The 109630-nt window shown below is 71.6% G+C and carries 121 protein-coding genes, 1 tRNA gene and 2 pseudogenes (1 of these 124 running past the window's edge); 54 read left to right on the top strand and 70 right to left on the bottom strand.

The window, feature by feature from the left end; all coding sequences use genetic code 11:
• Positions 1-412: 412 nt before the first annotated feature.
• The 6 genes from ABZ342_RS01095 to rimO all read right to left on the bottom strand — a co-directional run bounded on the left by ABZ342_RS01095 (position 413) and on the right by rimO (position 5951).
• Positions 413-1408: a hypothetical protein gene (locus tag ABZ342_RS01095; RefSeq protein ID WP_360468062.1), complete on the bottom strand. Its 996-nt coding sequence runs from the start codon at positions 1406-1408 to the stop codon at positions 413-415.
• Positions 1409-1437: 29 nt separating this feature from the next.
• Entirely contained in the window at positions 1438-2280 is an 843-nt protein-coding gene (locus ABZ342_RS01100; protein ID WP_155545995.1) for a PspA/IM30 family protein, read from the bottom strand.
• Positions 2281-2767: 487 nt separating this feature from the next.
• Complete coding sequence (locus ABZ342_RS01105) at positions 2768-3235, bottom strand: helix-turn-helix transcriptional regulator (protein ID WP_196425580.1); 468 nt, start codon at positions 3233-3235, stop codon at positions 2768-2770.
• A gap of 99 nt (positions 3236-3334) precedes the next feature.
• Positions 3335-3865 (bottom strand): CinA family protein, encoded by a 531-nt coding sequence (locus ABZ342_RS01110; protein WP_360468063.1) that lies wholly within the window; start codon positions 3863-3865, stop codon positions 3335-3337.
• Positions 3866-3867: 2 nt separating this feature from the next.
• Positions 3868-4518, bottom strand: a complete 651-nt coding sequence (gene pgsA, locus ABZ342_RS01115) for a CDP-diacylglycerol--glycerol-3-phosphate 3-phosphatidyltransferase (protein ID WP_360468064.1) — start codon at positions 4516-4518, stop codon at positions 3868-3870.
• Complete coding sequence (gene rimO / locus ABZ342_RS01120) at positions 4515-5951, bottom strand: 30S ribosomal protein S12 methylthiotransferase RimO (protein WP_155545992.1); 1437 nt, start codon at positions 5949-5951, stop codon at positions 4515-4517. Before rimO ends, pgsA begins: the two co-directional genes overlap by 4 nt.
• 99 nt (positions 5952-6050) lie before the next feature.
• On the opposite strand from rimO, the gene ABZ342_RS01125 reads away from it, so the two are divergent.
• The 3 genes from ABZ342_RS01125 (at position 6051) to ABZ342_RS01135 (ending at position 7779) form a co-directional block, all read left to right on the top strand.
• The gene (locus tag ABZ342_RS01125; protein WP_155547387.1) at positions 6051-6554 is read left to right on the top strand and encodes an amino-acid N-acetyltransferase; all 504 of its coding nucleotides are present in this window, start codon (positions 6051-6053) and stop codon (positions 6552-6554) included.
• Between the two features lie 128 nt (positions 6555-6682).
• Complete coding sequence (locus ABZ342_RS01130) at positions 6683-7117, top strand: phospholipase (RefSeq protein WP_155545991.1); 435 nt, start codon at positions 6683-6685, stop codon at positions 7115-7117.
• A 50-nt stretch (positions 7118-7167) separates the two neighbouring features.
• Complete coding sequence (locus ABZ342_RS01135) at positions 7168-7779, top strand: nitroreductase family protein (protein WP_360468065.1); 612 nt, start codon at positions 7168-7170, stop codon at positions 7777-7779.
• Here the strand turns inward: ABZ342_RS01135 and ABZ342_RS01140 are convergent.
• The gene (locus ABZ342_RS01140) at positions 7772-8206 is read right to left on the bottom strand and encodes a hypothetical protein (RefSeq protein WP_360468066.1); all 435 of its coding nucleotides are present in this window, start codon (positions 8204-8206) and stop codon (positions 7772-7774) included. The two genes, ABZ342_RS01135 and ABZ342_RS01140, sit on opposite strands and share 8 nt — an antisense overlap.
• A gap of 36 nt (positions 8207-8242) precedes the next feature.
• On the bottom strand, positions 8243-10738 hold the full coding sequence (locus tag ABZ342_RS01145) for a DNA translocase FtsK (protein WP_155545989.1): 2496 nt from the start codon (positions 10736-10738) through the stop codon (positions 8243-8245).
• Between the two features lie 156 nt (positions 10739-10894).
• On the opposite strand from ABZ342_RS01145, the gene ABZ342_RS01150 reads away from it, so the two are divergent.
• The 5 genes from ABZ342_RS01150 to ABZ342_RS01170 are packed head-to-tail and all read left to right on the top strand — an operon-like array spanning position 10895 to position 15269.
• A complete protein-coding gene (locus ABZ342_RS01150) occupies positions 10895-11710 on the top strand; it encodes a lysophospholipid acyltransferase family protein (RefSeq protein ID WP_230862756.1) in 816 nt (271 codons plus the stop codon).
• A 34-nt stretch (positions 11711-11744) separates the two neighbouring features.
• Positions 11745-12359 carry an NAD(P)H:quinone oxidoreductase gene (gene wrbA, locus ABZ342_RS01155; RefSeq protein WP_360468067.1) on the top strand — a complete coding sequence of 205 codons (615 nt, stop codon included), beginning with the start codon at positions 11745-11747 and terminating at the stop codon, positions 12357-12359.
• A gap of 49 nt (positions 12360-12408) precedes the next feature.
• Positions 12409-13356: an EamA family transporter gene (locus tag ABZ342_RS01160; protein ID WP_155545986.1), complete on the top strand. Its 948-nt coding sequence runs from the start codon at positions 12409-12411 to the stop codon at positions 13354-13356.
• A 41-nt stretch (positions 13357-13397) separates the two neighbouring features.
• A complete protein-coding gene (locus ABZ342_RS01165; protein ID WP_360468068.1) occupies positions 13398-14759 on the top strand; it encodes an amino acid permease in 1362 nt (453 codons plus the stop codon).
• Between the two features lie 54 nt (positions 14760-14813).
• Positions 14814-15269 (top strand): VOC family protein, encoded by a 456-nt coding sequence (locus ABZ342_RS01170; protein ID WP_360468069.1) that lies wholly within the window; start codon positions 14814-14816, stop codon positions 15267-15269.
• Here the strand turns inward: ABZ342_RS01170 and ABZ342_RS01175 are convergent.
• The 9 genes from ABZ342_RS01175 to thyX form a co-directional block, all read right to left on the bottom strand.
• A complete protein-coding gene (locus ABZ342_RS01175; RefSeq protein WP_360468070.1) occupies positions 15266-16282 on the bottom strand; it encodes a transcriptional regulator in 1017 nt (338 codons plus the stop codon). The genes ABZ342_RS01170 and ABZ342_RS01175 overlap by 4 nt on opposite strands.
• 46 nt (positions 16283-16328) lie before the next feature.
• Positions 16329-17975: a VWA domain-containing protein gene (locus ABZ342_RS01180; RefSeq protein WP_360468071.1), complete on the bottom strand. Its 1647-nt coding sequence runs from the start codon at positions 17973-17975 to the stop codon at positions 16329-16331.
• 354 nt (positions 17976-18329) lie between these two features.
• On the bottom strand, positions 18330-20027 hold the full coding sequence (locus ABZ342_RS01185) for a ribonuclease J (protein ID WP_360468072.1): 1698 nt from the start codon (positions 20025-20027) through the stop codon (positions 18330-18332).
• The gene (dapA, locus tag ABZ342_RS01190; RefSeq protein WP_155545983.1) at positions 20024-21037 is read right to left on the bottom strand and encodes a 4-hydroxy-tetrahydrodipicolinate synthase; all 1014 of its coding nucleotides are present in this window, start codon (positions 21035-21037) and stop codon (positions 20024-20026) included. Before dapA ends, ABZ342_RS01185 begins: the two co-directional genes overlap by 4 nt.
• Positions 21038-21139: 102 nt before the next feature.
• Entirely contained in the window at positions 21140-22624 is a 1485-nt protein-coding gene (locus ABZ342_RS01195) for a serine/threonine-protein kinase (protein ID WP_360468073.1), read from the bottom strand.
• 88 nt (positions 22625-22712) lie between these two features.
• A complete protein-coding gene (locus ABZ342_RS01200) occupies positions 22713-23159 on the bottom strand; it encodes a hypothetical protein (RefSeq protein ID WP_360468074.1) in 447 nt (148 codons plus the stop codon).
• 25 nt (positions 23160-23184) lie between these two features.
• Positions 23185-24426: an Nramp family divalent metal transporter gene (locus ABZ342_RS01205; RefSeq protein WP_360468075.1), complete on the bottom strand. Its 1242-nt coding sequence runs from the start codon at positions 24424-24426 to the stop codon at positions 23185-23187.
• A 116-nt stretch (positions 24427-24542) separates the two neighbouring features.
• A complete protein-coding gene (locus tag ABZ342_RS01210; RefSeq protein ID WP_155545979.1) occupies positions 24543-24941 on the bottom strand; it encodes an ACT domain-containing protein in 399 nt (132 codons plus the stop codon).
• On the bottom strand, positions 24941-25693 hold the full coding sequence (gene thyX, locus ABZ342_RS01215) for an FAD-dependent thymidylate synthase (protein WP_155545978.1): 753 nt from the start codon (positions 25691-25693) through the stop codon (positions 24941-24943). Before thyX ends, ABZ342_RS01210 begins: the two co-directional genes overlap by 1 nt.
• A gap of 109 nt (positions 25694-25802) precedes the next feature.
• Here thyX and ABZ342_RS01220 point away from each other — a divergent pair, with 109 nt between their 5' ends.
• The 3 genes from ABZ342_RS01220 to ABZ342_RS01230 all read left to right on the top strand — a co-directional run bounded on the left by ABZ342_RS01220 (position 25803) and on the right by ABZ342_RS01230 (position 28895).
• Positions 25803-26315 carry a toxin-antitoxin system HicB family antitoxin gene (locus ABZ342_RS01220; RefSeq protein WP_360468076.1) on the top strand — a complete coding sequence of 171 codons (513 nt, stop codon included), beginning with the start codon at positions 25803-25805 and terminating at the stop codon, positions 26313-26315.
• Positions 26316-26326: 11 nt separating this feature from the next.
• A complete protein-coding gene (locus ABZ342_RS01225) occupies positions 26327-27262 on the top strand; it encodes a DUF4097 family beta strand repeat-containing protein (RefSeq protein ID WP_360468077.1) in 936 nt (311 codons plus the stop codon).
• 559 nt (positions 27263-27821) lie between these two features.
• On the top strand, positions 27822-28895 hold the full coding sequence (locus ABZ342_RS01230) for an ADP-ribosylglycohydrolase family protein (protein ID WP_360468078.1): 1074 nt from the start codon (positions 27822-27824) through the stop codon (positions 28893-28895).
• On the opposite strand, the gene ABZ342_RS01235 is transcribed toward ABZ342_RS01230, so the two are convergent.
• The gene (locus ABZ342_RS01235; RefSeq protein WP_360468079.1) at positions 28889-30103 is read right to left on the bottom strand and encodes a crosslink repair DNA glycosylase YcaQ family protein; all 1215 of its coding nucleotides are present in this window, start codon (positions 30101-30103) and stop codon (positions 28889-28891) included. The genes ABZ342_RS01230 and ABZ342_RS01235 overlap by 7 nt on opposite strands.
• 113 nt (positions 30104-30216) lie before the next feature.
• On the opposite strand from ABZ342_RS01235, the gene ABZ342_RS01240 reads away from it, so the two are divergent.
• Positions 30217-30774 (top strand): GNAT family N-acetyltransferase, encoded by a 558-nt coding sequence (locus ABZ342_RS01240; RefSeq protein ID WP_155545973.1) that lies wholly within the window; start codon positions 30217-30219, stop codon positions 30772-30774.
• Positions 30775-30798: 24 nt separating this feature from the next.
• On the opposite strand, the pseudogene ABZ342_RS01245 reads toward ABZ342_RS01240, so the two are convergent.
• A pseudogene (locus ABZ342_RS01245) lies at positions 30799-31242 on the bottom strand (GtrA family protein); the annotation flags it as partial.
• Between the two features lie 152 nt (positions 31243-31394).
• Here ABZ342_RS01245 and ABZ342_RS01250 point away from each other — a divergent pair.
• Positions 31395-31913 carry a hypothetical protein gene (locus tag ABZ342_RS01250; protein ID WP_155545972.1) on the top strand — a complete coding sequence of 173 codons (519 nt, stop codon included), beginning with the start codon at positions 31395-31397 and terminating at the stop codon, positions 31911-31913.
• On the opposite strand, the gene ABZ342_RS01255 is transcribed toward ABZ342_RS01250, so the two are convergent.
• The 11 genes from ABZ342_RS01255 to truB all read right to left on the bottom strand — a co-directional run bounded on the left by ABZ342_RS01255 (position 31878) and on the right by truB (position 41506).
• Positions 31878-32066 (bottom strand): DUF397 domain-containing protein, encoded by a 189-nt coding sequence (locus tag ABZ342_RS01255; RefSeq protein ID WP_360468080.1) that lies wholly within the window; start codon positions 32064-32066, stop codon positions 31878-31880. The two genes, ABZ342_RS01250 and ABZ342_RS01255, sit on opposite strands and share 36 nt — an antisense overlap.
• 11 nt (positions 32067-32077) lie before the next feature.
• Entirely contained in the window at positions 32078-32911 is an 834-nt protein-coding gene (locus tag ABZ342_RS01260; RefSeq protein WP_360468081.1) for a Scr1 family TA system antitoxin-like transcriptional regulator, read from the bottom strand.
• A gap of 72 nt (positions 32912-32983) precedes the next feature.
• Positions 32984-33430 (bottom strand): tetratricopeptide repeat protein, encoded by a 447-nt coding sequence (locus tag ABZ342_RS01265; RefSeq protein WP_360468082.1) that lies wholly within the window; start codon positions 33428-33430, stop codon positions 32984-32986.
• 10 nt (positions 33431-33440) lie between these two features.
• Positions 33441-34181, bottom strand: a complete 741-nt coding sequence (dapB, locus tag ABZ342_RS01270; protein ID WP_155545971.1) for a 4-hydroxy-tetrahydrodipicolinate reductase — start codon at positions 34179-34181, stop codon at positions 33441-33443.
• Positions 34178-35542: a pitrilysin family protein gene (locus tag ABZ342_RS01275; RefSeq protein ID WP_360468083.1), complete on the bottom strand. Its 1365-nt coding sequence runs from the start codon at positions 35540-35542 to the stop codon at positions 34178-34180. The genes dapB and ABZ342_RS01275 overlap by 4 nt, the downstream gene beginning before the upstream one ends.
• Before the next feature lie 88 nt (positions 35543-35630).
• Positions 35631-37877, bottom strand: a complete 2247-nt coding sequence (locus tag ABZ342_RS01280) for a polyribonucleotide nucleotidyltransferase (RefSeq protein ID WP_155545969.1) — start codon at positions 37875-37877, stop codon at positions 35631-35633.
• Between the two features lie 229 nt (positions 37878-38106).
• Positions 38107-38376, bottom strand: a complete 270-nt coding sequence (gene rpsO / locus ABZ342_RS01285; RefSeq protein ID WP_155545968.1) for a 30S ribosomal protein S15 — start codon at positions 38374-38376, stop codon at positions 38107-38109.
• A gap of 143 nt (positions 38377-38519) precedes the next feature.
• Positions 38520-39020, bottom strand: a complete 501-nt coding sequence (locus ABZ342_RS01290; RefSeq protein WP_360468084.1) for a 2'-5' RNA ligase family protein — start codon at positions 39018-39020, stop codon at positions 38520-38522.
• Positions 39020-39493, bottom strand: a complete 474-nt coding sequence (locus ABZ342_RS01295; protein WP_360468085.1) for a helix-turn-helix transcriptional regulator — start codon at positions 39491-39493, stop codon at positions 39020-39022. The genes ABZ342_RS01290 and ABZ342_RS01295 overlap by 1 nt, the downstream gene beginning before the upstream one ends.
• A gap of 95 nt (positions 39494-39588) precedes the next feature.
• Positions 39589-40572, bottom strand: coding sequence for a bifunctional riboflavin kinase/FAD synthetase (locus ABZ342_RS01300; protein WP_196425575.1), 984 nt, complete (start codon positions 40570-40572; stop codon positions 39589-39591).
• 28 nt (positions 40573-40600) lie between these two features.
• Complete coding sequence (truB, locus tag ABZ342_RS01305; protein ID WP_155545965.1) at positions 40601-41506, bottom strand: tRNA pseudouridine(55) synthase TruB; 906 nt, start codon at positions 41504-41506, stop codon at positions 40601-40603.
• Positions 41507-41572: 66 nt separating this feature from the next.
• On the opposite strand from truB, the gene ABZ342_RS01310 reads away from it, so the two are divergent.
• A complete protein-coding gene (locus ABZ342_RS01310) occupies positions 41573-42082 on the top strand; it encodes a GNAT family N-acetyltransferase (RefSeq protein WP_155545964.1) in 510 nt (169 codons plus the stop codon).
• Here ABZ342_RS01310 and ABZ342_RS01315 read toward each other — a convergent pair.
• Positions 42027-43352 carry an MFS transporter gene (locus tag ABZ342_RS01315; protein ID WP_360468086.1) on the bottom strand — a complete coding sequence of 442 codons (1326 nt, stop codon included), beginning with the start codon at positions 43350-43352 and terminating at the stop codon, positions 42027-42029. The two genes, ABZ342_RS01310 and ABZ342_RS01315, sit on opposite strands and share 56 nt — an antisense overlap.
• Positions 43353-43517: 165 nt before the next feature.
• On the opposite strand from ABZ342_RS01315, the gene ABZ342_RS01320 reads away from it, so the two are divergent.
• Complete coding sequence (locus tag ABZ342_RS01320; protein ID WP_360468087.1) at positions 43518-44330, top strand: SDR family oxidoreductase; 813 nt, start codon at positions 43518-43520, stop codon at positions 44328-44330.
• A gap of 158 nt (positions 44331-44488) precedes the next feature.
• On the opposite strand, the gene ABZ342_RS01325 is transcribed toward ABZ342_RS01320, so the two are convergent.
• Together ABZ342_RS01325 and ABZ342_RS01330 are read right to left on the bottom strand one after the other, a co-directional pair.
• Positions 44489-45808 (bottom strand): MATE family efflux transporter, encoded by a 1320-nt coding sequence (locus tag ABZ342_RS01325; RefSeq protein ID WP_360468147.1) that lies wholly within the window; start codon positions 45806-45808, stop codon positions 44489-44491.
• A 60-nt stretch (positions 45809-45868) separates the two neighbouring features.
• Positions 45869-46853 (bottom strand): annotated as a pseudogene (locus ABZ342_RS01330) (bifunctional oligoribonuclease/PAP phosphatase NrnA).
• Positions 46854-46878: 25 nt separating this feature from the next.
• On the opposite strand from ABZ342_RS01330, the gene ABZ342_RS01335 reads away from it, so the two are divergent.
• The gene (locus tag ABZ342_RS01335; protein ID WP_360468088.1) at positions 46879-47910 is read left to right on the top strand and encodes an SAM-dependent methyltransferase; all 1032 of its coding nucleotides are present in this window, start codon (positions 46879-46881) and stop codon (positions 47908-47910) included.
• Positions 47911-47913: 3 nt separating this feature from the next.
• Here ABZ342_RS01335 and ABZ342_RS01340 read toward each other — a convergent pair whose 3' ends face one another.
• Positions 47914-49059: a flotillin family protein gene (locus ABZ342_RS01340; RefSeq protein WP_155545960.1), complete on the bottom strand. Its 1146-nt coding sequence runs from the start codon at positions 49057-49059 to the stop codon at positions 47914-47916.
• 11 nt (positions 49060-49070) lie between these two features.
• Positions 49071-49301: a hypothetical protein gene (locus ABZ342_RS01345; protein WP_155545959.1), complete on the bottom strand. Its 231-nt coding sequence runs from the start codon at positions 49299-49301 to the stop codon at positions 49071-49073.
• 168 nt (positions 49302-49469) lie between these two features.
• On the opposite strand from ABZ342_RS01345, the gene ABZ342_RS01350 reads away from it, so the two are divergent.
• Entirely contained in the window at positions 49470-50012 is a 543-nt protein-coding gene (locus ABZ342_RS01350; protein WP_360468089.1) for a helix-turn-helix domain-containing protein, read from the top strand.
• Positions 50009-50638, top strand: coding sequence for a class I SAM-dependent methyltransferase (locus ABZ342_RS01355; protein WP_360468090.1), 630 nt, complete (start codon positions 50009-50011; stop codon positions 50636-50638). The genes ABZ342_RS01350 and ABZ342_RS01355 overlap by 4 nt, the downstream gene beginning before the upstream one ends.
• 44 nt (positions 50639-50682) lie before the next feature.
• Here the strand turns inward: ABZ342_RS01355 and ABZ342_RS01360 are convergent, their stop codons facing one another.
• The 8 genes from ABZ342_RS01360 to rimP all read right to left on the bottom strand — a co-directional run bounded on the left by ABZ342_RS01360 (position 50683) and on the right by rimP (position 57963).
• Positions 50683-51162, bottom strand: a complete 480-nt coding sequence (locus tag ABZ342_RS01360; protein ID WP_360468091.1) for a hypothetical protein — start codon at positions 51160-51162, stop codon at positions 50683-50685.
• Between the two features lie 68 nt (positions 51163-51230).
• Positions 51231-52049, bottom strand: coding sequence for an alpha/beta hydrolase-fold protein (locus ABZ342_RS01365; RefSeq protein WP_360468092.1), 819 nt, complete (start codon positions 52047-52049; stop codon positions 51231-51233).
• Positions 52050-52052: 3 nt separating this feature from the next.
• Positions 52053-52529 (bottom strand): 30S ribosome-binding factor RbfA, encoded by a 477-nt coding sequence (gene rbfA, locus ABZ342_RS01370; protein WP_155545955.1) that lies wholly within the window; start codon positions 52527-52529, stop codon positions 52053-52055.
• Between the two features lie 9 nt (positions 52530-52538).
• Entirely contained in the window at positions 52539-52832 is a 294-nt protein-coding gene (locus tag ABZ342_RS01375; RefSeq protein WP_155545954.1) for a DUF503 domain-containing protein, read from the bottom strand.
• 87 nt (positions 52833-52919) lie between these two features.
• Entirely contained in the window at positions 52920-55916 is a 2997-nt protein-coding gene (gene infB, locus ABZ342_RS01380; protein ID WP_155545953.1) for a translation initiation factor IF-2, read from the bottom strand.
• Between the two features lie 78 nt (positions 55917-55994).
• Positions 55995-56390 (bottom strand): YlxR family protein, encoded by a 396-nt coding sequence (locus tag ABZ342_RS01385; protein WP_360468093.1) that lies wholly within the window; start codon positions 56388-56390, stop codon positions 55995-55997.
• On the bottom strand, positions 56387-57433 hold the full coding sequence (gene nusA, locus ABZ342_RS01390; RefSeq protein WP_155545951.1) for a transcription termination factor NusA: 1047 nt from the start codon (positions 57431-57433) through the stop codon (positions 56387-56389). Before nusA ends, ABZ342_RS01385 begins: the two co-directional genes overlap by 4 nt.
• Positions 57430-57963, bottom strand: coding sequence for a ribosome maturation factor RimP (gene rimP / locus ABZ342_RS01395; RefSeq protein ID WP_155545950.1), 534 nt, complete (start codon positions 57961-57963; stop codon positions 57430-57432). Before rimP ends, nusA begins: the two co-directional genes overlap by 4 nt.
• Positions 57964-58082: 119 nt before the next feature.
• Here rimP and ABZ342_RS01400 point away from each other — a divergent pair, with 119 nt between their 5' ends.
• Positions 58083-59015, top strand: a complete 933-nt coding sequence (locus ABZ342_RS01400; RefSeq protein WP_360468094.1) for a ferritin-like domain-containing protein — start codon at positions 58083-58085, stop codon at positions 59013-59015.
• A gap of 60 nt (positions 59016-59075) precedes the next feature.
• Here ABZ342_RS01400 and ABZ342_RS01405 read toward each other — a convergent pair whose 3' ends face one another.
• From ABZ342_RS01405 to ABZ342_RS01430, 6 genes are all read right to left on the bottom strand, one after another.
• A complete protein-coding gene (locus ABZ342_RS01405; protein ID WP_230862754.1) occupies positions 59076-59750 on the bottom strand; it encodes a hypothetical protein in 675 nt (224 codons plus the stop codon).
• A 34-nt stretch (positions 59751-59784) separates the two neighbouring features.
• Positions 59785-60798: an aminotransferase class V-fold PLP-dependent enzyme gene (locus ABZ342_RS01410; RefSeq protein WP_360468095.1), complete on the bottom strand. Its 1014-nt coding sequence runs from the start codon at positions 60796-60798 to the stop codon at positions 59785-59787.
• A 40-nt stretch (positions 60799-60838) separates the two neighbouring features.
• Complete coding sequence (locus ABZ342_RS01415; protein WP_360468096.1) at positions 60839-61603, bottom strand: isocitrate lyase/phosphoenolpyruvate mutase family protein; 765 nt, start codon at positions 61601-61603, stop codon at positions 60839-60841.
• A 43-nt stretch (positions 61604-61646) separates the two neighbouring features.
• The gene (locus ABZ342_RS01420; RefSeq protein ID WP_155545946.1) at positions 61647-62018 is read right to left on the bottom strand and encodes a helix-turn-helix domain-containing protein; all 372 of its coding nucleotides are present in this window, start codon (positions 62016-62018) and stop codon (positions 61647-61649) included.
• Between the two features lie 40 nt (positions 62019-62058).
• Entirely contained in the window at positions 62059-62634 is a 576-nt protein-coding gene (locus ABZ342_RS01425; protein ID WP_360468148.1) for a TetR/AcrR family transcriptional regulator, read from the bottom strand.
• A gap of 66 nt (positions 62635-62700) precedes the next feature.
• The gene (locus ABZ342_RS01430) at positions 62701-63141 is read right to left on the bottom strand and encodes an SRPBCC family protein (protein WP_360468097.1); all 441 of its coding nucleotides are present in this window, start codon (positions 63139-63141) and stop codon (positions 62701-62703) included.
• A gap of 23 nt (positions 63142-63164) precedes the next feature.
• Here ABZ342_RS01430 and ABZ342_RS01435 point away from each other — a divergent pair, with 23 nt between their 5' ends.
• The 5 genes from ABZ342_RS01435 to ABZ342_RS01455 all read left to right on the top strand — a co-directional run bounded on the left by ABZ342_RS01435 (position 63165) and on the right by ABZ342_RS01455 (position 66646).
• Complete coding sequence (locus ABZ342_RS01435) at positions 63165-63686, top strand: TetR/AcrR family transcriptional regulator (RefSeq protein ID WP_360468098.1); 522 nt, start codon at positions 63165-63167, stop codon at positions 63684-63686.
• Positions 63687-63939: 253 nt separating this feature from the next.
• Positions 63940-64344, top strand: a complete 405-nt coding sequence (locus tag ABZ342_RS01440) for a hypothetical protein (protein ID WP_360468099.1) — start codon at positions 63940-63942, stop codon at positions 64342-64344.
• Complete coding sequence (locus ABZ342_RS01445; RefSeq protein ID WP_155545942.1) at positions 64341-64529, top strand: hypothetical protein; 189 nt, start codon at positions 64341-64343, stop codon at positions 64527-64529. The genes ABZ342_RS01440 and ABZ342_RS01445 overlap by 4 nt, the downstream gene beginning before the upstream one ends.
• 45 nt (positions 64530-64574) lie before the next feature.
• Entirely contained in the window at positions 64575-65261 is a 687-nt protein-coding gene (locus tag ABZ342_RS01450; RefSeq protein ID WP_155545941.1) for a response regulator transcription factor, read from the top strand.
• Positions 65258-66646 (top strand): HAMP domain-containing sensor histidine kinase, encoded by a 1389-nt coding sequence (locus ABZ342_RS01455; protein ID WP_360468100.1) that lies wholly within the window; start codon positions 65258-65260, stop codon positions 66644-66646. The genes ABZ342_RS01450 and ABZ342_RS01455 overlap by 4 nt, the downstream gene beginning before the upstream one ends.
• Here the strand turns inward: ABZ342_RS01455 and ABZ342_RS01460 are convergent.
• Positions 66594-67046 (bottom strand): ester cyclase, encoded by a 453-nt coding sequence (locus tag ABZ342_RS01460; protein WP_360468101.1) that lies wholly within the window; start codon positions 67044-67046, stop codon positions 66594-66596. The genes ABZ342_RS01455 and ABZ342_RS01460 overlap by 53 nt on opposite strands.
• A gap of 80 nt (positions 67047-67126) precedes the next feature.
• Here ABZ342_RS01460 and ABZ342_RS01465 point away from each other — a divergent pair, with 80 nt between their 5' ends.
• The 7 genes from ABZ342_RS01465 (at position 67127) to ABZ342_RS01495 (ending at position 73700) form a co-directional block, all read left to right on the top strand.
• On the top strand, positions 67127-67669 hold the full coding sequence (locus ABZ342_RS01465; protein WP_155545938.1) for a TetR/AcrR family transcriptional regulator: 543 nt from the start codon (positions 67127-67129) through the stop codon (positions 67667-67669).
• Positions 67670-67916: 247 nt separating this feature from the next.
• On the top strand, positions 67917-68822 hold the full coding sequence (locus tag ABZ342_RS01470; RefSeq protein ID WP_360468102.1) for a LysR family transcriptional regulator: 906 nt from the start codon (positions 67917-67919) through the stop codon (positions 68820-68822).
• Positions 68823-68940: 118 nt separating this feature from the next.
• Positions 68941-70086 carry a CoA transferase gene (locus ABZ342_RS01475; protein WP_360468103.1) on the top strand — a complete coding sequence of 382 codons (1146 nt, stop codon included), beginning with the start codon at positions 68941-68943 and terminating at the stop codon, positions 70084-70086.
• A 13-nt stretch (positions 70087-70099) separates the two neighbouring features.
• The gene (locus ABZ342_RS01480) at positions 70100-70843 is read left to right on the top strand and encodes a crotonase/enoyl-CoA hydratase family protein (protein WP_360468104.1); all 744 of its coding nucleotides are present in this window, start codon (positions 70100-70102) and stop codon (positions 70841-70843) included.
• Positions 70840-71574 carry an acetoacetate decarboxylase gene (locus tag ABZ342_RS01485; RefSeq protein ID WP_360468105.1) on the top strand — a complete coding sequence of 245 codons (735 nt, stop codon included), beginning with the start codon at positions 70840-70842 and terminating at the stop codon, positions 71572-71574. Before ABZ342_RS01480 ends, ABZ342_RS01485 begins: the two co-directional genes overlap by 4 nt.
• A gap of 13 nt (positions 71575-71587) precedes the next feature.
• Positions 71588-72508, top strand: coding sequence for a 3-hydroxyacyl-CoA dehydrogenase NAD-binding domain-containing protein (locus ABZ342_RS01490; protein WP_360468106.1), 921 nt, complete (start codon positions 71588-71590; stop codon positions 72506-72508).
• Between the two features lies 1 nt (position 72509).
• A complete protein-coding gene (locus ABZ342_RS01495) occupies positions 72510-73700 on the top strand; it encodes an acyl-CoA dehydrogenase family protein (protein ID WP_360468107.1) in 1191 nt (396 codons plus the stop codon).
• Between the two features lie 4 nt (positions 73701-73704).
• Here ABZ342_RS01495 and ABZ342_RS01500 read toward each other — a convergent pair whose 3' ends face one another.
• On the bottom strand, positions 73705-74904 hold the full coding sequence (locus ABZ342_RS01500) for an LCP family protein (RefSeq protein WP_360468108.1): 1200 nt from the start codon (positions 74902-74904) through the stop codon (positions 73705-73707).
• A gap of 206 nt (positions 74905-75110) precedes the next feature.
• Entirely contained in the window at positions 75111-75851 is a 741-nt protein-coding gene (locus tag ABZ342_RS01505; RefSeq protein WP_360468109.1) for an SDR family NAD(P)-dependent oxidoreductase, read from the bottom strand.
• Positions 75852-75949: 98 nt separating this feature from the next.
• Here ABZ342_RS01505 and ABZ342_RS01510 point away from each other — a divergent pair, with 98 nt between their 5' ends.
• Positions 75950-76927 (top strand): RNA polymerase subunit sigma-70, encoded by a 978-nt coding sequence (locus ABZ342_RS01510; RefSeq protein WP_360468110.1) that lies wholly within the window; start codon positions 75950-75952, stop codon positions 76925-76927.
• Between the two features lie 211 nt (positions 76928-77138).
• On the opposite strand, the gene ABZ342_RS01515 is transcribed toward ABZ342_RS01510, so the two are convergent.
• Complete coding sequence (locus ABZ342_RS01515) at positions 77139-77402, bottom strand: WhiB family transcriptional regulator (protein WP_155545928.1); 264 nt, start codon at positions 77400-77402, stop codon at positions 77139-77141.
• Positions 77403-77993: 591 nt separating this feature from the next.
• Here ABZ342_RS01515 and ABZ342_RS01520 point away from each other — a divergent pair.
• Positions 77994-78482: a sigma-70 family RNA polymerase sigma factor gene (locus ABZ342_RS01520; protein WP_155545927.1), complete on the top strand. Its 489-nt coding sequence runs from the start codon at positions 77994-77996 to the stop codon at positions 78480-78482.
• Positions 78483-78700: 218 nt separating this feature from the next.
• Positions 78701-79225 (top strand): sigma-70 family RNA polymerase sigma factor, encoded by a 525-nt coding sequence (locus ABZ342_RS01525; RefSeq protein WP_230862951.1) that lies wholly within the window; start codon positions 78701-78703, stop codon positions 79223-79225.
• Here the strand turns inward: ABZ342_RS01525 and ABZ342_RS01530 are convergent.
• Entirely contained in the window at positions 79222-80055 is an 834-nt protein-coding gene (locus ABZ342_RS01530) for a LysR substrate-binding domain-containing protein (RefSeq protein ID WP_155545925.1), read from the bottom strand. The two genes, ABZ342_RS01525 and ABZ342_RS01530, sit on opposite strands and share 4 nt — an antisense overlap.
• A 138-nt stretch (positions 80056-80193) precedes the next feature.
• On the opposite strand from ABZ342_RS01530, the gene ABZ342_RS01535 reads away from it, so the two are divergent.
• From ABZ342_RS01535 to ABZ342_RS01545, 3 genes are all read left to right on the top strand, one after another.
• The gene (locus tag ABZ342_RS01535; RefSeq protein WP_360468149.1) at positions 80194-81219 is read left to right on the top strand and encodes a bile acid:sodium symporter family protein; all 1026 of its coding nucleotides are present in this window, start codon (positions 80194-80196) and stop codon (positions 81217-81219) included.
• A 59-nt stretch (positions 81220-81278) separates the two neighbouring features.
• Positions 81279-81800 (top strand): dihydrofolate reductase family protein, encoded by a 522-nt coding sequence (locus tag ABZ342_RS01540; protein WP_360468111.1) that lies wholly within the window; start codon positions 81279-81281, stop codon positions 81798-81800.
• A gap of 71 nt (positions 81801-81871) precedes the next feature.
• A complete protein-coding gene (locus ABZ342_RS01545; protein WP_360468112.1) occupies positions 81872-82357 on the top strand; it encodes a hypothetical protein in 486 nt (161 codons plus the stop codon).
• Positions 82358-82371: 14 nt separating this feature from the next.
• On the opposite strand, the gene ABZ342_RS01550 is transcribed toward ABZ342_RS01545, so the two are convergent.
• The gene (locus tag ABZ342_RS01550) at positions 82372-82647 is read right to left on the bottom strand and encodes a hypothetical protein (RefSeq protein WP_155545924.1); all 276 of its coding nucleotides are present in this window, start codon (positions 82645-82647) and stop codon (positions 82372-82374) included.
• Positions 82648-82834: 187 nt separating this feature from the next.
• Between ABZ342_RS01550 and ABZ342_RS01555 the strand changes: the two genes are divergently transcribed.
• Positions 82835-82908 (top strand) — tRNA-Ile (locus ABZ342_RS01555).
• Positions 82909-83079: 171 nt separating this feature from the next.
• Here the strand turns inward: ABZ342_RS01555 and ABZ342_RS01560 are convergent.
• From ABZ342_RS01560 to ABZ342_RS01570, 3 genes are read right to left on the bottom strand one after another with little or no spacing between them, the layout of a single operon-like run.
• Positions 83080-83670, bottom strand: coding sequence for a dihydrofolate reductase family protein (locus ABZ342_RS01560; RefSeq protein ID WP_360468113.1), 591 nt, complete (start codon positions 83668-83670; stop codon positions 83080-83082).
• Positions 83667-84482 (bottom strand): metalloregulator ArsR/SmtB family transcription factor, encoded by an 816-nt coding sequence (locus ABZ342_RS01565; RefSeq protein ID WP_360468114.1) that lies wholly within the window; start codon positions 84480-84482, stop codon positions 83667-83669. The genes ABZ342_RS01560 and ABZ342_RS01565 overlap by 4 nt, the downstream gene beginning before the upstream one ends.
• Before the next feature lie 33 nt (positions 84483-84515).
• The gene (locus ABZ342_RS01570) at positions 84516-85502 is read right to left on the bottom strand and encodes a hypothetical protein (protein WP_360468115.1); all 987 of its coding nucleotides are present in this window, start codon (positions 85500-85502) and stop codon (positions 84516-84518) included.
• A gap of 179 nt (positions 85503-85681) precedes the next feature.
• Here ABZ342_RS01570 and ABZ342_RS01575 point away from each other — a divergent pair, with 179 nt between their 5' ends.
• Positions 85682-86686, top strand: a complete 1005-nt coding sequence (locus tag ABZ342_RS01575; protein WP_360468116.1) for a hypothetical protein — start codon at positions 85682-85684, stop codon at positions 86684-86686.
• Here ABZ342_RS01575 and ABZ342_RS01580 read toward each other — a convergent pair.
• Together ABZ342_RS01580 and ABZ342_RS01585 are read right to left on the bottom strand one after the other, a co-directional pair.
• Complete coding sequence (locus ABZ342_RS01580; protein ID WP_360468117.1) at positions 86612-86932, bottom strand: hypothetical protein; 321 nt, start codon at positions 86930-86932, stop codon at positions 86612-86614. The two genes, ABZ342_RS01575 and ABZ342_RS01580, sit on opposite strands and share 75 nt — an antisense overlap.
• A gap of 62 nt (positions 86933-86994) precedes the next feature.
• Positions 86995-87510: a hypothetical protein gene (locus ABZ342_RS01585; protein WP_155545920.1), complete on the bottom strand. Its 516-nt coding sequence runs from the start codon at positions 87508-87510 to the stop codon at positions 86995-86997.
• Between the two features lie 207 nt (positions 87511-87717).
• On the opposite strand from ABZ342_RS01585, the gene ABZ342_RS01590 reads away from it, so the two are divergent.
• The gene (locus ABZ342_RS01590) at positions 87718-87999 is read left to right on the top strand and encodes an isoamylase (RefSeq protein ID WP_360468118.1); all 282 of its coding nucleotides are present in this window, start codon (positions 87718-87720) and stop codon (positions 87997-87999) included.
• Between the two features lie 30 nt (positions 88000-88029).
• Here ABZ342_RS01590 and ABZ342_RS01595 read toward each other — a convergent pair whose 3' ends face one another.
• Complete coding sequence (locus ABZ342_RS01595; RefSeq protein ID WP_360468119.1) at positions 88030-88752, bottom strand: LysR substrate-binding domain-containing protein; 723 nt, start codon at positions 88750-88752, stop codon at positions 88030-88032.
• A gap of 42 nt (positions 88753-88794) precedes the next feature.
• Between ABZ342_RS01595 and ABZ342_RS01600 the strand changes: the two genes are divergently transcribed.
• From ABZ342_RS01600 to ABZ342_RS01615, 4 genes are all read left to right on the top strand, one after another.
• Entirely contained in the window at positions 88795-89166 is a 372-nt protein-coding gene (locus ABZ342_RS01600) for a DUF5997 family protein (protein ID WP_155545917.1), read from the top strand.
• Positions 89163-90368, top strand: a complete 1206-nt coding sequence (locus ABZ342_RS01605) for an aminotransferase class V-fold PLP-dependent enzyme (RefSeq protein ID WP_360468150.1) — start codon at positions 89163-89165, stop codon at positions 90366-90368. Before ABZ342_RS01600 ends, ABZ342_RS01605 begins: the two co-directional genes overlap by 4 nt.
• Positions 90369-90445: 77 nt before the next feature.
• Complete coding sequence (locus ABZ342_RS01610) at positions 90446-90883, top strand: MarR family transcriptional regulator (protein WP_360468120.1); 438 nt, start codon at positions 90446-90448, stop codon at positions 90881-90883.
• A gap of 11 nt (positions 90884-90894) precedes the next feature.
• The gene (locus ABZ342_RS01615; RefSeq protein WP_360468121.1) at positions 90895-91722 is read left to right on the top strand and encodes a haloalkane dehalogenase; all 828 of its coding nucleotides are present in this window, start codon (positions 90895-90897) and stop codon (positions 91720-91722) included.
• Position 91723: 1 nt separating this feature from the next.
• Here ABZ342_RS01615 and ABZ342_RS01620 read toward each other — a convergent pair whose 3' ends face one another.
• The 4 genes from ABZ342_RS01620 to ABZ342_RS01635 are packed head-to-tail and all read right to left on the bottom strand — an operon-like array spanning position 91724 to position 95085.
• Positions 91724-92350, bottom strand: coding sequence for a TetR family transcriptional regulator (locus ABZ342_RS01620; RefSeq protein WP_155545914.1), 627 nt, complete (start codon positions 92348-92350; stop codon positions 91724-91726).
• A 1-nt stretch (position 92351) separates the two neighbouring features.
• Positions 92352-93506: an FAD-dependent oxidoreductase gene (locus ABZ342_RS01625; protein WP_360468122.1), complete on the bottom strand. Its 1155-nt coding sequence runs from the start codon at positions 93504-93506 to the stop codon at positions 92352-92354.
• Positions 93503-93691, bottom strand: coding sequence for a ferredoxin (locus ABZ342_RS01630; protein WP_360468123.1), 189 nt, complete (start codon positions 93689-93691; stop codon positions 93503-93505). Before ABZ342_RS01630 ends, ABZ342_RS01625 begins: the two co-directional genes overlap by 4 nt.
• Positions 93691-95085, bottom strand: a complete 1395-nt coding sequence (locus ABZ342_RS01635) for a fatty acid desaturase (protein WP_360468124.1) — start codon at positions 95083-95085, stop codon at positions 93691-93693. Before ABZ342_RS01635 ends, ABZ342_RS01630 begins: the two co-directional genes overlap by 1 nt.
• Positions 95086-95853: 768 nt before the next feature.
• Between ABZ342_RS01635 and ABZ342_RS01640 the strand changes: the two genes are divergently transcribed.
• From ABZ342_RS01640 to ABZ342_RS01670, 7 genes are all read left to right on the top strand, one after another.
• Positions 95854-98256 (top strand): ATP-binding protein, encoded by a 2403-nt coding sequence (locus ABZ342_RS01640; RefSeq protein WP_360468125.1) that lies wholly within the window; start codon positions 95854-95856, stop codon positions 98254-98256.
• 52 nt (positions 98257-98308) lie between these two features.
• Positions 98309-98734, top strand: coding sequence for a roadblock/LC7 domain-containing protein (locus ABZ342_RS01645; RefSeq protein ID WP_360468126.1), 426 nt, complete (start codon positions 98309-98311; stop codon positions 98732-98734).
• Positions 98731-99102: a DUF742 domain-containing protein gene (locus ABZ342_RS01650; protein WP_155545908.1), complete on the top strand. Its 372-nt coding sequence runs from the start codon at positions 98731-98733 to the stop codon at positions 99100-99102. The genes ABZ342_RS01645 and ABZ342_RS01650 overlap by 4 nt, the downstream gene beginning before the upstream one ends.
• Positions 99083-99673 (top strand): ATP/GTP-binding protein, encoded by a 591-nt coding sequence (locus tag ABZ342_RS01655; RefSeq protein ID WP_196425573.1) that lies wholly within the window; start codon positions 99083-99085, stop codon positions 99671-99673. Before ABZ342_RS01650 ends, ABZ342_RS01655 begins: the two co-directional genes overlap by 20 nt.
• A 286-nt stretch (positions 99674-99959) precedes the next feature.
• A complete protein-coding gene (locus tag ABZ342_RS01660; RefSeq protein ID WP_360468127.1) occupies positions 99960-100916 on the top strand; it encodes a hypothetical protein in 957 nt (318 codons plus the stop codon).
• Positions 100917-100964: 48 nt separating this feature from the next.
• Entirely contained in the window at positions 100965-101594 is a 630-nt protein-coding gene (locus ABZ342_RS01665; protein WP_155545907.1) for a hypothetical protein, read from the top strand.
• Positions 101591-102403 carry a hypothetical protein gene (locus ABZ342_RS01670; RefSeq protein ID WP_155545906.1) on the top strand — a complete coding sequence of 271 codons (813 nt, stop codon included), beginning with the start codon at positions 101591-101593 and terminating at the stop codon, positions 102401-102403. The genes ABZ342_RS01665 and ABZ342_RS01670 overlap by 4 nt, the downstream gene beginning before the upstream one ends.
• Here the strand turns inward: ABZ342_RS01670 and ABZ342_RS01675 are convergent.
• The 5 genes from ABZ342_RS01675 to ABZ342_RS01695 all read right to left on the bottom strand — a co-directional run bounded on the left by ABZ342_RS01675 (position 102400) and on the right by ABZ342_RS01695 (position 107174).
• Positions 102400-104682 (bottom strand): LuxR C-terminal-related transcriptional regulator, encoded by a 2283-nt coding sequence (locus tag ABZ342_RS01675; RefSeq protein ID WP_360468128.1) that lies wholly within the window; start codon positions 104680-104682, stop codon positions 102400-102402. The genes ABZ342_RS01670 and ABZ342_RS01675 overlap by 4 nt on opposite strands.
• Positions 104683-104747: 65 nt before the next feature.
• A complete protein-coding gene (locus ABZ342_RS01680; RefSeq protein ID WP_230862749.1) occupies positions 104748-105206 on the bottom strand; it encodes a hypothetical protein in 459 nt (152 codons plus the stop codon).
• Positions 105207-105355: 149 nt separating this feature from the next.
• Positions 105356-106234, bottom strand: a complete 879-nt coding sequence (locus tag ABZ342_RS01685; protein ID WP_360468129.1) for an RNA polymerase sigma-70 factor — start codon at positions 106232-106234, stop codon at positions 105356-105358.
• Complete coding sequence (locus ABZ342_RS01690; RefSeq protein ID WP_360468130.1) at positions 106231-106593, bottom strand: DoxX family protein; 363 nt, start codon at positions 106591-106593, stop codon at positions 106231-106233. The genes ABZ342_RS01685 and ABZ342_RS01690 overlap by 4 nt, the downstream gene beginning before the upstream one ends.
• Before the next feature lie 65 nt (positions 106594-106658).
• Entirely contained in the window at positions 106659-107174 is a 516-nt protein-coding gene (locus tag ABZ342_RS01695) for a helix-turn-helix domain-containing protein (RefSeq protein WP_360468131.1), read from the bottom strand.
• A 209-nt stretch (positions 107175-107383) separates the two neighbouring features.
• Here ABZ342_RS01695 and ABZ342_RS01700 point away from each other — a divergent pair, with 209 nt between their 5' ends.
• The 3 genes from ABZ342_RS01700 to ABZ342_RS01710 all read left to right on the top strand — a co-directional run.
• Positions 107384-108286, top strand: coding sequence for an NAD(P)H-binding protein (locus ABZ342_RS01700; protein WP_360468132.1), 903 nt, complete (start codon positions 107384-107386; stop codon positions 108284-108286).
• A gap of 11 nt (positions 108287-108297) precedes the next feature.
• The gene (locus ABZ342_RS01705; RefSeq protein ID WP_360468133.1) at positions 108298-109065 is read left to right on the top strand and encodes an SDR family oxidoreductase; all 768 of its coding nucleotides are present in this window, start codon (positions 108298-108300) and stop codon (positions 109063-109065) included.
• A gap of 97 nt (positions 109066-109162) precedes the next feature.
• Positions 109163-109630: the 5' portion of a TIGR03619 family F420-dependent LLM class oxidoreductase gene (locus ABZ342_RS01710; protein WP_360468134.1), read on the top strand. Its footprint extends 426 nt past the window's final position; the window shows 468 of its 894 coding nt (coding positions 1-468); its start codon is at positions 109163-109165; its stop codon lies beyond the right edge, outside the window.

The raw sequence follows: 109630 nt of genomic DNA on the forward strand, positions 1-109630 counted from the left end.
ATCCTCAAAGCACGGCGGGCCTCCCGGCGAGTGACACCTCTGCATGCATGACAGAAACGTTAGGCGGTGGACGTTTCCGTAGGCAGGTGTTTCCGATTACGCGCGGGTTTCGGCACCCACAGGTGAACAGGGGGCGACGCCGGGGTGAAACGCACGATCACGCACGCCGGGTGACGAAATCCCGATTCCGCCGGATGCGGCACTCGAACGGCCGAGTTTGAAACTCCAACGGCCCAGCGAAGGCGGAATCCGCGTGATCAGGGGGCCGACACGCGTGATTGGGCGGTCGACACGCGTGATCAGGGGGTCGACACGCCGCGGCGGTGCCCGTCTTGCCGTGTTGACCCTTCAATCACGCGTGTCGACTCCGCAATCACGCGTGTCGGCCCCGGGATCACGCCGGGGCCGGGGGTCAGGAGAGTTCGCGCAGGGCCATGGCCAGGCCGGCCAGGCGGTCGGTGGCGTCGGTGAGGGCCTGCTTGGACGTGACGAGGCCGTCGCTCGACGCGGCGACCGTGTGGCCGGCCGCGGCGACCAGGCCGCGGAAACCCTCGAGGCCGTCGTCGAGCTGTTCGCGGAGCTTGCCGACCGCCGCGTCCAGGGCCGCCTGCTCGCGGGCCGGGGCGGAGTTGCGGCCGCGCTCGATCGCCTGGATGCGGGCCGCCAGGCCGCGCAGGGCGGCGGCGGCTTCGGTCGCGGTCTGCCCGGCGTCCGCGACGGACACTTCGGACACCGGTGCCGTGCCCACCGACGACGGCACGGAAAGCTGACGCAGCAGCTCGCCCAAGGAAGCCTCGCACTCCGCCAGCCGTTCCATCGGCTCGCGCGCGGCGGACCCCGCGGGCGGCAGCGGCGGCGGGCCGGCCGGCGCGGCCGGGAGCGGGGTGCGCTTCAGTTCCCGCAGCTTGAGTCCGCTTCGGACGCCGAACGTGCCGAACACGACGGCGCCGGCGAACGCCATGATCGCCTGCGGCATCATCGGGGCGCCGGTCGCGCTCATCCAGCCGAGCCCGGCGGACACGGCGAGGACACCGCACAGGATCGTCAGCAGGATCCACAGCGTCATCGCGCGCGACGTCCGGCGCTTGCGGCGTTCGTGCTTCGCGGCCGGGTGGTTCCAGCGGTCCCACTTGGCCCGGGCCTCGGCGAAGGCCGGGACCTGGTTCGCCACCGACGAGAAGGTCGCCGACATGTCGGTCCGCCGCACCGGCGGCCGCTGCAGCGGGTTGGGCCGGGCACGCTGGGGCGGTGCGGCCTTCCCGCCGGCCTGGTCGGCCGGCGGGAAGTACTTCTGCACCTTTTGGAGCTTTTCCTGGGCGCGCACGGCGTAGTCGGGCAGCTTCTCGATGTGCTTCTCCAGCTTGGCGCTGAACTCGCCGAAGTCGCGTCGCCTGCCCTGCTGCCCCATGCTCGCCCCTCCGAACTCGACGGCCCGCGTCAGGCCGGGTTCTTGCCCTGCTCGGCCTGCACGCGCGCCTGGATCTCGCGCTGGATGTCGGCCGAGCTGCTGCTCGCCGGCTTCTGAGCCGCGCCACCGTCGGTCACCTGGGCGACCGAGTCACCGCGCATCGACGAGCGGATCTGCTCGAGCCGCGAGTGACCGGCCAGCTGCGTGGTGGAGGCCTGGACCTCCATCATGCGCCCCTGGACCGAGTTCTGCGCCAGCTCCGCGGAGCCGAGAGCCGTGGTGTAGCGCTTCTCGATCTTGTCGCGGACCTCTTCCAGCGACGGCGTGTTGCCCGGCGCGGCCAGCTGGCTCATCTGGTTCAGCGAAGCGGAGACCTGCTCCTGCATCTTCGCCTGCTCCAGCTGCGAGAGCAGCTTCGTGCGCTCGGCCAGCTTCTGCTGCAGCATCTGCGAGTTGCGCTCCACGGCCTTCTTGGCCTGGGCCGCGGCCTGCAGCGACTGGTCGTGCAGCGTCTTCAGGTCCTCGATGTTCTGCTCGGCCGTGACGAGCTGCGTCGCGAAGCTCTCCGCGGCGTTCTCGAACTCGACGGCCTTCTGCTCGTCACCCTTCGAGCGGGCCTCGTCCGCGAGGACGAGGGCCTGGCGGGTGGAAGCCTGCAGCTTCTCGACGTCGCCGAGCTGCCGGTTGAGCTTCATCTCCAGCTGCCGCTGGTTGCCGATCACGGAGGCGGCCTGCTGCGTCAGCGCCTGGTGGTTGCGCTGCGCCTCCTCGATGGCCTGCTGGATCTGTACCTTCGGGTCGGCGTGTTCGTCGATCTTCGACGAGAACGCCGCCATCATGTACTTCCAGAACTTCACGAACGGGTTGGCCATCTCCTCCGCCTGCCTTCTTGCGTCCCACGGGCCTAGGTACTCGGGGTGGGGCGTCGCTCCCCTGCACATGCAACGCACCGACCCCGGCGTTGGGTTCCATCGTGTCAGGTCGGCCACGTCCGTTCCAGGCGACCCCGGGGGATTTCAGGGTTCGCCCCTGATCACCCCCGTAGGTAACGCGGACGGCCCCGGGCGGGTTGCCCGGCGGCGACGCCCGAAATGAGGTGCGGCGGTGGGCCCGGCGGGACGCCCGGGAGCCGGCCCCGGAGGGAAGCCCGAGCGGCAGGCCGGACGGCTTGTCCCGCTGGAAAGGGCCAGCTCAGCGGGCCGGAAGAGGCGGCTCGGCCGGCCAGAAGGGCCAGCTCGGTGAGAAACCAGCCCGGCCGCGAGCAGCCCAACCCGGCCAACCGGAAGAGCCCACGAGCAACCGCCCGACGCCGACGGCCCCGGGCGGGTTGCCCGGGGCCGTCGGTCGTGTGCGTATGACTTACGCGGCGATGGTCGAGGCCAGCTTCGGCTGTCCGATCGTCGTCCGCAGCGTCGTGTTCATCCGTGGCGCCGGGGAAACCCGCAGGTCGGCGAGGTCGTTGCCGATCAGCTCCGACATCAGGCGGCCGCCTTCGATGCCGGCCGCGGCGGCCTTGGCGCCCCGCTCGGACACCTTCTCCCGGGGCGCGCCGTCCCCGATCCGCTCGTCGACCGGTGCGACCTCGACGTTGTCGAGGGCCGAAACGTCCGCTGCCACCTTGTGCAGCAGCTCGCCGAGCGGAAGGTCCAGGGCCTGGCAGATGGACGCGAGCAGTTCGCTCGACGCTTCCTTCTGGCCTCGCTCCACCTCCGAGAGGTAGCCGAGGCTGACCCTGGCGGCGCGGGAGATGTCGCGCAGCGTACGACGCTGGTTGGTGCGGGCATGACGGAGCCGATCACCGATCGCCTCACGCAACAGCACGGTCATCACGCGCCTCCCTTCCGTACAAGTACCCCCTACGTTACCCAGAGCGGCGCCCCGAGCGCAGGAGTTGGTGTGCCCGTACGCCAAGGGCGAACGCCCGATTCACGTCAGATGTTCCCCGAGCAGGGAAAACGCGGCCCGGACCGATTCGGTCCTGATCATCTCCCGGTCGCCGCGCAGGGCCAGGGTACGGACTGTGACAAACGAGGCTCCGCGCGGTGGGCGTGTTCCCGGCCCGGCGAGCCCGACGTACACAGTGCCCGGCGCGACGCCGTCCTGGGCGGCCGGCCCGGCCACGCCGGTGAGCCCGAGGCCCCAGGTCGCGCCGCACCGCTCGCGGGCGCCCTCGGCCAGCTGGGCGGCGACCTCCGGGTGGACGGCGCCGTGTTCGGCCAGCAGCGCGGCGTCGACCCCGGCCAGCGCGGTCTTCAGCTCGGTGGCGTAGACCACCAGTCCCCCGCGCAGGGCCGCGCTGGCCCCCGGCACCCGGGCCAGGGTGGCGCAGACGAGCCCCGCGGTCAGCGACTCGGCGGCCGCGACGGTCTCGCCCCGCCCGGTGAGCGCCGCGATCAGCGCGGCGGCCTGCTCGTCGGCGGAGCCCGGTCGCTCCGGAGTCCGCGGCGCCTCGGGCACCGTCAGCTCCCGGTGACGCGACGCCCGGCCGCGCGCAGCCGCACGGCCCGGACCAGGTAATCGACGCCGGTCACCACGGTCAGCACCACGGCCAGGCCCATCAGCGCCCAGCGGACCGGGTCGGCACCGGCCGGCAGCGGCAGCAGGTAGGCGGTGATCGCGGCGATCTGGGCCATCGTCTTGGCCTTGCCGCCGCGGCTGGCCGGGATCACGCCGTGGCGGATCACCCAGAACCGCAGCAGCGTGACGCCGATTTCGCGGACCGCGATGACGATCGTGACCCACCAGCCCAGCTCACCGAGAATGCTCAAGCCGACCAGCGCGGCGCCGGTCAGCGCCTTGTCCGCGATCGGGTCGGCGATCTTGCCGAAGTCGGTGATCAGGCCGTACCGGCGCGCCACCCAGCCGTCGAGCTGGTCGGTGAAGGAGGCGACGGCGAACAGGCCGGTGGCGATCGCGCGCCAGGTGGTGTCGTGGCCGTCGCCGGTGAACAGCGCGACGACGAACAGCGGCACCAGCACCAGGCGCGAGAGCGTCAGGAGGTTCGCCAGGTTCAGGGTCGGGACCGGGGTCGGCTCGGGAACCTGCGCGGGCGCGTCGCCGGTGGCGCGGGTCAGGCCCTCGTCGGCGGCGTCGCTGGGGAGCGCACTCACCGGTCGGCGTCCGGTACCGCGCGGACCACCAGGTCCACGCCCGCCGAGTCGACGACCTCGCACCGCAGGAAGTCACCGACCTCGGTCTTCTCCGGCGCGTCGAGGATGACGCACTCGCCGTCGACCTCGGGGGCCTGGTGCGCGGCGCGGCCGGTGAGCTCGCCGTCGTCGTCCAGCTCGACGAGCACGTCGACGAACGTGCCGATCCGGTCCTCGGCGCGCTGCGCGGTCAGCTCCTCGACCAGCGCGGAGATCCGGGTGACGCGCGCGGCGACCTCGTCGGCGTCGAGCTTGCCGTCGAAGGTCTCGGCCTCGGTGCCGTCCTCGTCGGAGTAGCCGAAGACGCCGACCGCGTCGAGGCGCGCGCCGGTCAGGAAGCGTTCCAGCTCGGAGAGGTCGTGCTCGGTCTCACCGGGGAACCCGACGATGACGTTGGTGCGGATGCCCGCTTCGGGCGCGTACTCGCGGATCTGCTCGGTCAGCGCCAGGAACGAGTCTGTCGAGCCGAACCGGCGCATCCGGCGCAGCACCTGCTCGCTGGAGTGCTGGAACGACAGGTCGAAGTACTCGGCGACCCCCGGCGTGGTCGCGATGGCCTTGACCAGCTGCGGGCGCGTCTCGGCCGGCTGCAGGTAGGAGACGCGGACGCGCTCGATGCCGTCGATCTCCGCCAGGCGCGGCAGCAGCCGCTCCAGCGCGGTGGCGCCGTCGCGGCCGAAGTCCTTGCCGTAGGACGTCGAGTTCTCGCTGACCAGGAACAGCTCCTTGACGCCGTGCTCGGCCAGCCACATCGCCTCGGCGACGATCTCGTCGGGCTGCCGCGAGACGAACGAGCCGCGGAACGACGGGATCGCGCAGAACGAGCAGCGCCGGTCGCAGCCGGAGGCGATCTTCAGCGCGGCCACCGGCGAGTCGTCGAGGCGCGTGCGCAGCACCCGCGGGCCCCAGCCGTGCTGCGCGTGGCCCGGGACCTCGACGGTCTCGGCCGCGGCGGGCCGCTGGACCGGGCTGATCGGCAGCAGCTTGCGGCGGTCGCCCGGCGTGTGCGAGGCGACCTTGCGGCCCGCGACGACGTCGTCGAGCCGGTCGGAAAGCTCGGCGTAGTGGTCGAAGCCCAGCACCGCGTCGGCCTCGGGGAGGCTGTCGGCCAGCTCGTGGCCGTAGCGCTCGGCCATGCAGCCGACGGCGACGACCTTCTTGCCCGTGTCCGAGGCCGCCAGCAGCGTGTCGACGGAGTCCTTCTTGGCCGACTCGACGAAGCCGCAGGTGTTGACCACCACGACGTCGGAGTCCTCCGGATCGGCCGCCAGTTCCCAGCCGCCGGCCGCCAGCCGGCCCGCCAGCTCCTCCGAGTCGACCTCGTTGCGGGCGCAGCCCAGGGTCAGCAGGGAGACGCGTCGGGTGGCGGCAGGGTCAACGGCAGGAGAAGGCACGACGTTCAGGGTAGCCGCCGGTCCCGGGCGGGCCGACGACGGCGTGGCCCGGTCGTGCCGGAGAAGCCCGCGCCCCGCGATGTGGCAGTGTTGACGATCGTGCCGTCCGCCTCCCCCGCCGTCCGCCGCGCGCGGATCGCCGACGTCCGCAAGATCAAGGCCCTGGTCGACTCGGACGCCGGCCGCGTCCTGCTGGAGAAGGACCTGGTCACGCTGTACGAAGCGGTCCAGGAGTTCTGGGTCGCCGAGGTCGACGGCGAGGTCGCCGGCGCGGCCGCGCTGCACGTGCTCTGGGAGGACATCGCCGAGCTGCGGACCGTCGTGGTCGACAAGGCCGTCCGCGGCCAGGGGGTCGGGCGGGTCCTGGTGAGCAGGCTGATCGACGAGGCGCGTGAGCTGGGTCTCAGGCGGCTGTTCGTGCTGACGTTCGAGACGAGCTTCTTCACCGGGCACGGCTTCGTGGAGATCCAGGGAACGCCGGTCTCGCACGAGGTCTACGAGGAGATGCGGCGCTCGCACGACACCGGTGTCGCCGAATTCCTCGACCTGCCGTACGTCAAGCCGAACACCCTCGGCAACTCGCGGATGCTGCTCGAGCTCTGACCACCCCTATTCACCGCCCGGATTCTGAAAGTTTCCCCTTAACATCCTTCCGGGCGGTGACGCGCGCCACCTGGGTGTCCCACGATGATCAGGTCAATTCCCCACCTGATCAGCGAGGAACGCACAAAATGCGCACGACTCTGCGGAACCTGGGGGCCACCATCGCGGTGGCCGCGACTGTCGGCGGAGGTGCCCTGCTGGGCGCCGGCACCGCGGCGGCCGTCGACATCCCGACGGTCACCGACCAGTACCTCTTTTCGACGTCGCTCTCGAACTTCGAGACGATCCGGGGCCAGGCGCCCTACAACGGCCAGCTCGACTGGTCCTCGGACGGCTGCTCGTGGGCGCCGGACAACCCGTTCGGCTGGAAGTTCCTGCCCGGCTGCCACCGGCACGACTTCGGCTACCGCAACTACAAGAAGCAGGGGCGGTTCACCGAGGCGAACCGCCTGAAGATCGACGACAACCTGTACTCGGACCTGAAGAGCGTGTGCGGCTCGAACATCGCCTGCAAGGGCGCGGCCTGGACGTACTACCAGGCCGTGCGCAAGTTCGGCGGCTGAGCCCGGCGGCCCGGGCCGCGCAACCGGCCCGGGCCCGCCAGGATGGGTGCATGGACATCGACCACCTGCTCAGCACGACCCGCGCGGTCCGCCGGAAGCTCGACCTCGAGCGGCCGGTGGAACCCGAGGTCATCGAGGAGTGCCTGAACCTGGCGCTGCAGGCGCCGACGCCCGGCAACGTCCAGGCCTGGCGCTGGCTCGTGGTGCGCGACCAGGACGTGAAGAACCGGCTCGGCGCGATCTTCCGCGAAGTCGGCGAGGCCTACCTGGCGGAACGGGCGAGTGCCGCGCCTTCGCGGGCGCTGGCCTCCGGGCGGCACTTGATCGACGTGATCGAGCGCGTCCCGGTGTTCGTGATCCCGGTCGTGGCCGGCCGCCCGACCGGCGACAACGCGGTCGACGCCGCCTTCTACGGGGGCATCTTCCCGGCGGTATGGAGCTTCCAGCTGGCGCTGCGCTCGCGCGGGCTGGGCTCGACGCTCACGACGTACCACCTGGCGCGGGAGGCCGAAGCCGCGGAGATCCTCGGCATCCCGGACGGCCACACGCAGGTCGGGCTGCTGCCGGTGGCGTACACGACGGTGCCGGACTTCAAGCCGGCGCCGCGCACACCGCTGTCCGAAGTGGCCTTCCTCGACCACTGGGGCACGCCCCTCAGCTGACCCGGACGGTCGCCGCCAGGCCGTCCTCGCTCACTGACACCAGCTCGACGCGGCCGGCGGCGAACGAGGTCGCCTGCGGACCGGTCCGGGGGCCGCTGTGCAGCTCGGCCGTCGTGCTCTCGCCGCGGCCGGGCTCGCTCAGCAGGAACGCGAGCGTCGCCTCGCCCTGCCAGATGCACGTCATGGTCGGACGGCACCGCGAGTCGGAGACGACGCGCAGGTAGCGGACCGCCAGATCCTTCCCCTGGATCGCGGCTTCCTCCCCGACGCGCAAGGTGACGTCACCCCGCGGCGCGGCGTTGACGGTCGAGGGCGCCGCCGGGCGGGCCGGGATCGGCTGCCCGGCCGCGACCGAGCTCCCGGCGCCCGCCGCGACGACGGCGAAGGCGAAGGCGAACAGTCCGGCTGCGAAGCGCTGCGGGTCCATGCGCTCAGGACGGAACGAGCCCGGCCGCGGGTTGCACTACTCGTCGTCCGGGTCGGCCGGGACCGGGTCGCCGCCGCGGATCATGAACAGGACGCCTTCCAGCTCCTCGGGCTTGATCAGCACGTCGCGGGCCTTCGAGCCCTCCGACGGGCCGACGATCCCGCGGCTCTCCAGCAGGTCCATCAGCCGGCCCGCCTTGGCGAACCCGACCCGCAGCTTGCGCTGGAGCATCGACGTCGAGCCGAACTGGGACGTCACGATCAGCTCCGCGGCCTGCAGCAGGACGTCCAGGTCGTCCCCGATATCCGGGTCGATCTCCTTCTTCTCGCCGGCCTTCTGCGCGGTGACGCCGTCCTGGTAGTCCGGCTGCGCCTGCTCCTTCGCGTAGTTGACGACGGCGGAGATCTCCTCGTCGCCGACGAACGCGCCCTGGATGCGGACCGGCTTGCCGGCGCCCATGGGCAGGTACAGAGCGTCGCCCATGCCGATGAGCTTCTCCGCGCCCGGCTGGTCGAGGATGACCCGCGAGTCGGTCAGCGACGACGTCGCGAACGCCAGCCGCGAGGGCACGTTGGTCTTGATCAGGCCGGTGACGACGTCGACCGACGGCCGCTGCGTCGCGAGGACCAGGTGGATGCCGGCCGCGCGGGCCTTCTGGGTGATCCGGACGATCGCGTCCTCGACGTCGCGCGGGGCGGTCATCATCAGGTCGGCGAGCTCGTCGACGATCGCCATGATGTACGGGTACGGCCGGTACTCGCGCTCGGACCCGGGCGGCGCGGTGATCTCGCCGGACTTGACCTTCTTGTTGTAGTCGTCGATGTGCCGGACCTTGTTTACCTGCATGTCCTGGTAGCGCTGCTCCATCTCCTCCACCAGCCAGGCGAGCGCGGCGGCGGCCTTCTTCGGCTGGGTGATGATGGGCGTGATCAGGTGCGGGATGCCCTCGTAGGGCGTCAGCTCGACCATCTTCGGGTCGATCAGGATCATCCGGCACTCGTCCGGCGTCGCCCGCGCGAGCAGCGACACCAGCATCGAGTTGACGAAGCTCGACTTACCGGAACCGGTCGAACCGGCGACCAGCAAGTGCGGCATCTTCGTCAGGTTCGCCGTGACGAAGTGGCCCTCGATGTCCTTGCCGAGGCCGATCACCATCGGGTGGTTGTCCTTGACCGTGGACGGCGCGCGCAGCACGTCACCCAGGCGGACCATCTCGCGGTCGGAGTTCGGCACCTCGATGCCGACCGCGGACTTGCCCGGGATCGGCGCCAGCAGCCGGACGTTGTCGGTGGCCACGGCGTAGGCGATGTTCTTGGTCAGCGCGGTGATCTTCTCGACCTTGACGCCCGGGCCCAGCTCGACCTCGTACCGGGTGACCGTCGGGCCGCGGGTGAAGCCGGTGACCTGCGCGTCGATGCTGAACTGCTCCAGCACGCCGGTGATCGCCTCGATCATGGCGTCGTTGGCCTTGCTGCGGGACTTCGGCGCGTCGCCGAGCTTCAGCAGGTCGGGCGGCGGGAGCAGGTAGTCGCCTTCGACGGTCCGCGTGACCGCGAGCGGCGGTTCCGGGGCCTTCTTGGGCTTCTTCTCGGGCACCTCGGCCGGCTTGGGCACGACCGTGCTCGCCTTGGGCGGCTTGATCGGGGTCGGCGCCTCGGCCAGCATCGCGTCGAGGTCGAGCTGCTCGCCTTCGTGGTCGGCGCTGCTCTGGCGGCGGCGCGACGGCTTGCGCAGGCGCGCGGCCTTCGGGTCGGCCTCGGTGACGGCTTCCTCGTCGGTGGCGAAGCCGGCCTTCTGGTCCGCCTCGGCGATCTCCTCTTCGTCGAGGCCCCAGTTGCGCAGCCGGTGCGGGATCTCGCGGACCGGGGTGCCGGTGAACACGAGGACGCCGAAGACCAGCGCGAGGATGAGCAGCGGCACGGCGACCCAGGTGGTGACGCCCATGGTCAGCAGCCCTCCGGAGAAGGCGCCGATGATGCCGCCGGCGTACATCCGGCCGTCGTTGGTGTCCGGGAGCGCGGTGAAGATGTGCAGCATCCCGAGCACGGACAGGACGACCATGATGGTGCCGATCACCATCCGCGGCCGCGTCTCGGGGTGCGGCTCGGACCGCATCAGCGCGACGGCGACGACGACCAGCACCAGCGGCAGCGTGACGGCCCCGGCACCGAGGACGGTCCGGGTGGCGATCTCGACCCCGGCCCCGATCGGCCCGGCCGCCCGCCACCAGACGCCCACCGCGGCGACGATGGCCAGGGCCATCAGCCCGAGCGCGAGGCCGTCACGGCGGTGTTCGGGTTCCAGCTCCCGGGTGCGGCCGACGGTCCTGGCCAGCGTGCCGATGCCCTTGGCCAGCAGGTTCCAGGTGCCGCGGACGCCCTTGCCGAAGAGCCCCGGCGTCTTGCGGCGCGAGCGGGGGGCGGGCTTGCGCGCGGTGGACGTACGTGGCTTCGCGGGTGTACGCGGCTTACGCGCCGCTGCCCCCTTCGCGCCGCTGCCCGTACTTCGCTTCCTCGTCGCCGACCCAGCCATGCGTTCCACGGTAACCGGCCGTGGCCCTTCGTCACATGCGCCACTCTCGGCGCAGGGTGAACTTCTGCCTCACACCCGGGCACGAGCGGCCATCCGGGTGAACCGATCCGGCCAGTGCGCAATCGGGTGAAATCGGCGTCTGCCATGCTCTGCCCCATGCTCGCGCTGCGCACCGACGAACCGCCCCGCCGTGCCCCCGCCCTCTGGCGGACCATGCTGAACATCGACCGGGGACTGGTCAACCTCGTCGGGCGGCTGACCGTCAGCGGGCGCATCCCGGCCCAGCTGCGCGGCAAGCCGCTGCTGATGACCGCGAACCACATCGGCGTGTTCGACGCGTTCGTGCTGATGGCCGCGTGCAAGCGGATCGGCATCAACCCGCGGTTCATGCTGGCCGGCGGCATCCTCGACGCCCCGGTGATCGGGCCGGCGCTGCGGGTCAGCGGCCACCTGCGGGTCGACCGGAAGATCGCCGCGACCGCCGTCGGGCAGTTCGCCGAGGCCGTCGAAGCGCTCAAGACCACGCGCGAGCCGATCATCGTCTACCCGGAAGGCCGGATCAGCCACGACCCGGGCCTGTGGCCGGAGCGAGGCAAGACCGGCGCGGCGCGGCTCGCGCTGGCCGCGGGCGTTCCGGTGATCCCGATCAGCCAGTGGGGCGCGCACGAGGCCGTCTACTGGGGCACCGAGACCGTCAACGGCCCGGCCGACCTGCTCCCGCTCGCCCGCTCCGGGCTCAGCGCGCCCCTGCGCCGCCCGAAGTTCCGGGTGCACTTCGGCGACCCGGTCGACCTGTCGGACGTCGAGCCGGAGCGCCCGGGCGCCGGCGTGCGCGCGCACGCGAAGATCATGCAGGCCATCACGGACGGCCTGGTCCCGCTGCGCGCGGGCGAGCTGGACCGGCCGCGGTTCCACGACCCGACGCGGCCCACCGACACCGTCAGCCCGTGGAAGCCCAAGTCCGGATCCTGAGACGCCCGCCGCGGCACGCCTAGAGTCGGCGGACGTGAGCACACGGATACTCGTCGTCTACTACAGCTCGACCGGCAACACGGCCGCCCTCGCCGAGGCGCTCGCCGCGGGCGCCCGCGAGACCGGGGCCGAGGTGCGGGTGCGGACCGTGCCGGAGACGTTGCCCGCCGAGGCCATCGCGCAGAACCCGCGCTGGCAGGCGTGGATCGACTCGGGCCCGCACCACGCGCTGGCCACGCTCGACGACCTCGTGTGGGCCGATGGCCTCGCCTTCGGCAGCCCGACCCGGTTCGGCGGCCCGGCCGCCCAGCTGAAGTCCTATTTGGACAGCACGGGTGGGTTGTGGGCGAAGGGGAAGCTGGCCGACAAGGTCGCGACGTCGTTCACGACGGCGTCCACCCGGCACGGCGGGCTGGAGTCGACGCTGCTGGCGATCAACAACGTCTTCTACCACTGGGGCGCGATCGTCGTCCCGCTCGGCTACACCGACCCGCACCTGATGGAGTCCGGCAACCCGTACGGCGGCTCGTTCGTGTCGCGCAAGTCGGCGGCGCCGGACGAACTGGCCCTCGGCGCGCTGCGCGTCCAGGGGCGGCGGCTGGCCACGATCACGACGCACGTCGCGACCGGGCTGAAGCGGGCGGAATAACCGGAAAACCCGTTTCGGTAGTCACGCCGCGGGCCCTAGAGTCGCGGTGGTGACCACCGAGCTGCCCGTCCTCGCACCTCCCCGGGTCGCCCACCGCGGCCGCGGGACCACGCTCGTGCTGCTCGCGGCGCTGTTCTTCAGCACGTCGGGCACGCTGGGCAAGTCCGCGATGTCCGCCGGGTTCAGCCCGGAGCAGGTGGCCGCGATGCGGATCGGGGTCGCCGGGCTCGTGCTGCTCGCCGGGGTGGCGCTGGTGGCGCCGCGGAAGCTGCGGGTGCGCCGGAGCGAGCTGCCTGTACTGGCCGGGTACGGCCTGCTCGGCGTCGCCGGCGTGCAGCTGCTGTACTTCGTCGCCGCGGGCCGGATCCCGGTCGGCATCGCGATCCTGCTGGAGTTCATCTCGCCGGTGCTCATCGCGCTGTGGGTGCGGTTCGTGCGGGGCCACCGGCTGCCGCGGTCGGTGTGGGGCGGCATCGCCCTGGCCATGGCGGGACTGTCGCTGGTCGCCCAGGTCTGGCAGGGCGTCACGCTCAACGGCCTCGGACTGCTCGCCGGCCTCGGCGCGGCGCTGTGCTCGGCCGGGTACTTCCTGCTCGGCGAGCGCGCGGTGGCCGACATCGACCCGCTGGGCCTGGTCACCTGGGGCATGGTGATCGGCGCGGTCCTGGTCAGCCTGGTCGCGCCGCCGTGGACGTGGCCGGTCGGGCTGCTCGGCACGGACGTCGCGTTCGGCCCCTGGCGCCCGCCGGTGTGGCTCCTGCTCGTCCTGCTGGTGCTGGTCGCCACCGTGCTGGCCTACGTCTTCGGGATTTCGTCGCTGCGGCACCTGCCGGCGTCGGTGGCGAGCGTGCTCGGCCTGGTCGAGCCGGTGATCGTCACGGTCACGGCGTGGGCGCTGCTCGGCGAGGAGCTCACCTGGCCGCAGCTGCTCGGCTCGGCGATCCTGCTGGCCGGCGCGTTCCTGGTGCAGCGGAAGTCGGCGATCCTGACGAGCTGAGTTCTTCACGAAGTGACGTCGGAATGCGAGAATTCCACACCATGACGACGTCGGGGCTGCGGCCCGAGCTGCGGCAGCGGCACGTCCGGATGATCGCCCTCGGCGGCATCATCGGCGCGAGCCTGTTCATCGGCAGCGGCGCGGTGATCCGCACCGTCGGCCCGGCGGCCGTGCTTTCGTACGCGCTGGGCGGGCTGCTCGTGGTGCTCGTCATGCGGATGCTCGGCGAGATGGCGACGGCGGCCCCGGCGCTCGGCTCGTTCATGGAGTATGCGCGCGACTCGCTCGGCGGCTGGGCGGGCTTCACGATCGGCTGGCTGTACTGGTACTTCTGGGTCGGCGTGGTCGCGTTCGAAGCGGTGGCCGGCGCGAAGATCCTGCAGGGCTGGATTCCCGGTGTGCCGCAATGGGTGTTCTCGCTGGCGCTGATGCTGCTGCTGACGGCGACGAACCTGGCGTCGGCGCGGTCGTTCGGCGAGACGGAGTTCTGGCTCGCGTCGATCAAGGTCGCGACCATCGTGGTGTTCCTGGTACTGGGCCTGCTGTTCGTGCTCGGGCTCTGGCCGGGCGCGCACTTCTCGGTGGGCAACATCGGCCTCGACGGTTTCGTGCCCCACGGCGGGTTTTCGGTCGTCCACGGCGTGGTCATCGTGATCTTTTCGTATTTCGGCGCGGAGATCGTGACGATCGCGGCGGCCGAGTCCGACCAGCCGGAGACGGCGGTCCGCAGGGCGACGTCGACGATCGTCTGGCGCGTGATCGTGTTCTACGTGGGTTCGGTGGCCCTGCTGGTGATGATCACCCCGTGGCGCGAGATCCCGAGCGAGACGAGCCCGTTCGCGGCGGCGTTCGGCCGTTTCGGCGTCCCGGCGGCGTCCACAGTGGTCAGTGCGGTCGTCCTGACGGCGGCGCTGTCGGTGCTGAATTCGGGGCTGTACACGGCATCCCGGATGTTGTTCGCGCTGCGCCGCCACGGCTGGGCCCCGACGTGGGTGGCGCACACGAACGCACGCGGGGTGCCCTGGAAGGCGATCCTGGCGTCCACCTCGGTCGGGTACGTGGCGGTGGTGATGAGTTACGTGTCCCCGGACAAGATCTTCTACTTCATCATCAATTCGGCGGGCGCGGTGGCATTGTTCGTGTACGCGATCATTTGCGGCTCCCAGCTGCGAATGCGGCAGCGGCTGGAGGCTTCGTCGCCTGAGCTCTTGAAGCTGCGGATGTGGGGGTATCCGTGGCTGAGCTGGCTGACGTTGGCGATGACGCTGGTCGTGGTGGCGTCGATGCTGTTCGTGGACGAGGACACGCGGGCTCAGTTGTATCTGAGCTTGGTCAGCCTGGCGGTGATCCTGGCGGTGTACGCCTTCATCAGCCGCCGGCGATCGGGCGTCACGAGTGATTGACCGTGCCGGGAAACCGGACAGGTTGTGTCCGGTATTCGGGATAGCGTCCTGATCATGACAACGAACACCGTCCAGCTGGCCTCCGTCCGCGTGATCACCGACGACCTACCGCGACTCGTCCGCTTCTACGAGGTCCTCACCGGCGCCACCCCGCAGTACCTGACCGACGACTTCGTCGAGCTGGTGACACCGTCCGCGACCTTCGCGCTCAGCGCGCCGGAGCGGGTCGCTTTCATCACGGACAACCCACCGCGAGCGGCCGCCAACCGCACCGCCATCGTCGAGTTCGTCGTGGCGGACGTCGAATCCCTGCTTGCCCGCATGAAGACCGAACTCGGCGACGACCTCGACGTCGTGCAGGCGCCCACGATGATGCCCTGGGGCAACATGTCCGTGCTGATCCGCGACCCGGAAGGGTCACTCGTCAACCTCTACACGCCGGTCACGCCGCAGGCGCGGCGACTGCAGCAGAACCGGACACCCCGGATGCCACCGTCCACGCGGTCCTAGCCCGGGTCGCCGCCGGGATCGACGATCGCCGCGGCGATCAGCTTCTGGCCCAGCGCGGCAACGACCCCGTGCAGGGCTTCCGGCTGCTCGATGACGAACGGCCGATCGAGCGCGGCCAACCTTCCCGCGACCCATTCCAGACGTTCCGCACGGACGAAAATTCTCAGCCACCGACCATTTCCGGAGACGCCGGCTACCGGTTCGACCGATGCCAGCGTCTCCGGGAACAACGCTCGCACCTGCACTGCCTCGGCGTCGACGAGCACTGACACCTCATGTCGCCCGGGACCCGCCGCGAGCGGGCCCACGACCCGCCGCACCGGGTTCAGGTCGTCCGGCACCTCGAACGTGCCCTCCAGCAGGCGCAGACCGGCGATGCGGTCCAGGCGGAACGTCCGTTCCGCCTGGCGCCCGACGTCGTGGCCGGTGAGGTAGAGCAGCCCGTGCACGGCGACGATGCCGTGCGGATGAACGGTGCGCGACCGTGCAGGTCCGTGCCGCGGCAGGTAGTCGAAGGCGATCGGACGTCGGTCCCGCGCAGCCTGCGCCAGTCCGAGAAGCACTCTCGCGCTCGCCTCCTCGCCACCCCCGGTGCGCTCGGCCTCGCCGATCCGGCCGCCGGTGAAATTCACGGTTTCGACCACTGCGTCGATCTGCCGTGCCAGGGCCGGGGGCAGTACCCGGCGGACCTTCGAGGTGGCGGCCTCCACGTCACCGATCGAGGCCGGACCGGACCCCGGCCGGCCCGTCAGCAGCAGCCCCCAGACGACCGCCAGTGCTTCCTCGTCGGTGAGCATCAACGGAGGCATCCGGTAGTGGCGCGCCAGTCGGTAGCCGCCGTGACGACCACGCACGGAATCCACCGGAATGCCGAGGTCACGCAGGTGCTCCACGTAGCGGCGCACCGTGCGTCCATCCACGTTCAGCCGCTCGGCCAGCTCGGCCGAGGTACGGGTGCCACCGGACTGCAACAACTCGAGCAACGTCAGTACCCGAGCTGTCGGCCGTGCCACGTCGCCCATCCTCGGCCCAAGAGGTCGGATAACGAGCAGACACGCCCTAGCCGCCGGCGATTCGGCTCAGGGCTCCGAAAAACACGTCCGTGATCTTGGCCGGGTCCGGGGCCACGAACGCCTGGCCGCCCGTCGCCTTGGTCAGCTGGTCCAGTTCCGCCTGGTCCGCGTCCGGGCCGATGCCCACGCCGATCAGGGGGATCGGGCGGTGGGGGTCCTGGAGCTTCGCCAGCTCGGCCAGCAGGTCCGCGCGCGAGATTCCGTGTGGGTCCTCGTTGCGGCCGTCCGTCAGGACGATCACCAGGTTGAGCCGGCCGGGCTCCCACTCGCGGCGCGCGGTGCGGTACGTGTCCAGGACGCTGTCGTACAACCCCGTTCCGCCGTTCGGGGTGGCCCTCACCTGGGCCAGCTTGTCCAGCGCGCCGGTCGCCAGGTGCTGGGCCACCGACGCCATCGGCAGCAGCTCGCGGTAGTCCTTGTCGCCGTCGAGCCGCGTCGAGAACGCCAGCATCCGCAGCTGGGTCGTGGGCTTGAACAGGTGCAGCGCCTTCGCCGTCGCCTGCATCGACAGCTGCATCCGGTTCAGCCCGGTCCCCGGCACCTGCGCGTTCATCGACCCCGACACGTCGACGAGCACCTGCACCCGCGCGCTCAGGTTGATCCCGGCCCACTGGTTGAGCAGCTCGTCGACGGCTCCGGCAGCCGGCAGGTTCGCCGCCCGGAAACCGGACGTCGACACCCTCCGGTCGTCGTCGTGGTCGCGCAGCGCCTGGCCGCCCGCCGCGCGCAGGCCCGTCTTCGCGATGGCGTCCGCGCCCGCGTCGCCGAGAGCCGCTTCCCGGAGCGCCTCGATGATCGGCCGCTGCTGCGGGGTGATCCCGCCCAGCTCGGCGAACGGGTAGTCCAATGTGGGCACCGCGGTCGAGTAGACGGCGACGAGCGGCGACGTCGCGTCCTCGATGTTGTGGCGCAGCACCGAGTTCTCCGACGCGGGGAACATCGTCACCGCGGCCGTGCCGCCGGTGGCGCCCGAGCCGGGCAGCCGCGCGATCAGGTCCGTCTCCGCGCCGAGCGTGTTGGCCGAGACCCGCCGCAGCATCGCGACGTACGCGCCCGCCGGCTCGGTGGCCGCGCGGACGCTCTCCTTCAAGCCGAGCAGCGCCATCGCGCCGACCGAGTCGCGCGCCGGGTCCGACATCCCCGGGACGGCACCCTGCGCGCCCAGGACCTCCGCCCAGGTGGGTTGGTGGTCGGGCCAGCCGATGCCCTTCGCGACGTCCTCGGCGACGGCCAGCACCACCGGCGAACTGGCCATCGACGCCCCGGACTCGGGGACGTCGGCCGCGCCGAGCTGGTGGGCGCGGCGCAGCGCGAGGGTCGAGTCCGGCACCCACACCTGCGGCCGCAGGCTGCCGTCGGACAGGGCGAGCTGCTCGGCCGCGGCGGCCGCTTCCCTGGTCTGGACCTCCACGCTGCCGCACCGGAGGTCGAGACCACGCGCCACGATCGAAAGCGCGGGCGCGATGTCGGCGGACGCGGCGACGAGGACCTTGGCGGGCTGCTCGCACGTGGGCCGGGACCGCACCGCCGAGACGGTGACCCAGGCCGCCGCCCCGAGAACGACCACGAGACCGGTCGCGAGGGCGGGCACGAGCAGCCGGCGTCGTCGTCCGTCCGGCGAGTGGCGTCCCATCGGCGCGGCCTCTCTTCGGCGAGGCGGGGTGGGGATCAAGGTTAGCGCCCGGCAATCCACCGGCTCGTGGTCCAGACGGCCTAACAGCGGCCGCTCATACCCGGGTGGGATGCGCCAGTGGCCTGAAGTGGGATGTCCGCGCCCGGCCCGCGCGCGACACTGGAGCCCGACCGCTTGGGGGTAAGCACGAAACCGACACGAGCCGACCAGCGCCGGGCACGCCGCGCCCTGCTCCGCCAGACCGCCACCATCGCCTTCGCCCTGGGGCTGGCCAAGGTGGTGCGCCGGAAAGCCATGAGGGGCCCCTCATGGACGTGAAGTCCGTGCGGGGCCCCTCATGACGAAGACCGGAAGCTAGACCGGGATGACCGTCGGGACGATCATCGGGCGGCGGCGATAGGTGTCGGCCACCCAGCGGCCGACCACCCGGCGGACCGCCTGCGCGATCCGGTGCGTGTCGGTGATGCCCTCGGACTCCGTGCGCGCCAGCTCCATCTCCACCAGCGGCACGACGGCGTCGAGCGCCTTCGGGTCGTCGGAGAAGCCGCGGCCGGACACCGTCGGGGCGCTGACCGGGCGGCCCGTGCTGGAGTCCACCGCCACGCTGATCGAGATGAACCCGCCCTCGCCCAGCACCAGCCGGTCGGACAGGGTCGACTCGCCGACGTCGCCGACCGAGAGGCCGTCGACGTAGACGTGCCCGACCTCGACGCGCCCGGTGCGCGAGGCCTTGCCGTCGACCAGGTCGACGACCACGCCGTCTTCGGCGATCACCACGTTGTCCGGCGCGACGCCGGTGCGGATCGCCAGCTCGCCGTTCGCGCGCAGGTGCTTCCACTCGCCGTGCACCGGCATGACGTTGCTCGGCCGGACCGCGTTGTACAGGTAGAGCAGCTCGCCCGCCGACGCGTGGCCGGACACGTGCACCTTGGCGTTGCCCTGGTGGACGACGTTCGCGCCGAGCCGGGTCAGGCCGTTGACCACGCCGAACACCGCGGTCTCGTTGCCCGGGATCATCGAGCTGGCCAGCACGACGGTGTCGCCCGCGCGGATCGAGATCTGCCGGTGCTCGCCGCGCGCCATCCGCGACAGCGCCGAGAGCGGCTCGCCCTGCGAACCCGTCGAGACGAACAGGACCTTGCTCTCCGGCAGGTTGCTGGCCTGGTCGAGGTCGACGAGCAGGCCGTCCGGCACGTTGAGCAGGCCCAGCTCGGCCGCGATCCCCATGTTGCGGACCATCGACCGGCCGACGAACGCGATCCGGCGGCCGTGCCGCTGGGCGGCGTCGAGCACCTGCTGGACGCGGTGGACGTGGCTGGCGAAGCAGGCCACGATCACGCGCTGGTCGACGCGGCGGATGACGTCGTCGAGGACCGGGCCGATGTCGCGCTCGGGCATGACGAACCCGGGCACCTCGGCGTTGGTCGAGTCGACGCAGAACAGGTCGACGCCCTCGTCACCGAGCCGGGAGAAGCCGGCCAGGTCGGTGAGGCGGCCGTCGAGCGGGAGCTGGTCCAGCTTGATGTCGCCGGTGTGCAGCACCACGCCCGCCGGGGTGCGGATGGCGACGGCCAGCGCGTCCGGGATGGAGTGGTTGACCGCGAAGAACTCGAGGTTGAACACGCCGACGTCGCGGCGCTCGCCCTCGCGGACCTGGATCAGCTTCGGCCGCTGCCGGTGCTCCTTGGCCTTCGCCGCGAGCAGGGCGTTGGTGAACTTCGAGCCGTAGATCGGCAGGTCCGGCCGCAGGCGCAGGAGGAACGGGACGGCACCGATGTGGTCTTCGTGCCCGTGGGTGAGCACCAGACCTTCGATGTCGTCGAGCCGGTCCTCGATCGCGCGGAAGTCGGGCAGGATCAGGTCGACGCCGGGCTGGTCGTCCTCGGGGAAGAGCACCCCGCAGTCGACGATGAGCAGCCGGCCGCCGTACTCGAAGACGGTCATGTTGCGCCCGACCTCGCCGATACCGCCCAGCGCGACGACGCGCAAGGCTCCGGCGGGCAGTGCGGGCGGGGCGTTGGTGGGGCCTGGACCGGGGGGAAGTGAGCTCACCGAGGCAGGGTCCCAACGCTGGTGTGCGAGGTCGGCGCCACGTAGGCGGCCCTCGAATCTGCTTGTGCCACCCGCTCACCATGCCAGTCCTGGGCCGCCGTGTCGCCCAACGGCACGCCGCCCTGCCCGAGATCACCGGCGATCAGGGCCGTCTGTTCGGCCGTCGGGGCGACGATCGGGAGCCGCGGCTCGCCGGCGTCGAAGCCGCGCAGCCGCAGCGCCGCCTTGCTGAACGCGACCCCGCCGACCCGCGACATCGCGCGCAGCACCGGCAGCATGCCGCGGTGGTTGGTGCGCGCGGTGGACGTGTCGCCGTTCTCGTAGGCGTCGATCATCGCGCGGATCCGGCCCGCGACGACGTGACCGATCACACTCACCACGCCGGTGCCGCCGACGGAGATCCACGGCAGGTTCAGGCCGTCGTCACCCGAGTAGTAGGCGAGGTGGGTGTTGGCGATGACCTCGGAGCCGGCGATCAGGTCGCCCTTGGCGTCCTTGACCGCGACGATCCGCGGGTGCTCGGCCAGCCGCAGCAGCGTGTCGACCTCGATCGGCACGACCGAGCGCGGCGGGATGTCGTAGAGCATCACCGGCAGGCCGGAGCTGTCCGCGACCGCCGTGAAGTGCGCGTGCAGGCCGGCCTGGCTGGGCCGTGAGTAGTACGGGGTGACGACCAGCAGGCCGTGCGCGCCGGCCGCTTCGGCCTGCTTCGCCTGCTCGATGCTGTGCGCGGTGTTGTTGGTGCCCGCGCCGGCCACGACGGTCGCCCGGTCGCCGACGGCCTCGACCACGGCGCGGATGAGCTCCTGCTTCTCCGCGTCGCTCGTGGTCGGGCTCTCGCCGGTGGTGCCGTTGATGACGAGGCCGTCGTTCCCCAGCTCCACGAGGTGCTCGGCCAGCTCCTGCGCCCGCTTCAGGTCGAGTGCGCCTTCGGCGTCGAAGGGGGTGACCATCGCGGTGAGCACGCGCCCGAAGGGTCTTCCGGGCGCGGCGGTAGGTGGGTTGGACATGCTGAGACGGTACCCCGTCCCCCTGACGAAAACCGCGCCGACCTGGTCACGTCCGAGGAAGTGCGGAGGATTTCCGGGACCCGGCCGCTCATCGCGGAACTTCTACTTGACCTTGGTCACGATCGGCGCGGAGATCGGTCCGCCGTCGGCCTTGGCCAGCACGCAGTAGAACTCGCGCGTCGGGTACTCGCCGCTTTCCGTCGGGACGCTCTGCCACTGCTCCTGGGTCGGCACGAGCGCCCGGTACTTGAGGCCGTCGCGCTGGGTCGCGGGGACGATCGACGAGCGGAACGAGGCCGCGCAGCGGGCTTCGGCGGCCGCGGTGGTGGCGGCCAGGCCCGGGTAGCCGGCGATGGCCGCGTCGCTGTCGGACCAGCTCGCGGTGCCGATGACGTCTCCGGCGTCGTAGATCTCGAGGGTGTGGCTCTCCTTGCAGTCGCCGTCGTTCGCGTCGCTGATGACGCCGCCGTCCTGGACCGGGGCGTTGTAGCAGAGGTAGCTCGAACTGGCGTCGACCCGCATCTGCCCGCCGAGGCCGAAGGTCATCGTCGGCAGCTTCTGCTCGTCGACAGCCGGGGCCTCGAAGGCCTTGCCCGCGAAGAAGCCGCCGACCAGGGCACCGACGACCGCCACGGCGGCGACCGAGATCCACAGGGCGCGGTGGTCCTTCTTCGGTGGCTGCGGTGCGACCCGCGTCATCGGGCTGACCATCGCGGTGCCGCCCGGCGGGGTCGGCCGCATGCCCTGCGCCGTCGTCAGCAGGTTCTGCGCCTGCGCCGCGGTGAGCCGCGCGTCGGGGTTGGCGACGAGCAGGCCGAGGATCGCCGCGGCGATCGGGCCCTGGCCGCGGGTCAGGTACGGGATCTCGGTCATGATCGCGTGCAGCGTCGCCGCCGTGGTCGCGCGCTCGAACGGGATCGAGCCTTCGACGGCGAAGAACAGCGTCGCGCCGAGGGACCACAGGTCGGACGCGGGCAGCGCTTCGCGGCCTTCGACGCGCTCCGGCGCCATGAACGCGGGCGAGCCGACGATCATGCCGCTCGTGGTCAGGCGCGGGTCGTCGATGGCGTGGGCGATGCCGAAGTCCGTGAGCTTCACGCGGCCGTCCGGCGCGACCAGGATGTTCGCCGGCTTGACGTCGCGGTGCACGATCCCGGCGGCGTGCGCGGCCTGCAGCGCGGCCAGGACCCGCTCCCCCATCAGCGCGGCCTGCGCGGCGGGCATCGGGCCGCGCTGCCGGACGAGGTCGGCCAGCGACGGCGCCTCGACGAGCTCCATCACGATGAACGTCGTGCCGCCGTCGGTGATGACGTCGTAGACGGTCACGACGGCGGGATCGTTGAGCCGCCCGCCGGTGCGCACCTCGCGCAGCGCGCGCTCGGAGAAGACGGCGGCGGACTCGGCGTCGGGCAGCCGCAGCTCCTTGACGGCGACCTGCCGGCCGATGACCTGGTCCTGCGCCCGCCACACGACACCCATGCCGCCGCGGCCCAGCTCGCCGAGGAGCGCGTAACGGCCGGCGACAACCCGCTGACCAGGCGTGACGGGCGCCTGCGGTGGGTACGGCCGGGTCTGTTCGTCGGTCACGGTGCTCCTTCTAGCGGCGGTCGCGCAGATGCTAGTCGGACCGCCGGGCACCGCTGGGGGTTCCACCGAATTCGTGACTATGCGGAGTTCATCGGGGTGCGGTGTACGCCTCGCCGCGGTACGGGATCCACCGGTAGCCCGGGGCGAAGTCGCTGAACGCGGCCCGCTTGCCGGTCGCGGCCCAGATGTCCTCGCTGACCACGAGACCCGGGAAGCGCGTCAGGTCGTTCTCGGCCATCAGCTCGGCGTAGGTGCGGAACTTGTCGGTGTCGACCCCCGCCAGCGCGTAGCGGTAGACCGGCGGCGCCGTGCGGAGCAGCCAGTAGAGCCGCCGCCCGGCGGCGGTCATGGCCGTCGCGTCCTCGGCGGACTCGATGCCCTTGCCGCCGGGGTCTTCGGGCGCGATCCCGCACCACCAGCCGCTGCCGCCATCGGAGAAGATGCGGGACGGGAACCCGTCGAAGTGGCGCGCGAGGTCCCGGGCGTGGGTTTCCCGCCCACCGCATTCGGCGTTGAGGGCGAAGCTCCAGGCCATGGCCGCGGCCTCCTGTTCGTGGGGCTCAGCCGGTGAAGGTGAGATAGACCAGCACCAGGTTGAGCGCGATGATCACCACCGCGATCAGCGATGCCGCGATGGTCGTCAGCCTGCGGTTGGCGTCCGCGCCCATCAGATCACGGTCCGCTGTCAGCCGGATCAGCGGTACCAGCGCGAACGGGATCCCGAACGACAGCACGACCTGCGAGACGACCAGCGCGGCACTCGGATCGGCGCCGAGGGCGAGCACGACGATCGCCGGGATCAGCGTGACGAGACGGCGCACGACCAGCGGAATCCGCTTGTGCAGCAACCCCTGCATGATCATCGCGCCCGCGTACGCGCCCACCGACGTCGACGCCAGGCCCGACGCCAGGAGGCCGATCGCGAACAGCAGCGCGATACCCGGGCCGAGGGCCACCGCGACCGCGGCGTGCGCGCCCTCGATGCTGTCGACGCCCTCCTGGCCCTGCAGGTTGGTCGCGGCGAGCAGCAGCATGCCGAGGTTCACCGCGCCGGCCAGCAGCATCGCCAGCCCGACGTCGGCGCGGGTGGCGCGCAGCAGGCGGCGGCGGGTGGTGACGTCCGGGAGGCCGTGCCGGTCGCGGACCAGGCCGGAGTGCAGGTAGACGGCGTGGGGCATGACCGTCGCGCCCAGCATCGCGGCGGCGATGAGGACGCTGCCGGAGCCGTCGAACATCGGCACCAGCCCGCCGAGCGTGCCCGATGCCGACGGCGGCTCGACGAACAGGCTGGCCAGGAACCCGACCGCGATGACCAGCAGCAGGCCGGTGACGACGCGCTCGAACGTCCGCTGGCCGCCGCGGTCCTGGACCGCCAGCAGCGTCAGCGAGACGGCGCCGGTGACCAGGCCGCCGGCGACGAGCGGCAGGTCGAAGAGCAGGTAGAGGGCGATGGCGCCGCCGACGACCTCCGCGAGGTCGGTGGCGATGGCGACGACCTCGGCCTGCAGCCAGTAGGCGATCCGCGCGCGCCGGGACAGCCGGGCGCGCAGGGCCTCCGGCAGCGACATCCCGCTGACCAGGCCGAGCTTCGCCGACAGGTACTGCACGAGCACGGCCATCAGGTTCGCCGCGACGATCACCCAGACCAGCAGGTAGCCGTAGCGGGCGCCGGCACTGATGTTGGACGCGACGTTGCCCGGGTCGACGTAGGCGATCGCGGCGACGAACGCCGGGCCCAGCAGGGCCGACCCGGCGCGCAAGCGCGACGCGAGTTTCGGCCGCACCGCCTCGGTGACCGCCATGGCGCCTGCCTCTCAAACCGGATGTCGGGGACCCCAAATCGAAGTTTAGGCATGCCGAACTTTCGATTTCAAGGGTGACGGCTCCCACCGTCGCCCCCGGGTACCCGGAAAACGGGTCAGGAGTGGTCGACTTCGTGGCCGGATTCGCGCAGCGCCTTGACGGCGTGGCCGAGGTCGGTGGCGCGGACCAGGATGTGGTCGGTGTCGAACGTGGACATCGAGAACAACGCGACACCGGCCGCGGCCAGCTCCGAGGCCAGCGCGGCGATGATGCCGGTGAGCGTGAACTCCAGCGGCCCGCGGACCGAGAGCAGCCGCCAGCCGTCCTCGGACGCCGTGCCGCCCGCCGGTTCGCGCCCGGCCGGGCAGATCACGGACAGCTCTTCGGGCGTCCGGGTCACCGAGACGAACGCGGGCTCGCCGGGAGCGAGGAGCTCGGCGGGCACCGGGGCGTCGGCGGGCAGCCGGACGACGGCGTACTCACCGGGACGGACATCGATCGCGAGGCGCTTCATCAGCCTTCGAACACCTTCGGGCTCGTAGCGATCTCGGTGCCGTCCGGCAACGTCGAGATGGTGAAGTCGGCGAACACGTTCGCCGCGGCTTTCTGCAGGTGCCGCAGGCATTCCACGGCCAGCTGCCGGATTTCGACGTCGGCGTGCTCGGTGGCGCGCATCGCGACGAAGTGCCGCCAGGCCCGGTAGTTCCCGGTGACGACGATGCGCGTCTCGGTCGCGTTCGGCAGCACGGCGCGCGCGGCCTGGCGGGCCTGCTTGCGGCGCAGCGTCGCGCTCGGGACGTCGGCGAACTTCTCCTCGAGACCGGCGAGGAGCTCGGTGTAGGCGTCGACGCTCGCCTGGGCCGCGGCGAGGAACTTCTCGTGCAGCACGGGGTCGTTCGCGATGACGTCCGGCTCGACGATCTCGGCGTCGCGCTCGGGCACGTACCGCTGGGAGAGCTGGGAGTACGAGAAGTGGCGGTGCCGGATCAGCTCGTGGGTCAGGGAACGCGAGATGCCGGTGAGGTAGAAGGTCACCGATCCGTGCTCCAGCACCGAAAGGTGGCCGACGTCCATGATGTGCTCGAGGTACCCGGCGTTGGTCGCGGTGGCGGGGTTCGGCTTCGTCCAGGACTGGTAGCAGGCGCGGCCGGCGAACTCCGCGAGCGCCTCGCCGCCGTCCGCGTCGGTCGTCCACGGGACGTCCGCGGGCGGGAAGAACTCCGTCTTCGCGATCAGCTGCACCCTCGGTGACACGGTTTCGGCCACGTCCGCACTCCTTCCGCAAGCTCCCCACGCAGCCTAACCGCGCGCGGTCCCCCACTCCCGGGCGACAGGCTTCCTTGACTGACACCACGGATGACGTCATAGTGGTGTCATGGACCTGACGCCGTACATCGCCAACCTTCGCGAGGACCTCGCGAACACGGCTGCCGCCGGGGACGAGCACACCCGGCGGGCGGCCGCGCTGCTGTCTTCCGCGCTCGAACCCGCCGTCCGCCTGACGCTCATGAACGCCCTCGCCGACCTCGCCGCCGAGGTCACGGCCGCTCTGCCCGGCCAGGTGGTCGACGTGCGACTGGACGGCCGGGACGTCCGCGTGGTCGTTTCCGGGGCCGCCGAAGAGGTGTCGCCACGGGCGACACCACGTGACACCACGCCGCCACCACCGATCGACGGCGGTGACATCTCGCGCATCACGCTGCGCCTGGTCGAGCAGATCAAGGGCCAGGCCGAGCGCGCGGCGCAGGCGCAGGGCGTCTCGCTGAACACGTTCGTCTCCCAGGCGGTGCAGGGGGCGCTCGGGCACGGCGCGCTCGGCGGCGGCGCCAAGCACCACGGCAAGGGCGAGCGGCCCGGGTCGCACCTGCACGGCTGGGTCGAAGGCTGAGGGGATCGAAGATGAGTGACGAAGAGACGACACCGGCCGGGGAAACTCCCGAGGAGTCCGGCGAGCTGGTCCGGATCGACGAGTTCGAGACCGACGTCCCGCTGGAGCTGGACCTCGGCGTGACGATCGGGCGCGTCGAGGTCGTGCTGGAAGGCGACTCCGGTGCCCGCGTCGAGCTGCGGCACGACCGGGGCGAGCAGCAGCCGTGGGTGGCGGGGGTCAACAGCCTGCTGTCCTGGGTCGGCGAGCGCTTCGGCGACCAGCTGGGCGTGGACCCGTCGGGGGCGGACCCGGCCGAGGCGGTGCGGCAGAGCCGGATCGAGAAGCTGGGCAACCGACTGGTCGTCCAGGCGCCGAAGGCGTGGCAGCTGCGCAACGTCGCGCTGTCGGTGACCGTGCGCGCCCCGGCGGGTTCGCACGTCGAGGTGCGGGCGGGCGCGGCGGACGTCACGGTGACCGGCTCGGCCGGGCGTGTCGACCTGCTGACCGGCTCCGGCGAGGTCAAGCTCGACCGCGCCGACGGCTCGGCGACGATCCGCACGGGCAGCGGCGGCATCAAGCTCGGCCCGACGCTCGGCGGGCTGCAGCTGCGCAGCGGCAGCGGCCACGTGGAGGCGTCGTCGATCGCGGGCTCGGCCACGCTGGCGACGGGCACGGGCGACGTCTGGCTGGGCGCGGTCTCGGGCGAGGTGATGGCCCGCACGGGCAGCGGCGACCTGTCGGTGGCGGACGCGGCTTCGGGCACGCTCGACCTGATCACGGGTTCGGGCGAAGTCCGCATCGGCATCCGCGGCGGCACGGCGGCAGAGGTGGACCTGACGTCCAGCGGCGGGAAGGTGTCCAGCGAGCTGGACATCGCGGACAGCGCGCCGTCGGGTGGAGTGAAGCTGAAGGTGAGGGCCAGGACGGGCTCCGGCAACGCCGTGGTGACGCGCGCGGCCGGCTGAGTAAGGGGGAACGGGTCGTTCCCGGTGGGGGCCGGGAACGACCCGTTTTTTGTGCCAGGGCGGCTCCCGCGGCCGCCCGGGCAAGGGGGTGGCGGGCCGTTCCCGGCGGGGATCTCCGGGAACGGCCCGCACTCGCCGCGCCGGGGCGGCGACCGGCTCGGCACAGCCGACCTGCGGCGCCCACAACAGCCGCCCCGACCGCCCGCAACCGACCGGCCGGGAACACTCCACCCTCGCGACGCAAGAGCGACCAGCCCAGCACAACAGACCTCTGGCGCCCGCAACAGCCGCCCCGACCGGCCGGGAACACTCCACCCTCGCGACGCAAGAGCGACCGGCTCAGCACAGCCGACCTCCGGCGCCCGCAACAGCCGCCCCGACCGCCCACAGCCGGCACTCGGGCACACCTCACCCTCACCGCTCAGGGGCGGCGACCGGCTCCGCGCAGCCGACCTCCGGCGCCGACGACAGCCGCCCCGGCCGCCCGCGACCCCCGGCCGACCACGGCCTTGCCCCGCGGCGTAGGGACCGACCGCGTTCTTGCTGTCAGGATGGCGGCATGACCTTCACGGGGACCGCCGACGCCGTGTACCGGACCCGGCTGCGGGGCTGCCTGCTCGGCGGTGCTCTCGGCGATGCCCTCGGCAAGCCGGTCGAACTCGAGCCGTTGGCGAACATCCGGCAGCCGGTGGAGCTGGTGCCGAACACCCACGGCCTCGCCGAGATCACCGATGACACCCAGCTCACGCTGTTCGGCCTCGAAGGGTTTCAGCGCGGCTGGGTCCGCGCCCGGGCGAAGGGCATCAGTGGCGCGCTGGGGGCGCTGGTCCGTGAGGGCTACCTGCGCTGGCTCGACACCCAGGAGCACCCGGCTCCCCCGCCCGCGGACGACGGGCACCGGACCGGGCAGCTGCGGCTGGAGCCGTGGCTCTACGCGCGGCGGGGGCCGGGGCGCGCTTGTCTTTCGGGGCTGCGGGCCTCCTTCACGCCTCAGCCCTACGCCGAGCTGACTGGCCGGCCCGGGCCGGTCAACCCGGACTCCAAGGGCTGCGGGACCGTCATGCGCTCGGCGCCGTTCGGGTTCGCCGGGCGGCCGGACGGCGCCTTCGTGCTGGCGGCCAACTGTGCGCAGATCACCCACGGGCACCCGACCGCCTACTACGCCGCGGGCGCCTTCGCCGCGATGATCGCCTGTCTCTTCGAAGGCGAGTCCGTGGAAGGCGCCGTGCTGCGGTCGATGCGGTTGCTGGCGCGGTATCCCGGCCACGACGAGACGACCGCCGCCCTGCGCCGGGCGCTCGACCTCGTCGAAGCCGGCGATCCCGGGCCGGACAAGGTGGAGTCGCTCGGGGGTGGCTGGGTGGCCGAAGAAGCGCTGGCGATCGCGGTCTACGTCGCGCTGGCGCCCGTCCCGCACCGGAAGTCCGCACTGGTCAAGGAAAAGCTTCGCCTGGCCGTGACGCACTCCGGTGACAGCGATTCGACGGGCTCGATCTGCGGCAACCTCCTCGGTGCGGCGTCAGGCGAGGAAGTCCTGCCCTACGACTGGCTCACCCGCCTCGAAGGCCGCACCACGATCACCCGGCTCGCCGACGACTTCGCCACCGAAACGGCCCAGACCGCGAGCTACTGAGCCAGCTTCTTCAACGCCGGAGCCAAATCACCTCGCGAACCCACGGCCACGCCCGACAAGCCCAGCCAAGAAGCCATGTGCCGCAGCTCCGCCGCCAGCTCCGGGAGCACCCGGGCCAAGTCGGCGCCTTCCTCGGCGAAGGCTCCCTGGACCCTCAGTACCCCCGCTGCGCGGTCGGACTTCAGGTCCACCCGGGCCACCAGCGAGCCGTCCAGGAGGAACGGGAACACGTAGTACCCGTACACCCTCTTCGGCTCCGGGACGTAGATCTCGATGCGGTACCTGAACCCGAACAGGCGCTCCGTGCGGGCGCGCTCCCAGATCAGCGGGTCGAACGGGCAGAGCAAGGCACGACCGGTCACCGTCCGCGGGGTCCGGGCAGAAACGTGGCGGTACGCCGTCGCCTTCCAGCCGTGGACCGCCAGCGGCTCCAGGACTCCCGACTCCACCAGCTCCGACACCGCCTGGCGGGCCGTGGCCGGGCCCAGGCGGTAGTAGTCGCGCAGGTCCGTCTCCGTCGCCACGCCCAACGCTCGCGCCGACCGCTCGATCAAGCCCCGCGCGCCTTCCTCCGCCGACACCGTGCGCGACAGGACCTCCGGCGGGACCACCCGCTCCGTGAGGTCGTAGAGCCGCTCGAACGAGCGGCGCGTGCCCGTGGTCAGCTGGCCGATGCCGAACAGGTACTCGCAGACGCGCTTGACCTCCGACCGCTCCCACCACGAGCCCGGGCCGCGACGCTGCGCGTCCGCCGCCACCTCGCGCTCGATGCCGCCCGCGCCGATCGGGCCCAGCTCCTTCACCACCGACAGGATCTCTTCGACCAGGCCCGGCGACTTCTCGATCAGCGGCCCGTAGTGCTTCCACCAGCCGTCACGCTTCGCGCCCGAACGGATCAGCGGCCAGTCCTCGACCGGCAGCAAGCTCGCCTCGTGCGCCCACGTCTCGACCAGCAGCCGCGGCTGACGCGCCGAGTGCGACCACGCCGCGTCGTCCAGCAACGCGGGCTCGTACGCGCCCAGCCGCGAGAACACCGGCATGTAGTGCGCCCGGACCGCGACGTTCACCGAGTCCAGCTGCAGCAGCTGGACGCGCGAAAGCACGCGTTTCAGGTGCCGCCGCGAAACCGGACCGGACGGACGTGGGTCGGCGAAGCCCTGTGCGGCCAGGAAGGTCTTCCGGGCCGTCGTGACGCTGATCGTTTGCATGGTCCCGTCATGGTGCCACCCACCACCGACAAAAACGCGCACCGATAGTCCATCCATGCCCCCACCACCGCCCTCGACGGAGGAGCTGCGCTCCGCTGTACTAATTTCTGGGCATGAGCGACGCCGCCGTCCGTCCCGCCGACCTGTCCGACGCCGCGGAGATCGCCCGCATCCAGCGCGACACCTGGCACGCCGCCTACGAGGACCTCCTGGGCAAGAACGCGCTGGCCGAGCTGGACGCCGCCGACCTCGTCGGCACCTGGACCGAGACCATCGACCACCCGGCCAGCCAGGTCTACGTGGCCACCGAGGGCGAGTTCACCGTCGGGTTCGTCGTCGCGGGCCGGGCCCCCGAAGACGAGATCGCCGCCGCCGACGGCAGCCTGCCCGAGGACGCCGGCACCACCGGCTTCGTCGCCACCCTGCTCGTCGAGCCGCGGTGGGGACGCCGCGGGCACGCCGGACGCCTACTCGCGACGGCCGCCGCGGGCCTGCGGGCCGACGGCGCCGGCCGCGGCATCGCCTGGGTCGCCCAGGGCGACCACGCCTCCCTCGGCTTCTACCGCCGGGCCGGCTGGAACCCCGACGGCACGGTCCGCACCCTCGACACCGGCGACCGCATGGTCCGCGAGGTCCGCCTCACCGGCACCCTCGACCTCGCGCTCGCCTGAGCCGGCGTCCCGGAAGATCACCCACCGCATCACGGCGTACATGAACACGCCCTCGCACGCACCCGCGAGCACCCGCGACAGGTGGTATTCGACGCCCAGCGCCGTCAGGCCCGCGCCCACACCCAGCAAAAACGCCGCGTAATTGACAGCAATCGCGACGATGTAAAGCACCAGTTGCTTTCCCATCGCGGCGTGGGAATGGAAGTTGAACGTCCGGTTCAGCGCGAAACTCAGCCCGAACGCGCAGACGTAGGACGCCGTGATCGCGAGCCACACGGGCCAGCCGGCCACCCCGTGGAAGACGGTCAGCAGCCCCAGGTCGACGCCGAACGTGAACCCGTTGATGAGGCAGAAGCCGAGAAACGTCGGGGCCACGATCCGCGACAGGCCCCATGGCAGCACGCGCACGATCGCCCGGCAGAGGGCGCCGAATCGGTCGGCGGGCGTTCGGGAAAGGTCAGCGGGCACCCCGTCAGCCTGGCAAGGGAAGGTGGCCGGAAGCCGTCCCGCAGGTGATCTTCTGGTACCACCCCCCTACCGCATAGGGGGGTTAACCCCAGTGACTCCAGGTTTCGAACTGATAACTTGGAAGAACACGAACGAGTGTGGGAGGTGACACGATGAGCTGGATCCTGCTGACACTGGGGGTCGCGTTCGGTTCGGCCATCGTGCCGCTGATCAACGCCGAGGTGTTCCTGATCGGGCTGTGCGCGAGCCAGCCCGGGCTGCACTGGCTGTGGCTCGGCGCGGCCGTCGCCGTGGGGCAGATCGCCGGCAAGTCGCTGTACTTCTTGGCCGCACGCGGGACGATCAAGCTGCCGAAGTGGCTGCACGACCGCCTCCACCGCGAGCGGCCGATGACCGCGCGGCGCGTGCGCTGGGAACTGCGGACCAAGCGGATCCGCGGCTGGGTCGACCGGCTGCGCGAGCGCTGCCACCGGCACCCGCACTGGATGGCGGGAACCTACGGAGTCAGCTCCCTGGTGGGCCTGCCGCCGTTCATGGCGACGAGCGTGCTGGCCGGCGTGGTCCGGATGCGGCTCGTGACGTTCTTGACCACGGGCTTCGCCGGAAGGTGGATCCGCTTCAGTTTGATAGCCGCTTCACCCGCGGTGTTCGCGGGCTGGCTGCACCACTGAAATTTCCGAGACCAGCGCGGTCCAGGCGGCGCGGGAGACGGTGAGTTCGCCGAGGTGACGGGCCTTCGTGTCCCGCACACCCACGGTTCCGGCGAGCAGAACCTCGACACACTCTTCGGTTGCGGTGTAGCTCGACTTGCGCCAGGTGAACACGCTGGCCCCCTCTATCGCGACACCTCCCGAAGCAGGGCTTGCGAGGCGTCTTCGGTCAAAGCCTTGCCGTACAAGAGCTTTACCAGCTTCCGGTAACTGGCGATAGCGTCCAACTCGTTGACGAAGGCGCTCGCGTGATAGTGCTCCATGTACACGATCGCGGGATCCGCCGGAAAATCGTAAAGCGTGAACATACCGATCTTGCCCGGGTGATAGCCCACGCCCGAGGGCACGATACGCACTGAAATGTTAGATGTAACAGCTAAGGTGAGCAGCCGATCGATCTGGTCGGACATGATGGCCGCATCACCCACTTCCTCGCGGATCGCCGACTCCGAGACGATCGCGTCGAGGCGAACGGCCTCGCGCCCGACGAGGACCTTCTGCCGTTCCAAGCGAGCCACCAGCCGCGCGTCGGCATCCGCCACCTTGATGCCGGAAGCCGCCAGCAGCGCGCGAGCGTAGTCGGGAGTCTGCAGCAGCCCCGGGATGATCAGCGGCGACCAGTTGGTGATCAGGCTCGCCGAGCGCTCACACTGCATGACCGCCGTGAGCGCCGCGGGCAGGTCCGCGGGGTTCGAGTCCAGCCAGTTGGGATCCTTGGCGTGCTTGGCCAGGAACAGGATCCGCGTGGTCGTCGCGCGATCGGCGCGCAGATAACCGAGGATCCGCGCGACCTCCTCGACCGGCGGCACGCGCATCCCCAGCTCCCACTGGGACACCAGCCGCGGATCGATCTCGAGCGCCCGGGACAGCTCGCGCAAGCCGAACTTCCGCGCCTCGCGCACTTCGCGCAGCGACGCGGACAACGCCCGCAAACCCGGTGACGATGAAGTCGGTTTCATGCGGGCGATGGTACGAACACCGCGCATTTCCCGAATGAACGACAACTGTCAGCGAAATGCCACACCGCGAATTCAGCGGTCGGCGGCCTCCAGTTCGACGGCCTTCTTCATCGTCTCGCGGGCCCGTCGCCGGTCTCCCGCGATGTCGTACGCGTACGCCAGCTTGTACCACGCGCGCCAGTTCTCCTGGTCCGCCTCGACCTCCGCGCGGCGGTCCTGGAACCACGCGTCGGCCGCGTCACGGTCCACTCGCCCCGAGGGGCGGCGCGGCAGGTCCGAGACGTCCGGCAGCGCACCTTCGGAATCCAGCCGCCGCGAGAGCCGCTGGATTTGCACGCCGTTGCGCCAGGTCACGACCACGATCCAGATCCCCAGGATCGGCAACAGCAGCACGCCGACCCCGAGCGCGATGCCCGCGCCGGTGCCGGACGCGAACAGCGCGAACGCCCGGTCCGCGAGCAGGACCAGGTAGACGACCAGCGCCGCCGTCATCAGCAGCGCGACGTTGCGGGCTTTCATGCGAACACCGTCACAGGTCGAGCACGTTCTCCAGGCCGACCGTCAGGCCGGGGCGCGCCACCACCGTGCGCACGCCGAGCAGCACGCCCGGCATGAACGACGTCCGGTCGAGGGAGTCGTGACGAATCGTCAGGGTCTCCCCCTCGCCGCCGAACAGGATCTCCTCGTGCGCCACCAGGCCCGGCAGGCGGACCGAGTGCACGCGGACCTCCTCGACCGTCGCGCCGCGGGCGCCGTCCAGCTCGGACGTCGTCGCGTCCGGACCCGGCGTCACGCCCGCCTCCGCGCGCGCCGCGGCGATCATCCGCGCGGTGTGCGCGGCGGTGCCCGACGGCGCGTCGGCCTTGCGGTTGTGGTGCAGCTCGATGATCTCGGCCGAGGCGTAGAACTTCGCCGCCTGGGCCGCGAACCGCATCGCCAGAACCGCGCCAAGGGCGAAGTTCGGCGCGATCAGCACGCCCAGCGACGGCTTCGGCTCGAGCAGAGAGCGCAGCGAAGCCAAGCGGTCCTCGCTGAAGCCCGTGGTGCCGACGACCGCGTGGATGTCGTGCTCCACCAGGTACTTCAGGTTGTCCATGACGGCGTCGGGGTGGGTGAAGTCGACGACGACCTGGGCCTCGGCCAGCGCCGAGAAGTCGTCGCCCGCGTCCAACGCGGCGACGACCTTCATGTCCCCGGCGCCTTCGACGGCGTTCACCACCGTCGCGCCCATCCGGCCGCGCGCACCGAGCACACCGACGTTGATGGTCATGAAGCGATCACCTCGTGCAGGTCGTCAGGAAGGTCGTCGGCGTGAGCGTACGGCCCCACGACCGCCGCCGCCGAGACCCCGCCCGGCCGCGCGAACAAAGTGCGAGCGAGCGCACACACCTCTTCGGTGGTGACGGCGTCGATGCGGGCGATCGTGTCGTCGACGCCCAGGTAGCGGCCGTAGTTGAGCTCGCTCTTGCCGATCCGCGACATCCGCGACGACGTGTCCTCCAGCCCCAGCACGAGCCCGCCGCGCAGCTGGCCCTTGGCCCGGGCGACCTCGGCGTCGGTCAGGCCGTCGACGCCGACCTTGTCGAGGATCTCGCGGATGACGCCGGCGACGTCGCCGAGCTTCTCCGGCTGGCAGCCCGCGTACACGGCCAGGTGCCCGGTGTCGGCGTAGCTCGCGACCGACGAGTACACCTGGTAGGCCAGCCCGCGCTGCTCACGGATCTCCTGGAACAGCCGGGACGACATGCCGCCGCCGAGCGCCGCGTTGAGCACCGACAGCGCGAAGCGGCGCTCGTCGTGGCGCGACAGCGACCGCAGGCCGAGCATGACGTGCGCCTGCTCGGTGTCGTCGGTGTGCAGGGCGAGCTTCGGGACGGTCTTGATCCGGGCCCGGCCCTCGCGCGGCGCGAGCGGCGTCGCCGAACCGGTCAGCTTGTCCCGCAACGCCTTGCGCACCAGGCGAAGCACCTGGCCGTGGTCGACGTTGCCGGCCACCGCGAGCACCATCCGCGGCAGCGTGTAGCGGCGCTTGTAGAAGCTGCGCAACGCGGCCGGTGCCATGCCGATGATCGACTTCTCGGTGCCCAGCACCGGGCGGCCCAGCGGGTGGTCGCCGAGGATCGCGCTCACGAACGTCTCGTGCAGCAGGTCTTCCGGGTCGTCGTCGCGCATCGAAATCTCTTCGAGGACGACGCTGCGTTCCATGTCCATGTCGCGGTCGGTGCAGAGCGCCTCGAACACGACGTCGGTGACCAGGTCCACGGCGAGCGGGAGGTCGGCGTCGAGCACCTGCGCGTAGTAGCAGGTGTGCTCCTTCGCCGTGAAGGCGTTGAACTCGCCGCCGACGGCGTCGATCTCCTCGGCGATCTGCGTGGCGTCGCGGTTCTTCGTGCCCTTGAACAGCAGGTGCTCGAGGTAGTGCGCGGCACCGGCGACGGCGTCCGGCTCGTCACGGGAGCCGATGCCCACCCACAGCCCGACCGTGGCCGAGCGCGACGCCGGGACGTGCTCGGTGATCACGCGCAGACCGCCGGGCAGGACGCTGCGCTTGACGACCGCACCGTCCGGAGTGGACTCCAGCGTGCGGGTGGTACCGACGGGCTGCTCGTGCCCGGAAACCTGCCGTGCCATGGGTTCCTTACTTCCGCATGCCGTGAAGGCCCCCTCACCGGCCACAAACGCCGGCGAGGGGGCCTTCACGGACCTACAACGAGCTGTCTTACTTGGCGTCGGCCGTCTCGGCGTCGGCGGCGGGCGCCGGGGCCGCGGCAGCGTCGTCTTCCTGAACGACGATCAGGCTGATCTTGCCGCGGTTGTCGATGTCGGCGATCTCGACGCGGAGCTTGTCGCCCACGTTGACGACGTCCTCGACCTTGGCGATCCGCTTGCCGTTGCCCAGCTTGGAGATGTGCACCAGGCCGTCCTTGCCCGGCAGCAGCGAGACGAACGCGCCGAACGCGGCCGTCTTCACCACGGTGCCGAGGAAGCGCTCGCCGACCTTGGGCAGCTGCGGGTTGGCGATGGCGTTGATCAGGTCGATCGCCGCCTCCGCCGACGGGCCGTCGGCCGCGCCCACGTAGATCGTGCCGTCGTCCTCGATGGAGATGTCGGCACCGGTCTGCTCGGTGATCGAGTTGATCATCTTGCCCTTCGGGCCGATGACCTCGCCGATCTTGTCCACCGGGATCTTCACGCTGGTGACGCGCGGCGAGTACGGGCTCATCTCGTCCGGGCCGTCGATCGCCTCGGCGATGACCTCCAGGATGGTGAGGCGAGCGTCCTTCGCCTGCTTCAGCGCGGCGGCGAGCACCTCGGAGGGGATGCCGTCGAGCTTCGTGTCCAGCTGCAGGGCGGTGATGATGTCCTTGGTGCCGGCGACCTTGAAGTCCATGTCGCCCATGGCGTCTTCGGCACCGAGGATGTCGGTCAGCGCGACATAACGCGTCTCCCCATCCACTTCATCGGAGATGAGGCCCATCGCGATGCCCGCGACCGGCGCCTTCAGCGGCACGCCGGCGTTGTACAGGCCCATCGTGGACGCGCAGACCGAGCCCATCGAGGTCGAGCCGTTGGAGCCCAGCGCCTCGGAGACCTGGCGGATCGCGTACGGGAACTCGTCACGCTTCGGCAGCACCGGCACGAGGGCGCGCTCGGCGAGCATGCCGTGGCCGATTTCGCGGCGCTTCGGCGAACCGACGCGGCCGGTCTCGCCGGTGGAGAACGGCGGGAAGTTGTAGTGGTGCATGTAGCGCTTGTGCGTCTCCGGGGACAGCGAGTCGATCTGCTGCTCCAGGCGAAGCATGTTCAGCGTGGTGACGCCCAGGATCTGGGTTTCGCCGCGCTCGAACAGCGCCGAACCGTGCGCCCGCGGGATCACGGCGACCTCGGCCGCGAGCGACCGGATGTCGGTGAGGCCACGGCCGTCCATGCGGATCTTGTCCGTGAGGACGCGCTTGCGCATGACCTTCTTGGACAGCGCCTTGAACGCGGCGCCGATCTCCTTCTCGCGGCCTTCGAAGGCTTCGCCCTCGCCGACGCCGACCTTCTCCAGGACGGCGGCCTTGACCTCGTCGGTCGCGGCGTCACGGGCCTGCTTGCCGGGGATCTGCAGCGCGTTCGCCAGGTCGTCGGTCGCGATCGCGGCGACGGCGTCGAAGGCGTCCTGCTGGTAGGGCAGGAAGACCGGGAACTCGCCGGTCGGCTTGGCGGCGACGTCGGCCAGCTTCTGCTGGGCCTCGCACAGCACCTTGATGAACGGCTTGGCGGCTTCGAGGCCCTCGGCGACCGAGACCTCGTCCGGCGCCTTGCCGCCGTCGGCGATCAGGTCGAGCGTGTGCTCGGTGCCCTCGGCCTCGACCATCATGATGGCGACGTCATCGCCCACGATGCGGCCGGCGACGACCATGTTGAAGGTCGCCTTCTCCAGCTGCGACCAGGTCGGGAACGCGACCCACTGGTCCTCGATCAGGGCGACGCGCACGCCGCCGACCGGGCCCGAGAACGGCAGGCCCGCGATCTGGGTCGACGCCGACGCGGCGTTGATGGCCAGCACGTCGTACGGGTCGTCCGGGTTGAGGCTCTGGACGGTGATGACGACCTGGATCTCGTTGCGGAGACCGTCGGTGAACGACGGGCGCAGCGGCCGGTCGATCAGGCGGCAGGTCAGGATCGCATCGGTCGAGGGACGGCCCTCGCGACGGAAGAACGCGCCGGGGATGCGGCCGGCCGCGTACATGCGCTCCTCGACGTCCACCGTCAGGGGGAAGAAGTCGAAGTGGTCCTTCGGGTGCTTCGACGCGGTCGTCGCCGAGAGCAGCATGGTCTCTTCGTCGAGGTACGCGACGACGGCGCCGGCGGCCTGCTTGGCCAGGCGGCCCGTCTCGAAACGAACGGTGCGAGTGCCGAACTTGCCGTTGTCGATCACGGCTTCGGTCTCGTGCACGGTGACTCCGGTGGAGTCGGTCATAGATGTTTCTCCTCTTTGGTTCCTTCAGTCGGCGCGAGTCTCCCACCCTGGGACCCGTTTCGCTTGAGGACGCTCGAGGAGTGATGCCGGTCTTCGATCGAAGCCCCCGGGACTCTTCCCGGAAGCCACTACCGAGGACCGGCGGACGGGTTCCCCGTGCGCGCTCGCGCCGTTCGGTCTTGCTGCACCGAGGGGGAGCGGCCATCGGCCACTCCCCCTCGGCTTGAAGCTATCGGCGCAGGCCGAGGCGCTGGATCAGCGCACGGTAACGCTCGATGTCCACCTTCATCACGTAGTTCAGCAGCCGGCGGCGACGGCCGACCAGCAGCAGGAGCCCGCGACGCGAGTGGTGGTCGTGCTTGTGAGCCTTGAGGTGCTCGGTGAGGCCGACGATCCGCTTGGTCAGCAGCGCGACCTGGGCCTCGGGGGATCCCGTGTCCGAGTCGTGCACGCCGTACTCGGCCAGGATCGACTTCTTGTCTTCGGTGGACAGCGCCACTTGTGTTGCTCCTCGAAATAATCAGTGCCGTGCGGCCCCGGACGCGGATGCACGCCGGGAAGTCGGTCACGGCCGCCACGGACTGCAGCCGGACCCGCTCGTGAGGTTACCAGTCACCCCGGCAGGCCTTCTGAGCAGGGCCTTCAGCCGGAGAGCCCGAACGCGCGGGCGACCCGGTAGCGGGTTCCGCCCGGTTCGCGCTCGCTGGTCATCAGCACCGCTTCGGTGGCTTTCCAGCTCCGGCTGGTGAAAGTCGACAGACCTTCTTCCCAACGCCCGGCGAGCCCCGGTTCTTCCCGGGGGAACCGCGCCAGCGTGAGGTGGGGCACGTACGGCCTCGCCTCGGCACCGGCCCCCGCGGCGAGCGCGAGCGGCGTCAGGTCCGGGCCGGCGACAGTCAACCACAGCACCCCGGGGAACGTCGCGGCCTTTTCCAGCCGCACGTCGACGGCGGGCCGCCCGGCCAGCCGATCCGCCAGCCAGGCGGCGCGGGTGCCCACATCGTCCGGCCCGTAGTAGGCGAGGGTGACGTGCCAGCGCTCCGGCGGCTCCCAGCGCAGGCCCTCCCCGGGGTCACCGAGCGCTTCGGCGACGGCTTCGACGACGTCGTCCGGCGGGACGAGCGCGCTGAACAGGGCCGGCATCAGGCGCCGTGGCCCGCCCGGCGCAGCAGGTCGGCGATGGCCGGGAACTCTTCGTCGAGCCGCTTGGCGGCCTCGCTCAGGTCCTCGTCCTCGGCCAGGTCGCGCAGGTAGGTGAGGACCTTCTGGTCTTCGTTGACCACCGGGATGTTGTCGCGGCCGACGGTGGGCCGGGAGTCGCGGACGTCCTCCATCGCGGCCAGCATCGCGTCGCGGTTGCCCGCGGCGACCTCGGGCACCAGGATCTTGCGCTCGAGCATGATCATCCTGGCCAGCACGACCGGGTTGCCGATCTTCGCCCGCCGCCCGCTCATCACCTGGCTGAGCATGGGGGCGCTGATCCCGAGGACCTCGGCCAGGAACGCCTGCGAAACGTCGAACGCCACGACGAGCCGGCGGACCCGGTCGCCCAGAGGTTCGCCGTACCACTCTCGCTGCAGCGCGATGTTCCGCTGGACGATCTTGTGGTCCTCCACCAGTTCCGCTCCCCTAAACCACTCGGCCCGCTACCTGCGCACACCGTCCGTGAGCATCTTGCCACCGCTGTCACGCGCGTGAACGCGAAACCGCCCTATTCGCCCCCGGTCGGGGCGTCCGAGGGCAGCTCCAGTGCCTTTCTCGTCTCGATCACGTCGTCGTCGATCTGGGTGACCAGCCCGGCCGAGTCGGCGAACCGGACCTGGTCGCGCAGCCGCGTCACGAAGTCGATCGCCACGTGCTGGCCGTAGAAGTCCTCGTCGACGTCGAGGACGAACGCCTCGACGGTCCGCTCGCGGCCGGAGAACGTCGGGTTCGTGCCCACCGAGACCGCGGCGCGCAACCGGCGCGAGGGGTCGGCCGAGCGGGTGAACCAGGCGCTGTAGACACCGTCGGCGGGGACGGCGGCGAAGCGCGGCGTCGACAGGTTCGCCGTCGGGTAGCCGAGCTCGTGGCCCCGGCCGTCACCGCGGACGACGATGCCCTCCAGGCGGTGCGGGCGGCCCAGCGCCTCGGCCGCGGCGACGACGTCGCCCGCGTCGATGCACGACCGGACGTAGGTGCTCGAGAACGTGATCGCCGATTGGTCCTCTTCGGACAGTTCCTTGCCCTGCAGTTCGGCGCCGTACGCGGCGAAGCCGAACCGGCGGCCGAGGGTGCGCAGCAGCGCGACGTCGCCCGCGGCCTTGGCGCCGAAGGTGAAGTTGTCGCCGACGATCACCGCGGCCGCGTGCAGCCGGTCGACGAGCACCTCGTGCACGAACTCCTCCGGCTGCAGCCGGGACAGCTCCAGGGTGAAGGGCAGCACGCAGAAGACGTCGATGCCGAGGCCTTCGACGATCTCCGCCTTGCGCCGCAACGTGGTCAGCTGCGCGGGGTGGCTCCCGGGGCGCAGCACCTCCGACGGGTGCGGGTCGAACGTCAGCATGACGCTCGGCAGCCCGCGTTCGGCCGCCGCGGCCACGGTCCGGCCGACCAGCTCCTGGTGCCCGCGGTGGACACCGTCGAACACGCCGATGGTGACCACGCACCGGCCCCAGCCGCCGGGGAGATCCCCCAGCCCACGCCACCGCAGCACGTCGAACTCCCGTCTCTCACCCGCCACCCTAGGCGGGCAGCAACACGACCACTGCCCGGGACACGCCTTCTTCGTCGGCGGCCAGGGCGAGCACCCGGCCGTCGGGCCCGAAGAGCCCGTAGGTGCCCTCGACGCCGACGGCCGGGATGCGCTGGCCGTGGCGGACCGCCTTCGCCGACGCCGCGTCCAGATCGCGGCGCGGGAAGGCGGCGGCGACCGCGGCGTCGAGGTCCAGGCTCAGCTCGGGCGTCTCTTCGAGCCGGTCGAGGGTCTTCGCCTTCGCCAGGGTGAAGGGGCCGACCGTGGTGCGCCTCAGCGCCTTCAGGTGGCCGCCGACGCCGAGGTCCGCGCCGAGGTCGCGGGCCAGCGCGCGGACGTAGGTGCCCGACGAGCACTCGACGACGGCGTCGACCTCGACGTGGTCCTCCTCGTGGCGGACGCCGAGGACGTCGAAGCGGTAGACGGTGACCGGGCGCGGCGGGAGGACGACGTCCTCGCCGGCGCGGACACGGGCGTACGCGCGCTTGCCGTCGATCTTGACCGCGCTCACCGCGCTGGGCACCTGCTGGATGGCGCCGGTCAGCTTCTCGACGCCGTTCGCGATGGCGTCGTCGGTGACGTCCTTCGTTTCGGCCGTGCCGAGGATCTCTCCCTCGGCGTCGTCGGTCGTCGTGCTGCTGCCGAGGCTGAGCGTGGCCAGGTAGGTCTTGCGGTCCAGCGCCAGGTGGCCGAGCAGCTTGGTGGCGCGCTCGATGCCGAGCACCAGCACGCCGGTCGCCATCGGGTCGAGCGTGCCGGCGTGCCCGACCTTGCGGGTGCCCATGATGCGGCGGGCGCGGGCGACGACGTCGTGCGACGTCATGCCGGCGGGCTTGTCGACGATCACGAGACCGGGCGGCGGGGCGGGACGGCGGGGCGGTTTGGGGCTCGACACGCGGCAAACCCTAGCGGCCGCCGGTCGTGGTTCGATCAGGCCGCTCGGCGGGGCCACCATAGGGGCGTGACGGAGATCGAAGTCCGGGCCGCCCGGCCCGCCGAGCTCGAAGCCGTCGCCGGGCTCCGGTGGCGCTGGGTGGCCGAGCGGGACGGCCTGCCCGACGAGCGACGGGCGGTGTTCGTGCGCGAGTTCGCCGCGTGGGCGGCGGAAAACGCGGCGACGCACCGCTGCCTCGTCCTGGTGCGCGGGGAAACCGTGCTCGGGATGGCCTTCCTGGTGATCACCCCGCGCGTGCCAACCCCGGCTGCGTTCGCGCGGGCCGCCGGCGACGTGCAATGCGTGTACGTCGTGCCGGAAGCCCGCGACGGCGGCCTCGGCGGCCGGCTGATCGAGGCCGTCCTGCGGCTGGCCGGGGAACTCGGGCTGGAGCGGGTCACCGTGCACTCGTCGCCGCGGGCCGTGCCGGCCTACGAGCGGCGCGGGTTCGCCGTGGCCCCGCACCTCCTGCAGGCGCTGGTCAGGCGGCCACGATCGGCGTCTCGGGCAAGGCGGCGTCCCAGCGGCGGCGGGTGATGCGCACCGGCAGCTCCTCGCCGCGGGCTTCGGCGAGGAACAGGTGGGCGCGCGTCCGGCGCCACCACACGAGCATCCGGGACGTGCCCAGCGCCAGGATCGCCACGATCGCCAGCAGCGAGATCCGGAAGCTCCCGCCGGTCCACTGCAGGAGCACGCCGACGAGCAGCGCGGCGATGGTCGTCGCCACGAAACCGCCGACGTTGACCACGCCGGTCGCCGTGCCGACCCGGCTGAGCGGGTTGTAGTCGCGGGCGAGCGCGAAGCCGATCATCGACGCCGGGCCGCCGAGGGCGAGGAAGGCGAACGCGGGCACCAGCAGCCCGACCGGCACTTGCCCGGGCCAGCTCAGCAGCACCGCCCAGATCAGCGCGGCCCCGCCGATGTACCCGCCGACCAGCGGCATCCGCAGCGACGGGCGCCGGCCGATCACGCCGCCGAGCAGCGGCCCGCCGGCCATCGAACCGAAGACGAACACGGTGAGCAGCGCGCTCGCGGTGGCCATCGACTGGCCCTGGCCCTGCACCAGCCAGGGCACGCCCCACAGCAGCGTCAGGGCGTTGGGGGCGAACATCGTGCTGAAGTGGACCCAGAAGCCCAGGCGCGTCCCCGGCGTCCGCCACGCCTCGGCGACCTGGTGGGCGAGCTGGCGCGGGCGGACGGCTTCGCGCGCGGGCTGGGTGACGCCGGCCGGGACGTCGCGGACCCGGAGCGTCACGACCACGGTGTACAGGACGGTGATCGCGCCGACCGCGAGGAAGGTCGGGGTCCAGCCGGCGCTGTCGAGCACCAGCGAGAGCGGGACGGTGGCGGCGAGGTTGCCGATGTAGCCGACGGCCGCGGTGAACGACGTCAGCAGCGCGTACTGGCGGCCCGGGAAGTGGGCGGCGACCAGGCGCAGCACGCTGACGAAGGTGAGCGCGTCGCCGAGGCCGAGCACGCCGCGGGCGACCAGGCCGAGGCCGTAGGAGTGGGCGACGCCGAGGAGGAGCTGGCCGGCGCCGAGGACCAGCACCGCGACGGTGAGGACGCGGCGGGGGCCGTAGCGGTCGACCAGGACGCCGGTCGGGATCTGCATCGCGGCGTACACGCCGACCTGCAGCACGGTGAACGTCCCGAGCGCGGCCGCGCCGACGCCGAAGCGCTCGGCCGCCTGCAGCCCGGCGACGCCGAAGGAGGTGCGGTGGAAGACCGCGAGGAGGTAGACGGTGACGGCGGCGAGCCAGATGAGCCAGGACCGGGCGGTGGCGCGGCCGGTGGCGGGCGGCACAGGGACCTCCAGGGATTCGGCTGTTCGGCGTGCTCTTCGTGCGGACGCCTGCGCTGCCGTCCCTACTACTTGTAGCGCCTAAGCAACGACGAAACATAGCTGTTATCCCGGTGGTGTTCACCACATGGTTGTATGTGAATCTCATTCGCGTTCGGGGGTGGTTTCGTGACCGGCCTGCACGGGGCGCACGCGGTGATCACCGGCGGGTCCAGCGGGATCGGGCTGGCGACGGCGGCGGCGCTGGCTTCGCGTGGCGCGACCGTGTCTCTGGTGGCGCGAGACGAGTCGCGACTGCGGAAGGCCGCGGTGTCGCTGAAGTCACGCGGTGCCTCGGTGCGGACCGCCGTCGCCGACGTCTCGGTGCAGGAGGACGTGACCGCGGCCTTCTCGTCGCTCGTCGAGGCGGCCGGGCCGTGCGACGTGCTGGTGACGTGCGCGGGCCAGGCGCGTCCGGGCGAGTTCCTGGAGCTGGACGACGAGGTCTTCCGGCGGATGGTGGAGGTCGACTACTTCGGGACGCTGCACGCGGTCCGGGCGGTGGCGCCGTCGATGGTCCGGCGGCGGACCGGGTCGATCGTGGCGATCTCGTCGGCGGCCGCGGTGCTGGGGATCTACGGGTACACGGCGTACGCGCCGGCGAAGTTCGCGGTGCGGGGGCTGATGGAGGCCCTGCGCGACGAGCTGAACCCGGCCGGGGTGCACGTCGCGTGCGTGTACCCGCCGGACGTCGACACGCCGCAGCTGGCCGAGGAGAACCGCTGGAAGCCGGCCGAGACGGCGGCGATCAGCGGGACGATCCGCCCGATGGCGGCCGAGGCCGTGGCGTCGTCGATCGTCCGGGCGGTGGAGCGGGAGCGGTACGCGGTGTACCCGGACCGGTCGGTGGCCCTGCTCGCGGCGTTGGGTCCGCTGGCCGCGCCGTTCCTGCGCCGGCTGGTGGACCGCCGCGTCCGTCACGCCCGCCGAGCCCGTGCTTGAGCGGGCATCACACGTGATCAGGGAGGCATCACGCGTGTCTGGAGAGGCATCACCCGTGATTGGAGGGGCATCACGGCGATGCCCGCCCAATCACGCGTGATGCCCGTCTGGACACACGTGATGCCCGCTCGATCACGCGTGATGCCCGCTCAGTCACGTCAGGCGGGGCGGATGGCGCCGGTTATCGCCCAGTTTCCGGAGCGCCAGCGGGCCAGGACGAAGGCCAGGCGGAGGACCATGAAGAGGGACAGGCCGGTCCAGATGCCCGTCAGGCCCCAGCCGAAGCCCAGTGACGCCCAGATCAGGGGCAGGAAACCCAGCGCCGCGCTGCCGAGGGTCGCGTTGCGGAGGAATGCCGCGTCACCCGCGCCCAGCAGGACGCCGTCCAGCGCGAACACCACCCCCGCGATCGGCTGCAGCGCCACGAAGAACCACCACGCGTGCGGGATCTCCGCCAGCACGCCCGGGTCGGACGTGAACGCGTGCGGCAGCACCCACGACAGCGCCGCGAACAGCACGCACAGGAAGCACCCCAGCAGCAGCCCGTACCCGGTGATCTGCGACGCGACCCCGCGCGCCTGCCGGGCCGCGTTCGCGCCCAGCGCCGCCCCCACCAGGGACTGCGCCGCGATCGCCACCGAGTCCAGCACCAGCGCCAGGAACGTCCACAGCTGCAGCACCACCTGGTGCGCGCCCACCGCCTCGGTCGACGTCCGGGCCGCGACGGCCGCCGCGGAGACGAAGCACGCCTGGAACGCCAGGCTGCGCAACACCAGGTCGCGGCCGAGGCCGAGCTGCGCGCGCATCACCTTGAAGTCCGGCCGCAGGCCCACCTTTTCGCGCACCAGCGCGGCGAAGAACAACGCCGCCGAGATCACCTGCGCGACGACGTTCGCGATCGCCGAACCCTCCAGCCCCAGCCCGGCCCCGTAGACGAGCACCGGGCAGAGCACCGCCGAGATCCCGTTGCCCGCCAGGACGTACCGCAACGGCTTCGCGGAATCCTGGACCCCGCGCATCCAGCCGTTGCCGGCCATGGTGACCAGGATCAGCGGCGCCCCGAACAGCGCGATCCGGATCCACGACACCGCCGCGGCCGCGACCTCGTCGCTGCCCGAGAGCACCCGCGCGATCGGCCAGGCCAGCAGCTGCCCGGCGACCAGCACGAACAGCCCGACGAACACCGCGAGCCACGTCGCCTGCACGCCCTCGCGGACCGCGTCGGCCCGGCGGCCGGCCCCGTGCAGCCGGGCCGTGCGCGACGTCGTGCCGTACGACAGGAACGTCAGCTGGCTCGACACCTGGGCCAGCACGACGCCGCCGAGCGCGAGCCCGGCCAGCGGCAGCGCGCCCAGGTGGCCGACCACCGCGGTGTCGACCAGCACGTACAACGGCTCGGCCGCCAGCACCCCCAGCGCGGGCACGGCCAGGCCGAGCACGCGCTTCGCCGGGATCCGCTCCGTCTCCTCCACGTTCACCACGAACCGGACTCTAACCGCCGGCACCGACAGTTCCGGCCGGTGGGAGCGCCGCGAAGCTCACAGCAGCGGCGCCCGCTCCAGCGCCTCCCGCAGCCCGGCCAGCACCTCTTCGGCGGTGCCCGCGATCGTGCAGCCCGCGGCCTGGCGGTGCCCGCCACCGCCGAACTCCGCCGCCACCGCCGAGACGTCGATCCCGATGCTGCGCAACGAGATCTGCCACTGCCCGGGGTTCGTCACGTCCTGTTTGAGCACCGCCGCGACGGCCGCGCACCGAGCGGACGACGTCGATCACCGACTCGACCTCTTCGCCGCGCACCGTCCGGGCCTCGTCGACGCGGACCACCGCGTGCACGAATCCCCGGCCCTGCGCGGCTTCCGGCTCCAGCTCGGCCTCGCGCAGCACCGACGACAGCATCGGCAGCCACGCGAACGGCCGCTCGTCGACGATCCGCCGCACCACCGCTTCGGCGTCGACGCCCGCCTCCAGCAGCCGCGCCGCCATCCGGTGCGTCTCCGGGCTCGCGCGGCGGAACCCGCTCGTGTCGGTGACGATGCCCGCGTAGATCCCGCGCGCGATCGGCTCGTCCGGCTCGACGCCCATCGCGTCCAGGATCCGGAACACGAGGATCGCGCTGGCTTCGGCGGACTCGTCGACGACGTTGCAGCCGCCGTAGAACGTGTTGGTCGCGTGGTGGTCGATCACCAGCACCGACCCGGCCAGCTCGACGCGCCCGGCGAGCCGGCCCAGCCGCTTCGGCACCGGCGTGTCGACGCAGACCAGCAGCGCCTCGGTGTCGGGCAGGTCGTCCGGGTGGGTGAGCAACCCGTCCTCGTCCAGCCACCGCAGCGTCTCCGGCGCCTCGTCGGGCTCGCCGAAGGAGACGCGGACCTTCGCACCGCGCTGGAGCAGCGCCCGGCCGAGGGCGAGGGCGCTGCCCAGCGCGTCGGCGTCGGGGCGGACGTGGCCGAGCACCGTCACGTCGGTGGCCGACGCGAGCAGCGCGGCCGCGTCCCGGATGTCCTGCGCCAAAGTAGGGGTCACGGTGCGTCACGCTACGCTCTGCGGGATGCCTGAGTACGTGATCCTGGTCCACCCGTCAGCCAACCGGGTCTACGCCGCCTCCTCCCCCGCGCTGCTGCGCGCCGAGCTGGCGATCTTCGGCGCGGCACTGTCGGCCGAGCTGTCCGGGATCGAGGAGGTCGAGCTCGGCGGCGTCGGCTACGTGCGCTTCACCAGCTCGTCGCCGCTGGGCGAGGCCGACCTCGCGCTGCTGTCGAACCTGTCGTCGCTGTACGCGCTGTTCGAGCTGGGTGACGGCGTCCTGCGCCCGGTCACCGTGACGCCGCTGGCAAAGGCCGACTCGGACCTGCTGACCATCCTGAAGTACGCGGGCAAGACCAACGAGTCGTTCACGAAGCTGCTGCTGAACGTCACCCTGCTGGCGACGGCGGACCCGTTCTCGGCCAAGCCGAAGTACCTGCTCGACCCGCTGTGCGGCCGCGGCACCACGCTCAACCAGGCGATCATGTACGGCCTGCACGCCACCGGCCTGGACGTCGACGCCAAGGACTTCGAAGCCTACGAGGCGTTCATCAAGACATGGCTGCGGAACAAGCGCGTCAAGCACACCGCCGACTCGGGACAGCTGCGGCGCAACAAGGTCCGCCTCGGGCGCCGGCTCGACATCGAGTACGCGCTGAGCAAGGAAGACTACAAGGCGGGCGAGACCCGCAAGCTCACGTACTTCCAGGCCGACACGCTGACCACCGACGAGGTGCTGCGGGCGAACTCCTGCGACGTGATCGTCACCGACGCGCCGTACGGCGTGCAGCACGGCAGCCACCGCGAAGCCGGCCTGCAGCGCAGCCCGCGCGACCTGCTCGCGGCGGCCGTCCCGGTGTGGACGCGGGTGCTGCGGCCCGGCGGGGCGCTCGGCATCTCGTGGAACACCACCGTGCTGCCGCGGGAAGAGCTCGTCGAGGTGCTGCGCAAGGCCGGGCTCGACGTCCGCGAAGGCGGGCCGTGGGCGGAGTTCACCCACCGGGTCGACCAGGCCATCCTGCGTGACCTGGTCGTCGCGGTGAAGCCCGCTTCCTGAGCACTACTGGGTGAGTTCGCCCTTCACCGGCGCCTGTCCGTTGTCCTCCGGCGCTCCCGCCGGAGCCGGCGGCGTGCTCAGGCCACGCTTCACCGAGTCCAAGATGGACAGTCCCTGGCCGACGAGGCCCGCGGCCATCTCGCCCAGGCCGTCGGCGCCGTTGAGGATGTTGACGTTCGCGCCGGACAGCCCGCGCCCGGCCTCCTTGACGATCTGCGGCAGCTGGTCGATCAGCATCCGGTCGAGCGCGACCCGGTTGTTCGACGCGGCCGCCTCCGCCTGCACGCGCATCTTCTCCGCTTCGGCCAGCGCCAGGATGCGAATCCGCTCGGCCTCCGCGTCGGCCGGCTTGATCACCTCGGCCACCAGCTGCTGCTGACGCAGCTCGGCCTCGCGCTGGGCCAGCTCGGTGCGCGCGTCGATGACCTCCTGCTGCGCCTTCGCCTGCGCGAGCGGCCCGGCCTGCGCGGCTTCCGCCTGGGCCGCCTCGACCTCGGCGCGGTACTGCGCCTGCACGATCGAGGTCTGCCGGGCGTACTCCGCCTGCGTCCGCTGCGACTTCTGCTCGGCCTCCGCCGCCGCCTGGTTCGCCACGGCCTGGGCGATCTGGGCGTCCCGCTGGATCGCGGCGTTGTGCGGCGCGGCCATCGCGGCGATGTAGCCGAGCTTCATGTCGTCGATGGACTGGATCTGCAGCGCGTCGACGGTGAGCCCGATCTTCGCCATCTCCACGGCCGAGCCGTCCAGCACCTCGGTCGCGAGCTTCTGCCGCTCGGTGATGATCTCCTCGACGGTCATCGACCCGATGATCGAGCGCAGGTGCCCGGCGAAGATCCGGCCGGTCAGCACGGACATCTGGTCCTGGTCGGAGAGGAAGCGCTGGCCGGCGTTGACGATGCTCTCGGTGTCGTTGCCGACCTTGAACGCGATCACCGCCCGCACCGTGAGCGCGATGGCCTGTTTCGTGACGCACACTTCGGTCACTTCGGCTTCGTTCATGGAAAGCGTGAGGAACCGGACTTTCCGGAAGACCGGCATGACGAACGCGCCGTGGCCGGTGACGACCCGGAACGGCGACGCGCCCTGGCTGTGCTTGCCCCCGGAGATGAGCATCGCCTCGTTGGGGGCGGGAACGCGATATCCGAACATGGCCTGTCCTTCTACTGGGAAGGGGGTTCCGAGGCGTCCCACGCCACGACGTCGACCGTGCGCCGGCCCCGGGATTCCACGACCAGGACGGTCGCCCCCTTCGGCAGCTCCGTGTCGGACCAGGCCAGGAAGGTTTCCAGTCCGCCCCGGATCCTGATCAGCACCTCCCCGGGACCCCGCTGCCCGCGGGTGCCGACCAGGAGGACTCCGGTCCGGCCGGCCGGCGAAAGGTCGGAGTGCACGGGTGCCGACCTCCCTCGGTGGCCGCCTCGGTGCGGGTGAGCCCCCGCTGACTCCCATTGTGCTCCCGGCCGGCGCGGTCGGCGGGCACTGTGAGGTTCCGATCAGGAGGCAACCGGGCGGGCTTCTCGCGCGTGGGAGGAACGTCCCGCTTGGCTATACTCCGGCGTGTGACGGTCGAGCAACGCCCCCTGCGCGCGGACGCCCGGCGCAACCGGGAGGCGCTGGTCGCGGCCGCGCGGGAGGTGTTCGGCGCCAAGGGCGTCGACGCCCCGCTCGACGAGATCGCCCGCCGCGCCGAGGTCGCGATCGGCACGCTCTACAACCGCTTCCCGACGCGGGCCGACCTGGTCGAGGCGGCGTTCCTGCCGACGCTGGAGGAAGCGCAAGCAGCGGCCGAGGAGGCCCTCGCCCTCGACGATCCCTGGGACGGTTTCGTGCTGTTCCTCGAGCGGTCGGTCCTGATGCAGGTGAGCGACCGCGGCTTCACCCAGGTGTGCACGCGCGCGTTCGACCGGACGTCCGGCTTGGAGAAGGCCAAGCAGGCCAACGCTTCCCGGATCGGCCGGATCATCTCGCGCGCCCAGGAGGCGGGAGCGCTGCGGCCGGACTTCCGCGGCGAAGACCTGGCGATCGTGTTCGCGGCGGCGACGGCGACGCCGGACTGGCGGCGCGCGCTCGGCCTGGTCCTCGACGGGCTGCGCGTCCGATGACCTGGCTCGCGGACACGCGCACGTCGTACGACACGGTGGCTTCGAGCTACGCGGACTTCGTTTCGGACGCGCTGTCGTCCCAGCCGCACATGAAGGCGGCGCTGACGCTGTTCGCGTCCGAGGTCGACGGGCCGGCGGTGGACGTCGGCTGCGGGCCGGGGCAGTTCACGGCCTTTCTGGCGTCGCTCGGCGTCGAAGCGTCCGGCATCGACCTGTCCCCGGCGATGATCGACCTCGCCCGCCGGGAGCACCCGGGACAGCGGTTCGAGGTGGGTTCGATGACGGACCTGCCGCTGCCGGACGCGTCGATGGCGGGGGTGCTGGCGTTCTGGTCCCTGATCCACGTCCCGGACGACGAGGTCCCGGTGGCGCTGGGCCACTTCCGGCGGGTGCTGCGGCCGGATGGGCTGCTGGTGATCGGGTATCACGTGGGCGTGGGGAGCCGGTTGAAGACCGAAGGGTACGGCGGGCACCCGATGCGGGTCCACGTCCACCTCCGGCAGCCGTGGTGGCTGGCGAAGCGGGTGCGGGCGGCCGGGTTCAGCGTCGAGGCGGAATGGGCGCTGAACCCGGAAAACACGGTGTCGCAAGCGATCCTGTTCGCGCGCGTCGCCGGTGAGGACTGAGGCACGCGCGGAGTGCCTCAGCCCCTCCGGTCACCGCGGGGCCGTCAGATGCACTCCCAGCGGCTGCAGTTCTGGGTGATGCCGGAGGCGAACATGCTGGACGGGTAGTTGTAGACGTACCCGTGCGACTGGTACGTGATCCCGGTGTCCGTCGAGCCGAAGTACCCGGTGTAACAACTGGTCTGCCCCTCGGAGACCGGGGCATTGCCGCCGTCGGCACGTGCGCAGGTCAGGCGGCCGGCCATGCTGCCGTGCAGGTACACGTCGATGAAGGCGTTGGCCCACTGGCCTGCCCCGAGCGCCTTGTCGAGCTTGATCTGCGCCCAGTACTGGTTGCACGCGTTGGCATAGGTGTAGACCTTGCCGATCGCGGCCTGGTTGGTGTGGTTGACGATGTCGGCCGACCGCAGTACCCAGCCCGCGGTCGCGCAGCTGCCCGGAGCCGCGGACGCGACCGAACCTGACAGCAGCATGCCGCCCAGCGCCACCGCGAGACAGAGCCAGACATGGAGGATTCTCTTCATGGGGCACAGTCCTTTCGTTGCCGACAGTCCGGCGTTGCACGCTTGGCCGCGCCCGGTGGTTTAGTCGGTCAGGACAGGCGTCGCCCCACAAACTTCAGGACCTCCGGCAGGATTGCGCGCCAGTAGGCGTCCTCGTGCTTGCCCGGGGAAAAGGCGGCCACCGCGGGATTCACCGCCCGCACCAGCTTGCGGTCCGCGCCCAGGAACGGGTCCGCGTCGCCGCACCAGAGGCCCAGGCTTTCCGCCTTCAGGTCTTCCGTGTGCAGCAACGGTTCCTCCGCGCGCCAGTTGTCCTCGCCCGAGAACACCTTGCGGCTGCGGGCGTCCGGCCAGCTCACGAACAGCGCCGCGCTCGCCGTCGCGACCGCCTTCAGGTCCGGGTGGGCGCGGGCGAAACGCAGTGCGCCGAAGCCGCCCATGGAAATGCCGAACACCGCTGACGGCGGACGCAGGTCGCGGGACGCCAGCCACGCCGGGACTTCGTCGGTCAGCATGCGCTGCGGGTCGTCGCCGGCACCTACGTCGACCCAGTAGTGGTCGCCGTCGAGGGCCGCCACCGCGAACGGGGGGATGCCCGCGCGCACCGCCTCCGTCAACGCGGACGGGACACCCAGGTCGAGGAACGTCCGCGCACGGGCGCCGCGGCCGTGCAGGGCCAGGCACACCGGCAATCCCGACGACGGAACGCCTTCGGGAGTGATCAGGACCAGGTCGACGTCCGTGCCGCGGGCGGCCGAGGGCATGCGCTGAACCGTCACCGAGTCACGCAAGGCCGACGGACTGGTCGGCGCCGGCACCGGCGGTGGTCCCGGAGATGGTTCGGAAGACGAGCAGCCCGCCAGCAGCGTCAGCGCGCTGCCGGCGAGCAGGCCGCGGCGGGAAAGCACGGGTCAGCCCCGGCTCTCCTCCTCCGCGAGTTCGTCCTCGTCCTCGGTTTCGCGAGGGGCCTTGTACGGGTCGGGCTCGCCCGCGTGCTGCGCCCCGGCCGAGCGGCGCGCGACCTCCGCGTCGGCCTCGCGGGCCTTCGCGAGCAGGTCCTCGATCCGCTTCGACTCCTCGGGGATGGTGTCCGCGACGAACGTCAGCGTCGGCGTGTAGCGGACTCCGGTGCCCTGCCCGACCTTCGTGCGCAGCATCCCGCGCGCCGATTCGAGCGCGGCGGCGGCGCCGGCGAAGTCCGGGGGGACGTCCAGCTTCTCGCCGAGCACCGTGTAGTACACCGTGGCGTCGTGCAGGTCGCCGGTGACCTTCGTGTCCGTGATGGTCACGTAGTCCAGCCGGGTGTCCTTCACCTCGTGCTCGATCGCGGACGCCACGATCTGCGAGATCCGCTTGGCGAGCTTGCGAGCCCGAGCAGGATCAGCCATGTCTTTCTCCTAGTCTTCTGGACCGAGCAGCCGGCGGCGTGCGGTGAGCAGCTCGAACTCCGGCCGGCTCGCCACGTACCGCTCACACGAGTCGAGCACGTCACGGACGTGCTCGCCACCTTCGGCGACCACGGCCACCCCGATGAGGGTCCGGCGGTGCAGATCGGTGTGCCCGGCTTCGGCCACCGAAACGGCGAAGCGCTTGCGCACCTCCGCCAGTACCGGCCGGACCACGGATCTCTTCTGCTTCAACGAATGGACGTCGCCGAGCAGGATGTCGAGCTCAAGAGCTCCGACGAACATAGGCAAGTGAGGTGGTGTCGTAGGGAATGGGAAGCGAAACCCCCGGGTGTGCGGCCGAAACCGCACACCCGGGGACTCACGCCTTACTCACGCACGGGGCTTCTCGCGCTGCTCGTACGTCTCGATCAGGTCGCCGACCTTGAGGTCGCCGTACGAACCGAGGGTGAGACCGCACTCGTAGCCCTCGCGGACCTCGACCACGTCGTCCTTGAACCGCCGCAGCGAGCTGACCGGCAGGTTCTCCGCGACGACAGTGCCGTCGCGCAGCAGCCGGGCCCGCGCGTTGCGCCGGATCTCGCCGGACATGACCAGGCAACCCGCGATCGTGCCGATCTTGGAGGACTTGAAGACCTCGCGAACCTCCGCGCGGCCCAGCTCGACCTCTTCGTACTCCGGCTTGAGCATGCCCTTGAGGGCCTGCTCGATCTCGTCGATCGCCTGGTAGATGACCGTGTAGTACCGGACGTCGACGCCCTCGCGGGTGGCCCGCTCGGTCGCCTTGCCCTGGGCGCGGACGTTGAACCCGAGGACGATCGCGTCGGACGCGGTCGCCAGGTCGATGTCCGACTCGGTCACGCCACCGACACCGCGGTGGACCACGTTCAGCTCGACCTCTTCACCGACGTCCAGCTGGAGCAGCGAGGCTTCGAGGGCCTCGACGGTACCCGAGTTGTCACCCTTGATGATCAGGTTGAGGCTGTTCGTCTCCTTCAAGGCGGAGTCGAGGTCCTCGAGGCTGACCCGCTTGCGACGCGACGCGTTGAGCGCGTTGCGAGTACGAGCGGAGCGGCGCTCGGCGATCTGCCGGGCGACGCGGTCCTCGTCGACCACCAGGAAGGTGTCGCCCGCACCCGGCACCGAGGTGAACCCGATGACCTGGACGGGACGCGACGGCAGCGCCTCGGTGACGTCGACGTTGTGCTCGTCGACCATCCGGCGGACGCGGCCGTAGGCGTCACCCGCCACGACCGAGTCACCGACGCGCAGCGTGCCGCGCTGGACCAGGACGGTGGCCACCGGGCCGCGGCCGCGGTCGAGGTGCGCCTCGATCGCGACACCCTGGGCCTCCATGTCCGGGTTGGCCCGGAGGTCCAGAGCGGCGTCGGCGGTCAGCAGGATCGCCTCGAGCAGGCCGTCGATGTTGATGTTCTGCCGCGCGGAGATCTCGACGAACATCGTGTCGCCGCCGTACTCCTCGGCGACCAGGCCGTACTCGGTCAGCTGCTGCCGGATCTTGTCCGGGTTCGCGCCTTCCTTGTCGATCTTGTTGATCGCGACCACGATCGGGGCCTTGGCGGCCTGCGCGTGGTTGATCGCCTCGACCGTCTGCGGCATCACACCGTCGTCGGCCGCCACCACGATCACCGCGATGTCGGTCGAGTTCGCACCACGGGCACGCATGGCGGTGAACGCCTCGTGACCCGGGGTGTCGATGAAGGTGATCAGGCGCGGGTTGCCCTCGAGCTCGGTCTCGATCTGGTACGCACCGATGTGCTGCGTGATGCCGCCGGCCTCGCTCTCGCGGACCTTCGTCTTCCGGATCGTGTCGAGCAGGCGGGTCTTACCGTGGTCGACGTGACCCATGATGGTCACGACCGGCGGCCTGACCTGCAGATCCTCTTCGCCACCCGCGTCGTCGCCGTAGGTGATGTCGAAGGTCTCCAGCAGCTCGCGGTCCTCTTCCTCCGGCGAGACGACCTGAACCGTGTAGTTCATTTCGCCGCCGAGCAGCTCGAGGATGTCGTCCGACACGGACTGCGTCGCGGTGACCATCTCGCCGAGGTGGAAGAGCACCTGCACCAGCGAAGCCGGGTTGGCGTCGATCTTCTCGGCGAAGTCGGTCAGCGAAGCACCCCGCGGCAGCCGGATCGTCTCGCCCTGCCCCTTGGGCAAGCGGACGCCGCCGACGCTGGGCGCCTGCATGTTGTCCATGTACTCCTGGCGCTTCTGCCGCTTCGACTTGCGGCCCTTGCGCGAGGGACCACCCGGGCGCCCGAAGGCACCCGCGGTACCGCCACGGCCACCGGGGCCGCCACGGCCACCGCCGCCGCCACGGAAACCGCCGCCGCCCGCCGGGGCACCGGTGCCGCCACCCGGGCGGAAACCGCCGCCACCGCCGGCGCCACCGCCACCGGGACCGCCGCGGAAGCCACCGCCGCCGCCACCGCCACCGGGACCGCCGCGGAAACCGCCGCCGCCGCCACCGGGGCCGCCACGCGCGCCGCCACCAGGGCCGCCGCGAGCGCCGCCACCGGGACCACCGCGGGCGCCGCCACCGGGACCGGCGGGACGCTGCGTGCGGCCCGGCATCATGCCGGGGTTCGGCCGCGGGGGCATGTTGCCCGGGCTGGGCCGGTTGCCACCGGCGCCGCCACCCGGCCGCGGGGCCGGACGGTCGCCGCCCTGGCCGCCACCGGGACGCGGCGGACGGGTGTCGCCACCCTGACCGCCACCACCGGGACGCGGGCCCTGGGGGCGCGGCGGGGCGCCGGAACCGACGCCGAACGGGTTGTTGCCGACCCGCGGGGTGCGCGGACCGGGCTTGGGACCGCCGGGCTTGGGGCCCTGCGGCTTCGGCGGGACGACCGAACCGGTGTTGCCCGAAGGCGCGGCCGGGGTCTCCTGCTTGGGTGCGGCGGGCGCTTCGGCTTTCGCGGCCGGGACCTGCTCCTGGGGAGCGGGCGCGGCCGGCTGCTGACGCGGGCCGGGCCGCGGGCCGGGACCCGAGGGACGGCCGCCCGGTGCGGCGGCCGGCCGCGAGGCCGGTGCCTGCTGCTGCGGGGCCGCCGGAGCGGCCTTCGCTGCGGGCGCCTGCTGCTGGGGAGCGGGCGACGCGGGCTTGGGCGCGGGAGCGCCCGGCTTGGCGGCCGGGGGCCCGGGGCGCGCCGACGGGCCGGGGGTCGGTGCGGGCTTCTTGGCGCCCTTGGGCGCGTACGCGTCGCGGAGACGGCGGGCGACGGGCGCCTCGACCGTGGACGACGCGGACTTCACGAACTCGCCCTGTTCCTTCAACTTGGCGAGAACGTCCTTGCTGGTGATGCCGAGCTCCTTAGCGAGCTCGTGTACGCGGGCCTTGCCTGGCACAGCTCTCCTCATCTAGGGGAGGCCAGGCGGAAAACCCGCTGACCTCGTCCTTATTGTCTGACGCTCATGGCTTCAGCTTCACGGCTGACTCATGACGGGTCGACCTGCTTCCTTCGTTTCTCCCGAAGCCGGGGACGTCCCGGCTTCGTGGTGCCTAGTGCGCTCGACGTGCTCACGGACCTCCTGGACGTCGAGCGCTCCCGGAGCCCGCAGGGCCCTCGGGAAAGCTCGCCGCCGTTCGGCCTTGGCCAGGCAGTCCGGGTCGGGGTGCAACCAGGCCCCCCTACCGGGGAGCCGACGACGTCCGTCGACGACCACCCGTCCGGCCACCGCGACCACGCGCGACAGCTCACCGATCAAGGCCCGCCGCTTGCAGCCGACACAAGTCCGCACCGGGGATTCTCGGTGGGGCTGGTGCTCGGCTACCCGCCGCGGGCTTCGAACCACTCCTGAGTCTAGCGCTTCGACCTTCACTCAGCCGAACCGGTTGTCGCGGCGGGCCGCGACGGACCGGCGTGGTCTTGATCACCCTCGTCGTCCACCGGCGCGGCATCGCTGCGGATGTCGATCCGCCAGCCGGTCAGGCGGGCGGCCAGGCGGGCGTTCTGGCCCTCCTTGCCGATCGCCAGCGACAGCTGGAAGTCCGGCACCACGACGCGGGCGGTCTTCGCCCGCTCGTCCACTACTCGTACTGAGACAACCTTCGCCGGCGACAGGGCATTCCCCACGAACCGGGCCGGGTCCTCCGAGTAGTCGATGATGTCGATCTTCTCGCCGGCCAGCTCGCTCATCACGTTGCGCACGCGCGCGCCGACCGGGCCGATGCAGGCGCCCTTGGCGTTCACGCCCGCCACGGTGGACTTCACGGCGATCTTCGTGCGGTGCCCCGGCTCGCGCGCGACGGCGGCGATCTCGACCGTTCCGTCGGCGATCTCCGGGACCTCCAGCGCGAACAGCTTGCGCACGAGGTTCGGGTGCGAGCGCGAGAGCGTGATCTGCGGGCCGCGGTTGCCGCGCGAGACGGTGACCACGTACGCCTTGATCCGGCTGCCGTGCTCGTACGACTCGCCGGCCACCTGCTCCGCCGACGGCAGCACGCCCTCGGTGTCACCCACCTGGACCACGACCATGCCGCGGGCGTTGGCGCGGGCGTCGCGCTGGATCACGCCGGCGACGATCTCGCCCTCCTTGGTGGAGAACTCGCCGAAGGTCTTCTCGTGCTCCGCGTCGCGCAGCCGCTGCAGGATGACCTGGCGCGCGGTGGTGGCGGCGATCCGCCCGAAGCCCTCGGGAGTGTCGTCCCACTCCTCGTCGGTCTCGCCCTCGTGGGTCAGCGTGCGCGCGAGCACGCGCACCAGGCCGGTCTTGTGGTCGATGTCGATGCGGGCGTGCGGCTGGTGCCCCTCGGTGTGCTTGTACGCGGTGAGCAAGGCCGTCTCGATGGCCTCGATCACCGTCTCGAAGGGGATGTCCTTGTCCCGTTCGATCGCCCGCAGCGCGGCGATGTCGACGTTCACTTCGACCCCTTCTCCGTCTCGGCGGCGATCATGCCGGACGCGTCGTCTTCGAGCAGTTTCAGGTCCTCGGCGGGCGGCTGCTTGAACTCGATCTCCACGACCGCCTTCGCCACCTCGGCGTAGCGGACGTCGCGGATCTTGCCGCCTTCGAGGACGCGGGCGGCGTCCGCGCCCGCGTGACCGACCCGGCCGATGAAAGCCGCGCCTTCCGCCGGGGTGACCTTCACCAGGCGGAAGCGCGCGCGGCGCCAGTGCCGCCGCTCGGTGAGCGGGCGGTCGAGCCCCGGTGAGGTGACTTCCAGCGTGTACGCGCTCGCGAGCACGTGCTCGTTTTCGTCGAGTGCCGCCGAGACCTTGCGGCTGACCTCGGCGACCTCGTCCAGCCCGACACCGTCGTCGGCGTCGACGACGACCTTGACCAGCTGCCGCCGGCCGGCCTGCTGCACCTCGAACGAATCGAGGTCGAAACCCGCGGCGGTGACGGCTTCGGCCACTATCGGCTGAAGCCGGCTGGCGAGTTCTCCTGGCACGTGGGGCTCTCCTTGGTTCGGGCTGGGGTTGCGGGTCGGTGGTGGACCAGCTTATCCGGTCGCCCCCTCGGCACGCGCGAGCGGCGGTGGCGGCCCGGGGCCTGGCAGGATGGGCCGACGTGACCGGAAGACCGACCGACCTGACCCGTCGTGCCGCCCTCCGCGCGGGGGCGCTGGCCGCGCTGGCCGTCCCCTTGGCGGCGTGCGGGCCCGGCTACGACGAAAGCCCCGACCCGCTGCAGCCGCTGCTGGCCGCCGCCGAGGCGGACGCCGCCGCCGCGCGAGCGCTGGCCAAGGGCGGCGACGCCGACGCCGCCGGCCAGCTCGCCGACGCGCGCGCGGCGCACGCGGCCGCGCTGAAGTCCGAAGTGGACCGGCTGAACCGGCCGAAACCGTCGCCGTCCCCGGCGCCCCCGGCGCCGGCCGCCCTCGGCGACCTCAAGGAGCGGCTGGCGACCGCGCGCAAGCAGGCCGAAGACCTCGTCGGCGGGCTGCCGCGCTACCGCGCCGGGATCGTCGCGGCGGTGGCGGCGGGCTGCGCGGCGCTCCAGCGCACCGCCCCGGCGCTGGGCCCGGGCGAGGACGCCCCGGCGATCGCCGGGTCGGCCGCCGCCGTGCCCGCGGAGGCGGTGGACCCGCTGCAGACCGCGCTCGCCGCCGAGCACGCCGCCGTCTGGGTGTACGGGCTGGTCAGCGCGTTCCTGCCGGACGACTTCGCCGAAGGCGAGAAGGCGGGCGCGGCGGAGCACGCCGTCCGCCGCGACCTGCTGCAGACGATGCTGGCCGCCTCCGGGGCGACGCCTGTCGCGCCCGAAGCGGCGTACGTGCCGAAGAAGCCGGTGACGGACGCGAAGTCGGCGTCGCTGGTGGTCGCGACGGCCGAGGCCGACTGCGCGTCGGCGTGGCTGGCGGTGGTGAACCACACCGACGACAAGGCCCTGCGCACGACCGCGTTGCACGCGCTGGTGGCGGCGTCGCGGCGCGGCACGCCGTGGCGGTCCGAGGCGGGCGAGAAGCCGGTGGCGATCGCCATGCCCGGCCAGGCGAGCTGAGCCCCTGCCGAAAGCCGTGAAGGCCTTCTTGCCGGCCTTCACGGCTTTCGGGAGAGCGGGTCAGCCCTTGAGGTCGGCCGAGAGGCGCACGGCGTCGTCCGCGATGGCCTCGATCAGCTTCTTGTCCTTGTGCTTCGCGTAGAAGTCGGCCAGCACGATCGTCGTGTTCGTGCCGTCCACGCTCGACGCGTACGCCGCGTCCGAACCGCTCACGCTCGGGACGTCGTCGCCGGTGAACGTCTTGTCCTTCACCAGGTCCGTGACGTTGCCGGTGCCGTCCTGCTCGGTCAGCGTCTTGAGCGCCTTCGCCTTCGTCGAGTCCGGCATCCCGACCAGCACCACCGACACCAGCGCCTTCGCGCCGCCCGACTCCGTCGTGTAGAGCGCGCGGACCAGCGACTGGCACTCGTTGTCCTGGAAGAAGTCGTGCGTCTTGCCGTACGACTTCGTGGCGCACTCGTTGGACTTCGCCGGCCCGGCCACCAGCGTGAACTGGTACTTCCCGGTGTTCTGGGCCGGCGGCTGCGCGACCGGCTCGTCGGGCGTCGAGTCGTGCCGGATCAGGAACCACAGCAGCCCGGAGACGACGGCGATCGCGACCAGCCCGGCGCCCCTGAGCAGCAGGGACCGGGTGTCGCGCGCCGGCGGTCCCGGCACGGGCGGCCGGGGCTGCGGGGGCACCGCGCCCAGCGGGGCCGTGTCGGACGGGCCTGGGGTGAAATGCGCACCAACCACGGGGCCATACGGTAGTTCACCCGCTCAGCCGCGTTCACTCGAATGCGGGTAAGACGCGTTCGACGTCGTCAGCGGTGTTGTAGAGGTGGAAGCCGACGCGCACCCGGCCGCCCCGGACGCTCGAGACGATCCCCGCCGCCGCGACCCGCTCCGGATCGGCGTCGAGCGAGACGATCGCGCTGCCGCGCGGGGGCAGTCCGAGCTTCTCGAGCAGCTGGTCGGCCAGGCCGCTGTTGTGCGCTTCGACCTGCGCGAGGTCGAGGCCGCCGAGGTACTCCAGCGCGGCCGCCGCGCCGACCTGGGCGAGCCAGACCGGCGAGAGGTCGAACGCGCGGGCGTCGCCGGCCAGGCGCAGCGGCAGGCCGTAGACCGTGGCCCACGGGTCGTCCCCCGCGTACCAGTTCGCCGCGACCGCCCGGGTGCGCTCGTGCGCGTCCGGCCGCACGGCGAGCCACGCGCAGCCGCGCGGCGACAGCAGCCACTTGTAGCCCGCCGCGACCACCCAGTCCGCCCAGGCGACCTCCAGCGGCAGCCAGCCCACGGCCTGGGTGGCGTCGAGCAGCACCGCGGCCCCGGCGGCCTCGGTGGCGGCCCGCAGCGCGGGGAGGTCCGCGATCCGGCCGTCGGCGGACTGGACGACGCTCGCCGCGACGACGTCGTGGCCCTCGACCCGCTCGGGCAGCAGGTCCAGCGGCACCTCGGTCACCGTGACACCGGGAGTGGCCGCGAAGGGGAAGGTCACGCTGGTGAAGTCCCCTTCGGCGGCGAGCACGCGGGTGCCGGTGGGCAGCGCGGCGGCGACGTTCGCGACCAGCTGCGAGACCGACGCGCCGATCGCGACGCGCCCGGGTTCGACGCCGAGCAGCCGCGCGAACCCGGCCCGGGACCGGTCGACGTACTGGTCGAACTCCCCGGGCCGGGTCGCGCCGGTCCGCCAGCGTTCGACCGACCCGGCCACCGCGGCGGCCACCGGCGCGGGCGGGATGCCCACGCTGGGCGTGTTCAGGTAGCCGGGCGGGACGGCGAAGTCGGTTCCGAAGGCGCGCATGCCCCGACCCAAGCAGACCGGGGCAACCCGTTTACGGCGTTTACGGCAGTAGCGCGACGACGTCGGCGTAGCTCGGCGGGCTCAGCGGGAGGTCACCGCCGTCACGGACCGCCAGCGCCGTGCCGGCCGCCGCCGCGAGGGCGGCGCGGTAGGGCAGCGAACCCAGGCTGACCCGCGCGACGCCCAGCTCCGCCAGCCCGGCGAAGGTGACCTTCCCGGGCAGGAACAGCAGGTTGACCGGGAGCCCGGCGGCGACGATCCGCTCGACGTCCGCGGGGTCGGCCAGGCCGGGCACGAAGACGCCGTCGGCGCCGGCTTCCGCGTAGGCCTTCACGCGTTCTTCGGCGGAGTCGATCGAGCGGTCGCCGGACCAGTGGGTGTCCGTGCGGGCGTTGAGGAACAGCTCCGGGACACGGACCTTCACCGCCTTGACCAGCGCTTTGTGGTGTTCGACCGGCGCGAGCGAGCCGTCGGCACGGCCGTCTTCGAGGTTGACGCCGACGGCACCGGCGTCGGCGAGTTCGGCGGCCAGGTCGGCGACGGCGGCGGGGTCGGCGCTGAAGCCGTCGGCGATGTCGACGCTGACCAGGACGTCCAGCCGGGCCAGACGGCGGGTGAGGGCGACGGTGGCGTCCCTTGTCGAGGGGGCGCCGTCGGGCTCCCCGGCCGCCGCGGACACGCCGAGGCTGGTCGTGCCGAGGGCGCGAAACCCCTGTGCGGCAAGGAAAGCGCCGACGCCGAACTCCCACGCGTTCGGCAGCAGCAGCGGGGCACCGGGCACGTGCAGGGCACGGAATTCGTCCATGGCTTCGAATCTAGGTGCGCGACGCTTCGGCGAACGCCGAACCTCAGGCCGACGCGGGGGTGTGCTCCGCGTCGTAGGCGTCCCGGGCTTCCTGGACCGCCGTCATGTGCTGCCTCGCCCACTGGTCCAGCACCTCCAGCGGCTCGGACAGGTTGCGGCCCAGCGTCGTCAGCTCGTACTCCACCTTCGGCGGGATCACCGCGTACGCCGTGCGGGTCAGGATCCCGTCGCGGACCAGGCTGCGCAGCGTCTGGGTCAGGACCTTCTGCGAGATCCCGTCGACCCGGTGCCCGATCTCGGTGAACCGCAGCGGCCCGTCCCTCAGTGCGCCGACGATCAGCACCGTCCACTGGTCGCCGATGCGGTCGAGCAGCTGGCGGGTCGGGCAGTTGCGGTCGTACGGGTTCGACAGCACAGCGCGTCTCCTTACTTTCCCAGGGAGAGTAACACGCCATTCAGGCGGTAGCGGCCATCAAGGTCGTGAACAGCAGGCGCAGGTGCCGGCGGCCGCGCTCCCAGCGGGCCTCCAGCTCGTCCTGGTCCCGCGTCGCCCAGCTCGCGATGAGGATGCCGCGCACGACGTCCATCGCCGTGTACACCGCGTGCAGGAACTCGTGGTGCGCCGCGTGCTCCGGCAGCAGCGCCTTGCCGAACTCGACCAGGCTGGACGTCGCGATCGGCTCGACCACCGCCATCTGGCGCCGCAGGTCGGCGTCCGTGCGGGAGGCGACCCACAGCTCGACCGTCGCCGAGAACACCGGCCCCTGGTGCATCTCCCACATCAGCTGCAGCGCGTCGCCGACCGGGTCGCTGGACGCGCGCAGCCGGTCGAGCTCGGCCATCGCGACCTCGGTGCGCTTCTCGGCCAGGTGCCGGATCGCCGAGGTCACCAGGTCGGCCTTCGTCGGGAAGTGGTGCACCTGCGCGCCGCGCGTGACGCCGGCGCGGTCGGCCACCCGCGTGGTCGTCGTGCCCGCGTAGCCGTACTCGACGAGGCAGTCGATCGTCGCGTCGAGCAGCCGGACGCGCATCGCCGCGCTGCGTTCCTCCTGGGTGCGGCCGGTCGATCCCCGTCGTGGCGCTGACATGCGCCCACTTTATGGGGCCGCGCGCACCCCGGCCGCGTCGACCAGCCCGGCGACCACGCGTCCGATGAAGCGGCCGAGGAACCGGCGGTAGAACCAGCCGGTGCCGGGGATCTTCGCCGTGAACGTCGAGTGCCAGTGGATCTCCGTGCCGCCGTCCACCGGGGTCAGGTCGACGTAGGCGACGTAGTCCCGCAGCGGCAGGCCGTGGTCCAGTGCGTAGCCGAACCGGCGGCCGGGTTCGAGCGCGACGATCTTCTCGTACGAGCGGATGCCGCCGGTCCGGAACAGCCGGACGGCGCCGAGGCCCTCCGGTTCGTCCGCACCCTCGCTGACCAGCTCGAACGACCCCAGGGGCGACCAGCGGGGCCAGCTCGCGCCGTCCCGCAGCAGCGCGTACACGGTGTCGGCGTCCGCGGCCGCGACCCCGCGGACCGAGATTCTCTGTACCATTTGGTACGTGTACCATTTGGTACATGATCGACGCAAGCCCGCGCGCGAAGCTCCTCGACGCGGCGATCGACCGCATCGCCCACCACGGCGGCGCGAGTAAGAGCCTGCGGGCGCTGGCCACCGACCTCGGCACCAGCCACCGCATGCTGATCTACCACTTCGGCTCCAAGGAAGGCCTGCTCACGGCCGTGGCGCGCGAGGTCGAAGCCCGCCAGCGAGCGGCGCTGGCCGGCCTGGACCCGGCGGAGTTCTGGCGCCGGCTGACGGCGGACGACCTGCGCGCCAACGAAAAGCTCTTCTTCCAGCTCTACGGCCAGGCCCTGGGCGGCACCCCGGGAACGGCCGAGTTCCTCGACGGCGTCATCGAGGACTGGCTGGCCCCGATCGAGGCACTGCTGGCCGAGCGCGGAGTTCCCGAAGCCGACCGGCCAGCGCAGGCGCGCCTCGGCCTGGCCGTGACGCGCGGGCTGCTGCTGGACCTCGTGACGACGGGCGACCTGGACGCCGTGAACGCGGCGATGGAGCAGTTCGCAGCACGCTACTGACACGCAAGGGTCACGAAGAACGAGGACGAGCGAGAACCCAGACCTCCCCCGCACCCCGATCCGAAGCCAGAACACGGCCGGCGGCGCCGGGTCAAGGCATCTTTCCCGCCTTGACGCGGTGCGGCCGGCCGTAGTCACAATCAAGCTTCGGGGTGCCGGCCCGGCCTTACAAACCCCGAACACTGAGCGGACGCCCTCCGAACACCGCCCCGCGAAAGTTCTCCCCGTAAGCACCTCACCCAAGGGAGACACGATGCGAGGAACCACCTGGACGCGGCTGGCGCTGGCGGGCTGCGGGAGCGCGGCCTGCCTGCTGGTGGCGGCGCCGCTGGCCTCGGCCCAGACGACGTCGCCGGCGCCGGTCGCGCCGATCACGCTCAGCCCCGAGGAGTCGCAGCAGGTCTGCGGCGACTGGGTGCCGAAGCTGCAGAAGAAGGCCGACAACCTGCAGAAGCGCATCAACGGCGGTCCGGAGGTGGCCGGCTCGGTCGCCAACCTCAAGGCCCGCGCCCAGGACCAGCGCACCGCCGGGCACGAGGACCGCGCCAAGAAGCTCGACGACCGCGTCACCAAGCGTCAGGGCAAGATCGGTGAGCTGACCACGGCGAAGCAGAAGCTCGACGCCTTCGCGTCCGCGCACTGCAAGCCGGCCAAGTGAGGGGCGCGAGGGTCGCGGCGGCGGTCGGGGCCGCCGCGCTCATCGCGCTCGGCTGCTCGGCCTGCCGCGACAACCTGATGGGCTCGCCGGACTCCGGCACCTCCCCGGCGTCGTCCGAGCTGAGCGGGGTCGAGTCGACGCTGAACGGCATCGAATCCGACATGAACAGCGATGGCTCGCCCTGACCGGCTAGCGTCTCCTCGTCTGTGACGGCGGAGACGGGAGCGGGTATGGGGTCACCGGGGCGCGGCCTCGTCCTCGTGGTCGAGGACGAGGCCGCGATCGCCGAACTGGCGGCGCTCTACCTCAAGCGCGACGGCTTCGGCGTGCACGTCGAGCCGGACGGCGGCCGGGCGCTCGACGCCGTCCGGCGGCTCAAGCCGGTGGCCATCGTGCTCGACATCGGACTGTCCGGAATGGACGGTATCGAGATCTGCAAGACGCTGCGCGCGGGCGGGGACTGGACGCCGGTGCTGTTCGTCACCGCCCGCGACGACGAGCTGGACCGCCTGCTGGGCCTGGAGATCGGCGCCGACGACTACCTGACGAAGCCGTTCAGCCCGCGCGAGCTGGCCGCCCGGGTCCGGACGGTGCTGCGGCGCGCGTCGGGGGCGGCACCGGCTGCCGAGACGTTCGCCGTGGGCGGCGCGCGCGTCGACCTCACCAGCCGCCGCGCCTGGGCCGGAGACGCCGAGGTTTCCCTGACGTCCACCGAGTTCGACCTCCTCACGCACCTGCTCCGGCACCCGGGGCAGGTGCTTTCGCGCGACCAGCTGCTGAGCGCCGTCTGGGGCTACGCCGCCGCGGCCGGCACGCGGACGGTGGACGTCCACGTGGCGCAGCTGCGGGCGAAACTGGGTGCGTCGAGTCCGATCCGGACGGTCCGCGGCATCGGCTACGCGGCGGACCAGGCATGAGGTACCGCGGCACCCTGGCCGGGCGGATCACGCTGGTCTGCCTCGCCGTCGCGGGCGTGGCGGTGATCGTCGCGGGGCTCGTCGCGGCCCGGCTGATCCGGACGACGGCGGACAACGTGCTGCAGTCGTCGCTGGCCGCGCAGGCCGACGTCGTCGCGTCGCAGCTCGACGAGACCGGCATCGGGAACCGGCTCGGCGTCGGCAAGGTGGCCGACGTCGTGCGCGGGCAGGGCATCTCAGTGGTGGTCCGGCGCGCGGGCGGGCCGGCGGCCGGCGACGCGGTCGCCGTGCAGGCCGCGGGCAAGCTCGGGCTCGGCGCGGACCACTCCGGGCGCGTCACGGCCGGCGGCGCGCAGTACCTCGTCGAGACGCGGGTGGTCGGCACGCGCGGGGCGGCGTTCGCGCTGGTGCAGCCGGCTCGCAGTGCGGAAGCGACGCAACGCGCGCTGGTGCGCAGCATCGCGCTGGCGCTGGGCATCGGGCTGCTGGTGGCCGCGCTCGCGGGCTGGTTCTCGGGCCGGCTGCTCGGCCGTCCGCTGCGGCGGGCCGCACTGGCCGCGGGATCGCTGCGGGCGGGCCGGCGCGACGTCCGGGTGCCGGTGGAGGGGCCGCGCGAGGTGGCGGAGGTCGCCGGGTCGCTGAACTCGCTGGCCGACGCGCTGGCCGTGAGCGAAGCGCGGCAGCGGGACTTCCTGCTGTCGGTGTCGCACGAGCTGCGAACGCCGCTGACCGCCGTGACGGGGTTCGCCGAGGCGATCGCGGACGGCGTCGCGACCGGTCCCGACGCGGTCCGGGCCGGTCAGACGATCCAACGCGAGGCTGTGCGGCTGGAGCGGCTGGTGACGGACCTGCTGGAGCTGGCCCGGCTGGGGGCCGACGAGTTCCGGCTGGACGTCGCGTCGCTGGACCTGGGTGCGCTGGTGCGCGACTGCGCCGACGTCTGGCAGCTGCGGTGCGCGCGGGAGGACGTGCGGTTGTCCGTTTCGGTGCCGTCTTCGCCGGTCCCGGTCCTGGCGGACGCGCGGCGGCTGCGTCAGGTGGTCGACGGGCTGGCGGAGAACGCATTGCGGGTGACCCCGGCCGGCGCGCCCATGGTGTTTTCGCTGTCGGTGTCCGGTGCTTCCGCTCACGTTTCGATCCGCGACGGCGGCCCCGGCCTGGCGCCGGAGGACTACGCGGTGGCGTTCGAGCGCGGCGTGCTGAACGCCCGCTACCGCGACCGCCGTCCGGTCGGGTCGGGCATCGGGCTGGCCCTGGTCCACGGCCTGGTCACGCGCATGGGCGGAACCCTGACCGCGGGCCCGGCCCCGGAGGGCGGCGCGGCGTTCACGATCACGTTCCCCCTAGCGGCGTCGGACGCGACGGTTCCCCTGCACCTGGGCTGACCGGCGGGGCCAGCTGGGCCGCGCGGTCCGTCACGTCCATCAGGGCCCAGTGCTCGACGACCCGGCCGTCGCGGACGCGGATCATGTCCATGCTGGTCACGGCGTAGCTGCGGCCGGTCGAGCGCTGCGTTCCCGTGCTCGTGTAGCGGTTGACCGAAAACTCGCCGTCGGCGACGTTCTGCTCGACCCGCACGCCGACGTCGCGAAAGTCCGCGAAGAACTCGCCGCCGAGCATGGCCTCCCACTTCGCGCGCCAGGCGTCGATGCCGTGGTGGTCGCCGCCCGCGCCGCCGCGGTGGTCGACCACCTGCGGGTCGATGTAGCGCAGGCCTTCGGCGACGCTCTGTGCGGTGAACGGCGTCAACGCGACCAAGCGGCGGTGGACCTCGGCGGCGTCCATGCTTACTCCTCAAGTGGGGAGTTCCCCGGTTAGTGTTCCGCTACGCTAACCGGGGACATCCCCACTTGGCAAGGAGCAGCATGACCGCACGGGCCCGCCGATCGGACGCCCGGGACAACCAGGCGCTCGTGCTCGCCGCGGCGAAGGAGGTCTTCGCCGAAGACGGCCCGGACGCGCCGCTCGACCGCATCGCCCGTCGCGCCGGCGTCGGCAACGCCACCCTGTACCGGCACTTCCCGAACCGGCGCGAGCTGGTCGTCGCGGTGTACGCCGACGAAGTCGCGGAGCTGAGAAGCCGCGCGGACCTCGACGCCGACTACCCCGGCGAAGCGCTCTTCGCCTGGCTCGGGCTGTTCGTCGAGCACGTGCGGACGAAGCGCGCCCTCGCGCTTTCGCTGACCGATCCGGCGGGGGACCACGAGAGCCTGTTCGCCGGCTGGCACGCGGCGATGAACACGACCGCCGCCGCCCTGCTCGACCGCGCGCGGACCGCCGGGGCGGTGGCCGTCGACGTCACCGAGCTGGACCTCCTCCTGCTCGCCACGGGCATCGCGTTGTCCGGCGCCGGACCCCGCACGCCCCACCTCCTGGGGATGGTCCGCCGAGGCGCGTCGCCCCCCTGAACACCCGTGTCGTCCGTCCAGGCACACGTGTCGTCCGTCCAGACACACGTGTCGTCCGTTCCGGCACGCGCGTCGTCCGTTCCGGCACACGGAACTCGCGTGATCGGAGACGGAACTGGCGTGATCGGAGGGTCAACTCGCGTGTCTGGAGGGTCAACTCGCGTGTCTGGAGGAACGACACGCGTACCGGAGTGGACGACACGCGTACCTGGGAGGACGACACGGTGCGGGCCGTAGGGTCGAGGTCATGGAGATGCTGCACCTGCGCTACTTCGTCGCGGTCGCCGAGGAACTGAACTTCTCCGCGGCCGCGCGGAAGCTGCACATGGCCGCCTCCCCGCTCAGCCAGCGGATCAAGGACCTCGAGCACGAGCTGGGGCAGCAGCTGTTCGAGCGCAGCACCCACCACGTCACGCTCACCGCCGCCGGGGCCGCGCTGCTGCCGCTCGCCCGGGACGTCCTCGAGCAGGTCAACGCCATTCCTTGGCGGCTCAAGGAGGCGACCGAGCCGCAGCGCAGCACCGTTTTCCTCGGCATGCCCGCCGGGGTGCACCCCGACCTGCGGGACCGCGTCAACACCCTCGCCGGGCGCGTTCGCGAACGGTACGAGCTGAAGCGCTGGCCCGGCACCACCGCCGACCTCGTCCAGGGCGTGCACGAGGGCAAGCTCGCCCTCACGCTGGCCCGGCTGCCGGTCACCGATCCCGCGCTCGACCAGGTGCCGGTGATGTCGGAACGGCTCGGCGCGGTCGTCCCGGCCGATCTCTTCGCCGGCCGGGACTCGGTGAGCCTCGCCGAGCTGACCGAATTCCCGTACGTGGCCTCACCTGGGGAAATCACGCCGGCGTACTTCGACCAGCTCGACCACCAATTGAACGAGCTCGGCATCAAGAAACGCATTCGCCTGACCAATACCGGCTACGGCGGGACGTCGGAAATAATTTCCAGCGGCGAAGCCTTTTCCATTTCCATGCTCGACGACAAGAGCCCGATGCACGGTTACCGGCTCGACAACGTCATCGTCCTCCCCTTCACCGACTTCCGCCCCCAGCTGGACACCGGCCTGCTCTGGCGCCGCGACCGCACCGACGGCGACCTGCGTGAGCTCGTCGAAGCCGCGAAAGACGTCTTCAAAAACCCGATCACCACCTAGACAAATGGTATGACCACCGCGGTCATACCATTGTTCGCATCATGATCATTCCCTTTCGCGCCGCCCGCGCCTACGTTCGTAAGTAGAGCGAAACAGCAAGGCGCGAAAGGACGAAAAGATGACGAACAGCACCGGCCCGCTCGACGGCGTGCGTGTGATCGACCTCTCCACCGTGGTGATGGGCCCGTACGCGGCCCAGATCCTCGGCGACCTGGGCGCCGACGTGATCAAGATCGAGTCCCCCGCGGACACCGTGCGGGTGGGCCAGTACCGCACCACGCCGGGCATGACGCCGCTGAACCTGAACGTCAACCGCAACAAGCGCAGCGTGGCCCTCAACCTCAAGGACGAAACCGAGCGCGAGCAGGCGCTCAAGCTGATCGACACCGCCGACGTGCTGATCACCAACATGCGCCCCGGCGCGCTGAGCCGCCTCGGGCTGAACTACGCCGACGTCGCCGAGCGCAACCCGCGCCTGGTCTACGCCCACGCGCAGGGCTTCCGCGGCGACTCCGACCGCGCCGGCAACGCCGCCTACGACGAGACCGTGCAGGCCTCCTCCGGCCTGGTCGACGTCACCAACCGGGCGCTGGGCGAGCCGGTCTACCTGCCGACGATCATCGGCGACAAGGTGTCGTCGCTGACCATCGCCTACTGCGTGCTCGCCGCGCTGGTGCACCGCGACAAGACCGGCCAGGGCCAGCAGATCGAGATCCCGATGACGGACACGCTGCTCGCGTTCAACCTGGTCGAGCACCTCGCCGGGCACACCTACGAGCCGGCCGAAGGTCCCACCGGGTTCGCGCTGTCGATGACGAAGGGCCACGCCGCGGTCCGCACCAAGGACGGCCTCGCCTGCGTCATCCCCTACAACCCGAAGAACTTCCGCGACTTCTTCGCCGCGGCCGAGCGCCCCGACCTCGCGCAGGACCCGCGCGTGAACGGCGAGGCCATCGACCGCGTCGACAACGAGTGGCTGACCGAGCAGATCGCCGCGTGCGCCCCGGCGCTGACCACCGAAGAGTGGGCCGAGGTCTGCGCGAAGCACAGCATCCCGATGGCGCCGGTGCTCGAACTGGACCGCGCGCACGAGGACCCGTACGTCCGCGACGGCCACCTGCTCGACACCGTCGAGCACCCGAGCGAGGGCGCCATCCGCACGGTCGGCATCCCGGTGAAGTTCTCCGCGACGCCCGGCTCGATCCGCCGCCTGGCCCCGCTGGCCGGCCAGGACACCGCCGAAGTCCTCGCCGAGCTGAACTGAGAGAAGCAAGACCATGAGTGAAGTACGCACCGAACGGATCGGCAGCACCCTGCTGATCACTATCGACCGGCCGCAGGCCCGCAACGCGGTCAACGCCGCCGTCGCGACCCAGCTGGCCGCCGCCCTCGACGACCTCGAGAGCGACCCCACGCTCCGGGCGAGTGTCCTCACCGGCGCCGAGAACACCTTCAGCGCCGGGATGGACCTCAAGGCCGCCCTCAAGGGCGAGTCCCCGGAGATCCCGGGACGCGGGTTCGGGGGCCTGACCGAAGCCGAGCTGGCCAAGCCGCTGATCGCCGCCGTCGAAGGGTTCGCGATGGGTGGCGGGTTCGAACTGGCGCTGGGCTGCGACCTCATCGTCGCCGCCGATGACGCCAAGTTCGGCCTCCCGGAAGTGAAGCGCGGCCTGATCGCCGCCGGTGGTGGCGTGCTCCGGCTGCCGAAGCGGATCCCGCACCACCTGGCGATGGAGTTCCTGCTGACCGGCGAGCCGGTCACCGGCCGTCGCGCCGGCGAGCTGGGCCTGGTCAACCGCGTGACGCCGGCCGGTGACGCCGCCGCCGTCGCGCTCCAGCTGGCCGAGAAGCTGGCGGAGAACGCACCTCTGGCGCTCGCCGCCGTCAAGAAGATCGTGCGCGCGGCGGATCCGAAAGCCGTGCAGCGCGAAGAAATCAAGAAGCTGATGCAGTCCCGAGACGTCCGCGAGGGCATGACCGCCTTCGCCGAGCGCCGCGCTCCGAAGTGGACAGGCGAATGAAGATCGAAGAAGTCCGGCAGCACGTGACCACTCCCCTGACCGCCCCGGCGTTCGCGCCGGTGGTCCCGAGGTTCACGAACCGCGAGTACCTGAACATCGTCTACCGGACCGACGCCGACGCCCTGCGCGCCGTCGTCCCGGAGCCGCTGACGGTCGAAGAACCGTTGGTGCGCTTCGAGGTCATGAAGATGGGCGACGTCTCCGGCTACGGCCCGTACACCGAGTCCGGCCAGGCGATCGAGGTCAGCTTCGACGGCGAGCGCGGCGAGTACCTGCACGCGATGTACCTCGACAACTTCCCGGCGACGGCGTCCGGCCGCGAGGTCAGCGCGTACCCGAAGACCGTCGGGTCGCCGAACCTCTATGTCGACAACGGCGTTCTCGTGGGCACGCTGGACTACGGGACGCTCCGGGTGGCGACCGCGACCATGGGCTACAAGCACCACGAACTGGACGCCCGCGCGGCCGACCAGCAGATCACGGTCCCGACGTTCATGCTCAAGACGATCCCCGGCTACGACGGCGCGCCCCGCGTGCAGGAGCTGGTCCGCACCGAGATCACCGACGTCGTGGTCAAGGAGGCCTACACCGGCCCCGCGCGGCTGCAGCTGTTCCAGCACGTCCTGGCCCCGCTGGCCGACCTGCCGGTGCTGGAGGTCGTCTCCGCGAGCCACATCCTCACCGACCTGACGCTCGCCCCGGTCAAGCCGGTCTTCGACTACCTCACCTGAAGGGAGCGCTTGCATGAATGACACAGTCGTGAAGAACGCCGCAGTCATCGGCGCCGGCACCATCGGCCTGTCCTGGACGGCACTGTTCGCCCACCACGGCCTGACCGTCCGGGTCACCGATCCCCGTCCCGACCTCGCCGAAGCCGTCGAAGAGGCGCTGGCCCAGTTCGCTCCGCACCTCGGCACGACCGCCGCCGACTTGGCGAGCCGGGTCCGGATCGCCGCCGACGTCACCGAAGCCGTGCGGGACGCGGATGTCGTGCAGGAGAACGGACCCGAGAGCGTCGAGTTCAAAAAGGACCTGTTCGCCAAGCTGGAGCAGGAAGCCCCGGCCCACGCACTGTTGCTGAGTTCGTCGAGCGCCATCCCGTCCACGGCCTTCACCGAAGAGATCGACGGAACGCGGGTCCTCATCGGACACCCGTTCAACCCGCCGCACCTGATCCCCCTGGTCGAGGTCGTCCCCGGCGAGCACACCAGCGAGGAGTCGGTGGACAAGGCCGTCGAGTTCTACACCTCCCTCCGCCGGACGCCGGTCGTGGAGCGCAAGGAGATCCCCGGGTTCGTCGGCAACCGGCTGCAGAACGCGTTGAGCCGCGAGGCCATCTACCTCGTCGAGCAGGGCGTGGTGACGCCGGAGGACCTGGACAAGGTCATCACGAACTCACTCGGGATCCGCTGGGCGACCGTCGGGCCGTTCCTCGGCTCGCACCTCGGTGGCGGCCCCGGCGGCTACCGGCACATGGCCGAGCACATCGGCAAGTCCATGAAGAAGATGTGGGCCGGCCTGGGCACCCCCAGCCAGAGCCCGGAAGAGCAGGAACGGCTCATCGAAGCCGTCGAACAGGCTTACGGCTCCTCCACGTACTCGGAACTCGCCGAGACGCGCGACCGCAAGCAGCTCGCAGTGCTACACGCAGTGGAGGAGAACTGACATGGAACCGCTCAAGGACAAGCTGACCGCCGACTTCTACGACTTCGAGGCGCTGCTCCCGGACGACGAGCGCAAGCTGCTCGTCCAGGCCCGCGAGTTCATGACCAACGACGTCAAGCCGCTGGTGAACGAGAACTGGGAAGCCGGCACCTTCCCGAAGGAACTGATCGGGATGTTCCGCGAGAGCGGCCTCGCCGGCCTGCCCTACGAGGGCTACGGCGAGCACAAGCCCGCGGTCAGCCACCTGCTCACCGGCATGATGGCGATGGAGATGAGCCGCACGGACGCGTCGGTCGCGACGTTCTTCGGTGTCCACAACGGACTCGCGATGTACTCGATCTACAGTGGAGGCAGCCAGGAGCAGCGCGACCGCTGGCTTCCCGAGATGGCCGCGATGGACAAGATCGGCGCGTTCGCGATGACCGAGCCGCTCGGCGGGTCCGATGTGGCCGGTGGCATGCGCACCACAGTCAAGCGCGACGGCGACACCTGGATCCTCAACGGCGCCAAGAAGTGGATCGGCAACGCGACCTTCGCCGACTACATCGTCGTCTGGGCGCGCGACGTCGACGACAACCACGTCAAGGGTTTCGTCGTCGAGAAGGACATGCCGGGCTTCGTGCCGGAGAAGATCGAGGGCAAGATCGCGTTCCGGATCGTCGAGAACGCCGAGATCACCCTCACCGACGTCCGCGTGCCGGAGGCGAACCGCCTGCAGGGCATCAACGGCTTCCGCGACGTCGCCGAGATCCTGCGCGCCACCCGCGGCGGCGTCGCGTGGCAGGCCCTCGGGGTGGCGATCGGCGCCTACGAAGCCGCGCTCGCCTACGCCCAGGAGCGGCAGCAGTTCGGCCGGCCGATCGCGCGGTTCCAGCTGGTGCAGGACCTGCTCGTGAAGAGCCTCGGCAACATCACCGCGTCGTGGGGCATGCTCGTGCAGCTCGCCCGGCTGCAGGACGCGGGCATCTTCAAGGACGAGCACTCGTCGCTCGCCAAGGCGTTCGTCACCTCGCGGATGCGTGAGGTCGTCGCCTGGAGCCGGGAGATCTTCGGCGGCAACGGGATCGTGCTCGGCTACGACGTCGCGCGGTTCTTCGCCGACGCCGAGGCGATCTACTCGTTCGAAGGCACGCGCGAGATGAACACGCTGATCGTCGGGAAGGCGATCACCGGGCAGAGCGCGTTCGTGTAAGAAGTCAGTTCACGCAGCCGGCGGCCGTACTGGTCGCCGGCTGCTTCGCGTTCGAGGACGTCTGCGTGGCGGTCGCCGCGACCGGCTTGACGCCGCCGGTGATGTCGTCGCCCGAAGCCTGGACCGCCGGCGTGCTGATCGCCGTGCGCACGAACTGCTGGACCTGCGCCGGGTCGACCTTCACCGCGTCGCCGTCGGACGGCGTCGCCAGCGAGAGGCTCTGCACCGGGATCGTGGCGAACGCGATCGCCCCGGAGCTCATCCCCCGCAGCTGCTGGGCGAAGCTGAGCACGTCCCAGCCCTGGTCCAGCACGACCGAGCCCTGCACCGCGCCGACCAGCGCGGAGAGCTTCGACGGGTCGGTGAACGTGCCCGCGCTCAGCACCTTCTTGGCCATCCCGGAGAGGAACGCCTGCTGCCGCGCGATCCGGTCGAGGTCACCGTTGGTCAGGCCGTGGCGTTGCCGGACGAAGGCGAGCGCCTGCGCCCCGGACAGCGTCTGCGGGCCGGCCGCGAAGTCCGCGCCGGAGTAGCTGTCGTGCACCGGGGCCTTGAGGCAGACCTCGACGCCGCCGACGGCCTGCGACAGCGCGTCGAAGCCGGCGAGGTTGATGGCCGCGTAGTGGTTGATCGTCAGCCCGGTGAACTTCTCGATCGTCTGGATCGCGGTCTTCGCGCCGGCCTCGTTCGCCGCCACCTCCAGCCGCGCGCCGGACAGGCCCTGGGCGCGCAACCCGGACATCGCGGCGTTCTTGCCACGGCTGTAGGCCGAGTTGATCTTGTGCTTGCCGTACCCGCCCGCGATGTCCACATAGGAGTCACGCGGGATCGAGATCGCCGTCGCCGCGGCGCCGCCCGCCGGGATGTGGACCACGATCATCGTGTCGGTGGTGTCGCCGCCGTCGTCGCCGCTGCCGGCGTGAAGGGCATCGAGCACGTTCTGCGGCAACGGGTTGCCGTACGCGTCGGTGCGCGCGTCGATCCCGACGAGCAGGACGTTCTGGGCGACCTTGAGCGGTTCGCCGGGCATGGTGTCTTCGTCCTCGACCTGCCCGGAGGGCGAAATGACGTTGGCCGTGACGAGGCCGTGGTCGAGCTTGCTCAGCTGCGCCCAGGCGTACCCGGTGGCGCCGAGCACCAGCGCCGACACGACGCCGAGCGCGACCCGCACGCCGAGGCGACGCCCCCGGGACGACAGCAGCACTACACTTCCCCTTGCTTCCCTGTGGTGAACCTCCGACCCCACCTTCGAGGATCACCGGGTTAGCTGGGAATCAGCTGAGAAAGTTGTCGAAATGCTGTGACGCTGCCCGATCGGCCGAGCTGATCCCAGCCGATCGGCCGATATCGCGACGGAAAGTACCGGCGCGCACACGAAAACGTGCTGTGGGCGTGGCCACAACCGCGCGGCTAGCGCCGCATCCGGCGCCAGATCGCGCGCGGCAGCAAGCGCATTCCGAAGAAGACCGGACGGAGTACGCCGGGCACCCAGACGACCCTGCGGCGCTTGCGCAGAGCCGCGACGGTCGCGTCGGCCACCTGCGCCGGCGTGCTCGAGAACGGCGCCGGGCTCATGCCCTCGGTCATCCGCCCGATCACGAACCCGGGCCGGACGAGCAGGAGGTGGACGCCGGAGCCGTGGAGGGCGTCGGCGAGGCCGCTCGCGAAGCCGTCGAGGCCGGCCTTCGCCGAGCCGTAGACGTAGTTCGCGCGCCGCACGCGCACCCCGGCGACGGAGGAGAACACGACGAGGCTGCCGTGACCCTGGGCGCGCAGCAGGTTCGCGGCGTGGGTCAGCACGCCGACCTGGGCGACGTAGTCGGTGTGGACGATCGCGGCGGCGTGGGCGGCGTCTTCTTCGGCGCGCGCCTGGTCGCCGAGGATGCCGAAGGCGAGCACGACGACGTCCACAGGCCCGTGCTCGGCGGCGACCTTCTCGAGGAAGGGGCCGTGGGCGGCGAGGTCGTCGGCGTCGAACTCGGCCGTCTCGACGGTCTCGGCCCCGACTCCGCGGAGGGCGGCCGTGGCGGCGGTCAGGTCCGCGCCCGGCCGGGCGGCCAGGACGAACCGCCGGTGGTCGCCGGCCAGGCGTTCCGCCACCGCCCGTCCGATTTCGCTGCGTCCGCCCAGTACCAGCACCGTTCCGCTCACGGGGGCATTCTCCCAGCTCCCGGGAACGGCCGCGCGAGCGGCCGGATCCGCCGTCGCGAAACCTGACTCCCGCCGCCCGTGTGCGCTAGCGTGCGCGGGTGGGCCACGTTCCGGACTTCGAGACGGTCGTCGCACGGCATCGGCGGGAGATCCAGGTGCACTGCTACCGGATGCTCGGCTCGCTGAGCGACGCCGAAGACCTCGCCCAGGAGACCTTCCTGCGCGCGTGGAAGGCCCGTGACCGGTTCGAAGGCCGGTCCGGCGTGCGGACCTGGCTGTACCGGATCGCGACGAACGCCTGCCTCGACGTCCTCGCGCGGCGGCCGCGGCGGGTGCTGCCCGACCAGCTCGGGCCCGCCGGCGAACCCGAGGGTCCCCTCGCCGCACTGGACCTGCCGTGGCTCGAACCCGTCCCGGACCGGCTGCTGGACGAGGCCGGGCCGGACGCCGTCGTCGTCGAGCGGGAGACGATCGAGCTGGCCTACCTCGCGGCCGTCCAGTACCTGCCGCCGCGGCAGCGGGCAGTGCTCGTCCTGCGGGACGTCCTGGGCTGGTCGGCGAAGGAGACGGCGGACCTGCTGGAGACGAGCGTCGCGTCGGCGAACAGCGCGCTGCAGCGCGCCCGGGCGACCCTGCGTGAGCGGCTGCCCGCGCACCGTGCCGAATGGACGGCCGGCACCGCGACGGCCGGGGAAACCGCGCTGCTCAAGCGGTTCATCGCGGCCTACGAAGCGGGCGATCCCCAAGCGGTCGCCCGGCTGCTGCACGAAGAGGCCCGCGCCGTCATGCCGCCGTACGCGCTGTGGTTCGACAGCGGCGCGTCGATCGTGCGGGCGCTGTCACTGTCGCTCGACCCCGCGTCACCGCACTGCGTCGGCCGCTTCCGGATGCGGCCGACGCGCGCCAACCGCCAGCCCGCGGTCGCGACCTGGCTCCGGCGCCCGGGCGAGGACGAGTACCGCTGGTTCGGGGTGTCCCTGCTGACGGTCGAGGACGGGCTGATCACGGAACTGGCCGCCTTCGAGTCCGTCCCGGCGGCGGTGTGGGGACTGCCGGAAACCTGGCGCGACGAGTGAGCACGATGACCTCGGGTGCCCGCGACCGGTATCGCACCGATGACCGGCGCGTGCATTCGGTAGTGCATCGCTCACCCGTGAAGGCGTGAAAAAGCCCGGGCGGATGATTCACGGGGAATCACCCGCCCGGGCGCACACCATCCGGAAAGAAATTCTTCCGATTTCGGTGTTCGGCTTCCTGGCCGCCGGGAAGAGGTCACCGGGCAGCGGATCAAGCAGCTCGGTGCCGCTGCGGCGCGGTACGCGTCAGCCGGCGTCGGTCCTCGGCGGTGGTCCCGCCGAAAACACCGTGGTCCAGGCCGTTGTCGAGCGCGTAGCCGAGGCATTCGGCGCGCACCGGGCAGCGTGCGCACACGGCCTTGGCCTGCGCCGTCTGCCGGGCGCCGGGGCCCATGGCGGAGATCGGGAAGAACAGTTCCGGGTCCTCGTCCTTGCAGGCCGCGAGTTCCGCCCAGCCCGTCATCGTGGCTTCCATTTCCTTCGTTCACCTCCCTCTGCTTCTACTGTTTCCCATTGTCGTGGCGCGTCAACCGACTTGACCGCTGCGGACGCGCGAGCTTAACCGCGTCGGTCAAGGGGGTTTTGGCTTCGGTCCCCGGCTCACCCTCCGGGCAACCAAGACTGCAACACATGAGAGTACGCCTTCCTTCCCGGGATCTCGATGTCGATCACGTCACCCGATCGGCGAGAGCGGACTCCGGCGCGGCCGCGCGGCGGTCGCCGGCAACCGGCGCTTTTCCCGGCACCCGCACGGCTTTCCCGATCGGGGTGTGCCGGGCCGCCGTCAGCGGGCCGGTGTCCGGAATCCGCCGTTCGCGGCTCGGCGCGCGCGTCTCCGGCCGCCGGCGACAGCCGCCTCGATCCGGACCGGGAGCGGCGGGCGATGGGTCGTGTCCCGTGGAGTCATCGAGTTTGGGTACCCGAGATGCCCGCACCCATTCGTCACCGGTCGTCACCGATCCGGAGCAGTTCATTACTCCTACCGAGCAGTCTTGATCGAATCGTTACACGTAGCGGTCACCTCAGCGCACTTGTTCCAGTGGAGGCGAGGGGTGGTGAGGGGTCCGTGTGGGCTGACGACGATTTCGACGCGTTCTTCCGCGCCGACTTCCCCCCGCTCGTGGCGTTCCTGTGCAAAGCCGGGTTCGAGGCCGAGCTGGCCCGCGACATCGCCGCCGAGGCGATGCTGCACGCGCTGGAGGCGTGGCCGACCCTCGAAGACCCGCGAGCCTGGGTCCGCCGCGTCGCCGGGCGGCTGCTCGACGCGGTGGACGACGCGCGCACCGACTGGACCGCGGCGGGCGATCCACAGGACGACGAGAAGCTGGCCGCCCTGGTCGACCAGCACGCGGGGCTCATCGACCTGCTCGCCTCCCTGCCCGGGCAGCAGCGCTTGGTCCTCGCCTGGTCACTCGACGGCTTCACGCCGACGCAGATCGCGAAGGCGCTGCGCATCGCGCCCGCGACCGTCCGCTCCAACCTCCGCCACGTGCGGGAACGCCTCAGGCGCCACCGGGCCGCACCGCCCGGCGATCAGCGGGACAGGGAAGGGTGAGCACCATGCCGGCAACCGAGTACGGGAACCCCGCGATCACCGAGCTGCTGCGGGAGTCCAACGCCGCGCTGCACGACTCGCTGCGGTCCGGCCTCGACGTGGAGGGCACCCTGCTCCGGGTGCGCAGCCGCGCCCTCGTCCGCGAGATAGCCGCGGCGCAGCCCCCCGAGGCGTTCCCCGCGCACTGGCGGCGGCACGACGAGCCGGTCGCCGACGCCATCGCCGGCGACCACGCCGCGACCGCCCGCCTGCTCGCCACCATCCGGCCGCTGGTGGTCCGCTACTGCCGGGCCCGCGTCGGACGGCAGGAGCGCTCGTTCGCCTCGGCCGACGACGTCGCCCAGGAGGTGTGCGTGGCCGTGCTGACCGCGCTGCCGTCCTACCGCGACCAGGGGCGCCCGTTCCTCGCGTTCGTCTACGGCATCGCCCAGCACAAGGTCGCCGACGCCCACCGCGCGGCGGCCCGCAACCGCTCCGACCCGGTCCCGGAGGTCCCCGACGGAGTGTCCGAAGCGGACGGTCCGGAGCAGCACGCCCTCCGGTTCGAGCTGAACGAACGGCTGGCGCGGCTGCTGGACGTGCTGCCCGCGAAGCAGCGGGAGATCGTCGTGCTGCGGGTGGTCGTCGGGCTGTCCGCGGAGGAGACGGCCTCGGCGGTGGGCTCGACGCCCGGCGCCGTCCGCGTCGCCCAGCACCGCGCGCTGGCCCGGCTCCGAAGACTCCTGACGGGAGAAGAGGACTAGCGCCGCACGCGGTCCAGGACGAACTCCTCCAGGGCCGCGGCCGGCCCTTCGGTCGACTCGCGGGCCAGCAGCATGAACTCGATCTCGCCAGGCTCGGGCAGGCCGTCGAGCTCGATGAGGTCGGCGGGCACCAGGCTGCGCGCGTGCAGGGTGACGCCGAGCCCGGCCGCCGCCGCGGCACGCAGACCGGTGAGGCTCGACGTCTGGCACGCGGCCCGCCACTCCAGGCCCGCGCGTTCGAGGCACTCCACCGCGAGCTGTCGCGTGATCGACGGCATCGGGTACTGCACCAGCGGCACCGGCTGGCCGGGCTCCAGCACCGTCGCCGCCGAGCCGATCCAGACCAGCGGCTCGCGCCAGAGCAGCCGGCCGTGGTGGGTGCCCGGGCGGCGCTTGCCCAGCACCAGGTCCAGCTGACCGGCGCGCAGCCGCTGCGCGAGGACGTCCGACAGCTCGACGGTCAGCTCGACGTCCACCAGCGGATGGCTGCGGCGCAACCGGTGCAGGATCTCCGGCAGCTCGCCGAGCGCGAAGTCCTCCGAGACGCCGAAGCGCACGCGGCCGCGCAGCTCGGCGCCGCGGAAGTGCCGCTCGGCACGCTCTTCGGTGTCGACGATCGTCTGCGCGAACCCCAGCATCGCCTGCCCGCGCGCGGTGAGCTCGACGGTGTGGGTGTCGCGGGCGAAGAGCAGGCCGCCCGAGTCGCGCTCCAGGCGCCGGACGTGCTGGCTGACCGTCGGCTGGCCGACCCCCAGCCGCCGCGCGGCCGCGGTGAAGCTGCGCGTCTCGGCGACGGCGAGGAACGAACGGCACAGGCGCGGGTCCAGCACCGGGTCACTTTATCGCGATCCGCGATGACAGTCAGTCCGGTCATCGGGGTTCACAATGAACGCGGCGTCGCCGAAAATGGCTCCGGAAGGAGATCCATGTCCCGGTTCAGTGAGACCTGTTCAGCCGTCGCCCGCCGCATGACTTCTGCGCCGGTTGGCCGTTCGCGCGGGGGACGCGGCGGGCCGGCCAGAACAGGCCTCAGACTCGACCCGTTCGTCCTCGCCATCCTCGCCACCGTCGGGGTCGCCACGCTGCTGCCCGCTTCGGGCGGCGTAGCGGACGGCTTCAGCACCGCCACCACGATCGCCGTCGGGCTGCTGTTCTTCCTGTACGGCGCCCGGTTGTCCACGCAGGAGGCCCTCGACGGGCTGCGGCACTGGCGGCTGCACGCGGTCGTGCTGGCCGCGACGTTCGTGCTGTTCCCGCTGCTCGGCCTGGCGCTGTTCCTGCTGCCGTCGTCGGTGCTGCCGGCCCAGCTCGCCGCCGGTGTGCTGTTCTTGGCCGTGCTGCCCTCGACCGTGCAGTCGTCGATCGCGTTCACGTCGATCGCCCGCGGCAACGTCGCGGCGGCGATCTGCAGCGCGTCGCTGTCCAACCTGGCCGGGATCGTGCTCACGCCGCTGCTGGTCGCGCTGCTGCTGTCGGGGGACGGCGCCGGCGTCGACGGTTCGGCCGTGCTCGGCATTGTGCTGCAGCTGCTCGCGCCGTTCGTCGCGGGCCAGCTGGCGCGGCGCTGGATCGGCGACTGGATCACGCGGAATTCGGCGCCGCTCAAGCTGTTCGACCGCGGCTCGATCCTGCTGGTGGTCTACACGGCGTTCAGCGCGGGCATGGTCGAAGGCATCTGGCACCGGCTCGACGCCGGCCACCTGCTGGTGCTCGTGGGCGTGTGCTGCGTGCTGCTCGCGGCGGTGCTGGGCGCGACCGGCTGGGGCGCTCGCGTGCTGGGCTTCGCCCGCGCCGACCGCATCACGATCGTGTTCTGCGGGTCGAAGAAGAGCCTGGCCAGCGGCCTGCCGATGGCGACGGTGCTGTTCGGGCACGCGCAGGTGGGGCTGATCGTGCTGCCGTTGATGCTGTTCCACCAGATTCAGCTGATCGTGTGCGCGACGCTGGCCCGCCGGTACGCGCGCTCGGCTTCGCCGGAACTCGTGCCCGCCTGACCGATGAGCTTTCCGGGTGGGGCCGGTCAGTACCGGTACCCCCTACGGAAGGCGCCACCATGGCCAAGGTCCTCTACCACATCACGATGTCCCTCGACGGCTTCGTCGCCGGGCCCGCCGACGACATGACGTGGCTCGCCGGCCTGCACACCGGCCCGAACCCGGCCGTTTCGCGACTTCTCGGCGAGCTCGGGGCGGTGGTGATGGGCCACCACACGTACGCACCGGCGACAACGGCGGAGGGCCGGGTGTACGGCGGCCGCTGGGAGGGCCCGATCTTCGTGGTGACCCGCTCCGCCGAGCCGGCACCGGGGTTCACCTTGGTCGACGACCTGGGCAAGGCCGTGGCGGCGGCGTGTTCGGCGGCCGGGGACGGGTACGTGGCGGTACTGGGTGCGACGACGGCGCGGCGGTGCCTGGAAGCGGGTCTGCTGGACGAGGTGCTGGTGCACGTGGCCCCGGTCCTGCTCGGCGACGGGGTGCGGCTGTTCGACCACCCCGGGGGGACGCTGGTGCGGCTCGAGCCGATGGAGCTGAGCAGCTCCGGGTCGATCGGCACCTGCTGGTACCGGGTGGCGTGAGCAGTCCACTGTGGACGGCGTAACGGCGGAGCGCGGCCGGGCGACTCCAGGGGCCCGAGGGAGGGATCATCATGACGCGAAAAGCATTCGCAGCTTTGGCCGGCACCCTGGTGGTGGCCGCGGGCGCGGTGGCCTTCGCCGGCGCTTCGGCCGCCGTCGGGCCGTCGCCGGCGCCGATCGTCCAGGCGGCGCAGGCCACCTGCGTGACCGACGGCAACGGCTTCTGCACCGTTACGCACAGCCTCGGCAAGCTGCCGGAAGCGATCGTGGTGTCGCCGAACACGCCGAGCCCGTTCAACGCGTTCGTGCTCAACACGGTGCTGGGCTCGTACACCGCGACCACGTTCCAGGTGCGGGCGATGTTCACGCAGACGGCGCCGAAGACGTTCGGCCAGATCTGGTTCACCTACGCGGCTTACGGTTCGGCGACGCCACCGCCCACCACTTCAACGCCGCCACCCACAACGACAACGCCGCCGGCGACCACCACACCTCCGGCTCCGACCACCCAGCCGGATCCGACAACCACAACGACGACCGGCGGCGGCGGAACCTGAGCGGAATCCGTGACTCAGCGCGGGCGGGGCGACGGCTTCCGCAGTTCCTCGGCGAAAATGGCGTCCACGCGCCGGTTCGCTCGGCGGAGGACGCGGGCCGCCGCGCGGAGCACGTAGCCCAGTGCGAACGTGAACAGCAGGGCCAGGCCGATGGCCGCGAGGTTCGCCACGAGCGCCTCCCGGTACTGGTGCGCCAGGTAGCCCAGGCCCGCCCCGGCGATGAGTGCGTCCAGCAGCGCCAACCGCAGCGCGTACGGATCGTGCGGAGTGGCTTGCGGTGCCGTGACCATCGCTCACCCTCCCGCCGTTCCGTTCAGCGGCGACGCCCTTGCAACCTAGACGAGGCTGCGCCGGTCGGTGGCCACTTCAACCTGTTTGGCCTACCGGATCTCCCCGGATGGCCGCTGTGATAACTTGAAGCGAACTGAGTCTTCTGTGCGAATGCAAATCCCCGTGCCGCCTGCGCGCCGGGGCCAGGGGGCGGTAGCTCAGTTGGTTAGAGCAGGGGACTCATAATCCCTTGGCCGCGGGTTCGAGCCCCGCCCGCCCCACCCGAGGCGGGGATTGCTGTTCGCAATCCCGCTGGGATTGCTCCCGGTGCCCGCAGTATCCACCCGGGGGACAACCCCCGGACCCCCGGCACGTGGTGGTCCCGTCTCGTTGTTCGCCCCCGGGCCGTGGTCGGGTCTGCGTGCCGGGCTTCGTTTGTGTCTACAAAGGACTCAGGGGATGCGGTCGTAGACTGCCGCTGTTTCGCCCTGGTCGCCTGTTTCGTGGTGGGACAGGTGCCACTTCGAGGGTGGCAGGCCGTCGTCGAACAGGCGGGGACCTCCTCCCGCTATCTCCGGGCACGTCATCAAGTAGAGGCGGTCGATCAAGTTTGCCGCCAATAGTGGCTTGATGATGCTTGCGCTGCTGTTGATCAGGATGTCACCCGATCCGGTGGCTTTCAGATCCGTGATCACGTCCGCGGCCGGGGCGTTCACCAGGCGGGTGCGCTCCCACGGCGCTTCGGCCAATGTAGTCGAGAAGACAACTTTTTCCGCGTCCACCAGCCACTTCGCGTAGCCGCGGTCACGCGGGTCGGCGTTCTCGTCCGCCGCCACCGATGGCCAGAACCCCAGGAAACCTTCCGCGTTGCGGCGACCCAGGACCGCTGTCGTCGCGCCCTCGTGGATCCGGTCCAGGTGCCGTCGCGCGACCTCGGTCGTCGCGTACGCCACTATCGCGCCCAGGTCGGCGGGCCCGCCGGGACCGTGGTAGCGGCCGTCGAGCGTCACGCTCAAGTTCGCGGTGATCCTGCGACCGGTCATGGCCGTCCGCCCTTTCCTTCGAGGAGTACGTCGGTGAGGTGGTCCAGCACCTGATCCCAGCCGGTCTCGATGCCGGCGATCGCGGACACCGCCCCGACCGTCGTCGCGGTGATGCGCAGGCCGAGCCGCAACCGGGTGCCGCCCGGCACCGACACCAGCTCGAGGTCGTAGTGGCCGGTGAAGGACGCCTCGCCGGTCACCGCGAGGTCGAAGGCGAGCCGCCCCGGCTCCGTCGCGAGGCGCACCCACCCTTCGGCGTGGTACTCGCCGTCGGCGTCGCGGTAAGCGAGGACCGCGCGGCCGCCGGGCCGCGGCTCGAGAACGCAGGCGGTGACCGTCATCGACGGCGGAACCCACCACGACGCCAGCAGCTCCGGATCCGTCCAGTGCCGCCAGACGTCGTCCCGCGGCACGGCCAGCAGGCGCTCGAACGCGAACTCCCGCCCGTCCGCCCACTGATCGCGGTCCGCGGCCACGATGTCCTCTTCGATCGCCGCGCGGTACCGCGCGACGACGTCCCGCTCGCCTTCGTGCGCTTCGGTCGCCTTCGCCAGATCCGCCAGCCGGCCCGCGAACGCCCGCAGCGGCTCGGCTTCGAGGGCGTAGACGCGACGCTGCCCCAGCGGGAACACGGTGACGAGCCCGGCGCGGGCGAGCGTCTGCAGGTGCTTGGTGGCCTGCGGCTGCCGCAGGCCGGTCAGCTCGGCCAGTTCGCCGACCGACCGGGGACGCTCCGCGAGCAGCTCGACGATGTGCCAGCGCGCCGCGTCGCCCAGCGCCGCGGCGATCCCGTCCGGGGGTGGAGTGCTCACGAACGTGAGTATTCACCTATCAGAATATTCAGGTCAAGGAATATTTCGCTCCGCGACGTCGTGGGGTACCCAGCGCAACCCGTACGCGTAGCCCAGCTGCGGAGCGGCGAACTCCTGCGCCACCTCGCACGCACCGTCGAGGGTCAGCGCCGGGCCCGGCTTGGCCGGGTCGGCGAGCACCGAGGGCGGGACCCGGTCCAGCCGCCACACCGTCCACGGCAGCCGCTGGGGGTCGAACCGGACCCGCACGGTGAACGACTCGCACGTCACCAGGGGCACGAACACGTACGACGGCCGGATGGGCAGGCCGTCCCGGACCCGGATCACCAGCGCGTAGGTGTGGGTGTCCCCGCGCGCCAGCGGCCGCGGGAGGTCGAGCAGCCAGCGGAAGTGCCGCTGGCCCACGCGCTGGGCGTCGGTGATCCGGACGCCGTGCTGGGCGTCGGCGGCCACCCGCCGTTCGCCGTCGCCGCCGTCCTCGACGCGGGGCACGGTGAACTGCGCGGAGATCCGGTTCAGCCCGTCGCGCGTCGCCACGATCTGCCGCTCTTCGATCAGCTCCGGCTCGGCGGTGTCCAGCCGCACGATGGCGCGGAGCCGCTTGACGAACCAGCCCCGGTCCGGGTCGTCGGGCACGCCGTCGCCGGGCCGCAGGCCGGCCTCGATCTCGGCGGCCAGGCGCGCGAACGACCGGTCGATCCGGCGCCGGGCCGTGCGTTCCGACACCCGCAACCGGTCCGCGAGGACCCCGACGCGGTCACTGAGCAACGCGTGCTGCGCGCCGGGGGCGATGCCCAGCGCGACGTTGACCGCGAGCCGGTCGTCCGCCGGGAACTCGGCGATCGCGGCGGAAATGGCGTCACGCAGCACCCGACGCGCTTCGCGGTCGTTCGCCGTCCGGTGGATTTCGCACCAGCCGGAAACGAGCGGGCCGAGACGGCCCCGCAGCCGTTCGGTTTCCAATCCCCAGCCGCGGCGCAAAGTCGTGAGCTCGCGGAGCAACCCGTCCTCGTGTGCCATGGGTTTTCGATTGTGGCACGCGGACTTCCGCGCGATCGGGGGTGCGGGCTGCGCCGATCAGGTGATTCCGCCGGTGGCCAGTCATCGGCCAGTTCCGGCGTGATTCGGCCAGTCCGCGGCCTTTTCCCGTTCCCCGGCTGACCGACCATTTCCCCGTCGACGACATCGGGGAGGACGAGTTGCTCGACACCACGCACGCGCCCATCGGGCCGGCGGACGTCGCCGGTGTCCGCCGGCTGGCCCGCGACGGCCGCCTCGCCGGCTCGGCTTCGACCGCCCCGCCCGACGCCCTCGCCCGCTTGCGCGGCGCGGTGTACTCCGTCGCCTGGCCGCTGGTCTTCACCCGGATCACCAAGCCGCTGGAACGGCAGCGGCGGCACCCGGACTGCGCCCGCGGACTCGAATGGCTGCGGCCCGACTGCCTGGACGGCTTCCACGACGACGTCGAAGCCGTCGTGGAGCACGCGCTGCGGCGCGCGACCGACCCGATCGAGAACCTCGACGGCTGGCTGGCGACCCGGCTGAGCCCGGCGACGGTCGACGCGCACCGGCGGCGGCGCGGCGAGATCGGGGCCCTGCAACGGCCCCGCCTGCCGGCCTGGCTGAGCGAAGCCCTCGGTGGCGACCCGTGGCTGTGCGACCTCGCCGTCCAGATCCTGGTGTGGGCCGGGGTCCCGACGACCGCGGGCGCCGAGCTGTGGCCGCTGGACGGCTGGGCCGCGCGGCGCGCCGAAGTCACCGGGGCGCCGCCGGCCGGCCGCGACACGCTCGATCTCGAGGTGCGCACGGTCCTGGCCGCCATGCGCAGCCGGCCCAAGTGGCACGCCGAGCACGTCGAGCGCCCCCTCGGGCACAAGCGGGCGCCCGTCGCCCCGATGCCGGCGGACGGCGCGGCCGAGCCCACCCCGCTGCGCCTGGTCGGCCCGGACGAAGCGGACGACGCGAGGCTGGTGGGCCGGGCCGAGGAGGCGTTGCGCGCGATCGAGGCCAGGCTGGACCGCGGCCAGGACCCCGCGACGGCGGTCACCGCGGTCGTCCGGCGCGTGTTCGGCTCGACCGGGGACGCGTTGGATCGCTTGCCGCACCACGGATCCACGCGCGAAGACTGGCTAGCCACCGCTCTCGCCGACGAGGCCAGGCTCGAGCGGATCGTGGCGACCGTCCTGGAGGTCTTCGGCCGCTGAACACAACCGCGCGCCCGGCAAGTCTTCCTCGGCGCGTGCCGAACGCAAACCGGCGATGGACACGCCGCAATCCTCGGTCGCCGCCGAGCGCAACCGTGCGTCCAAGGCGTCGAACAGGACCTCCGGCGGGCACCCGGCCGCGCGCGCCCGGGTACGGGCCGAGAGCAGCTCGGCCAGCAGTACCTCGCGGATCGCCACGCGGGTCGCCTGCGGGAGTCTCGTGGGCGGGACAGCTGATGCGGCCACCCCGGCCTCCTTTCGCCCGGCGCCGGGTTCGGCCGGCCCAGCCTTCCCCTGACGGACGGCGGTCAGCGCCACCAGGCCGGCGGGGGCACCGGCAGCCGGAGCGGCACGCCGGTGTGGCGGCCGGCCCAGGAGTCGGCGAGCCAGCGGGTCAGCAGGACCGGCCCGAGCAGGCTGTCCTCCCACACCGGGGTCAGCTCGCCGGCCCGGCGCAGCATGGTTTCGGCGGTGGCGCAGAAGGAGACGATGGCGGCGACGGCGGCGTCCGCCCGTTCGCCGGGCCAAGCGACCGCGGCTCCGGAGAGGCGGGCGGGCATGGCCAGGCCGGGGCCGGTGGTGCACGTGCGGGCCAGCTGGAGCGCGAGATCGAACTCGACCGCTTCGGCGTGGGGCTGCCGGGCCCGCCAGCGGGGCGAAGCCCCGGCGGCGTGCAGCCCGGCCAGCCGGGCGGCGACCAGCCCGTCCCACACCGTCATGAGCACCCCGCGAGTGTCGGCGGGGTGGACGCCGGCGAGTTCGAGGGTGACGGCGCTGAGCCAGGCACACGGGTCCTTGACTTGACGATCGGCGGCGACGGTCACGGCACTCAGTCTCGCACCGGAAAGCACGTCCGGCAGCAAGATGATCATGGTTCGCGGCAGGACCACCCGGTCGGTGGCGAACCGTTGAGCGGCTGGGTAATTCCTTCGGGCACTGCGGGTGACCAGACCGTTACGGGTGTGCCATCATGTCGGCGCTCAGTGCCGAGCACGCCCCCTTTGTTCCCCTCTCCGAAAGGCCGTCGCCGCGTGATCAAGACCAGCAAGAGCCGGGCCGGCACCCAGCGAGTGACGTTCAGCCTCCCGGCCGGGGCACCGCCCGGGCGGGTGAGCGTCGTCGGGTCGTTCAACGACTGGACGCCCGGCCGCCACCACCTCACCACCCGCTCCAACGGCCGCCGGTCGGCGTCGGTGGACGTGCCGCCGGGAACCGTGCTCCAGTTCCGGTACCTCGGCGAGGACGGCCTGTGGTTCGACGACCCCGACCTGACCGACCGGGTGGACGGCAACTGCGTCTACTCGACGAACTGACGCACACCCGGCCCGGCGGGGCAGGCGTGCTCAGGACTTGCGGCGCGGCTTCCCGCGCTTCGGGGCCCCGCCGCCTCGCCGCGCCGGCTTCCCGGCGGACTTCGCCGCCGGCTTGCGCTCCGGACGCTTCTTCTCCGCCGGAGCCGCCGCCGGCGCGGCCTGCCGCCCGCGCGTGCTGTTGACCGTGCGGCCGCGCACGATCCCGATGAACGTCTCCATCAGGTCCGACGTCTCGTCCTCGAGCCACGACAGCGCCACGCTCGACTGCGGCGCGTCCGCGACCGTCCGGTACGTCAGGTCTCGGCGGTGGTGCAGGCGGGCCAGGGACTGCGGGACCACCAGCACCCCGACCCCCGCGGCCACCAGCTCGACCGCGTCCGCCGTGGAGTCCGGCCGCGAGACCGCGGGCCGTCCCGGGAGCGAAGTCCACTCGATCGTGTCATCCAGAGGCTGCAGCACGACCTCGTCCGCCAAGTCCGCTGTGGACACTTCGTCCGCCGCCGCGATCAGGTGGTCCTTGGCGACCACCACGACCGTCGTCTCGGTGTAGAGCGGGATCGCGTGCAGGCCGTCGCGGTCGATCGGGGACCGCAGCAGCGCCGCGTCCGCGCCGCGCGCCCGGATCAGCTCCGTCGCGTCGGCCGCCGCCACGGGAACCAGCTCGAGCGGCACGCCCGGCCGGCGCTCGGCCCACGTCCGCACCCACTTGGCGGGCGTCGCGCCCGGGACGTACGCGAGACGGAACGAGGTCACCGGGTCAGGCTACCGGGCGGGGCGCTGGCTACCCTGGACGGCATGACGTCGCACAAGACCGCCCAGACGATGAAGCCCGCGACGGCGGCGAAGAAGCTGGGCGTGTACCTCGAAGCCACGCCCCCGCAGTTCCAGGAGGGCGTCGTCTCGCGCGACGAGCTGAACGCGCTGCAGACCGACCCGCCCGAGTGGCTGCGCGAACTGCGCCGCACGGGCCCGCACCCGCGGCCGGTCGTCGCCGCGAAGCTGGGCATCTCCATCGGCGGTCTCAGCCGCGGCGGGATCACCGAGGCGCTCACCACCGAGCAGATCGAGGCGCTGAAGACGGAGAACCCCGACTGGCTGGTGCGGGAACGCGCCACGCAGGCCGAGGTGCGCAAGGAAACCGTTCGGGTCAAGGAGAAGGAGCACTGACGACGCTCGAGGAGGCCGCGCGCCTCGACGCCGCGGACGAGCTGGCCGCGTTCCGCGACCGCTTCGTCCCGATCACCGATCCCGGCGTCGTCGCCTACCTCGACGGGAACTCGCTGGGCCGTCCCCTGCGCGCGACGGCCGAGCGGCTGCAGGAGCTCGTCGCCGACCAGTGGGGCGCCCGGCTGATCCGCTCCTGGGAGGAGCGCTGGCTCGCCCTCCCCGAGCGGATCGGCGACGAGCTGGGCCGCGTCGCGCTCGGCGCCGCGCCCGGCCAGACCATCGTCGCCGACTCGACGTCCGTGTGCCTCTACAAGACGCTGCGGGCGGCGGCCGCGCTCCGGCCGGGACGCGACGAGATCGTCACCGACTCCGCCAACTTCCCCACCGACCGGTTCCTCGTCGAGAGCGTCGCCGCCGAACTCGGCCACACGGTCCGGTGGATCGAGGGTGGTGACGTCCGCCCCGAAGACGTCGCCGCCGTCGCCGGGCCGCGGACCGCCGCCATCGTGCTGTCCCATGTGGACTACCGCTCCGCCGCGATCGCCGACCTCGCGGGAATCACGCGGCTGGTGCACGACCGCGGCGCCCTCACCGTCTGGGACCTCTGCCACAGCGTCGGCTCGATCCCGGTCGAGCTGGACGCCGGTGGCGCCGACTTCGCCGTCGGCTGCACGTACAAGTTCCTCAACGCCGGGCCCGGCGCGCCCGCCTTCCTCTACGTGAACGCGCGCCACCACGCGGAGTTCGGGCAGCCGATCACCGGGTGGATGGGCGCGGCCGACACGTTCGGCATGGCCGAGCACTACGTGCCCGCGCCCGGCATCCGCCGCGCGCTGTCCGGCACGCCGCCGGTGCTGGGCATGGTGGGCGTCCAGGAAGGCGTCGCGCTGCTGGCCGAGGCCGGGATCGAGCGCGTGCGGGCCAAGGCCGTCGCGCTGGGACGGTGGGTGCTCGCCCTCGCCGACGAATGGCTCGCTCCGCTCGGCTTCACGGTGGCTTCGCCGCGCGAAGACGCCCGCCGCGGCGGGCACGTCACCCTCCGGCACCCGGACGCCGAACGGCTTTCCCGGGTGCTGATCGAGCACGGCGTGCTGATCGACTTCCGCCGTCCGGACGGCATCCGCGTCGGGCTGAGCCCGCTCACCACGGGGTTCACCGAGGTCCGGGCGGCCATGGACCGCATCCGGGAACTCGCCGCCTGACCCGCGCCGAACCGGGGCCGGCCCGGCGTCGAACCAAATAGTAGCCATGTACTTAGTAGCCATGTACTGTATCTGGCATGAGCACTCCGGGGCACCTGGTCTGGCGACTCTCCATGAAGTGGCGGGTGGCCGTCGACCGTGCCCTCGCCCCGGTGGGGCTGACGCACGCCCAGTACGTCTTCCTCTCCTCGCTCTTCGGCCTGGAGCGCGCCGGAACGACCCCGAGCCAGCGGGAACTGGCCGACCACACGGGCCTGGAAGCGCTCTACGTCTCGAAGCTCGCCCGCACCCTCGACGCCGACGGTCTCGTCGAGCGCACCCGGGACGCCGCCGACACCCGCACCATCCGGCTGCGGCTCACCGACCGCGGCCATGAAGTCGTCGAGCCGGCGATCGCGACCGTGGCCGAGCTGCTCGACCGGCTCCTCGCACCCCTCGGCGGCCGGCGGGGCGACCGCACCGCGGCCCTGGCCCGCGAGCTCACCCTCCTCCTCGACACTCCCCTGGATCCCTGAAGGGACAAGACATGGACCTCCACTACGAAGAGTCCGGCACCGGCACCCCGATCGTCTTCCTGCACGGCAACCCCGGCTCGTCGCACGGCTGGCGGAACATCCTCCCTCACGTCGGCGGCGGGCGGCTGCTCGCGCCCGACCTCATCGGGATGGGCCGCTCCGCCAAGCCCGACATCGCCTACTCCTTCGCCGACCACGCCGGCTACCTCGACGCCTGGTTCGACGCGCTCGGCCTGGACGACGTCGTCCTCGTCGGGCACGACTGGGGTGGCGCGCTCGCCTTCGACCACGCCGCGCGGCACCCGGGCCGCGTCCGCGGGGTGGCCTTCTTCGAGACGATCCTCAGGCCGATGGCCTGGGACGAGCTTTCGCCCCAGGCGGCCGAGCGCACGCGGAAGATCCGCACGCCCGGCGTCGGCGAAGAACTGGTCCTGGAGCAGAACCTGTTCGTGCGGCAGGCGTTCACCGGCGGGGTGCGCACACCGGTGGCCGATCTCGAGCCGTACCTCGCGCCGTTCCCGACGCCGGAGAGCCGGCGACCGATCCTCGCGTGGGCGCGCCAGCTGCCGATCGGCGGCGAGCCGGCCGAGCTGCTCCCCCGCATGGAGGCCTACGGCGAGTGGCTGAAGACCAGCGACGGCACACCGAAGCTGCTCATGACCTTCGAAGGCTCCCCCACGCTGCTCAGCGGCGAAAAGCTGGTGCGGTGGTGCCGGGAGAACATCGCCGCGCTCGACGTCGTCGCCTGCGGCGAAGCCGGGCACCACGCCCAGGAGGACCGGCCGAAGGAGATCGCCGCGGAGATCTCGGCCTGGCTGGACCGGCACGGCCTCCGCTGAGTCAGCGGTGCCGCAGCGGCGGGGTCGCGTCCACGCCGAGAACGCGGGCCGCGACCCACGCCAGCGCGTCCGCGGTGCGGGCCGGGGTGTCCGACGGCTGCATGACGTGGCTGAGGACCGTGCGGACGACCAGGTCGATCAGCACGCCGAGCCGCTCGCCCGAGAACGGCGGCCGATACGCCGCGACACGCTCGGTCAGCATCGCCTTCGCCTGGGTGAGCAGCAGGCCCGCGTCGGTGGTCAGCAGCGGGAGCAACTCGGGGGCGGTGCCGTGCGAGGCGGAGGCGATCGCGCGCAGCAGGAGGTTGTCGTCGGCCAGCTCGAGGACCGCGCGGACGGCGTCGTAGATCGCCTCGACCAGGTCGTCCTCGTGCCGGTCGAACGCGGCGCCGACGACGGTGAGGAACCGGTCGAGCTCGTGCGCGACCATCGCCTCGGCCAGCGCGGCCTTGGACCCGATCTCGTTGTAGACGGTCTGGCGGCTCACGCCGACGACCTCGGCCAGCCGCGCCATCGTGACCGACGGCCAGCCCGACCGCGCGGTCAGCTCGATCGCCGCGGTGATGATCGGCCGCCGGTGCTGACCCCCTTCGAGGGGGGCCGGGAGTGCGGCGCTCATGGTCGCCATCCTAGGCCGCGCCCGCGAAGGCCAGCGCCTCCGCCCAAGCGGCCCGGGCCGCGACGCGCCGACGGTACTTCATGATCTCGCGCGGGCGGTCGACGGTCAGCGCGCCGACGATCCGGTCGCCGCGGCGGTACAGCGTCACGCCGCCGGCGGACACCACTTCGTCGGCGCGCGGGGTGCCGACGAACTGGATCCGGTGGCCGTACCAGTCGGACCAGAAGTACGGTACGGCTTCGAGGGGCCGCGCCGACGCCGGGTCGAGCGCGTGGCGAGCGGCGGCCGCACCCTGCTCGGCCGCGTTCGTCCAGTGCTCCGGCCGCATCGGCTCGCCGTCGAACAGCGGGTTCGCCACGTGCGCGACGTCGCCCGCGGCGTAGACGCCCGGCGGTCCGGCGGACAGCGTTGCGTCGCACACCACGCCGCGGTCACGCTCGTGCAGCGTCAGCCCGCTGCCTTCGAGCCAGCCGGTGGCGGGCGCCGCACCGATCCCGGCGACCACGAGGTCCGCGGGCAGGACTTCGCCGGTGGCCAGCCGGACGCCGTCGGCGGTGACCCCGGAGACCTCGGCGGCGAGGCGCAGCTCGGTCCCCGCTTCGCGGTGGAGCGAGGTCAGTTCCGCGCCGGCCACCGCCCCGACGGCGCGGGCGAGCGGGACGGCCGACGCCTCGACGATCGTCACCGGCAGGTCGCGCTTGCGGGCCGCCGACGCGACTTCCGAGCCGATGAACCCGGCGCCGATCACGACCGTGCGCGCGCCGTCGTCCAGCGCCGCGCGCACCGCGACGGCGTCTTCGGCCGTCCGCAGCGTGCGCGCCCCGGGGAGGCTGCGCGCGGTCGCGCCGGTGGCGATGACGAGAGCGTCGTAACGCACGGCCGCGCCCGCGACAGTCACTTCGCGCGCTTCGGTGTCGAGACTTTCCGCCGGGGCACCCAGCCTCAGCTCGACGCCGAGTTCGTCCCGCAGCACGGTTTCCGGGTGGAACGGCGTCACCTCACCGGAACCGCCGGCGTCGAGGAACGCCTTCGACAGCGGCGGCCGGTCGTAGGGCAGGTGCTCCTCGGCACCGACCAGCACGATCCGGCCGCGGTACCCGGTGCGGCGCGCGGACTCCACCGCGCGCAGCCCCGCGAGCGACGCGCCGGCGACGACGAGGGTCACCGCAGCTTCAAGGCGTGAACGGGACAGGAGTCGACGGCCGCGGCCACGTCGGTCCGGTGTTCCTCGGCGGGACGCTCGTCGAGCACGACGACCGTGCCGTCGTCGCCCACCTCGAAGAAGTCCGGCGCCATCGCCTCGCACATGCCCAGGCCGTCGCACTTGCCGCGGTCCGCTTCGATCCGCATCACGCACCCACCCGGCCCGGCGCGACGAAGTCGACCTTCTCGCGCACGCCGCAGTCCGGGCAGCACCAGGAGTCCGGGATCGCCGACCACGGCGTGCCGGCCGGGAAGCCCTCGCGCGGGTCGCCGAGCTTCTCGTCGTAGACGTACCCGCAGCCCGGGCACATGCCGCCCTCGGTGGCGTCGCCGTGGAGGTCGGCCGTCTCGCGGACATCCCTCGTGACGCGGGTCCCGTAGCGCGCGAGGAGCTTGTCCCGCTTGCTCGGCTGGAGGTTGGCCCGGGAGAGGTCGCCGTCGAAGTGGGCGACCACGCGCGGGTCCATCACGCGGCGCCACACCGGCGGGACCAGCGCCAGCACGATCATCCCGGCGTACCCGGTGGGCAGCACCGGCGACTCGGCGAAGTCGCGCAGGGTCTGGTAGCGCCGCGTCGGGTTGGCGTGGTGGTCGCTGTGCCGCTGCAGGTGGTAGAGCAGGACGTTGGTGGCGATGTTGTTGGAGTTCCAGCTGTGGCTGGGATCCACGCGCTCGTAGCGGCGCTTCCCGGGCGCGCCGACGCGCTGCCGCAGCATGCCGTAGTGCTCCATGTAGTTGACGACCTCCAGCAGCGAGAAACCGACGACGGCCTGGATCACCAGGTACGGCAGGATGCCCACGCCGAGCCACGCGATCAGCGCGCCCCAGAGGACCGTCGACATCAGCCAGGCGTTGACGACGTCGTTGCCGAGGCGGTACGGGTGCTTGCCGCGGCGGGCGTAGCGCTTGCGCTCCAGGCGCCAGGCCGACTTCAGCGAGCCGAAGACCGTGCGCGGCCAGAAGCGGTAGAAGCTTTCGCCGACGCGGCTGCTCGCCGGGTCCTCCGGCGTCGCCACGCGGACGTGGTGGCCGCGGTTGTGCTCGATGTAGAAGTGGCCGTAGAAGCTCTGCGCCAGCGCGATCTTCGACAGCCAGCGCTCGTGGCTTTCCTTCTTGTGCCCCAGCTCGTGCGCGGTGTTGATGCCGATCCCGCCGATGCAGCCGATGGAGATCGCCAGCCCGACCTTGTCCACGACGGACAGGTCGCCCCGGGCGCAGAGCCAGAGGGCCGCGACGAAGCCGAGGTACTGGATCGGCAGGAACGCGAAGGTGATCCAGCGGTAGTAGCGGTCCTTCTCGAGCCGCTCGAGGACGTCGTCGGGCGGGTTCGTCCGGTCGAGGCCGGCGAGCAGGTCGACGAGCGGGACCACGACGAGGATGACGATCGGGCCGATCCAGAACCAGACGCCCCACCCGGTCGCGGCGTGCAGGCCGATGGCGAGGAACGCCAGGGACGGCACGACCAGGCCGATCAGCCACAGGTAGCGCTTTCGGTCGCGCCACTGCTCGGTCGACCCCGCGGGGATCGTTGCTCCGGTCATCGCACCCTCCTCCGTTGGCTGGTTTACAGAACCATAGAGGGTGTACAGCTCGATTGACAATAGCTAGTTCGATGTAAAGCTCACCGGGCGTGCGGGCGAACGACACTTCCCGTCCGCCCCGCGACCCGCCGCCGGGCTCACACCTGCGCCGACGTGCGCGGCCGGAACTCCGGCTCACGGCCGCAACCGCACGGCTCGCGACACCGGTGCCCGGCAGCGTCCCAGGCGTGCTTTCCGCTCCGGTGACACGGCACGCGGCCACCGGCCCGACCGCTTTTCCGCGAATGGCAAGGATTCCACGCCGACGGCACCGCATTCGTGACGAAGATCATCTCCGTTCCGGCCATCACGCAGCGTCGCCCGCGACCGTGTCACGGAGGCACTCCCAGGCAGCTGCCCTGCCCGTTTTTTCTCGTCCCCCGAACACCTCGGCGCGGCGAACCGGGCCAATTCACTTTCACCCGTTCGGCCCAGCGCGCAAGGACCGGAAATACCACTCGGCCCCGTTACCAGAGGAAATGGGAGTAACCGCCCGGACGCACTCGGTAAACACTGTTCAACAGCCGGCGGACAACCGTCCGGAGACCAGGCCAGGACCACCGCTCCTCAGTGGTTCGTGGTAAAAAACGGACCCTGATCGATTCCGCGGCAACACGGAGGGTGAGGCGAAGACGGGTGACGGCGGCAGCTGTGTCCCATCGTCGTGTCCGCTTCCTCGTCCGGGTCCCCGTTTTTCGCCGACCGTCACTCAGGAGTTCGTGAACCGCCGTGCAGAACAAAGACGCTCAGGACGAGTCGGACAAGCCGTACGACAAGTCGATCCGCAAAAGGCTGACCAGGACCGTTCTCATTCCCAGCGTGACCCTGCTGGTGCTGTGGATCGCGGTCTCCTCCTACTTCCTCTTCAACGGCGTCTACGTCCGGCTGGTCGCGGCGTCCGTGCGCGAGGTGTCGATCCCCGCCGCCACCGCGCTGGCCGAGTTCCAGAAGGAACGCCAGACCGCGCTGCAGTACCTCGACGACCCGGCGCTCGGCCCGGGCCGGCTCCAGGTGCAGCAGCGGGCGACCGACGAAAAGCTCGGCGCGCTGCAGAGCGCGTTCGCCGCGACCATCTCCAACGCGCCGGACGAGATCGCGGCCAAGGTCAACGCCCTGAAGTCCCAGTTCGACCAGCTGCCCGTGCTGCGCTCGCAGATCAGCTTCCGCAGCATCGACCGCGCGCAGGTCAACAACTACTACAACGGCGTGATGGACACGGCGTCGAACCTCTTCGACACCCAGGCCCGCGTCGTCCCCGACTCCGAAGCCGCCACCGGCGGCATCACCGCGACCTCGGTGTTCCGCGCCGGTGACGCCATGTCGCGCGAGACGTCGCTCGTGTCGACGGCCTTCTCCGCCGGCACCTTCGCACCCGACGACTTCGCCCAGTTCGCGCAGCTGTCCGGGACCTACCGGACCCAGCTCGCGCAGATCGAGCCGTTCCTCGATCCCGGTGTCCGCACCCGGTACCAGGCGCTGACCAAGAGCACCGCCTGGCAGCAGCTGGCCACCGCCGAGGTGGCGATCGTCAAGCACGGCCCGTGGTCGCCGAGCGAGCAGAACTCCGTCCCCGTGTCCGAAACGGACTGGCAGAACGCGACCACCCAGGTCGCCCAGGGCCTCAACGACCTCGCCATCACCCAGGCGGACAAGGTTTCCGCGGCCGCGATCGACTCCGGGGACGCCCAGCTGCGCAACGTGATCATCGGCAGCATCCTGGCGCTGCTCGCGTCGCTGGCGGCGATCATCGTCGCGGTGCGGGTGTCCCGCTCGCTCGTCGACCGCGCCCTGATGACGCGCCTCGCGCGGCTGCGCAACGACTCGCTCGACCTCGCCCGCAACCGCCTGCCGGACATCGTGGCGCGGCTGAAGAACGGCGAAGCCGTCGACCTCAAGGAAGAGCTCCCGCAGCTCGACCACGGCCGCGACGAGATCGGCCAGGTGGCCGAGGCGTTCAACACCGCCCAGCTGACCGCCGTCAACGCCGCCGCGAGCGAAGCGAAAGCGCGCAGCGGCGTGCACAACGTGTTCCTCGGCATCGCGCACCGCAACCAGGTCCTGGTCCACCAGCAGCTGCAGATCCTCGACGAGATGGAAGCCCGCGAAGACAACTCGACGCAGCTGGCCTCGCTGTTCCAGCTCGACCACCTCGCCGCCCGCGCCCGCCGCACCACCGAGAACCTGATCATCCTCGGCGGCAAGCAGCCGGGCCGCCGCTGGCGCAAGCCGGTGGCGCTGATGGAGGTCCTGCGCGCGGCCGTCTCGGAAACCGAGCAGTACGCGCGGGTCCAGGTCGAGCAGGTACCCGACGTCGCGATCGTCGGCGCCGCGGTGGCCGACACCATCCACCTCGTCGCCGAGCTGGTCGACAACGCCACGTCGTTCTCGCCGCCCGGGTCCCCGGTCGAGGTCACCAGCCGCGCGGTCGCGCGCGGGATCGTCGTCGACGTGTCGGACCAGGGTCTCGGCATGAAGGACGGCGTCCGCGAGTGGGCCAACGCGATGATGGCCGAGGCACCCGAGTTCGACGCGATGGCCCTGCGGGCCGACTCCAGCCTCGGCCTGTTCGTGGTCGCGCGGCTGGCGGCGAAGCTCGGCATGACCGTCACGTTCGACCCGTCCCGCTACGGCGGTCTCCGGGCCACCGTGCTCATCCCGTCCCAGCACCTGGCCGGCCAGCAGGAGAACCTCCCCGAGCCCGGCACCTCGCCGGCGGAGACCACCGCGGTCCTCGCCCCGGTCGGCGCACCCGCCGCGCAGGCGGCGGACAGCTCCCTGGACTCGCCCAGCTCGTTCACCGGCCAGATCCCGATGAAGCGAGAAGCCAAGCCGAGGCCGTACCCGGCACGCGCGCTCACCTCGCCCGACCCGGCGCCCGACCCGCTGCCCGCCGTGCCGGCCGCCGCGCCACCGGCGGCTCCGGAGCCGCCGTCGCCCTCCGCCGGACCGACGGGCGACGACCGGCCGCGGCTGCCCCGGCGCGAACCCCAGCAGAACCTCGTCGCCCAGCTCGAAACCGAACCCGACGAAAGCGACGACGTCGTCGCGCCCGGAGAGGGGACCGCGCGCACGCTCGCGGCGTTCCACAAGGGCACGCGCCGGGGCCGGGGCGGGCCGGACGACGATGCCTAGTCCGCGACAGCACACAGGAAAGTCCTTAGAGGAAAGTCAAGGTCTCTGACGCATGAACGAGTACGGGAACCCCAAACCCGATCTCAACTGGCTGCTCGACGACGTGGTCAGCCGCGTGGTCGGCGCGCAGAACGCCATCGTGCTGTCCGCCGACGGGCTGCTGATCGGCAAGTCGGCCGGCATGGGCAAGGACGACTCCGACCAGCTGTCGGCCATCGCCTCCAGCCTGCAGAGCCTGGCCAAGGGGGTGAGCAAGCAGTTCAACCGCGGACCGGTCCTGCAGAACATGATCGAGATGGAGCGCGGCTACCTGTTCGTCTCGGCCGCCGGCGCGGGCGCTTGCCTCGCCGTGCTGGCGGCGGACAACGTCGACGTCGAGATGATCGCCTACGAGATGAGCCGGCTGGTCAAGCGGGTCGGGGACTACATGGTGTCGGCGCCGCGCGAGGCGGCGCAGATCCTGCGGGAGGCCACATGAGCACCGACGAAGGCTGGTACGACGAGGCCGCCGGGCCGCTCGTGCGGCCGTACACGATCACCAGCGGCCGGACGCCATCGGACGCGGCGCGGCTCGACCTGTCGACGCAGGTGATGACCCTGCGCACGGAGCAGGAGCCGGTCGGGCTGGGCCCGGAGCACGTGGCGATCGTGCAGCTGTGCCGCCACCCGGTCTCGGTCGCCGAGATCGCCGTCTACGTGAAGATCCCGCTCGGGGTCGTGCGCGTGCTCGTCGGCGACCTGATCGAACGCGGCCTCGTGATCACGCGCTCCCCCACCCACAATCCGGCGCAGTCGCCGGACCTCGAAACTCTGCAGGCGGTTCTCGATGGCCTCATCAAGTACTGACGGGACCGGGGCCGACCTGGTCCCCACGCCGGTCAAGATCATCGTCGCGGGCGGCTTCGGCGCGGGCAAGACGACCATGGTCGGCTCGGTCAGCGAGATCCCGCCGCTGACCACCGAGGAGGTGCTCACCGAGGCGAGCGCCGGGGTGGACGACCTGTCCGGCGTGGAGCGCAAGACCACCACGACGGTCGCGCTCGACTTCGGCCGGATCACGATCTCGCCGCGGCACGTGCTGTACCTGTTCGGGACGCCGGGCCAGGCGCGCTTCTGGTTCATGTGGGACGACCTCGCGCGCGGGGCGATCGGGACGATCGTGCTCGTCGACACGCGGCGCCTCGAGACCAGCTTCGCGGCCATCGACTTCTTCGAGCGCCGGAAGATCCCGTTCGTCGTCGCGGTGAACTGCTTCGACGCCGCACCGCGCTACACCGCCGACGAGATCCGCGAGGCCCTCGTCGTCCCGGATCGGGTGCCGATCGTCATGTGTGACGCGCGTGACAGGGATTCCAGCAAGCTCGCGCTGATCCGGCTCGTCAAGCACGCGATGACGGTGGTGCCGGTGCGGGTCTGAGACCTGCGCTTTGTCCGCTCCCTGTCCGGTCCGGACAGCGCCGGTGTCCGATGTGTCCGAGCGTGTCCACCTCGGACACCGGCAAACCCACATGGCCCAATTGGTTGGACCACCCGGGTGCAGCTTTTTAGTTGAGCAAGCATCAAACTGATAGCATCCGCACGTGACGATTCACGTGCCAAAGTTTCCTGAATATATAAGGGAAAACTACCCGGCACAGGGTCGTCTCTTCGGTGACTTCCTGTGCGGGCTCTGGGCTACCGCGTGTGAGGCGCTCGAGATCCCGGTGGCGCAGTCCGTCCGGACCACGCGGATGCTGCGCGCGCTGCTGCCGCCGTGGTCGCACGAGCGGATCGGGACCGTGCCCGCCGAGCCGTCCTATGTGGCGGACGACGGGTTCCCGGCCGAGATGTCGGTGAACTGGTCCGGGCGGCACCCGGAGCTGCGTGTGCTGTTCGACAGCCTCGGCCACGACACGGGCCCTCCCGCGGAGAGCGGTTTCCGCAGGCTGCAAGGGGTGCACGAGATCTTCACCCCGCGCGGGGGCCGTCCGTCGCCCGCTCCCCTGTGGCACTCCATCGCCTGGCGCCCGCCGTCACGGATCTTCCACAAGACCTACTTCGGGCTCTACCCGTGGCCGCACGCCCAGCGCGAAGCGGCCGTCGCCGAAGCGATGGCCCGGCTCGGCATGGCGGACGCGTGGGACGCCACCCGGCGTGCGGTCGAAACCATCGAGGGCACGCGGGAAATCGAATTCTTCGCGGTGGACCTGGCCGACGAGGACGAGGCCCGGGTGAAGGTCTACTACCGCAACCACGGCGCCGGCCTCGCCGAGGTGAACCGCGTCGCCTCGGTGGCGCTGCGCCACGACGCCGACGACGCGCGCGCCGCCTACCGGACCCTGGCCGGCGACCGGGAAGACGCCGGTGAAGCGGCTCTGAGCTGCTTCGCTTTCCGGTCCGGCCGGGACCGGGCCGCCGAGTCCACGACCTACCTGCGCCTGCCCGATCTCGCGGCCAGTGACGAAGAAGCCGTCGAGCGCACCGCGGCACTGCTGCACCGCGAAGGCGTCGACCCGGGACGCTTCCGCCTCCTCACCGCCGCGCTGGCCCCGGGACCGCTGTCCACGACGCACGTCCTCGAGCTGGTGAGCTATCGCACAGCGGGCCGGCGCGGCGACGTCACCACGTACTTCCGGTTCCCCGTGTACGACCGCTCTCTCACGCCTGTTGATCTTGCTTGATGCGCCAGGAAAGATGATCTCCCGCAGCACCACGGTAAGGAGCCGATCGTGACCCAGCAGGACGTCGAGCGCGTGGCCCGCCACAACGAGCAGCGGCAACAGGAGTACGCAGCGTCGGACCTGATCCGGCTGCTGACCGACGCGAACACCACCGACGACACGAAGAAGGCGGTGCTCACGTACTTGCAGCCGTGGTCCAACGCCTTCCAGCGGATGATCAGCGCGCGCGTCACCTTCGAAAGCGACCCGGAACTGCGGGCGCTGGCCCTGGAGCACCAGGAGGAGGAGATCGGGCACGACAAGATCCTGGCCCGCAGCCGCGCGGACGACCGGCAGCTGGTCTGGGACCCGGTGATCGAAGCGGGCGCGTCGTGGTTCGTCGACCAGTTCGGGATCCTGCCCGGCGTGCAGCGTGCGGTGCTCGCGCACCTGGCCCTCGAAGCGGGCAGCCTGGTGTTCAGCCAGGCGGGCACGCGGGCGTTCCCGTCCGACGAATACTTCGACCTGCACGACGAAGCCGACGTCGAGCACCTCGAGATGGGCTACGAACTGCTGCGCCGCCGCAAGGACTGGACGGTCGAGGCCGTCGTCGAGGTGCTGGACCGGGCGTGGCAGGTGATCGGTGTCGTCTCCGACCGCATCGCCGAGTGCGCCCGCCGCGCTACGGTGGCGGCATGACCACCACCGATCCGGCTTCGGCCGCCCGCGAAATCGCCGCCGAAGCCGCCCGCGCGTACCAGGAAGCGTTGGGAGAGCGCCTGATCGGCGCGTACCTGCTCGGCAGCCTGTCCTACGGCGGCTACGCCCCGGCGGCGAGCGACATCGACCTGGCGCTGGTGCTGACGGACGCCGACGGCTCGTCGATCGCGGACACGACCGCGGCGCTGCAGGAGCGGAGTCCGTTGCACCGCAAGCTGTCGGTGTTCTGGGCGTCGCTGCCGGCGTTGCGTGAAGGCCGCGACGACGGCCGCTTCCCGGCGCTGGACCGCCTGCAGCTGGCCGACCACGGCGTCGTCCTGCTCGGCTCGGACGTCCTCGCGGAGATCGCCCGCCCGGCCGCGTCGGAGCTGCTGCTGGAGAGCGCTTCCTTCGCCATCGCAGTCCTGGCCACGCCCGAGGTGACCGCGGAGTTCCGCGAGCCGCGCCGGCTGCTGGTGGACACGGTGTGGTTCACGAAGGCGGTGCTGTTCCCGGTCCGCTTCCTGTACTCGGGAACGCTCGCCTCCGGTCGCGCGGCGAACAACGACGAAGCGATCGAGTGGTACCTGTCCCGGCCGGACGCCCCGGCGAAGTCGCTGGTACAGCTGGCTTTGCGGGTCCGCGAGGGGCATCCGCTGGACGCGGACGAGCTGCGCCCGGAGCTGGCGGCGGGGCTCGTTCCGCTGTACCGGTACTACATCGAGGACCAGCTGCGGCAGCTGAAGGAGGTCGACGCGCCCGCCGACCTGGTGGCGGCGTTCGCCGACTGGGACGAGCGGCTCGGCTAGAACCGCGAGGCCCAGGCGGCCACCTGGCTCCGCGAGCCGAACTCCAGCTTCCGCAGGATCCGGTTCACGTGTCCCTCGGCCGTCCGGCGGGAGATCACCAGCTTGTCGGCGATCTCCTGGTTGGAGAAGCCGTCCGCGATGAGCAGCGCCACCTCGTGCTCCCGGTCCGTCAGCGGCGTCGACCGTGACGGGCCGGGCGCCGGTGACGGCGTCGCGTCCCCCAGCGCGTAGGCGATCGCTTCCTCCAGGCCGAATTCGCGCCCCCGGCGGAAGGCCGCGTCGAACGGGCCCTCCCCCAGCCCCCGGCGGGCCTGCGTCTCACACTCTCCGTGCGGGGCGCCGAAATACCGCGAACCGAACATCGGGAACCCGACCGCCTGCCAGATCGGCTGGGCGGACCCGAGCATCGTCGCCGCCGGTTCCCAGCGGCCGCGGGCGGCTTCGTTCCAGGCCAGCACCTCGATCGCCAGCACGATGCCCAGCAGGTCGTGGAACTTCCGCTTGACGCGCAGGCAGTGCCGCCCGTGCTCGGCCGCCCGCGCGAAGTCGCCGCGGGCCATGGCGACCAAGGCCTGCACGAAGATCGCGTAAGCCTGCGCCCACTGCTCGCCGTGGGCGACGCCGGTCGCGCACGCCTCCTCGCACAGCTCGCCCGCGCGGTCGAGGTCGCCCAGGAAGATCGACGCGACCGCCAGCTCGATGCCGGCCAGCATCACGTTGCTGTTGAGCTCGCCGAGCTGCCGGTAGCGGGCCTGGGCCTCCTCGAAGAGCGCCTTCGCGTCGCCGACGTCGTCACCGACCAGCAGGTTGCAGCCGAGCCGGTGCGTCGCGTACGCCAGCGCCACGTCGTCGCCGGTCTGCCGGGCGTAGGAGCGGCACTCCTCCAGCATCGCGACCGCGCCGGCGTTGTCGCCCTGCAACGTCGCGACGTACCCGTTGACCCACAACGCCTTCGCGCGTTCCCCGCTCGGCTCGGGCGAAAGCGCGAGCGCGCGGTCGAGCCAGTGGCGGCCTTCGCCGAACACCCCGCAGCCCGCCCAGTAGAACCAGAGCGTCGCGGCGAGCCGGAGACCGGTTTCGAGCTCGCCCGCCACCGTCAGGCTGTAGTCCAGCGCGGCCCGCAGGTTCGCGTGCTCCAGCCGGGTCCGGCGGAAGGTGTCCGCCTGCTCCGGGCCGAACCACTCCCGTTCGCTGCGCACCGCGAGGTCGAGGTAGTGGTCGCGCATGGACCGCCGGACGGCGTCCGCTTCCCCGGACGCGGTCAGCTTGTCCCGGCCGAACTGCCGCAGCGGCTCCAGCAGGCGGAACCGCCCGGCTTCGCGGATCAGCACCGACTTCTCGACGAGCCCGGCGAGCCCGGCCCCGACGTCGTCACCCGCGCAGACGCGCTCGGCCGCCGGCAGGTCGAAGCCGCCGGCGAACACCGACACCCGGGCCCACAGGCGCCGCTCGGCCGGGCTGCACAGCCGGAAGCTCCAGTCGACGGCGGCCAGGAGCGTCTGGTGCCGGGCTTCACCGCCCCGCTTCACCGTGCCCGGCAGCCGGAAGCAGTCGCTCAGCCCGGACTCCAGCTCCGCCAGCGTCAGCACCCGCAGCCGCACGGCCGCCAGCTCGATCGCCAGCGGGATGCCGGCCAGCAGCCGGCACACCCGCGCCACCTGCTCCTGGTTCTCCGCAGTGACGGCGAACCCCGGGTCGACGGCGGCCGCGCGCTCGGCGAACAGCGTCAGCGCCGGGTAACGCAGCCAGGCCCCGCCGGGCAGCCGGCGGCCGGGTTCCGGCAGCGGCAGCGGGGACACCGGCCAGAGGTGCTCGGCGGCCAGCGCGAGCCGCTCCCGGCTGGTCGCGAGCAGGCGCAGGCCGGGCGCGGCCCGCAGCAGGTCGTGCGCCAGCGCGGCGCAGGGTGCGAGGACGTGCTCGCAGTTGTCCAGGATCACCAGCAGCCGCCGGTCCCGCAGGTGCTCGGCCAGCACCCGCGCCGGCGCCCGGCCGGTTTCGTCGTGGACGCCGAGTGCTTCGAGCACGGTGTGCGCGACGAGCGCGGGGTCCTGCAGCCCGGCGAGCTCGACCAGCCAGACACCGTCGGGGAACGCGCGGGCCAACCCGGCGGCGGTCTGCACGGCCAGCCGCGTCTTGCCGACACCGCCCACGCCGGTCAGCGTGACCAGCCGGGCCCGCGTCAGCAGGTGCTTGACCTCGGCCACCTCCGACCTGCGTCCCACGAAGCTCGTGGTCTCCGCGGGCAGGTTGCCCCTCCCCGTCACGCCGGTCTTCCCCACCCGTGCACCGTAAATACGACCGCGCGGAACGGTCAATGCGGACCCCTCGGAGGAAGCAACCGCGCTCAAGCGTCGGGGAGGCCGTACAGCGTCGGCGCGTCGCCGCCGTGCATGGCGGAGAGGCTGGTGCGGCAGGCCTGGCGGACCTCCCGGTTGGCCGCCGAGCCGGCCTGGCCGCAGCGCGGGCAGTACAGGTGGACGGCACCGGGTGGCGTCTCGTCGACGGCGACGTCCACCGGGCACTCGCAGCGGCGGCACCACCGGTGGCCGGTGACCACGAGGACGTGCAGCGGGTTGCCCACGCACTGGTGCGCCCAGCACCGGTGGACGTAGCAGGTGCTGCGGGTGTGCGGGTTGAGGCCGTGCTCTTCCGCGGAGTCCTCGGCGGCCAGGATGGCGGCGAGCCGCCGGTCGTCGAGGTCGGCGTAGCGCTCTCGCGAACCCGAGGTGGCCGGTCGCGGCTCCGGGACGCTCGCGGGGGCATCGACGACCCGGAGGAGGGGACGCGACCGGCCGTGCACCATGGGTTTTCCGACCTCCTGCGGTCATCGGGGGCCGCACCAGCTTGCGCCGGGGCACGCGCCGCCACACCCGTACAAGTACCTGACTCCATACCTGTCCGCCCTCACGTGCCGCGCCCGGAGGACTACTGTCCGCCGTCACCGGGCGCGGGTCACCGCAGGGTCAGCGGGGTTTCCGACTCGACGTGGGTCAGCTTCTCCGGGTTGCGCACGTAGTACAGGCCGGTGATCCGGCCGCCCTCGACGCGGGCCGCCATGATGCCGTCCAGCTCGCCGTCCAGGTGCAGGAGCAGGCCCGGGTTGCCGTTGACGACCGTGGGCACGCTGGTGAGCTTCGCTTCGGTGCGGGCGATGCCGCCGAGGACGAAACGGACGATCTTGTCGGCGCCGACGACCGGGCGCAGGGCCGCCTGCTTGACGCCGCCCCCGTCGCTCATCAGGACCACGTCCGGGGCGAGGACGTCGAGCAGGCCCTGCAGGTCCCGGGTTTCCAGCGCCCGGCGGAACGACTCCAGCGCGGCGCGGGTGTCGCGCGCCGAGACCGTCTCGCGCGGGCGGCGGGCGTCGACGTGCTTGCGGGCGCGGTGCGCGATCTGGCGGACGGCGGCCGGGGTCTTGCCGACGGCGTTGGCGATCTCGTCGTAGCCGAAGTCGAAGACCTCCCGCAGCACGAACACCGCGCGCTCGGTCGGCGTCAGCGTCTCGAGAACGAGCATGAGCGCCATCGAGACGCTCTCGGCGAGTTCGACGTCCTCGGCGACGTCGGGCGCGGTGAGCAGCGGCTCGGGCAGCCAGGGCCCGACATACGCTTCCCGGCGGCGCTTCACCGTGCGCAGCCGGTTGAGCGACAGGCGCGTCGTGATGCGGACCAGGTAGGCGCGCTGGTCGCGCACCTGCCCGAGGTCGATGTCGGCCCAGCGCAGCCAGGTCTCCTGCAGGACGTCCTCCGCGTCGGCCGCCGAGCCGAGCATCTCGTAGGCGACGGTGAAGAGCAGGTTGCGGTGGGCGACGAAGGCTTCGGTCGCGGTCATGAACGACCCCAGGCGACGAAAGCGGCGATGGCGAGGTACGTCAGGTTCAGCGCGACGAACTTGGCTTCGCCGTGCCGCAGGTGGGTGACCATGGCCCCGATCATGAGCAGCACCCAGCAGGCGGCGGTCACCGGGACCAGGACGGGCGCGATGCCGAGCGCGGCGGGCAGGATCAGGCCGGCGGCGGCCAGCAGTTCGAGAACGCCGAGCGTCTTGACGAAACCGGCGCTGCGTTCGCCGGTCCACTGCCCGCCGGGGGCCGCGGCGAGTTTCGCCTGCGGCACGAACGTCTTGCTCACGCCCCCGGTCAGGGCGACGGCGGCGAGCAGCCCGGCGGCGATCCAGAGTGCGATTTCCATGAGGTCTCCTTCAGTCGGCCTCAAGACACCTCGTTCGCCGTGGCTGTGACAGGGCATGACGCGGGTCACACCGGCCGGGTGACCGGTTCCAGCAGGCGGCGCGGGGTGTTGATCGCGACCGAGACCGGGTCGGGGGTGCCGGGCCGGTGCTCGTAGCCGGGACCCGGCTCGATGCGGATCTCCGGGACCGGCACCAGCGCACCGCACTCCTCGCAGCGGCCGTCCTGGTCGAGGCGGCCGCCATCCTCGTCGTGGCGGGTGGTGCGCTTCTCGCCGGCCGGGGAGTAGTACGCGTCGCCCCAGCCCATCAGCGCCCGCACGATCGGCCAGAGCGCGACGCCCTTCTCCGTCAGCCGGTACCCGCCGTCGTCGTCGCGGACCAGGACGTCCTCCTGCACCAGGGACTTCAGCCGCGTGGTCAGGACCGCGCGCGGGATCCCGAGCTGCGTGGCGAAGTCGCCGAACCGCCGGACGCCGAAGAAGGCGTCGCGGACGATCATCAGCGTCCACCGCTCGCCGACGACCTCCAGGGAGCGCGCCAAGGAGCAGTTGCGGTCCGCGTAGGTGCTGGGGAGAGCCATGTCCCCAGCGTACACGGAGTAGTTCGTTCATTGAACCGACTCGTGCTACGGTGACGTAGTTCAGTGAATGAACTGCCTTCAGGAGGGTCCCGTGTACCAGTTCCTCGTCTCCTTCACGGTTTGCGACTTCGCCCGCCTGGCCGCGCGCGACTCCCTCGCGAACGAGCCCGGCTCCCGCAGCACCCCCGTCGGCGACCGGGTGGCCTGAGATGTCCCACGACGACCGGCTCTTCCTCGTCACCGGCGCGACCGGCAAGACCGGCAGCGCCACGATCGCCCTGCTGCTGGCCCGCGGCCACCGCGTCCGCGCCATGGTGCGCCGGGAGGACGACCGCTCGCGCGCGCTCGCCGCGGCGGGTGCCGAGGTGGTCCGGGCGGACTTCCTCGACCTCGACGGCGTCACCGCCGCGTTGCGCGACGTCACCGGCGCCTACTTCTGCTATCCGGTCCGCGAAGGCCTGCTCGAGGCGACGGTCAACTTCGCCCAGGCGGCAACGGAAACCGGCGTCCGCTCCCTCGTCGACATGTCGCAGATCTCCGCCCGCCGCGAAGCGCGCAGCAACGCCGCGCGGCAGCACTGGCTCGCCGAACGCGTGCTGGAGCGGACCGGCCTGCTCACCACGCACCTGCGGCCGACGTTCTTCGCCGAGTGGCTCACCACGTGGTGGGAGCTGCGCGACGGCGAAGGCCTGCTGCGCCTCCCCTTCGGCGAAGGACGGCACGCGCCGATCGCGTCGGCCGACCAGGCGCACGTGATCGCCGCGGTCCTGACCGACCCCGAGCCGCACGACGGCGCCGCCTACACCCTGCACGGCCCGGTCGAGCTGAACCACCACGAAATCGCCGGGATCATGGCCGCGACGCTCGGCATCCCGGTGCGCTACGAACCGATCAGCGTCGAGGAGTTCTCCTCGACGACGACCGCGCGCGGGCTGCCCGCGCACCTCGTCCAGCACCTCGGCAACGTCGCGATCGACTACCGCAACGGCGTCTTCGCCGGCACCAACGACGTCGTCGAGAAGGTCGGCGGCCGGGCCCCGCAATCGGTCGAGCAGTTCGTGCTGGCGCAGAAGGACACGTTCACCACCAACGGCCCGTACTTCGTTCCCTGAGGAGCACCACCATGTCGTCCGTACTCGTCACCGGCGCGTCCCGCGGCATCGGCCGCGCGATCGCGCTCGAGCTGGCCCGGCGCGGCCACCGGGTGATCGCGACCGCGCGCCGGCCCGGCGCGCTCGCCGACCTCCCCGTCGACCGGAAGCTGCGCCTCGACGTCACCGACCAGGACAGCGTCGACGCGGCCGTCCGGGACGCCGGCGAGATCGACGTCCTGGTCAGCAACGCCGGCGAGACCGTGCGCGCACCACTGGAAACCGTTCCGCTCGAGGAGGTCGAACGGCTCTTCCGGCTCAACACGGTGGGCGCGCTGCGGGTCGCCCAGGCCGTGCTCCCGGCGATGCGCGAACGCGGATCGGGCCACCTCGTCTTCGTCTCGAGCATCCAGGGACGGCTGGTGCTGCCGATCATCGGCCCGTACGCGGCCAGCAAGTGGGCCCTGGAGGCGATCGCCGAGACGCTCGCCATCGAAGCGGGCCACTTCGGCGTCGACGTCAGCATCGTCCAGCCCGGCGCTGTTTCCTCCGGGGGCGGCGAACGCGCGAAGGTCTTCTTCACCGACGACGACCCCTACACCCCGCTCCACGACCGGCTTTCCGCCCTTCGCGGCGAAGCGGTGACGCCCGAAGAAGTGGCCGTCACGGTGGCCACGACCATCGAGCAGCCGTCGCCTCCGCTGCGCGTGCCGGCCGGGGCGCCCGCCGAGAAAGCCTTGCGGGCGCGCAAGCAAGCGCCGGAGAACGAGCCGTTCCTGTTCGCGAAGATCGACTGGTAGGCCTTGGGCCCATCGACCTACTTGAACGAGCAACTAAACGCGAGTACTACTGGCTTCAGGGTCAGCAAGATCCGTTCGCTCTCCAGGGGAGAATTTCATGCAGTTGGGGTTCAGCCTTCCCGTCTTCGGCAAGGCCGCCGCCACGCCGGGCGGGATCGCCCGGTACGCACGCGAAGCCGAACGGGCCGGGGCAGCCAGTCTGTGGGTCGGTGACCGGCTGCTTTCGCCGGTCGCGCCCGTCGTCTCCTATCCCGGGTACGACACCATGCCCGAGGAGTTCCACACCGCCCAGGACCCGTTCACCGCGCTGGCCGTCGCCGCCGCCGTGACCGAGACCGCGATCCTCGGCTCCAGCACCATCAACGCCACCCAGTACCAGCCCGCGAACTTCGCGCGGATGCTCACCAGCATCGACGTCGCCAGCAACGGACGGCTGCTGCCCGGCCTCGGCATCGGCTGGTCGCCCGACGAGTACACCGCCATCGGGATCCCGATGAGCGAACGCGGGAAGCGGCTGGACGACCTGCTCGACCTGCTCGAGACCTGGTGGACTCGCGACGTGGTC

Source organism: Amycolatopsis sp. NPDC005961 (genome assembly GCF_040629235.1).
Classification (GTDB): domain Bacteria; phylum Actinomycetota; class Actinomycetes; order Mycobacteriales; family Pseudonocardiaceae; genus Amycolatopsis; species Amycolatopsis camponoti.

Excerpts from the sequence above, each read along its gene's own strand:
- ABZ342_RS01095 (WP_360468062.1), bottom strand. The coding sequence starts at position 1,408 with ATGGGGCAGCAGGGCAGGCGACGCGACTTCGGCGAGTTCAGCGCCAAG.
- ABZ342_RS01100 (WP_155545995.1), bottom strand. The coding sequence starts at position 2,280 with ATGGCCAACCCGTTCGTGAAGTTCTGGAAGTACATGATGGCGGCGTTC.
- ABZ342_RS01105 (WP_196425580.1), bottom strand. The coding sequence starts at position 3,235 with ATGACCGTGCTGTTGCGTGAGGCGATCGGTGATCGGCTCCGTCATGCC.
- ABZ342_RS01130 (WP_155545991.1), top strand. The coding sequence starts at position 6,683 with ATGCGCACGACTCTGCGGAACCTGGGGGCCACCATCGCGGTGGCCGCG.
- ABZ342_RS01135 (WP_360468065.1), top strand. The coding sequence starts at position 7,168 with ATGGACATCGACCACCTGCTCAGCACGACCCGCGCGGTCCGCCGGAAG.
- ABZ342_RS01140 (WP_360468066.1), bottom strand. The coding sequence starts at position 8,206 with ATGGACCCGCAGCGCTTCGCAGCCGGACTGTTCGCCTTCGCCTTCGCC.
- ABZ342_RS01145 (WP_155545989.1), bottom strand. The coding sequence starts at position 10,738 with ATGGCTGGGTCGGCGACGAGGAAGCGAAGTACGGGCAGCGGCGCGAAG.
- ABZ342_RS01150 (WP_230862756.1), top strand. The coding sequence starts at position 10,895 with ATGCTCGCGCTGCGCACCGACGAACCGCCCCGCCGTGCCCCCGCCCTC.
- ABZ342_RS01165 (WP_360468068.1), top strand. The coding sequence starts at position 13,398 with ATGACGACGTCGGGGCTGCGGCCCGAGCTGCGGCAGCGGCACGTCCGG.
- ABZ342_RS01170 (WP_360468069.1), top strand. The coding sequence starts at position 14,814 with ATGACAACGAACACCGTCCAGCTGGCCTCCGTCCGCGTGATCACCGAC.
- ABZ342_RS01180 (WP_360468071.1), bottom strand. The coding sequence starts at position 17,975 with ATGGGACGCCACTCGCCGGACGGACGACGACGCCGGCTGCTCGTGCCC.
- dapA (WP_155545983.1), bottom strand. The coding sequence starts at position 21,037 with ATGTCCAACCCACCTACCGCCGCGCCCGGAAGACCCTTCGGGCGCGTG.
- ABZ342_RS01200 (WP_360468074.1), bottom strand. The coding sequence starts at position 23,159 with ATGGCCTGGAGCTTCGCCCTCAACGCCGAATGCGGTGGGCGGGAAACC.
- ABZ342_RS01205 (WP_360468075.1), bottom strand. The coding sequence starts at position 24,426 with ATGGCGGTCACCGAGGCGGTGCGGCCGAAACTCGCGTCGCGCTTGCGC.
- ABZ342_RS01210 (WP_155545979.1), bottom strand. The coding sequence starts at position 24,941 with ATGAAGCGCCTCGCGATCGATGTCCGTCCCGGTGAGTACGCCGTCGTC.
- ABZ342_RS01220 (WP_360468076.1), top strand. The coding sequence starts at position 25,803 with ATGGACCTGACGCCGTACATCGCCAACCTTCGCGAGGACCTCGCGAAC.
- ABZ342_RS01225 (WP_360468077.1), top strand. The coding sequence starts at position 26,327 with ATGAGTGACGAAGAGACGACACCGGCCGGGGAAACTCCCGAGGAGTCC.
- ABZ342_RS01230 (WP_360468078.1), top strand. The coding sequence starts at position 27,822 with ATGACCTTCACGGGGACCGCCGACGCCGTGTACCGGACCCGGCTGCGG.
- ABZ342_RS01235 (WP_360468079.1), bottom strand. The coding sequence starts at position 30,103 with ATGCAAACGATCAGCGTCACGACGGCCCGGAAGACCTTCCTGGCCGCA.
- ABZ342_RS01240 (WP_155545973.1), top strand. The coding sequence starts at position 30,217 with ATGAGCGACGCCGCCGTCCGTCCCGCCGACCTGTCCGACGCCGCGGAG.
- ABZ342_RS01250 (WP_155545972.1), top strand. The coding sequence starts at position 31,395 with ATGAGCTGGATCCTGCTGACACTGGGGGTCGCGTTCGGTTCGGCCATC.
- ABZ342_RS01260 (WP_360468081.1), bottom strand. The coding sequence starts at position 32,911 with ATGAAACCGACTTCATCGTCACCGGGTTTGCGGGCGTTGTCCGCGTCG.
- ABZ342_RS01265 (WP_360468082.1), bottom strand. The coding sequence starts at position 33,430 with ATGAAAGCCCGCAACGTCGCGCTGCTGATGACGGCGGCGCTGGTCGTC.
- dapB (WP_155545971.1), bottom strand. The coding sequence starts at position 34,181 with ATGACCATCAACGTCGGTGTGCTCGGTGCGCGCGGCCGGATGGGCGCG.
- ABZ342_RS01275 (WP_360468083.1), bottom strand. The coding sequence starts at position 35,542 with ATGGCACGGCAGGTTTCCGGGCACGAGCAGCCCGTCGGTACCACCCGC.
- ABZ342_RS01280 (WP_155545969.1), bottom strand. The coding sequence starts at position 37,877 with ATGACCGACTCCACCGGAGTCACCGTGCACGAGACCGAAGCCGTGATC.
- ABZ342_RS01290 (WP_360468084.1), bottom strand. The coding sequence starts at position 39,020 with ATGCCGGCCCTGTTCAGCGCGCTCGTCCCGCCGGACGACGTCGTCGAA.
- ABZ342_RS01335 (WP_360468088.1), top strand. The coding sequence starts at position 46,879 with ATGCCTGAGTACGTGATCCTGGTCCACCCGTCAGCCAACCGGGTCTAC.
- ABZ342_RS01340 (WP_155545960.1), bottom strand. The coding sequence starts at position 49,059 with ATGTTCGGATATCGCGTTCCCGCCCCCAACGAGGCGATGCTCATCTCC.
- ABZ342_RS01355 (WP_360468090.1), top strand. The coding sequence starts at position 50,009 with ATGACCTGGCTCGCGGACACGCGCACGTCGTACGACACGGTGGCTTCG.
- ABZ342_RS01360 (WP_360468091.1), bottom strand. The coding sequence starts at position 51,162 with ATGAAGAGAATCCTCCATGTCTGGCTCTGTCTCGCGGTGGCGCTGGGC.
- rbfA (WP_155545955.1), bottom strand. The coding sequence starts at position 52,529 with ATGGCTGATCCTGCTCGGGCTCGCAAGCTCGCCAAGCGGATCTCGCAG.
- ABZ342_RS01375 (WP_155545954.1), bottom strand. The coding sequence starts at position 52,832 with ATGTTCGTCGGAGCTCTTGAGCTCGACATCCTGCTCGGCGACGTCCAT.
- ABZ342_RS01410 (WP_360468095.1), bottom strand. The coding sequence starts at position 60,798 with ATGCGCGCCTTCGGAACCGACTTCGCCGTCCCGCCCGGCTACCTGAAC.
- ABZ342_RS01415 (WP_360468096.1), bottom strand. The coding sequence starts at position 61,603 with ATGGACGAATTCCGTGCCCTGCACGTGCCCGGTGCCCCGCTGCTGCTG.
- ABZ342_RS01425 (WP_360468148.1), bottom strand. The coding sequence starts at position 62,634 with ATGCGCGTCCGGCTGCTCGACGCGACGATCGACTGCCTCGTCGAGTAC.
- ABZ342_RS01430 (WP_360468097.1), bottom strand. The coding sequence starts at position 63,141 with ATGGTACAGAGAATCTCGGTCCGCGGGGTCGCGGCCGCGGACGCCGAC.
- ABZ342_RS01435 (WP_360468098.1), top strand. The coding sequence starts at position 63,165 with ATGATCGACGCAAGCCCGCGCGCGAAGCTCCTCGACGCGGCGATCGAC.
- ABZ342_RS01440 (WP_360468099.1), top strand. The coding sequence starts at position 63,940 with ATGCGAGGAACCACCTGGACGCGGCTGGCGCTGGCGGGCTGCGGGAGC.
- ABZ342_RS01450 (WP_155545941.1), top strand. The coding sequence starts at position 64,575 with ATGGGGTCACCGGGGCGCGGCCTCGTCCTCGTGGTCGAGGACGAGGCC.
- ABZ342_RS01455 (WP_360468100.1), top strand. The coding sequence starts at position 65,258 with ATGAGGTACCGCGGCACCCTGGCCGGGCGGATCACGCTGGTCTGCCTC.
- ABZ342_RS01460 (WP_360468101.1), bottom strand. The coding sequence starts at position 67,046 with ATGGACGCCGCCGAGGTCCACCGCCGCTTGGTCGCGTTGACGCCGTTC.
- ABZ342_RS01465 (WP_155545938.1), top strand. The coding sequence starts at position 67,127 with ATGACCGCACGGGCCCGCCGATCGGACGCCCGGGACAACCAGGCGCTC.
- ABZ342_RS01470 (WP_360468102.1), top strand. The coding sequence starts at position 67,917 with ATGGAGATGCTGCACCTGCGCTACTTCGTCGCGGTCGCCGAGGAACTG.
- ABZ342_RS01475 (WP_360468103.1), top strand. The coding sequence starts at position 68,941 with ATGACGAACAGCACCGGCCCGCTCGACGGCGTGCGTGTGATCGACCTC.
- ABZ342_RS01480 (WP_360468104.1), top strand. The coding sequence starts at position 70,100 with ATGAGTGAAGTACGCACCGAACGGATCGGCAGCACCCTGCTGATCACT.
- ABZ342_RS01485 (WP_360468105.1), top strand. The coding sequence starts at position 70,840 with ATGAAGATCGAAGAAGTCCGGCAGCACGTGACCACTCCCCTGACCGCC.
- ABZ342_RS01490 (WP_360468106.1), top strand. The coding sequence starts at position 71,588 with ATGAATGACACAGTCGTGAAGAACGCCGCAGTCATCGGCGCCGGCACC.
- ABZ342_RS01495 (WP_360468107.1), top strand. The coding sequence starts at position 72,510 with ATGGAACCGCTCAAGGACAAGCTGACCGCCGACTTCTACGACTTCGAG.
- ABZ342_RS01515 (WP_155545928.1), bottom strand. The coding sequence starts at position 77,402 with ATGGAAGCCACGATGACGGGCTGGGCGGAACTCGCGGCCTGCAAGGAC.
- ABZ342_RS01535 (WP_360468149.1), top strand. The coding sequence starts at position 80,194 with ATGACTTCTGCGCCGGTTGGCCGTTCGCGCGGGGGACGCGGCGGGCCG.
- ABZ342_RS01540 (WP_360468111.1), top strand. The coding sequence starts at position 81,279 with ATGGCCAAGGTCCTCTACCACATCACGATGTCCCTCGACGGCTTCGTC.
- ABZ342_RS01545 (WP_360468112.1), top strand. The coding sequence starts at position 81,872 with ATGACGCGAAAAGCATTCGCAGCTTTGGCCGGCACCCTGGTGGTGGCC.
- ABZ342_RS01550 (WP_155545924.1), bottom strand. The coding sequence starts at position 82,647 with ATGGTCACGGCACCGCAAGCCACTCCGCACGATCCGTACGCGCTGCGG.
- ABZ342_RS01560 (WP_360468113.1), bottom strand. The coding sequence starts at position 83,670 with ATGACCGGTCGCAGGATCACCGCGAACTTGAGCGTGACGCTCGACGGC.
- ABZ342_RS01570 (WP_360468115.1), bottom strand. The coding sequence starts at position 85,502 with ATGGCACACGAGGACGGGTTGCTCCGCGAGCTCACGACTTTGCGCCGC.
- ABZ342_RS01600 (WP_155545917.1), top strand. The coding sequence starts at position 88,795 with ATGACGTCGCACAAGACCGCCCAGACGATGAAGCCCGCGACGGCGGCG.
- ABZ342_RS01610 (WP_360468120.1), top strand. The coding sequence starts at position 90,446 with ATGAGCACTCCGGGGCACCTGGTCTGGCGACTCTCCATGAAGTGGCGG.
- ABZ342_RS01615 (WP_360468121.1), top strand. The coding sequence starts at position 90,895 with ATGGACCTCCACTACGAAGAGTCCGGCACCGGCACCCCGATCGTCTTC.
- ABZ342_RS01620 (WP_155545914.1), bottom strand. The coding sequence starts at position 92,350 with ATGGCGACCATGAGCGCCGCACTCCCGGCCCCCCTCGAAGGGGGTCAG.
- ABZ342_RS01630 (WP_360468123.1), bottom strand. The coding sequence starts at position 93,691 with ATGCGGATCGAAGCGGACCGCGGCAAGTGCGACGGCCTGGGCATGTGC.
- ABZ342_RS01635 (WP_360468124.1), bottom strand. The coding sequence starts at position 95,085 with ATGACCGGAGCAACGATCCCCGCGGGGTCGACCGAGCAGTGGCGCGAC.
- ABZ342_RS01645 (WP_360468126.1), top strand. The coding sequence starts at position 98,309 with ATGAACGAGTACGGGAACCCCAAACCCGATCTCAACTGGCTGCTCGAC.
- ABZ342_RS01650 (WP_155545908.1), top strand. The coding sequence starts at position 98,731 with ATGAGCACCGACGAAGGCTGGTACGACGAGGCCGCCGGGCCGCTCGTG.
- ABZ342_RS01655 (WP_196425573.1), top strand. The coding sequence starts at position 99,083 with ATGGCCTCATCAAGTACTGACGGGACCGGGGCCGACCTGGTCCCCACG.
- ABZ342_RS01670 (WP_155545906.1), top strand. The coding sequence starts at position 101,591 with ATGACCACCACCGATCCGGCTTCGGCCGCCCGCGAAATCGCCGCCGAA.
- ABZ342_RS01680 (WP_230862749.1), bottom strand. The coding sequence starts at position 105,206 with ATGGTGCACGGCCGGTCGCGTCCCCTCCTCCGGGTCGTCGATGCCCCC.
- ABZ342_RS01685 (WP_360468129.1), bottom strand. The coding sequence starts at position 106,234 with ATGACCGCGACCGAAGCCTTCGTCGCCCACCGCAACCTGCTCTTCACC.
- ABZ342_RS01690 (WP_360468130.1), bottom strand. The coding sequence starts at position 106,593 with ATGGAAATCGCACTCTGGATCGCCGCCGGGCTGCTCGCCGCCGTCGCC.
- ABZ342_RS01695 (WP_360468131.1), bottom strand. The coding sequence starts at position 107,174 with ATGGCTCTCCCCAGCACCTACGCGGACCGCAACTGCTCCTTGGCGCGC.
- ABZ342_RS01700 (WP_360468132.1), top strand. The coding sequence starts at position 107,384 with ATGTCCCACGACGACCGGCTCTTCCTCGTCACCGGCGCGACCGGCAAG.
- ABZ342_RS01705 (WP_360468133.1), top strand. The coding sequence starts at position 108,298 with ATGTCGTCCGTACTCGTCACCGGCGCGTCCCGCGGCATCGGCCGCGCG.